The organism is Alcanivorax sp. NBRC 102024, assembly GCF_001602235.1.
In the GTDB taxonomy this organism is placed as follows: domain Bacteria; phylum Pseudomonadota; class Gammaproteobacteria; order Pseudomonadales; family Alcanivoracaceae; genus Alcanivorax.
This window is the reverse complement of the sequence record NZ_BDAS01000003.1, coordinates 230687-346029: the sequence shown is the minus strand read 5'-3', so window position 1 is coordinate 346029 and position 115343 is coordinate 230687. Positions and strand designations below refer to the sequence as shown.

The window sequence follows — 115343 nt, the reverse complement described above, 5'->3', positions numbered from 1 at the left end:
ATCCTCATCTCAAAATGGAGATTGAGGAAGTTCCTCAGTATGTGGAATTGGCAATGAACATTAGAAGGCAAGCCGGCCTCGATTTTGATGTTTATCTAAACCTCCAAAATGACGATGAACTTCATTTACAATTTGAGTCCTTCTGCGGTGCGTGGTTTCCTTTTACAGAACCTGCCCGAGTTTCAGAGTACGAGGCGGCAGTAAATGGTGTCCTTTCTGGAACTTACCGCACCAAAATAATTAACCGGCGTGGCTCACCTGTAAAAGCGTTGCTCCAAGCTCCGTCAGTACAGGAATGGTCTACTGTTTTCTCATGGAGTAAATTGCATTTACCAATTGGCGAAAAAGCTATCAGCTATGTTCAAAATCAGCCAAACACATAATAAGGCGCTGCTGCTGAAAAGCGGCAGAGCACGGCGTTTACTGTCCGAGTTACTAAAAAAATGTAGGTAGAATGGAAGTCCAAGAATTTGAGTCTCAAATAAGTTCGCTGAGGATTGCCGTATTGGCGTTCCTCATGCTATCGCCTGTAATCTACCCATCGTTTTTAGCAGCACTAAAAATCGGGCTAAATTTTAGGGTTAAGTTTGTTCTTCCGTGAAGACGTACGGGGTATGGCTCACAATTCTTTTGGTACTTATTTTTACACCTGCATTACTTTCGGGGCTGGAAGGAAAGGTCAGTGAGCGTTTATTTATTCAGCTGACGCATCCGCAAAGTATCTTCACAACATTATTTAATTATTTCTTGGCCTTAATCGCAATTTGTGCATCAATTTTCGTTCCAGCATGGGAGCTTCGTAGGTGCGAAAATCAGCGTGTATAAAAAGTTAACGAAGCCGGGCGCCGCGACGGCTTTTTCGTTATGGCTTCGCCTTCACTACAAAGCTGCCCTTGCTGGCGGCGTTAATTATTTGAGGTGGTTATATGGATGAAGCGATTGAAGCCAGTATCGTTTTTCCTTACATGATTTTGATGCCCATATTTTGTGGAATTGTCACGAGTATAGTCTTCACATTTTCATCAAGGAAAAAGGTAAACTCAACATTTTCACTTTTAGCTGCTGGTGTCGTACTGGCAGTTTTCTTTTCTCTTCTTGCCGGAGATGTGCCTGGGCCTTGGCAGGCTCCAAATGGATATCTCTTGGAAAGTCCAAGTCCAGGATCTGAGAAAATCGTTGAAGATTTCTTATCGTCAGAGAGAAAGAGAATATTCTACCAAGTTATATTCACTGTCGCGTGCTTAGTTCCTTCTTTGTTTATGGTTCGTAGGCTTGTTGGTCCTTCGAATGAAAACACTAACAAGTCAGGGCGGTAGGGCTTACCTTGCGCCGCGTAATAAAAAGCGAGAAGCAAATAGGCTTAGATCTTCCCATGCGCCAATATAAGGTCTAAACGTCCTCGGACGTCTCAGACTTGTGGCCGGGGCTTCGGGCCACTATCGATTCTCTCCGTAAACCAACAAGCCGCCCCATTGTGGTAAAGTGGCCCCACAACTCCAACCCCGGACCCCGATATGCTCGTCTACCTCCTTGTTGCCTGTGATCGCCTGGATGAAAAGCAGGAAAAGAAGCTCAAGCGTAACCTGCCTGATCTGCAAGCGGCGCTGCAGGCCTATGTGGATGACAACGAAGCGGGCAATGTCACCCTGATCAATGACTGCGAGAGTGACGATTGTGAAGATTGGCAACTGGGGATCAGCCAGTCAGTGAAGAAGAAGGTGCAGCTCAAGACGCCGGTCGCTCTTTTCAATGATCTCGCCAAGCAATTTAGCATTGATTGTGAAGTGGGCTCCATCGAGGACGGGGAGCGTGATCCGGTGAGCTACTTTGGCAAGCAGGAAGGGCAGGGGGATGCGTTTCTGATTGGGGAGTATCTGGGGGTGTAGTGGGCGTTATTCCCGTTTGCTGGCTGCGAAACGGATCATTTCACTCTTCCGATCAGCATGAGTCTTGTGCAAGTCTGCATATTTTGAGCAATGCTCTTTGCGAGTCGTTTTTCTCCAGCTTTGCCGCCAGGCGTGTAGCTGAATTTGCAGCCATTTTCAGTTTTCTCTCCCTGCCGAAGCTCATAATGCAGTGTCTCGTATTTCATCTGGCTGGCGTCCTGCCGAACGCTCACCGAAGGACTGGATACAAAGCCGTCAAAGTCTGCCAGATTTTGGCTTTTGCGCAGGACAGTATCAGCGCCTGCTGCACTGAATATGAAACATGGCAGTAGTATCAGAAGCGCTTGTTTCATAACCCTCTCCTGAAAGGCTCATGCGTGACAGCATAGCAGGGGCGTAGAGGGAGTGCGCTCTCGGATGGCGATGGGGCATCGCCGTCCGAGAGATGGCTCCTACAGTGGGTACGGGAGTCAGGTAGCGCTTTTGATGGTGGGGCTGTATTGGGACGCATCGGTGGTGAATTCCGCATGGCCGTAGTCCACCAGCAGCTCATTGATGCGCCGTACCAGTATCCTGTCCGCGATCTTGTTGGCCACGGGGATGTCTTGCAGGGTCCGGTAGGCGATCAGGCGGGGCATGATGAACAGGTTGCCAACGGTGAACAGGGCATAGTCGATCAGGTGGGGTTCCACGCCCATTTCTTTCGCTTTTGATTTGTCATTCTTGCCGAGAAAGGCCTGGGTGAAGAACACCTTGGAGACACTGCGCTCCACCAGGTTGTGGACCTTGCTGATCAGCTTTTCATCCTTGGGGCGGTAGACGGACATGGTGGCGCGGGTGAGTTCGCCACAGGTCTCGTCGTCGTAGCCTTCGCGCAGGGTACCGGAGTAGGCGAGCATGGTGTCGATAATGTCTGGCGCCTCGGCGGGCAGCAGCTCTTCGGGCAGGCCCAGCAGGAAACACTGGTAGCGGGACAGTTCAACGATGGCCCGCTCGTTGCGGGTGAAATGCTTGCGGCCCTTGCGCATGGCCTTGAAGGCGGCCAGGTAGGCGGGCATGGTGCCGGCGGGCATCTGGTCTACCTGGGGAATGGGGATGCCATAAATGGCCGGGTCCCATTTCTTTACCCGCTTGAGAATGTTGAAGCGGACCATGGAGTGCATCAGGCGGACCATGGCGGCGGCCTTGAAGCCGGGCCCGAAGCGTTCCAGGGCACCGGGCAGGGTGGCGGTGGTGAAGAAGCTGGCGGTTTCGTTGATGCGCCGGTTCACCGAATCGCTGGCCAGGGTGCCGGTGATGGCCATGGGCAGGCCGGAGTACTTGTTCATGAAGGTGGCCACAAAGGCGCCACGGATCACGTAGGGGGCCAGGTTGGCCATCTGGTTGCGGCTCAGGCGGGCGCCTTCACGGACCAGTTCCATGTCCACCCAGTCCGGGGTGGTTTCCATGGCGGTAATAAAGTCCACCAGTTCCTGGGGGGCATCGGGTACCGCGTCGAGTCCTTCGTCGCAGGCTTTCTTCAACATGCTGATCAGGTCACGAAAGCTGTATTCCGACATCAGGGCGGCGTAGGCATCGGCCACGGTGTCACCCAGCAGGGTGTAGGCGCGGGCGCGCTCGACCCGGTCCCGGTCGGCGAGGATTTTTTCACGGTGTTTCTTGGCGAATTGCTGCGGCAGGGTGCTGCGTATGTCCATGGAATCGGTGAACCGCTCCGGGGTGGCATCGAAATCGATGTCGCCATAGAGGGAGGGGATTCGGGTTTTCTGGGCGCGGACTTTTTCCCAGAGTGCATCCAGAGACTGTGTCATTGCTAACCTCGGTAGACCGTGTCTTTCAATATCCTACACATTGCGTATACCTGCCCGGCAAGACAATTAACGGAAGTCGCCTTTCTGTATAGATTGGGCGGTTTTGGCCCGCTTTGACAGGGTGAAATCGGGGAAAGGAAACAGAGTTGGGTAGGGTGTTTGGGGTTGTGTCGTTGGAGCTTTGTTCACAAAGCGAAGGGGGGAGATGGCTATTCGCTTTGTGAACAAAGCTCCAACGGGGTGGGGAAGGCTGGCTGAAGCCTGCGGTCTTATTTCTCGTAACCGGGATTCTGCCGGTCCAGTTTGCGCAACAGGCCGGGCCAAGCCAGGTTGCCGCCCATGCCCTTGGTGACCTGGGAGGCTTGCTGCTTGATGGTGTTGACGATGCCATCCGGGATCGGGGTCAGCGGGCGATTGCCGGACAGGGCCTGAAGCTGGATTTCGCAGGCGCGCTGGAGGATGAACATGCCCAGGAAGGCATCGGCAATGCTGCTGCCCACGGTGAGCAGGCCGTGGTTGCGCAGGATCATGAAGCTGGCATCACCCAGATCGGCCTGCAGGCGGGCCTTTTCGTCTTCACGCAGGGCCACGCCTTCGTAGTCGTGGTAGGCCAGGCTGGCCAGCGGGAACAGGCTCTGTTGCGACAGGGCGAGCAGGCCTTCCTGCTGGGCGGACACGGCCACACCGGCGGTGGTGTGGGTGTGCATCACGCAGTTGGCATCGTCGCGCACGGCGTGGATGGCGCTGTGGATGGTGAAGCCCGCCGGGTTGATATCGAAGTCACTGTCATCGAGTTTGTTGCCGGCCTGGTCCACGCGCACCAGGCTGGAAGCGGTGATCTCGTCGAACATCATGCCGTAGGGATTGATCAGGAAGTGATGCTCGTCGCCGGGGATGCGGGCAGACAGGTGGGTAAAGATCAGGTCGTCCCAGCCGTGCAGGGCGATCAGCCGGTAGGCGGCGGCCAGATCCACACGCAGTTGCCATTCTTCTGCGCTGACGGTGTTTTTCTTGGACTGGATGGCACCCGGGGTCAATGTTGCCTGGCGGTTCATGGTAGCGCTCTCCCTTGTTTTTCGTTTTTACAGTGTAGAGGGAAAGACCTTATCCGGGGCAAGGGGAAAGCGATTGTACGTCGTGGCTGGCCGGAAAGATGGCGGTAACGGCACAGGGAGGGATATCGGGGTGAGTTCGGGAAGGAAAGCATTCGCGGTGGAGCCCCCCGCTCCCACGAGGGGAGCGGGGATCGGTGCCGGGTTAGCGCACTTCCATACCGGGCTGGGCGCCGCTGTCCGGGCTGAGGATGTGGATGTCGTCACCGCCGGGGCCGGCGGCCAGCACCATGCCTTCGGAGACGCCGAATTTCATCTTGCGCGGGGCCAGGTTGGCCACCAGCACCACCAGTTTGCCTTCCAGGTCTTCCGGGCTGTATTTGGCCTTGATGCCGGCAAACACGTTGCGCTCGCCCAGTTCGCCCACGTCCAGGGTGAGCTGCAGCAACTTGTCGGCCCCTTCCACATGGGCGGCTTTGGCCACGCGGGCCACGCGCAGTTTCACCTTGAGGAAGTCATCAATGCTGATGGTGTCGTCTGCCACGTCGTCCGCCTGTTTCGGTTCGCTTTTGTTGCCGGCGGGTTTGGCCGCGGGCACGTCTTCTTTCGAGGCGTTGAGCATGGCCTCGATCTGCGCCATGTCGATGCGGTTCAGTAGCGGCTTGAACTTGGCGATCTCGTGGCCCAGCAGCAGTGTGTCGCTGTCTTTCCAGGTCAGCGGCGCCACTTGCAGGAAGGCTTCTGCCCGTTCAGCCAGGGCCGGCAGTACCGGCTTCAAGTAGATCACCAGCAGACGGAACACGTTGATGGCGGTGGTGCAGATGGCCAGCACTTCCTGTTCCTTGCCATCTTCTTTGGCCAGGGTCCAGGGCGCCTTGTCGGCGATGTAGCCGTTGGCGTGATCCGCCAGGGTCATGATTTCGCGCATGGCTTTGCCGAATTCGCGCTTTTCGTAGAACTCGGCCAGGCGCGGGGCGGCTTCCTGTACTTCGCGGACCAGTAGCGGGTTGTCCAGCTCGTCACTGAGGGTGCCGCCGAATTTCTTCACGAAGTTGCCGGTGCGGCTGGCGATGTTCACCAGTTTGCCCACCAGGTCGGAGTTTACCCTCTGGGCGAAGTCTTCCAGGTTCAGGTCGAAATCATCCACCCGGCTGGAGAGCTTGGCGGCGAAGTAGTAACGCAGGTATTCCGGCCCCAGGTGATCTAGGTAGGTGCGCGCCTTGATAAAGGTGCCACGGGACTTGGACATCTTGGCGCCGTTGACGGTGACGAAGCCGTGGCTGTAGATGGCGGTGGGCTTGCGCAGGCCGGCACCATCCAGCATGGCGGGCCAGAACAGGCCGTGGAAGTTGATGATGTCCTTGCCGATGAAGTGGTACAGCTCGGCAGTGGATTCCTTGCCCCAGTAATCGTCGAAGTTCAGGCCTTCACGGTCGCAGTAGTTCTGGAAGCTGGCCATGTAACCGATGGGAGCGTCCAGCCAGACGTAGAAGTACTTGCCCGGGTAGCCGGGGATTTCAAAACCGAAGTAGGGGGCTTCGCGGGAAATATCCCAGGGCTGCAGGTCTTCGATCCATTCCTGAAGTTTGTTGGCCACCTGCTCCTGCAGCGCGCCGGAGCGGGTCCACTCGCGCAGCAGGGGCTCGAATTTGGGCAGGTCGAAGAACAGCTGGGTGGTTTCCTTTTCCACCGGGGTGGCGCCACTGACGGAGGAGTAGGGCTTGATCAGCTCCGCCGGGGTATAGGTGGCGCCGCACACTTCACAGTTGTCGCCGTACTGGTCTTCGGCCTTGCACTTGGGGCAGGTGCCCTTGACGAAACGGTCCGCCAGGAACATGCCTTTCTGCGGGTCGTAGAGCTGGGTAATGGTCTTCTCGACGATATAGCCGGCGTCCTTGTTGCGCTGGAACACCATTTCCGACAGCGCGCGGTTTTCCGGGCTGTGGGTGCTGTAGTAGTTGTCGAACTGGATCTGGAAGTCGGCGAAGTCCTTCTCATGGTCCGCTTTCACTTGCGCAATTTGTTGCTCCGGGGTGATGCCGTTTTCTTCCGCCTTGAGCATGATGGCGGTGCCGTGGGCATCATCCGCGCACACATAGGTGCACTGCTCGCCGCGCAGTTTCTGGAAGCGTACCCAGATATCGGTCTGGATGTATTCCAGCAGGTGGCCCAGGTGAATGGGGCCATTGGCGTAGGGAAGGGCACTGGTCACCAGGATTTTGCGGGGCGTGTCACTCATGGGGTCGACGTCGTCATTCCGGAAAAAGGGTGGCCTATGATACGGGTGCGGCGGGGCTTTTTCATCCTGTGGGTGAACGGCTGTGCGGCATCTCCCACCACGGGTGATTGCCGGGGCCCGCTTTGAGGGATCTTGTGCTAGGGTTTCGGCTTAAAACAATTCTTTCAAGACAATGTTACCGGGCGCTTAGCTTATGCAGGCCATGGGGCGGCCCCTTTTGCCGTCAGGCCACCCGGTCAGGGGAAGGGTGAAAGTAACGATGTCACTGAGAGTGCGCATTCGGTGGTTGCTGGTGGTTTCCGCAGCCTGTTGTGTGGTGCTGGCTACCGTGGCGCTGTATTGGGTGAACCTGTCGCTGGTGGACACGCTTACCGAGCGCAACGCCGAGCGGGAGCTGGAAAAGGTGGAGGCCGCCTTTCTGGACCAGCTGTCCATCCTTCGGGTGCGGGCACAGGACTGGAGTCAGCAGCCAGATCAACCACCCACCAATCAGGGCGGGGTGGGGTATCTGGATCTGATGATGGAGCTGCGTGGCCGCTCGGTAGTGTGGAATAACGGCGCCGATAAGGTTTCTTCTCCGGTGTTTGAGACCCTGGCGACTCGCTTTGACGAGCAGGGTTGCATGCCGATCTGGGGCGTCGTGCAGGTGGAAGGGCGTCCCCTGTTGTTCAGCACCGCGGTGGAGATGGGCTGCCAGGCCTACCTGCTGGGGGTGTGGCTGGACAGCGACTGGATGAGCTATTTGTCGGACCGGGTGGGCCATGCCTTGTATGTCCGCCAGGTGCCGGACTCGCTGAACCCGCAACGGGGCCTCACTGTGGCCGGGAGCGATCAGCTGCTGGGGCGGTTCCCGGTGCCGGATTTTCTCGGCGGCAACCCTCTGGAAGTGGTGGTGGAGCTGCCCAACGATGGGTACAAATCCCTGAACCTTTCGGTGCTGGTGATCGGTTTGATCATGGCGTTGCTGGCCGGGTTGACCGTGGTGGTGATCAATTACCGGATTCAGCCGATGCTGTTCGGGCGCTTGAATCTGGTGCATAACGCGGTGCGGTCCATTGCCCGGGGTGGGGCGCTGGATCAGCGGGTGCCGGTGCTGGGCAATGACGAAATTGGCGCCCTGGCGGAAGATTTCAATGCCATGGTGGACAGCATCAACCACGCCCAGAATCAGCTCGCGGATGCCCGTCGCCAGGCGGAGGAGGCGAGCCAGACCAAAAGCCAGTTCCTGGCCAATATCAGCCACGAAATCCGCACTCCGATGACGGCGATTCTTGGCTATACGGAGTTGCTTCGTGATGGCTCCCTGAGCCATGCGGACCAGAGCCGTTACCTCACCATCATTCAGCACAACGGAGATGCGCTGCTGGCGCTAATCAATGATGTGCTGGATCTGTCGCGCATCGAAGCGGGCCAGCTGCAGCACGAACAACGGCTGTTTTCCGTGACGGAGCTGCTGGATGAAGTGGTCGACAGCCTGACGTTACGGGCCTCGGAGAAGCAGATTGATTTGACCCTGTCCTATGTGACCGAGCTGCCGGCTACCGTCAGTGGTGATGCCTTCCGCTTGCGCCAGATTCTGGTGAACCTGGTGGGCAATGCGGTGAAGTTTACCGAGGAAGGCAGTGTGCGGGTGCGTGCCGGTTGGTCCGAGTCGGCGCAGCAACTGGAGGTCTCCGTGGAAGACACGGGTATCGGTATCAGTGAGAGTGAGGTGCAGAAAATCTTCCAGCCGTTTTCCCAGGCCGATGCGTCTCATTCCCGCCGTTACACGGGCACCGGGCTGGGCCTGAGCATTGCCCGTCAACTGGCCCGTTCCGAAGGGGGGGATATCAGTGTTTCCAGCGAACTGAACAAGGGCAGTCGTTTTGCCCTGAATATGCCATTGTCCCTGGTCTGCGAATTAGACGCCAGTGAATCCGCCGAACCGCTGCCCCAGCTGGCAGGCAGCTCCATGGCCCTGAACGGCCGGGCCCTGCTGGTAGAAGACAATACCGTGAACCGGATCTTTGTGCGCAAGGTGCTGGAAAAGGCCGGTATGCAGGTGGTGGAAGCGGAAGATGGCCGGGAGGCTTGCCGGCATTATGGCCAGGACAGCTTCGACCTGGTGGTACTGGATATGCAGATGCCGGTGATGGATGGCTACGAAACCGCCCGGGCCCTGCGCGACCGTGGCTTTAGCGGCCCGATACTGGCGCTGACGGCCAATGTGCTGGCGGTGGACCGCCAGCGCTGTCTGGATGCCGGTTGCGATGCCTTCCTGGGCAAGCCGATCCGGGTCAAGCAACTGCTTACCGTGTGTGCCGGCCTGCTGGCTCAGCCGGAAATTCCGGAGGGGCTGGATACCTGACCGCGACCCAGGGCCTCGCGAACCTGCTGCTGGGAAACCGGCTTGCTCAGATAGTCATCCACTCCGGCGTCGCGGGCTTTTTGGACATAGTCGCCGGTGGCGTGGGCTGACAGGGCGATGATCCAGGCATGGTGGTGGGTGGTGGATGCCTGTTCCAGGCTGCGGATTTCACGGGTGGCCTGGTAACCGTCCATCACCGGCATTTCGCAGTCCATGAAAATGATATCCCAGTAGCCGGGCTGTTCGCGGACCAGATCCAGGGCCTGCTCACCGTCGCTGACCAGGGTGGCATGGATACCGAGGGATTTGAGAATGCTGTCGATCACCAGCTGATTCACCGGATTGTCCTCGGCCACGATCACGTTCAGGGCGCTGCCCTTTTCCAGCACAACGGTGGGTTCTTCTGTCGCCTGTTGGGCAAGGTGCTCATCGTGGCCGGTGAGCAGGCTGCGTTTGAGGGCCTGGCAGGAGAACGGGGTTTCGATCAGCAACAGGTCTTCGGGCAAATTGTCACTGAGCGGTTTGCCGGTGGGGTGCAGCAACACCAGAACCGGGTTACTGAAATGCTGGCGCAGCCGCTGCACATATTGGGGGTTTTCCATCACCGCATGCTCAGCGATGACAAAATCCACCGGCCGGGAGGGATTGGCCGGGTCCAGGGCACTTTCCACATCGCGGTATTCCAGGGTCTTTGCGCCCCAGCGCGTAAGGATCTGGGAGAGGCTGAGCAACTGGGCCGGAGTGTTGGAAATCAGCAGGGCGCTGCGATTCTTCAGGACCGGTTTGCTCTGGGGTTTTTCCACTTCCACCGGCAGTGACAACCAGAAGGTGGCGCCCCGGCCCAGCGAACTGGACACCCCGATATCGCCATTGAGTAGTTCGATCAGGCGTTTGCAGATCACCAGCCCCAGTCCGGCACCGGTGTGTTTGCCCTTGCCGGAGAGTTCATGGAATGCCTGGAACAAACTGTTTTGTTGCCCTTCGTCCAGCCCCACACCGGTATCCACCACTTCAAACATGAGCACGCACAGGTTCTTTTCGTTAACCGGTTGCTTCACGGTGACATGCAGCGAGACATTGCCCCGCTCGGTGAACTTGAAGGCATTGCTGAGCAGGTTGGTGATGATCTGTTTGAGACGGATAGGATCGGTCTTGATGCGTTCCGGCACGCGGCTGTCGATATGGATATACAGCGGCAGTTTCTTCTCGCTGGAGCGCAGGGCAAACAAGCGCACGCAATCGTCCACAATGCTTTCCAGAGGCACGCTCTGGTAATCCAGCTCCAGCTTGCCGGATTCGATCTTGGAATAATCGAGAATGTCGTTGATGACCGTGAGCAGGGACTGGGTGGATTGGTAAATGGTGCCCACATACTGGGCCTGCTGCTGGGTCATGGAGGTCCGCCGCAGCAGGTCGGTCATGCCCATGATGCCATTCATGGGGGTGCGGATTTCATGGCTCATGGTGGCCAGGAATTCGCTCTTGGCATGGTTGCGGGCGCCGGCCTTGAAGGCTTCCATTTCCGCGATGGCCTTCTCGCGAATGGAGTCGGAATGTGCCTCCTTGAGGCGGCTGATGCGTCGGGCCAATGCCAGGGATAGCAGGATCACTTCCAGGAAAACGCCGGTCTGAACCAGATTTTCCGTGAGGGCGGTGCGCGGCAGTACGCCGTACTTGTTCAGCGCCATGGCCGCCACGCCGGTGATGAAGCAGGCCCAGGCAATGGTGAAGATGCGGGCATCCGGATCACCCGCGCGGGCGCGCAGCAGACCCACCACCAGAATGCTGAAATCCATCACCAGAATGGCGCTGACGGAAATCGGAATCAGAAAACCGCGGCTGGTAAACGGAGCGGCAAGGAACAGCAAGGTGCCAATCCCCACCAGGCCTTTCAGCCATGCCGCCAGTCGCGGTGCTTTTTCCTGCAAGGACAGGAAATGCAGGGTAAACAGCGGCGGCAGTAATACGATCAACGGCAGCAGATAGTGAATGATGTACTGGCTGACAAGCGGGGAGTGTGGCCACAGGTAGCGGTGGGCATAGCCGTGCAGTACCGCCAGGAACAGGGTCACCACTGCGGACCAGCACACGTACAGCAAATACACCTTCTCGCGAATGGAGAAGAACAATGACAGGTTGTAGAGAATCATCACCAGCATGCCGCCGAAAAAGATGCCCTGGATAATGGTCTGGTTCTGTGCGGAGCGGGCGAACTGTTCGTGGGTAAGCAAGCGTATCGGTAACTGGATGCTGTGCGGTGACGTTACCTTGAGATAGAAGGTGCTGTCCTTGCCACTGGGCAGTGAAAGGGGAAATGCCGGAGTGGGGTAGTTCCCCGGTCGCACGGCAAAATCCCGGTCCATGCCGGCCTGGTAATGGCTGATCAGATTGCCGCCGGCATCCAGCTGGTAGAGATCCAGTTCGCCAAGCATGGCGTAATCAACCAGCAGTTCCCAGTCGCTGTGTCGCGGGTTCTGGTTGCGCACGGCGAAGCGGAACCAGCAATGCTGATTGGTAAATCCCAGGTTGGGCATGTCTCCGCGGCTGGACTGCCAGGGAAGCGTCGGTTGTTTCTGCAGTGCGTTGATGGTCGGCGACTGCGCCGCGGGTGTGCAGAAATAATCCAGCCCTTGATAGGGCTGTAGTTCTTCCTGATTTTCGCCAATAATCTGCAGCTCGGGGCCGTTGGCCAGGACAGCCGGGGTCAGCCCGATCGAAAAGAAGGCAACAAGCAGAACAAAGGCAGTTTTCGCATCCTTGAACAACGTTTTTATTCCTGACAGAGGGTGCTGTTTATTGAGGGCCTGGAACAGTGGCCATAGCGTTTGTTTGCACCGCGTATCAGTGATGCTAGCAGCGTGGGCCGGGGGGCTCAATGCAGGGGGGACATAAGCCATGAGTCAGAGTGTAAACCGTTTTGCGGTGGGACCGGTGGTGGGTGAGGCAGGGGATTCCCATGTTCGGGTCTTCGGTGGCTTACCGAAAGGGAAACTGTCGGCCGGAGAAAAAGGGTTGTGGGGGCGTATCCGCTGGCGACGGGCGGGGGAGATGGACTGGTCACCGCCAAGGGCGTTCCGGCTCAATGGCAACTTCGATGGCTCTGGTGTGGTGATCCTCAACCAGCTGCAGCCGGGCACTCGCTACGAGTACCAGGCGGGCTGGGTGAACACACAAGAGGATGTGGCGCTGGACTGGAGCGCCGTAGAACAGGGGCAATTTCTTACCAACCAGCCGGATGCCAGCGCCACCCGCTTTTTTTTCGGATCCTGTTGTTATCGCTTTGTTGGCCTTGATGGCGAGATTCAGGATGATCGGGCGGACAAGATTTTTGCCGAGATGTCATCCCGGGCAACATCTTCGAAACCGGATTTTGTCCTTTTCGGCGGGGATCAGGTGTATGCCGATTCCATGTATAAATTTGGTGCCGCCTCCACGCGAGAGGACTTTGACGCGCTTTATCGGGAAAGCTTTTCCCAGCCCCATCTGGCCAAGTTGCTGCGCGAGACCAACAGCTACATGATCCTCGACGATCATGAAATCGAGAATAACTGGCCGGCTCGGGCCAATGCAGAGCTGTGGACCAGCAAATACCCGGCCGCGATCAAGGCCTATCAGATTTATCAGGCCTCTCACTCGCCGGCGGCCCCTCTGAACCAGGCCGGCACCTATCTGGATCGTGACCCGGACCGGTTCTGGTACACCTTCTCCCGGGGGCCGGCGGATTTCTTTGTCATGGATGTGCGTACCGAGCGGGTACTGAGCCGCTGGCCCTGGCAGCGCCGCATGATCGGTGATAGTCAGGAAAAGGCGTTTATCGAGTGGCTGGATCGTGATCCGGAGCGCATCAAGGTGCTGGTGACCTCGGTGCTCTTGTTCCCGGAACAACGCAGGCCGTTTCGTGGCAAGGATGCCTGGGAAGGCTTCATGCACCAGCGACAGCGTCTGCTGGAAGCCATGGGCCGCAGCCGTAGCGACAAGTTGGTGGTACTGAGCGGGGATGTGCATGCCTCCCTGTATGCCTGTCTGACCTTGAAGGATGGCAAGCAGGTACATAGCTGGACCTGCTCGGGCCTGTTCTGGCCCACCGCGCTGCGGGCGTTCCGCTGGTATCGCCCGATGATCCGGGTGCCGGGCGTATTGCATGGCGGTTGGGGCAAACCTCTGGGGAAAGTGGAGGTACCAGGGGAGGTGTTTAGTGACAACGCCTTCTCCGAGGTTACGTTTGATGCCGAGGGTGCCAGCTTCCAGCTGTTCGACCGCAGGCAGCGGCCGATCAGCGAGACAAGCCAGAAGATTCGCTGGCGCTGACCCGGAGTAATGAGAGGCTGTTTGCAGGCGTGGCGCTTGAGGCCTGGTCGGTCTGGAAGGGCACAGCGCGCGCCGCTGCTATCGTCTCTTCTCCAGCGATCTGGCCAGAACGGCATTGCTTCAATGGCAAATGGCTTACAGAAACTGTAGCGAATCGCGTCTTATCTTCCGGGTGGGACTCTCCTAAAGTGGATCTCGCAAGGACGCAATCGAACATGGATGTTCAATTTCGGCCCCGGTACAGCCCGCCCGCCATCCCCAAGTGGCGGGCGTTCTTTTCCTGCACTTTGATTGCCCCCCTCCGAATACGGATAATGCACGGCCCTGAACACGGAGCCGCCCATGTCTGATCCATCCGCAGATCGCGATATTCTCAAAGCCAAACTCAACCAGGAAACCGCCAAGGCGAACTGGAAAGAGCTGCAACCCTTCTTTGCCCGCGGCCAGACGGTGTATGTGGCGCCGGAGCTGGACCTGATCGAGGTTGCCCTGGCGTTTTCCGAAGACCAGGCTGATACCCTGTCTTTGTGGCGGGACAAGGGGCAGGTGGACAAGGTTACCGATGCGCAGGCCGGCCAGTGGTTCGAGGCCGACCAGGCACTGTGGACCGTGGTGGTAATGCCCTGGGTGCTGGTACAGCCGGTGCAGGTACAGTAAGACGCCAGAAGCCGGAGCGTAGGGTGCACTGAGCCTAAGGCGACGCCGAATCGGTGCAGTTCGCCTTAGGCTCAGTGCACCCTGCGTTATTGGTAAGGCCTGTTTCGAGTTTCAGTCACTTCCCTTGTCATCCCACTGTCGCGGTCTGCTGATCTAATCACGGCACCGGGCTGGTATTGATCTCTTCCTCCGGTATAGAGTGAAAGGAGGGAGCTTCTGGACAACTCCTTGCATGCTCAGGCTTCCAGGCTGGCTCACAATCTAGGCGCAATGTTAAAGGTGTGTGTCCACCCATCGAGACATTGCAACAACGAGTGTGGGCCAGCCTGGAAGCCCCGGAGGGCGAGGCCTGAAGGGCACATCTGCTGCGCTTTGCCGCCAGGAAAGGGATCCACCCTGACCGTTACGACAAAACACAACAGCTGTACCCTTCAGGCCACGCTGAGTACGCAAGGAGTTGTCCAGAAGCTCCCAGGGCCGCTGGCGCCTTGCCGGCGCGCCTGAACGGATGCCGGAGGATTCGATGCAGGATGACGTCGCGCAGCGCCAGGCCCTGTTACAGGCCCAGCTGGAAGCACTGGTTACCGCCCACGTCGGGGTTGAGCATCAACCCCTGTTCCGCAGTTTCATGGCGGCCTATTTCGAGATGAGCAGCCAGGCCGCGCTCACCGCCCGAACCCCCGAACAGCTTTTCCATATCGCCCAGCAGCACTGGATGATGGCTTTCCAGCGCCACCCGGAAGAAACCCTGATCCACCTGAAACCTCCCACCCGGTCCGGGGGACTGGCCGCCCTGAGGACGGTGACCGATGACATGCCGTTTCTGGTGGACTCCATTGCCATGGCGGTGCGTGATGCGGGTACCGCCATCGACTGGACGATTCATCCGGTGATCCAGGTGCTCCGCGATAATCACGGCCACATGACTCGGGTGGTGGGGGTTGGCGATGGTGAGCACCCGGCGGAATCACTGATCTATGTGGAATTCGAGCCGCTGGCCGAAGATGACGCCTATCAGCATCTGCAGGAACATCTGGAACAGGTGCTGGGGGAGTTGCGGGTGGTGGTGCAGGATTTTCCGGCCATGCTGGATAATCTGGAAACCACCCAGCGCAATCTCTCGGCGGAGTTTCCCAACCGGGACCAGGAAGAGCTGGCCGAAGCGCGTGCCTTCATCGACTGGCTCTCCCAGGATCATTTCACCTTTCTCGGCTATGCCCGTTCCCGGGCGGAGCCCGTGGCAGATGGCATCAAGCTGACCCTGGATGATGATGCGGGTCTGGGCCTGGCCCAGGCCGGTAGCCGTTACGCCAATGCGGAAGAATTTATCGCCCCCCATGACGAGATGGCAAAGTACATTTCCCATGGCCGTCTGGTGGTGGTGACCAAGGCCAATGCCCGCTCGCCGATTCATCATCCCCACTATATGGATGTGGTGTCGGTGAAACGCCTGGCCGAAGACGGCACGGTGGAAGGGACGGATCGCTATATCGGCTTGTTCTCTCTGGATGCCTACATCAACCGGCCCCGTGATATTCCGCTGATACGTCGCAAGGTCAACTATGTACTGGAGCGCTCCCGCCTGCCCGAGCGCTCCCACTCCGGCAAACATCTGCGCGATATTATCTATCAACTTCCCCGGGACGAGTTGTTCCAGTGCAGCGAGGAAGAGCTTTATCACACCTGCATGGGAATTCGCGCGCTGCGTGATCGCCATCATCTCAGCCTGTTCATGCGCCGTGATCGCTATGGCCGTTTCTATTCCTGCATGGTGTATCTCAGCCGCGAGCGTTATTCCCGAGAGCTGCGCGACCACGTCACCGCCGAGCTGAAAAGTCTTTGCAACGGGAATTCGGTGGAGCGCACCGTGGACTTCCTGCGCGAAGGGCTGGCCCGAATCCACTGCATTATCCGCATTCCCCAGGGCACTCGCCTGGCCATGTCCCAGGAACAGGTGGAAGAACGGTTGCTGGCGGTGACCCGGACCTGGGCGGACCAGCTTCGCGATATTCTCAAGAAGGACGGGGAAGAGGGTGCGGCGTTATCCCTGCGCTATGGCGATGCCTTTTCGGTGGGATATCAGGAAAACACCCGCCCCATGGAAGCAGCGGCAGATATTCAGTACCTGGCCCAGTTGCATGATGCCCAGCCGGTGTTGCCTTCCCTGTCGATCAACAGTCAGGACGGTGCGGCGTGCCCCACCAGTTTGCGTCTCTATAGCCAGAAGAAACCCATCGCCCTGTCAGAAGTCTTGCCGGCACTGGAAAATTTTGGCCTGCGAGTGGTGAGGCAAGAGCCCACCCAGGTCATGCCCCGCGAGGGTGAGGCCCAGTGGATTCAGGTTTTTGATGTTCAGGTGCATGGCGATTGCGCCCTGGGGCCGGTGCAGCAGAAGCGCTTTTTTGAAGAGGCGTTCCTGGAATGCTGGCACGGTCATACGGAGAACGATGGGCTGAATCGACTGGTGCTGCTGGCCGGACTGAACTCCCGGCAAATCGTCTGCCTGCGTACCTTGACCAAGTATCTGGTGCAGACCGGCTTGCCGTATTCCCAGGGCTACATGGAGCAGTTGCTGGCGGACCATGCCCGGATCGCTCGATCCCTGGTGCAGCTATTCGAGATCCGCTTTGATCCTGCCGTTAGCGATGAGCGCCGTAAAAATGAGGGCATCACCCTGGCCCAGACTCTGGATCACCAGCTGGATCAGGTGGCCTCCCTGGATGCGGACCGGGTGTTGCGGGCTTTTCTCAGTGTGGTGCGGGCCGGGCTGCGGACCAACTTTTACCAGCCGGATGCCGCCGGCCGTGACAAATCCTATGTGAGTCTGAAACTGGACCCGAGTCAGGTATCGGAATTACCGCCGCCGCTGCCCATGTATGAAACCTTTGTCTATTCCCCCCAGATGGAGGGGATTCATCTGCGTGGTGGTCCGGTGGCCAGGGGTGGGCTGCGCTGGTCTGACCGGCGAGAGGATTTCCGCACCGAGGTATTGGGCCTGGTGAAAGCGCAGATGGTGAAAAACGCCATTATCGTGCCGGTGGGGGCCAAGGGCGGATTCGTCCTCAAGCGCGGCAACCCGGCGGACCGGGAGGCCTGGCAGAAACTGGGCATCACCTGTTACAAGGAATTCATTCGCGGCCTGCTGGACATCACCGACAACCGGGTTGGCGACCAAGTGGTGCCGCCTGAATCGGTGGTCCGTCATGATGGCGACGATCCCTACCTGGTGGTGGCGGCGGACAAGGGGACGGCCACCTTTTCTGATATTGCCAATGGTCTGGCCGAGGAATACGGCTTCTGGCTGGGGGACGCGTTTGCCTCCGGCGGCAGTGCCGGCTACGACCACAAGAAGATGGGCATCACCGCCCGTGGCGCCTGGGAAAGCGTCAAGCGACACTTTCGGGAAGCGGGCAAGGATATTCAGACAACGCCCTTTACGGTGGTGGGCATTGGCGACATGGGCGGCGACGTGTTCGGGAACGGCATGCTGTTGTCCGAACAGATCAAGCTGGTGGCCGCATTCAACCACATGCACATCTTTATTGATCCGGACCCGGACCCGGCAACCACCTTTGCCGAGCGGCAGCGTCTTTTCACCACCCGCGGTACCACCTGGGAGGATTTCGATGCTTCGCTGATTTCCGAAGGGGGGGGCGTCTGGTCGCGCGGCGCCAAGAGCATCACCCTGAGCCCGCAGGCCGGTGAGGCCCTGGGGATCGAACAACGGACCCTGACCCCGGCAGAACTGATTACTGCCATTCTCAAGGCACCGGTGGAGTTGCTCTGGAACGGCGGCATCGGCACCTATGTGAAAGGCAGCAATGAAAGCCAGGCCCAGGTGGGGGACCGGGCCAATGATGCCATCCGGATTAACGGCCGCGACCTGCGCTGCCAGGTGGTGGGCGAGGGCGGCAACCTGGGGCTGACCCAGCTGGGCCGCATCGAATACGCATTGAACGGCGGCTGTATCAACACGGACGCCATTGACAACTCCGGCGGCGTGCACAGCTCCGACCGGGAAGTGAACATCAAGATTCCACTTAACCAGCGGCTGCGCGATGGTCGTCTGGATCGGGAAACCCGGGATCCGCTGCTGGAACGGATGACCGATGATGTGGCCAGCGCCGTGCTGCGCGACAACTATGTGCAGTCCCTGGCCCTCAGCCTGCTGGAATTCAATGCGCCCAGTCGTCTCGACGAACACGCCAACCACCTGCGCACCCTGGAGCGCCAGGGCATGCTTACCCGGTCGGTGGAATACCTGCCGGATGACGAAGGACTCAGCGAGCGGCGCACCCGGGGCAAGGGGCTGACCCGGCCGGAACTGTCGGTGCTGTTGTCCTACACCAAGAACGCCCTGTTCGATGCCATGCTGGCCACCGATGTGCCGGACGATCCGTTCTTCGATCAGGACGTCCTCAACTACTTCCCCAGCGAGCTGGTGGAATCCTACCGCGAGGATTTGCTGGCCCATGGCCTGCGACGGGAACTGATTGCCACCGTGCTTTCCAATGCGGTGGTCAATCGTATGGGGTTCTCCTTTGCTCATCGTTACGCGGACGAACACGGCTTGTCATTGCATCGCATCGTCAAGGCCTACGCCATGGCCCATGCGGTGTTTGACGGTGACCTGTACTGGGCGCCGGTGGATGGGCTGGATGGCAAAGTGGACAGCCAGGTACAGCTGCGACTTTATGGCCGTGTCATAGGTTTGATGAAACACGTCACCACCTGGCTGATCCATTACAAATGGGGGCGCCGTCCGGTGGCGGAAGCGGTCAATCGTTATCGCCAGTCCATTGGCGAACTGGAAGCCATGCTGCCGGACATCCTGCCGGGCAGTTACCGTCAGGAGTGGGATCAGGCCGTGACCGGTATGGGCGACGACGGTGTACCGGAAAAAGAGGCTCGCCTGCTCGCCAACACCATGGTGCTGGGTAGCGCCCCGGACGTGATCGAGCTGGCCTCACAGGCCCAGGTGCCACTGAAGCTGGCGGCGGAAGTCTATTTCCTGGTGGGTGATCATCTGCAGATTCTCTGGCTGTTGTCTTCCATCATCGACTTGAGCGTACAGGGCCGCTGGCAGGCCCTGGCCCGCGCCAACCTGCGCGAAGACACCTATCGCCTGCACCGTCAGGTCGCGGCCAAGGTGCTGGAGCAGGAGGGCGACAGCGCCACCGCCCGTTTCGAGGCCTGGGAGGACAAGGCCAGCCGCAAGGTTGCCTTCGGCATTCACCGCCTGCAAACCCTGCAGGCCGACAGCCCTCACGATTTCATGACACTGGCGGTCGGGGTAAGGGAGCTGCGCAAGCTGCGGAGTTTGTGAGGGCCCTTTATGTCCCGCCCTCATTTCCCCGTTGGCGCCTTGCTCGCAAGGCGCCAACGGAGTGGGTGGGTAGCGTTGGGTAAAAAGTATTGAGTCCGGGCTCGTCTCGATATACTGTACAAAAAGACAGTATTCGACAGGAGCCATTATGCCTGCTGTGAACCGGGGTACCCTCAGCCAGATACCGGGGCGCTTTGCCGTCAGCCACACTGACAGGGATGACGCGCCGGTGAACCGACCCACCCGCTATCACCGTGAACAGGCGAAAAGCCTGATCATGACCAACCGCAGTCCGGACCTGCCCTTCGAGCAGAGTATCAATCCCTACCGGGGCTGTGAGCATGGTTGCATCTACTGTTACGCGCGCCCCAATCATGCCTATGTGGATCTATCACCCGGGCAGGACTTCGAGAGTGAAATTTTCTGCAAGGACAATGCGGCGGAAGTGCTGCGCGATAGTCTGCGCAAACCTTCTTACCGTTGCCGCCCCATTGTGCTGGGCACGGTGACAGACCCTTACCAGCCCATTGAAAGAGAGCGTCGTATCACCCGCGAATTGCTGCAGGTGCTGGTGGATTGTCAGCATCCCTTCAGCCTGATTACCAAGAGCACCCTGGTGCTCCGTGATCTGGATCTGATTGCGCCCATGGCTCGTCAGAGCAGGGCTTCGGTGGCGGTGTCCGTGACCACGCTGGACAACCGTCTCAAGGGTCAGCTGGAGCCGAGGGCCAGTGGTGGCCGTGAGCGGATCAAGGTGATTCGTGAGTTAAGCCGGGCCGGTGTGCCGGTGACGGTGCTGGTGGCGCCGGTCATTCCCTTTATCAATGATCACGAACTGGAAGATATCGTCGAGCAGGTGGCCCAGGCGGGGGCGCAGCAGGCAGGGTATGTGGTGCTGCGCCTGCCCCATGAGGTGGGACCACTGTGGCAGGAATGGCTCCATGAGCATTACCCGGAGCGGGCGGAAAAGGTGATGTCGGTGATGCGGGATCTCCATGGTGGCGCCATTTACGATAGCCGCTGGCATCAGCGACAGAGCGGTCAGGGAGCCTGGGCGCATCTGTTACGGCAGCGATTTGCTTCCGCCTGCAAGGGGGCCGGCCTGGAAGCCAGGGAAGCCCAATCCCTGGATACCAGTGGCTTTGTGCCGCCGGGCCCCCATGGTCAGCTCAACCTCTGGGGGGTGGCCGAGGGGGCGATCTGAAGCGATGGCGCTGTTGGAGCTTTGCTCGTAAAGCGAAGATTCCTCTGAAAACCCGGGCTCTCAAGGGGTAGTGGCAAGGCAAATGGGTTAAGTGACCAGCGGTTATTTACATGGCGGTAAGTTTTCTCTAAATTAGTGACCAATGGTTACTTAATGGAGAGAAGACATGCAAGCAGTCGTTATTACTGGCGCCAGCGCCGGCATTGGTAAGGAATTTGCCCGGCAACTGGCGGCGGAAGGGAAGAGCTTGGTACTGGTTGCCCGGCGACTGGATCGGCTGGAAGCGCTCGCGGCTGAGCTGCGTGACGGGCACGGCATTGAGGTGGCGTGTATTGCTTCGGATCTGGCGCAGCCGCAGGCATCTGCAGAACTGGTCAAGGCGCTCGAAGAACAGCAGATTGCGGTGACCGGTCTGATCAACAATGCCGGCTTCGGTGATCGGGGGCAGTTTGCCGACCTGGATCTGCAGCGCCAGCTCGATATGGTTCAGGTGAATGTGACCGCCCTGGTAGATCTGACCTGGCGCCTGGTGCCGGCTCTCAAGCAGGCTCAGGATGCGTTTGTCATCAATGTGGCGTCCACGGCGGCGTTCCAGGCTGGTCCGAACATGACTATCTACTATGCCACCAAGGCGTTTGTCCTTTCGTTTTCCGAAGGTCTTCATGAGGAACTGAAAGCAAGCGGCGTGGCGGTGAGCGCCCTGTGTCCTGGCGCCACCGACTCCGAGTTCGCCACCGAAGCACACATGACCGACACCCTGTTGTTCAAGGCAGGCACCATGAGAACGGACGCGGTGGTGAAGAAATCCCTGGCGGCACGCCGTCGTGCCATTGTGATTCCCGGGCTGAAAAACCTGCTGCTGGTGTGGATGGGCAAACTGTCCCCCCGTATGATTACCCGCCGACTGGCAGGCATGCTGCAGGCGTAATCTGCAGACGACTTCTCCCATGGGAAGCATTGGGGCCGGGGCGAGCTGCATCCGAAATATTGAGCATTGATAGCGCGAGGGATAGTTGCCGTCATTGGCTAAACCAGGAGGTCGCGGTGGCACTTTAGCGCGGCTTCCGGGTGTTCAGACCAGGCGGCGTTTGTCTCCGTGCTTATCAATGACCCGGTCCCAATGACCCTGTAAGGGTGTGGGTGTTGTTCGCCTGAGGCCAATTGCACCCTATTGTCATGCCGCCCTGCAGGGTAATGACGGGATAACCGTTTCGGTGGAAATCAGGCCGGCATGATGTAAATGCAGGCCTGCTACCCGACTCAATCAGAGGTTCACTATGGCCGAATGTCCTTTTCAACGCGCCCGCTCCCCGGAGCAGAAGGCGGAACGGCGAGCCCAGATTCTTGCGGCAGCGGCCACCTTCTTCGAGCAGGAGCGTTTTGAAGCGATCAGCCTCGCGTCCATTGCCCGCAAGGCGGGCGTTACCAAAGCGGCCTTGTATCGTTATTTCTCTTCCAAGGAAGCCCTGTTTCTGGGCCTCTACCTGGACGAGCTGGAGCAGGTGAGTCTGGCGCCGGTGAATGACAGCCTGCCGCTGTGGCAGGCCCTGTCCGAGCTGCTGGTGGCGCGGCCGTTGTTTTGTCGTCTGACAGCGATCCTGCATTCGGTGCTGGAACAGAATCTGGAGGAAGACGCGGCCCGTGAGTTCAAACAATCGCTGCTGTCCCGCTTTACGGTCCTGGCGCAACGGATACAGCAGGCCTATGCCCTGACGGGGGATCAGGCGGCCACCTATCTCATGCAGGTGCAACAGACTCTGATCGGTTGCTGGGCGGTCAGTCATCCGGCACCGGTGGTAGAGAAGATACTTGATACACCGGGGCTGGATCTTTTCCGGGTCGATTTCAAAACGGCGTTGCAGGCTCAGCTCAAGGCGTTGGAGATGGCGTTGTGATAGAGCTGTTGTGGAATCGTGCCGAGCAACCTTCTGCCTTGTTGGTATTGGCCCATGGCGCCGGAGCGCCCATGGACAGTGACTTCATGAACGTGATGGCTGAGGCCATTGCCGGGCGGGGGATCTCAGTGGTCCGGTTCGAGTTCCCCTACATGGCGCGCCGGCGTCAGGAACAGCGCAAGTTTCCCCCCAATCGCGCCCCCCAGTTGCTGGCTCACTTCCGGGAGGTACTGGCGGTGTTGCCGGAGGGCTCTCTGCCCGTGTGGATCGGCGGCAAGTCCATGGGCGGGCGTATGGCCTCGCTGCTGGCAGCGGAAGCAGACTGTCCCCCCATCCACGGGGTGGTGGCCTTGGGCTATCCGTTTCATCCTCCGGGCAAACCTGAGAAAACCCGCACCGAGCATCTGCGGCATCTGACGGTGCCCATGCTGATATGCCAGGGTGAGCGTGACCCTTTCGGTAAGCCGGAGGAAGTGGCGGGTTATGGCTTGCCGGGGAACGTTCGGGTGCACTGGCTCGCCAGTGGCGATCATGATTTCAAACCCTTGAAGCGCAGTGGCCTGATTCAGGCTGACTTGATTGAAGAGTCCGCGGTGGCGGCAGCAGGATTGATTCAGGGAGGCTAGCGCTTCCACCAGAGGTTGGCGGAAAACGTCGCCCAGGAAACACAAGAGGCCGCGCCGGGATATCCTGGCGCGGCCTCTTGCGTTTTCACCCAACCCCGGGTGTATTGAGGGCAGGGCGGTACCTGATCATTCTCAACGATCAATTGCCCTTCTTGGGTTTCTCGCTGATCCAGAGATTGATGGTGCCTTCCACGACTACGGTGCCGTCATCACGCATGGCCTTCACGGTGACGGGCAGGTCGCCGGGTTTCCAGTCTTCCGGGTTGGCCTCGGCGGTAGCAGTGATGTCGCTGGTGGCCTTGGCGGTGTAATTCACATTCATCCCTTTGGGGATCCAGCGCAGGTGTTTGGGCACGGACGCTTCCGCCATGGCACCCATGGCGCATTCCAGGGCGTTGCAGATAGCGATCACATGCACCGTCTGGATGTGGTTTTCCACACCTTTACGTTTCTTGAACTTTACCTCACAGAAATTGGGGCGAAGTTCGCTGATGGTCGGGGTAATAGTAGCGAAGTAGGGGGCTTTGCGGCTGAACACCATGGAAAACAGCTTGCGGCCAGCAGGCAGCTTGAGGGCTTTTTCATACATGTTCAGAAGGTAGTTGTCGCTCATGGCAGGACTCCTGTGCAAGATGCGCCCATTTTCCACAGCCGTCCGGGTGGCGCAATGGGTTTGGGGCGCCACTGGCGCGCGCAACTGCTACCATGGCGTCAACATTGAAAGGTCTTGAAAGGAGGCAGTTGTGAAGGTGCTACAGGCCTGGAAAAGCAGTAGCTGGAAAGTGAAAACCCTGATTATTCTGGCTAGCCTTTATCTGCTTTATGCCTTGCTGGGGTTTTTCCTGGCACCGGGCCTGGTCCGGGATAATGCCAGGCAGGCACTGGCAGACCTGACCGGTCGGCAAGTCACCATTGAGGAGGTGAAGATCAACCCTCTGGTGCTAAGCGCCACGGTGAAAGGTTTCTCCATTGAAGACGACCAGACCGAGGTGTTGCTCGGATTCAACCAGCTGTATGTGAATTTCCAGCTGTCTTCCCTGTTCCGCTGGAGCTGGCATTTTGATGAGATCATGCTCGATGCCTTGACGGTGCGGGCCCAGCGCAACCCCGGTAATACCTTCAGCTTTGATGATGTGCTGAGCCATATCCAGACGCAGCTTGCCCAGACTCCGGAGGAGGAAGCCGCGGAGCCGGAGCAGGAAGAGCCGGGGTTGCCGGCCATTTCCATAGCCAGCCTCAGTCTTGCCGATGGCGATCTGCGTTTTACCGAGGCCACCGGTGAAGAGCCAGAGACTTTAGTGCTGCCGCTGGCCTTCACGGTGAGCAACTTCTCTACCAAGAGCAAGGACGAAAACAGCAATGACTACGCCATTCGCCTGGAAGGGCCGGACGGCGGCGTCCTTGACTGGCAGGGCCGTTTCGAATTTACCCCCTTCAGCGCGCAGGGCCACTTGAATGTGGAAAAGGTCGATCTGGTCCCGCTGGCGCGCCTGCTCAAGAACGAAGTGCGTTTTACGGTGCCGTCCGGTGAGCTGGATGTGGAAACCGCGTATCAATTCAACGCGGAGCCTCAACCCAGGGTGCTGCTCAGCGACGGCCAGTTGATATTGCGACAGCTGCAGCTGTTAAAACCCGGTGAGGACACGCCCAGTGTCTCCCTGCCGCAGGTTCGCGTTGAAGGCGTGGCGCTGGACTCCCATGCCCAGGAACTGACGATCCCCAATGTGACCGTTACCGATCCCGGTGTCACTGTGGTACTGGATGGTCAGGGCATTGATCTGGCAACGCTGTTCCTGCCTGTTGATCGGGAGGCGGCGGAGGAGCGCGTCGAGGAAGTCAAAGAGAAGGCAGAGCAGGCGGCCCAGAAAGTTCAGCAAGGTAAAAGCGAATGGATTGTTCGCCTGGAGAACGTGCAGGTTGCCGGCAGTGGACTGCGGTTCACCGATCGCACCCTGCAACCGGCTCAGACCCTGGCGCTGTCCGACGGCACCCTGACCCTGAAAAACCTGATTATCGGCGAGCCAGCCACGTTTAGCTGGGAAGGCAGTAGCAAGATCCAGCAGAGCGGCACTTTGAACCATTCCGGTGAAGGCAATCTGACGCCTTTCAGTATGGATGCCCAGGCCGGGCTGAAAGGGTTGTCGTTGACACCCTTCTCGCCATGGCTGGAACGGGAAGCGCCGCTGGTGCTGGCCGACGGACTGTTGTCCCTGGATACCCGGGCCAGCGTGAAAGGTGAGAACGCGGATGTGTCGGTCAATGCCTCCGCCACGGTGGAAAATGTCAGTTTGCTGGAAAATGGCCAGTCCTTGCTGAAGATCAACCAGGGCCGCGTGACAGACCTGTCACTGAGCACGGCTGAACAGGTTGTGCGTATCGGTGAGGTGGGGCTCACCGGGATGGATCTGGCCAACCGGGTGGATGCCCAGGGTCGGGATGTGGCCGCACGGATTCAGGCGGGTATGCCTTCCGGTAATTCTCCGGATAAAGCCAATAGCCAGAGTCAGAGCGAGCCCTGGCAGGTCACTGTGGATCGTGTGCGGCTGGTGGGCAGCCAGATTCGCCATGAAGATTTGTCCCTTAGCCCGAATTTCCGGATCGGCCTGTACCAACTGTCCGGTAATCTGCGCAATCTGGATACCCGACCGGGTAGGCGGGCCAGGATTGATCTGAGTGCGCAGGTGGATCGCTACGCACCCCTAACGGTGAAAGGGTCGCTGACACCGGAGCCTCTCTTCACGGATCTGAATGTCTCTCTGCAGAACTATGAAATGACCGGATTGACTCCCTACACCGGTCAATACCTGGGCTACAAGGTGGAAAAAGGCCAGCTGGGTGTCACCACGGGAGTCTCCATCGAAAAAAACCAGCTCAGTAGTGATACCAATATTCGTGCCGATGAGTTCTATCTGGGTGAACAGGTCCCCAGCGAACAGGCGGTGAAAGCTCCCGTTAAACTGGGGCTTTCCGTCCTGCGAAACCGGTCCGGCGAAATTACCCTGCCCGTTACCATGGCCGGCAATCTGGATGATCCCAGTTTCAGCGTGGGCGGCATGGTGCTCAAGGTCTTGAGCAATATCGTGGTGAAGGCAGCCACGGCACCGTTTTCCGTGCTGTCAGCGCTGGCCGGTGGCAAAAACCTTGAGACCATTGCCTTTTCGGCAGGGGATGCCGAGATCCAGTCGGACACAGCCTCAGCCCTGGATGCGCTTGCCAAAGTGCTCAATGAGCGCCCGCAGCTCAGGGTGGGGCTGGTCGGCACGACCAATGAAGCGGACCGTACTGCGCTGGCAGCGCAGGCCATTGGACGGGATGTGGCTGATGAGGACTGGTTAGGTATCGATGACGCCTTGCTGGAGAAGAAGTGGCGCCGCAAATTGATTCGGCGCTATGAGTCCAGCACCGACCGTGACGTGGAGAGTCTGGTCAGCGACCCGCTACCCGAAGACGATGAACAGCGGGAAACGATTCTGGCCAGAGCTGCCTGGGAATCCATGCTGGCAGCCGACGCCCAAGCGCTGGATCGGGCGCAACTCACCGAACTGGCACGTCTGCGGGGTGAAAATGCCAAAGCGGCCTTGGTGCAGACCCTGGGAATTGATCAGAACCGGGTGTTCCTGAACGAAACCACCGTCGATGGCAATGTGGCTGGCCTGACCCTGACTCTGGAAAAATAAGTGTGGCGTTGATCTGGAAAACCGACCTGCAAGGTGTGCATTACGAAGTGCGTCGAGCAGGCCGGACCCTGCGGCTGTATGCCAATGGCGTTCAGCATTCCGAGTTTCATCCCAAGCGCCTGCTCACTGGCAGTGTCTGGGATCTGCTCTGGCTGCCGGCACTACTGCATGAGCCTTCCCGGTTTCGCCGGGTGCTGGTACTGGGGCTGGGCGGGGGATCACTGATCCCGCCGATTCGACGTTTGTTGAACCCGGAGACGCTGGTTGCCGTAGAGCTGGACCCTGCCCATTTGCAAGTGGCGCGGGAGGTGTTTGGCATGGCGGCGTTCGGCGTGGACACCCATGAAGGGGATGCCCAGGCCTGGTTGCGGGCCTATCAGGGAGAACCGTTCGACCTGATTATCGAAGACCTGTTCGCCCCCAGTAATGAGCAGGTCAGCCGCGCGGTGGCAGCAGACAGGCCGTGGCTAGAGTGTCTGGCAGACAATCTGGCACCCGGCGGTACCCTGGTGATGAACTTTGGTGACTGGAAGGAATACCGGGAAAGCCCGGCGGCCACCGATGAGGCCATGGCCGGCTATGCCAGCCGTTTCCGGTTATCATGCAGTGACTGTCACAACGCGATCATTGCCTTCACCCGGGAACCGGCTCGCAGCATCCACCTGCGCCGGCGGGTGGAGGCGACCCCGCTGCTGTCCACCCGCGATGCCCGAGCCCGGCTGGATTACCACATCCGGCAGCTGGACTGAGGGAGAAGAGGCAGAGCGAGTGACGAGTAGCGAGTAACGGAAACCGAATCGGAATTCCCGTTTTTGCCTTTCGTTTCTCGCTTCTCGTAACTCGCAACGAACCTTGCTTTGTTCGCCTTATGTCCGGGCGCAAAGAGCGGAGCGCCCTCCGTCAAATCACGCTCAATCCAGCATCGAGACGGAATACAGAACCTGGCTTTCCTTTTCGGTGAGCAGTTGTGAGGTGCGTGCCTGGTTGTCGTGCAGCCCTACAAACAATGCCCGGTAGGTGAGTACAGCCTGGACATAATCCCGGGTTTCCCGAAACGGGATGGATTCGATCCAGACATCCGCGGGCACGGCATCGTCTTCCTCTCCCAGCCAGTTATTCACCCGATGCGGACCGGCATTGTAAGCCGCCAGGGCCAGCACCCGGTTGCCTTTGAATTCGTCCAGCAACTCTGCCAGGTAACGGCTGCCGAGCTGGATATTCAGATCAGGGTTCTGCAGGGTCTGGTTGGTGGGCCGTCCCAGATTGGCGTCCTTGGCAACCTTGCGAGCGGTGGCTGGCATCAATTGCATCAGGCCCATGGCCCCTACCGGGGAGCGAGCTTGGGGATTGAAGGCACTTTCCCGTCGCGCCACTGCCATGGCCAGCCAGGGATCCAGGTCATGGTCCGCCGCCATCCGTTCAAAATCGTTCTGGAATGCCGGCGGGAAACGCCAGGCCAGCACATCCCAGGCCTTGGCCTGGATGGATGCCTGTACCGCCAGGTCATACCAGTGTTGTTCCAGTGCATGCTGGGCAAGCTGGCGAACCTTGGCATCATCGTTGTGCCACATCAGCCACAGCCACTCCTGACGGGCCGCATGATCCTCGCCCAGTTCCCGCAGCAGTTTCACTCTGGTGATGGCGGGGGGAGGCGTGAAATCGTCGGAGGACGCAACCCTGGCATTGGAGAAATGGTAGGGCTCGCCAAGCCGGTCGGCGGCCATAAAGGCAAAAAAGTTTCTCTGTCTGGCCGCTTGCTGGTAGAGGGCCCGGGCCCGATCGGATTGGTCCAGTTCCTCCAGGGCCCGGGCACGCCAGTAGAGCCAGCGTGAGTCCTGCTGTTCGTTTTCTGGCAAACGGCTAATCCACTGCTCCGCGCTACTCCAGTCCTGTTCAATGATGGTACGCCGGGCGCGTTGGTCCAGCAGTTCCCCATCCGGGTTGGCCACCAGCCAGGTGTCCAGCCATTGGCGATTTTCTTCAATGCCCCGGATGGTGGAATACCAGGCAATGCGTCGACCGGCTTCTGCCCGGATGGTGTCATCGCGAAGACCGTGACGACGGCTGTGCTCATCGAACCACTGGCGAGCGGCTACCGTGTCCTTGTAAGCCCACCGGTGAAGGGCTGCGGCCAGCAGTTGCTGGCGTTGTTCCGGCTTGATGGCGGTGGGCAGGTTGTCCACCTTGTCGGGATCACGATAGAGCGTTTCCAGCCAGTCACTGGCCGTTTCATAATCGGTGTCCTCGAGTTTCTGTGCCAGGTAGCGGATCAGGCCACGGCTGTTGGCCTTGAAGGCCAGCAGCTGCCTCTCCCAGATAGCGGCATCGTCAATCACACCCCGTGCCTGAGCCTGATCAAACAGGGGGTCACACTGATTGGGGCGAGATTGTCCACTGGCCCAGATTTGGGCAGCAGCTTGCAGGGCGGTGTCGTCCCCATTGGCCAGTTTGGCCTGGTAGTAGTAGCACTGGCGGGCAGTGGCAGAGGGGACATCGCTGATGACAGCCAGCAAAGCGTCCCACTTTTTCGCCTTGCCATAGGCCACGGTAGCCAGCTGACGAATATCGTTAGGCAGGGGCGAATCCGGGTAGCGCCGAGCGTAGTCGTTGATCCTGTCCGGGGCCAGGTCCGGCAATGCCGCCCGCAGCCGATGGAAATCCAGATAGGCTTGCAGAGGATGATCGTCTCCCAGCTGTTTTTCCATCCGGGTCAGGGTATTCCAGTCATCATTGCGTGCTGCGTCCAGTGCCTGGCGGAAAGCGCCGCTATCCGTAGCGGCGGCCACCAACGAAGAAAACAGACAACAACTAAACAGTGCCACAGCGCGAAAATAGGCAACAGCGCGAATGCAGGGTCCTGCGCTTACCATTTAAGTCTCCACATCGTCGGGTTGATTCCGTGATTCTACCGGTGTGGCCGGTTCGTTGGCGTGGAGAATGTGTAAAACTTGAAGCCTAATACCAAAGGGTGAGAGCCCGTTGCGACTGACATGAAAAGGCGTGCTGCTCTATACTGCGCCGCACTTTATTCCACCGGTTCGAGCTCGCTGCTATGGAAAATACGACACAGTTATTATTGCGCCAGGCAGGGGCCCTGTCGGGCCGTCAGGTATTGGTGGTGGATGCGGATGACCCGGCACTGAAAAACCTGGATGCGGATGCCCAGGTGCATTTGCATGCGGATGATTTCACCGTAGGTGCCCAGCAGTGGGCAGCGGCACCCACGGTCCCCCCCGAGGTGGATCTGCTGGTTCTTCCCTTGCCCAAATCCATTGAGCGTTTACGGTTTCTGCTTAACTGGCTGGCCGGTGAAATCAGTCAGCCGGTGGAGTTATGGCTGATCGGACCGGCCAAGGGAGGCATCCGTGGCGCCCTGAAACACATGCAGTCACATGTGGATGATGCGGTATTGGTGGATAGTGCGCGCCACTGCAAGTTGTATAGCGGCCAATTACAGCCCGGGGAAACACAGACGCTGGCGGCCTGGGGGCAGGCGATACCGGTTGGGGATCTGGAGATCGTCAGCTATCCGGGCGTGTTCAGTCATGGCCGCCTGGACGAGGGGACCCGGCTATTGCTGGAGTTGATGGCCGCGCATCGCTTGCCTGGCCCGGGAAGCATGATCGATATGGGCTGCGGCGCAGGAGTGATCAGTGCCAGCCTGGCCAGCCAGGGATGGAAGGTGCAGGCGGTGGATGTGAGTGCCTGTGCGGTGGCGGCGACCACCGCCAGCCTGGCCCGTAATGGTTTGCAGGGGCGAGTGATTGGCGGCGATCTGTTTTCTCCGATCTCCGGTCGGGTGGACATGATTGTCACCAACCCTCCCTTTCACGACCGTCGTCAGCGCACCACGGATATCACTCGCCGGTTGATCGCCGAGGCACCGGCTTACCTGAACAAGGAGGGAGAAATGTGGCTGGTGGCAAACCGCGAGTTGCCCTACGCCCAGTGGCTGGATGAGGCCTTTTCCCATGTGCAGGTGGCCGGGGAGACTACGCGGTTTCGGGTATATCGGGCGGTGGTATGAATCAGAACAGGGCATTGCTGCCCTGATGCTTTTTCCCGTAACGGTTTTTCTGTAGGAGCCATGCTTGCATGGCGAACCGCCCACACAGGCAAACAGGTTCGCCATGAGAGCATAGTGACTACAGGCGTTTCTCCTGCCTCATCCAGTGAATACAGTTTGCGATCATGGTGGCCAGCGGAACCTTGTCGTTGAAGCCCAGAGCTTCTACGGCCTTGCTGCCATCCGCATGCACCCGGCTGGTTACCAGCGCCACCTTTTCCGGTGTCAGACGGGGTTCATTGCCGGTAAACAGGCTGCCAATAGGGTATAGCTGTCCGGCCAGTTTCAATACTGCCGGAGGCACGGTGCGGGTCGGGGCTTTTTTGCCCAGTTGCCCGGCAATGGTCTGCACCAGTTCCAGAAAGCTGGCTTCCACTCCGGCCAGGATATAGCGCTCACCGCATTGGCCCCGTTCCAGCGCCGCCAGGTGCGCGTTGGCCACCTCTTCAACGGCGCAGAAATTGCCCCCGCCCGGTGGCACCCCCGGCAGCTTGCCGTCCTGAATCAGTTTGATCATCTGCGACCAGTTATGGGTGTCGCCGGCGCCGATAATCCCGCAGGGATTCAGGATGACGGCGTCCAGCCCCTGGCGGATACCGTTTTCCACCTCTTGTTCGGCCAGATACTTGCTGCGGTTATAGCCGATCCAGTCGTTGGCGGCATTGGAGGGTGTCTGTTCATTGATGGGGGTGTCCTGGATACCCCAGGCAGAAATCGAGGAGGTATGCACGAAGCGGCCCGCTACATTTTTCAGCGCCGCGCTGACCATGGCCCGGGTCCCCAGGACGTTATCCCGGTACTGCTGCTCGTTGCCGCGTCGCCACAAACTGGTATTACCGGCCACATGAAACACCGCGTCCGGGGCTGCCGGCATCACCAGGGCCAGCTCGGTGGCATTGTCCAGCGGAGCCTGTACCACCTGAACGCCCTTGGCCTGGAGTGCTGCCGCATCACTGTAGGGTCGGATCACGGCGGTAACTTCCCAGCCCCTGGCCAGCAACTGATCGACGATATGCCCACCGAGAAAGCCCCGGGCCCCACTCACAAATGCCATTGGCATGGCCATGCTCCTCTTTTCATTCTCATCGTTACGGGGCCTCTGAGTATGCAATGCATGATTCAGAAGCGGTTAATGCAGTGTAGCCCAACCTTTCTATTATGACGTATTTGCCCACATCAGCACTGGCAAAGACACATCCTTTTGACTATATTGCCGGTTGTCAAAGCGGGTGTAGTTCAATGGTAGAACGGCAGCTTCCCAAGCTGCATACGAGAGTTCGATTCTCTTCACCCGCTCCATATTGAAAAGCCACCCAGCGGGTGGCTTTTTGTTTATGGGGATATCGGTGTTTGTCAGATCGGATAAGCCAGAAATTTCCCGCCAAGCCGGAACAGTACCTGTACCTGCATCCCTTCTTCCAGGTCTTGAGCGGCGTCCCGCGCCAGCATGATGTAGGGGTAGCGGCGCGCCCAGGCGCATGGCTTCACATAGTGAGTCAAGGATGGGGCAGGGGCGTCGGCGACAAAGCTGTCATTTTCCCGATGATAGAGCACATAGCCCTGAAAAACGGCGTTGGCCGGCAGTCCCATTTCTTCCAGAAAGTCGGACATCCAGCCCGGGTTCCCTTCAAGCATATGACTGCATCCTGATCATGGATTCTTAATGCCAACCCTAAGGCAGCCATGGTGATGGTGTGGATATGCCTTTCTTTGCGTTTTGTTGTTTTCCTGTGTGTTCCGTCAAGGGGGTATCCGGCAATATGGGCGCACTATATAACTGTACATAAAGACAGTATTTGATAGCATGGTGCTATCGCTATTTTCCTGTGGTGTCCCATGACTGCGCTGCCTTTTTTTACCGAACGTGTTGCCGCCGGGTTCCCGTCTCCTGCCCAGGGATATCTGGAGGCGCCGCTGGATCTGAACCAGCTGTGCATCGGCCAGCAGGAAGCCACCTTCTTGCTTCGTGTGGAGGGGGATTCCATGCGCGACGCCGGCATTTTTGCGGATGACATTCTGGTGGTGGACCGCTCTCTGGAGCCGGCCCACGGGGATGTGGTGGTGGCGTCGCTGAACGGGGAATTCACTGTGAAGGAATTGCGGTTGCGACCGCAGCCCGTATTGATGCCTCGCAACCCCTGCTATGCGCCGATACCGCTGGCCGATCAGGAGTGGGAGCTGTTCGGGGTGGTGACATTCTCGCTCCATGCGCACCGGCCAGTGGCCCGCTCCGGACGATGACTGCCATGTTTGCGCTGGTGGACTGCAACAGCTTCTATGCTTCCTGTGAGCGTATTTTTCGCCCGGACCTGCGGGGGCGCCCGGTGGTGGTGCTATCCAACAACGATGGCTGCATCGTGGCGGGATCCGCCGAGGCCAAGGCACTGGGGGTGAGAACCGGGATGCCCCTGTTCGAGGCGCGGGATCTGATCCGCAAGCATCAGGTCGCGGTGTTTTCCTCCAACTATGGACTGTACGGTGATATCTCCCGGCGGGTCATGGCGTCGCTGGCGACGCTGGTACCCGCGGTGGAGGTGTATTCCATTGATGAGGCGTTTCTGGATCTGTCTCTGATGCGACCCGAGGAGCTTCAGCCACTGGGTCAGGCCTTACGCGAGCGGGTTGGCAAGTGGGTGGGGGTCCCCGTATGTGTGGGGGTGGCGCCGACCAAGACCCTGGCCAAGCTGGCCAACCATGCGGCCAAGAGGTATCCGCAAACGGGGGGCGTGCTGGTACTGACGGATCCGCAGAGGCGTCAACGGCTGCTGGCACGTACGCCGGTATCGGCGGTGTGGGGGATCGGCCGACGTCTGGGGCGGCGTCTCAATGATATGGAGATTGAGACTGCGCTGGACCTGGCGCAGACCGATTACCGTCTGATCCGCAAGCGCTTTTCCGTGGTGCAGGAACGGGTAGTGCGGGAATTGAATGGAGAAAGCTGCCTGCCCCTGGAAACCCGCCTGGAACCCCGTCAGCAGATCATCCATTCCCGTTCTTTCGGGGAGCCGGTGGCCTCGCTGATGGCCGTGCGTCAGGCGGTCAGTGATTTTACCGCCCGGGCCGCGGAAAGCATGCGTGCCGAAGGACTCAGTGCCGGTGCGATCAGTGTGTATCTGCGCACGGCTCCGGTGGGCAAACCACAGCAGTTATTTCCCCATTCCGCCCGGGCGACCCTGTCGCCGGCCACGACAGACACCCGGGTGATGGTTCGCCATGCCATGGAAATGGTGTCAGCCCTGTGGCAGGCCGGTTACCGCTATGGCAAGGCGGGAGTCATGCTGACGGATCTGGGCCCGGCGGGGCGTGAGCAGGTCACCCTGTTTCGCGAAGATGACAACGCAGAGAAAGGGAAGGCGTTGATGGCGGTGATGGATACCATCAACCGGAGCGGCAAGGGCAAAGTCTGGTTGGCAGGGAGAGGGGTCAATCAGGCGGCGCGCTGTGTCTGGGCCATGCGTCGGGCGCATTTGTCACCGGCCTATACCACCCGCTGGAACGATCTGCCCCGGGCCCGGTAACCCGGGCGGCGGGGCAGAGAATGACGCCTGTCAGACGGCGGTCATCGGTACCTGATCGAGCATGCGTTCCTCGATACGGTCCAGACGGGCGCGGCAGTCGCGGAAGGTGCGACTGATGGCGGTAGTGTTGGCCACCATATCGAGCTTGGGCCAGGTCGCCTTTTCCCCCTTGCGGATGTAGTTGCGTACATCCTGCAGGGTCGGGTTGCTCAAGACTCTCAGGGCGTTCATGGGCTGGCGCGGCGGGATCATGTTGATATCGCCGATGTATTTCTGGGTGACCATGCTTTTGGCCTTGTCGAACATCAGGCCCACGTCGTTGGACTCCACCCGGCGCTGCATCAGTTGTAAAGCATAGCGCAGGTTCATGGACACGTTTTTCAGGCCCCAGTCTGCCAGTGTGCTCAGGGAACTGTCGGTGTTCTCGTTACGGGACAGGAAGGGCACCACATGGGGGTTGGTCTGGCTGACAATGGAGTGGTTGACGCCATACAGTCGTGACAGGCGGCGGATGGGCAGGTCGTCGACGATGGAGCCATCCACGAACTTGCGGCCGGGGATATAGGGCACCCGCTCGCCATCGATATTCTTGGCCCACAGGGAGACCGGCGGGTAGATGCCGGGAATCGCGCAGGACGCCAGGGACGCCTTGCGGATCAGCACATTGGGCGAGGTACGCCAATTAAGCAGACGGGCGTGCTGATTGCGGTCGTAGGGGCTGACGGTGATGTTGATTTCACGACCGGTGTGGCGGTAGGCCTCCTCGAAGGTCATGTCGAGGATGTTCTCTTCCAGGCAGGCTTCCAGGTGGTCGCCGTCCAGTACGGGCGTGCCGCGCACGATGCCCTTCCAGCCCAGCACCTTGAAGGCTTCCAGATAAATGTTTTCCGGTTCCAGCTTGAGCTTCAGCTCTTCATCGTTGTGGGTCCCCACAACGGACGCAATGATGCTGCCGGCACTGGAGCCGGAGATCACGGAAGGCAGTAGGCCTTGCTCCCAAAGACAACGGGCCACGCCGATATGGAACAGTCCCAGGGCGGCGCCACCGGACAGCATCAGGCAGCTCTGGCCAAAGGCCTGGCCGGTGGTTTCGAAGAAATCCAGTTTTTCCTTGAGCCCGAATTCCTTGAAGTTGGTATCACACAGGTAATTCAGGGCGATGGTGACTTCTTCGAGATAATTCTCGATCAGACGCTTGGTGCCTACCCGGGTCTGCTGATAAAGGCGCGGGTTGGAGATATTGCCCAGGTTGCCGTGCAGGCCTTCGTGTAAATGGAACACCAGCTTGTTCACGTCATGGCGTTCACGGGCCTGACGAATCTGCCACAGGCGATTACGGATCAGCTCGTAGTCGTAATGGGGCGAGCGATCGATTTCCTTCCATTCATCCGCACCGGAAAGACGGTCGTGTTCGCGGCTGGCTTCGTACCATTCTTCGTAGGTTTCTGCGCGCTCGATGGCCCGGTCCAGTTGCTTGAGAGTGCCTTTCATGCAGGTCTCCGCTCATTATTGTCATTGGCTGATGTCAGTATAGCCATGACTGGAGGCCGGGTTTAAGGCTTTGTAGGACAAAAAGAACGCGGCCGAAAAGAAAAAGCCGCGTTTATATGGGCAGAATTGCCTATCAGGCGATCAGCGCAAGCTGATGGGGGCAGGCCGGTCAGCCGGGTAAGGCCCGGGCCACGTCTTCCAGAACCCGGATCATGTTCATGGCACGGAATGGATGGGACAGGGTGAAGGGGGCATTGGGTCGGTTCTGGGAGCTGGGGTATACCACGATGCAGGGTTTGTCCCCTTTGCCGGCGGGAAGATGACGTGCCTCACTGGCGGCGACCAATAATACGTCGGCTTGTCCGGGGTCGGCATTTTCCCAAATAACGCTGCAACGACCATTGATGATGCCCATCATGGAGACAAAGGCGCTGGCAGAGTCATGAGTCAGGCCACTGACGGAGATTTTGCGGTTCATGGTACGTCCCTGTAGAGGTTCCTGAAACCGATGGGCTCGGTGGTTTGGGGGAACGTCGCGATCCCTTGGGGACTGTTGTAGTCAAACCGTGGTGGCACGGGCAAAGCGATAACGACCGGTGGCGGTGGGGTAGATACCGAACGGGGTTATGATCCAATGCGCATAAGAGAAAGCCGATAAATTTTGTAAGCTATCTCTTACAAATCGGACTTGTGCCGGGTGCGGAACTGACCCGGGGTGATGCCGGTATGTCGCTTGAAGCTGCGCTGGAAAGAGCGGATATCCGAGTAGCCCAGGGCTTCGGCAATCTCTGCCTGGGGAGCCGGGCTCTGGCAAAGCAGTTGCCGGGCCCGGTGCAGGCGCACCTCATCCAGCAGTTTTTGCCAGTTGTGGCCTTCATCGGCCAGGCGCCGGTGGAGCGTGCGAACATTCATGCCAAGCCGTTCGGCGATGGTTTCCTTGCGGGGCAGGGAATGGCCAATGGCATCCTGGATGCACTGCTTGACCCGCTGGCCCAGGCTGGTTTCCACGCCCAGCTGGTTGAGTTGCTGGATCGCGTGGGCTTCCAGGGTAGACAGCAATAGCGGGTCCGGTTGACGGATGGGTTGTTGCAGCAGGTCCGGTGGGCCGATCAGGGCCGAGCAGGGCTGGGCAAACCGCACCTCGCAGAGAAACACTCGCTGGTATTCCTCCACCAGCGCCGCTCTGGGTCGGGGATGTTCCAGCCAGACCTGGGCCGGGGCCAGTTTTTCATTTCCGGTCAGCCAGCGGGCATAGCGGACCCAGGACCCCAGCACATTGTCGATCAGGTGCTGGCGTGCGGGTTGCTGGACGTAGCGGCATTGCCAACGGATGGCCGCCTGATTATCGGTGACTTGCGTGTCGGTGGTGCCCATGTCGCCCACCAGCTTTTCGTAGAGACTGACCTTGGACAAGGCCTCCTGCAACGTGCTGGCGCTCATGGCAATGTAGCCCATCACGTTATAGGAGCCGGGTTGCACGAACTCGGAGGTGTGCAGCCCGAACAGGGGGTCTCTGGCCTGGTGAATCAGTGTGTGCAGCAAGGTCTGGAAGCTGACACCGGGTATGCGGGCATCCGGCTGGCGGATCCGTTCCGCATCCAGGTTGGCAGCCTCCAGTGCCGCAGCAATATCCAGCCCCCGGGCCTCACCGTGGGAGAGATATTGCTGCAGCGCCGCGCTGCAGATTTGCCCCAGGTTATCCATCAATCCAGTTCGAAGGTGATCTGGACCCGGGCGGTGATGTCGGTTTCACCGGGGCGATAGCTGTCGGCGTTTCCGCTTTCCTTGCTGCGAGCCATCATCATCACCGGCTGCGGAGATTGCACGTCCTGCGCATGGATCTGGATGGCCTTGCCCAGTTCCCGATCAGCGGCCTCAGCGATGATGCGGGCGCGCTGGCGGGCGTCGGCCACGGCTTTTTCCAGGGCCCGGTTGGCGAGCTCGTCAGCATTACTGACCTCGGTGCCAGCAGGACGAATGTCGCGTACGCCTTGTTTGGCCAGGCCTTCCAGCAACTGTGTGTAGGTGTCCAGACCGTTGGCGCGGAAGATCACGTCACGGCTGACTTCATGGCCGATGAGTTTGCGTTCAGGCTGGTACTGCCATTGTGGCTGGACGTGCAGGTCACTGGCGCGGACCTGTTTCTCTTCGATGTCCAGGTCATCGGCCAGGTCAAGCATGTCGGCCACCGCGTCATCAACGCGGGACTTCATGGCGGCAATATCATCGCCTTGCTCGCGGGCCGTCGCGGCCACCCGAAAAATATCCGGCTGGGCAGCGATTTCGCCATTGCCGGAAACCGTAATACTGTCGGGTCCGGTGCTGAGCATCTGGTGTGTATCGCTACAGGCGGTAAGGGTCAACGCTCCCAGGGCGATCAGGGATGCGGCGGTGATGCGTTTCATGGACTCTCCTTGTACTGCCGTCCAATCGGCAGGATTCTATTTTGCGTATTTATCACGGGATAACCACCCCAAGGTTTGTGTTTGTGTGAGGGCGTCCATGATTTGGCGCTCAACGGATAACATCCATGGGGTGACTTGGTTGTTCCCGGCTTAGCCCCTATCATCGCAGCTCGCGAAACGGAGGCCATCATGAGTTCAGCCGAGCAACGCATTCGACAGCAATTGGGCGAATTTATTCCCGAGGATCTGGGCGTCAGCCTGGCATCGGTGAATGCCATTGAATCACTGGCGGTGGATGACCGCACCGTCCACGCCCGAATCGTTCTGGGATTTCCGATTGACGGTATCCGTGAGCAATGGATAGCGCAGATTCGGGAGTATCTGGAGCCGGTGCTGGAAGGCCGCGAGCTGACGTTGACCCTGACGGCGAAGATCATTCCGCATCGGGCCCAGAGCAGCCTGCCGGCGCTGGACCAGGTCGCCAATGTGATTGCCATCGCTTCCGGTAAAGGCGGGGTGGGGAAATCCACGACGGCGGTGAATCTGGCGTTGGCGCTGCAGGCGGAGGGCGCCCGGGTGGGGCTGCTGGATGCGGATGTGTTTGGCCCCAGCCAGCCGTTGATGCTGGGCTTGCCGGACGGCACTCGTCCAGAGGTTCTTGAAGGCAAGTACTTCGTGCCGGTGGAGGCCTATGGGTTGCAGACCATGTCCATGGGGTACCTGACCACCAAGCAGACCCCGGTGGTCTGGCGGGGGCCGAAAGCCAGTGGCGCGCTGGTGCAAATGATGGAGCAGACCCGCTGGCATGAGCTGGATTATCTGTTGGTGGATCTGCCCCCGGGCACTGGCGATATCCAGCTGACGCTGGCCCAGAAAATTCCCGTCGCCGGTGCGGTTGTGATCACCACGCCCCAGGATATTGCCCTGTTGGATGCCATCAAGGGGGTGGAGATGTTTCGCAAGGTGGATATCCGGGTATTGGGCATTGTGGAAAATATGGCGGTGCACATTTGCAGCCAGTGCGGCCATCAAGAGCATGTGTTCGGCCAGGGCGGCGGTGAAAGGATGGCCCGGGAGTATCACACTGACGTGCTGGCGGCCCTGCCGTTGTCACTGCGGATCCGCGAACAGGCTGACAGCGGCCAACCGGTGGTGGCGGCCTGCCCGGACAGCGAGGAGGCCGGGCTGTACCGGCAGGCCGCCCGCCGTCTCGCGGCCAGGCTGTCATTGACGGAAGCCGGCAAGCGGTCATTTCCCAAAGTGACACAGCATTGAGAAAGGCAGTGAACCCGGCCTGCTGCGTGCGGCGTTTCATGCTGCTACCATTGGCCGCTTGAACGCCAATTACCCCGGAACATTGAGGCGCAATAATGACGATTAAATCGGATCGCTGGATTACCCGTATGGCCGCCGAAAAAGGCATGATCGAGCCCTTCCAGGCCGGCCAGATTCGTGCCGACGAGAATGGCGAAAAAATGATTTCCTACGGCGTGTCCAGCTATGGCTACGATGTGCGCTGCGCGGATGAGTTCAAGGTGTTCACCAATATTCACTCCGCCACGGTGGATCCCAAGGCCTTCGACGAGCGCAGCTTTGTGGATATCAAGGGCGATTACTGCATCATCCCGCCCAATTCCTTTGCACTGGCCCGCACGGTGGAGTACTTCCGCATTCCCCGCAATGTGCTGACCATCTGCCTGGGCAAGTCTACCTATGCCCGTTGCGGCATTATCGTCAATGTGACGCCGCTGGAGCCGGAGTGGGAAGGGCATGTGACGCTGGAATTTTCCAATACCACTACCTTGCCGGCGAAGATCTATGCCCATGAAGGTGTGGCTCAGATGCTGTTTTTCGAGTCTGATGAGATGTGCGAAACGTCCTACATGGACCGGGGCGGGAAATATCAGGGACAGCGCGGTGTGACCCTGCCGCGGGCGTAAAGCCAGCCGGCAGAGCTTGCCATGGGAGCGTCGCCAGCGACGCTCCCGAACAGGCGTTATCCGCTGACTTGATCCGGGCCGGCGTAATCAATCATGATCAGTTCCGCCTTGAGCAGGGTGCTTTCAATGTGCCTGGCTTTCACCACCATGTAATCCAGGCTTGGCGCTACCCAGAACAGGGTGCGACGCTTTTCCTTGCTGTCTCCCTCACGCTTTTTCTCCACCAGCAGGGTATCGATCTTGCCCAGTGGGGTGTCGATTTCTTCCCGGTCGATGATTTCGAAATGGTGGGTACGGAGTTTATCGCCGTAGGCACTGGTGACCTTGTAGGCCTTGTCACCGGTGGCAAACACGCAGCGCCCGCGGAGCAGAATGGTCAGCTCATCGAGGGTGTTTTCCGGGATTTCCAGGCTTTCCTGATCGTCTTCCGACTCGTTGTGGACCATGGGCGGGTCCCACTGAAAATCCATGTGATGGTAGCGGTGCTGGCCGAAGCCCTTGAACTCGTGCACATAGTGGGTGGTCCGGGGCTGGCAGTCGCGCCAATGGAAATAGCTCTCTTCCGTGTTGGTGAGCAGGAACGACTTGGCCTTGAGCAGCATGCGGTAATAGTCTTTGCCCTCGGCAGGCTCCAGGACCAGATCGGCCTTGACGGGGGTGGGCAGTTTATTCACATAAATGCGGAATTCAGCGGCGAAGGGCGCCAGTGGTTCGGCGGAGGCAAGGCTGCTGGTTATCAATAGCAGGGCAAGTAATATCCGTTGCACCGTTATAATCCTTCCATAGATTGCAGTGTCATCACGTGGTCGCCATCACTGTTTTCCTGCAAGAGTTGCACAAGCAGGTAGTCATGCTGTGGCGCAAACCACATATAGGTCTGTCGTTTGCTGTTGGCGCCCCGCTGGCGTTGTACTTTTACGGTTTCAATCCGCTGGCCGTCAATCTCCAGGGATTCTTCGCCGACTACCCGGTAACGGTGGTTTTCCAGGGAGCGCTCGTCAGCCACCTGTAACTTGATGTCCTGTTGCCCTGCTTGCAGGGAGCACTGCAAGGCCAGAGAGACAGACAGCTCGTCTGTCGCTTCATCGGTGATCGGATAGCTTCGTGTGGGTTTGTCGGTGCGTTCGCTGGCGGCGACACCGGCTTCCCGGTCCAGATGCAGCTTGGCTTCCTTCACCCGGCCCAACCCGCGCCGATAGTAGCCGTAGTAGGTGCTCTCGGGAATGCAATGCTGCCAGTCAAACAGGGTGGTTTCACGGATTTCGCCCAGCCAGTTCTTGGCTTGGACCTGCATTTCCCACAGGCCGTTTTTTACCGGCTTGAGCGTACGGGTAGCGGTGACCGTAAAGGGGATGCCCTCGCTTTTGAGATGGTAATCCAGCGTGAAGGGGGCCACCGGCGGTCCGGCGTGGCTGGCCGGCGCCACCAGGGTCAGTATCAGCAGAAGGCTGCTAGACCAGTTGATAACCCTGTTCAGGGAGGGGTTTGCCATCCAGCTTGACTCCGTCGTGATCCAGTTCCAGGCGCTGTTCGGCGCGCCATTGCAACACCAGAGGATAAAGCAGGTGTTCGCGTTGTTGTACGCGTTTGGACAAGGAATCAACGGTATCGTTCGCAAGGACGTCCAGGGGAGCCTGGGCGATCAGTGGGCCACCATCCAGCTCTTCGGTCACGAAATGGATAGAGCAGCCATGTTGTGAATCGCCGGCTTCCAGAGCGCGGGCATGGGTATGTAGCCCGCGATATTTGGGCAACAGGGAAGGATGGATGTTTATCAGCTGTCCAGCATAGTGGCGCACAAACAGGGGCGAGAGAATGCGCATGAACCCGGCCAGTACCACCGTGCCGGGCTGATAATGATCCAGGGCCGTTATCATGGCCTGGTCAAAGGCTTCCCGGCTGTCGTACTGGCGGTGGTCCAGGACTTCGGTGGCAATGCCGGCATGCTGGGCACGGCTCAGGCCGCCGGCATCGGCACGGTTGGACAGCACCACGGCGATTTCCGCATTCAGGCGGCCACTATCGATGGCCGCCATAATGGCCTGCAGATTGGTGCCGGAGCCGCTGATCAGGACAGCAAGGCGGTGCGTCACTCTGCCAGGCCTTCCAGTACCACTTCCGGCTCCCCTTCACCGGCCTGTATTTCTCCCATCAGGAAGGCCACTTCGCCTTCGGCTTCCATGAGCGCCAGGGTGGCATCCACCTGGTCTGCGGGGACGGCAATGACCATGCCCACACCACAGTTGAAGGTACGGTACATCTCGAAAGCGGGTACCTGGCCTTCCTGTTGCAGCCACTGGAACACGGCAGGGAATTCCCAGCTACGGGTATCAATGACCGCACGGGTATTCTCCGGCATGACCCGGGGCAGGTTTTCCGGCAGACCGCCACCGGTAATATGGGCAAGGGCGTGGACCGGTACCTGCTCCAGCAGTTTCAGCAAGGGCTTTACATAGATGCGCGTGGGGGCCAGCAGATGTTCCATCAGGGGTTGGCCGTCCAGGTCAATATTGATGTCGGACTGGGCCATGATGCGGCGGATCAATGAGTAGCCATTGGAGTGGGGGCCGGAGGAGGCCAGGCCAATGAGCTTGTCGCCAGCTTGTACCTTGCTGCCGTCCAGCACTCCGTCCTTTTCCACCACGCCCACGCAGAAGCCGGCCAAATCGTAATCTTCACCTTCATACATGCCGGGCATTTCCGCGGTTTCGCCACCAATCAGGGCGCACCCGGCCATTTCACAGCCTTCGCCGATGCCGGTCACCACGCTGGTGGCAGTGTCCACATCCAGTTTGCCGGTGGCGTAGTAGTCGAGGAAAAACAGTGGCTCGGCGCCGCCGACGATCAGATCGTTGACGCACATGGCCACCAGATCGATGCCCACCTTGTCATGGCGACCGGTATCAATGGCCAGGCGCAGCTTGGTGCCGACCCCGTCGGTTCCGGCCACCAACACCGGGTTCTTGTAGCGGCTGGGCAGCTCGCAAAGGGCGCCGAAGCCACCCAGACCGCCTAGCACCTCGGGACGACGGGTGCGTTTGGCCACAGGGGCAATACGTTTTACCAGCTCGTTACCAGCGTCGATATCGACGCCGGCGTCACGGTAGGTCAGCGGCCGTTTCTGATCGGTCATGGGGGGCTCCGGATTGGTGAAGGCGCGTATTTTAAGGGCGGGGGACCCATCTTTCCACCGCTGTCTTCACCTGAAAATCCGGTTCGCGTGGTGGGAGGGAATAAGTGATAATAGCGCGCTTGAATTTTCAGGTTGGAATGGGCGGTCATGCGTTTTCTTGGAATCGTGGCATTGTTGTTGGGATTGTGTCTGGTGGCCCGGGCAGAGTCCCTGAATACGGTTGTGCAGTCCGTGGATGGCCGTGGCGACAGCGAGCGCCAGCAGGCCTTGCAGCAGGGGCTCAGGGATATGCTGGTACGGCTGAGTGGCAAGCAGCAGGTGCTTGATCAGCCAGTGACAGAGCAGGCACTGGCCCAGCTGGACCGCTGGGTGACCCGTTACGATTATGACGGCGACAACCTGGTGATCCGCTATGACACCCGGGGGCTGATGGATTTCATGGCCTCGGAAGGTGCTTCGGTCTGGGGATTTCCGCGTCCCCAGGTACTGATATGGCTGGTGGATCAAGGCGCCGGGCGCGGTGAACTGGTGGCCGGCGATCATGCCCTGCGCGAGACACTGGTCGGCGAAGCCAGGCGGCGGGGGTTGTCCCTGGTGGTGCCGGAATGGGATAGCCAGGACCGCAGTGCGGTTACCGTGGCGGATATCCGTGGCCGTTTCGATGGTCAGTTACTCGCCGCTTCCGAGCGTTATCCCCATGAACTGGTGGTCGCTGCCGTGATGTATCGAGGCTCGCCGACCAAGGTCAGCTGGCGTGTACTGCAAGACCAGAAGACTCTGGATCAGGGCCGCGAGGAAAGCGCGTCCGCCGGGGAGGCTGTGAAGACGCTGGTGGATGCGGTCACTGACCAGCTCGCCCAGCGTTATTCGGTGGCCAGCAGTGCGTCCCGGGGGCTTACCCTGCTGGAGGTTGAGCGGGTGGACGCGCTGGCAGACTGGCACCAGTTGCAGGGCTTTCTGGCCGGGCTGAGCGGCATGCGGTCCGTGTCACTGGTGCAGGTGTCAGATCAGGGTGTGACCTTCGGCCTGGACTTCGGTGCCAGCGATTCCCAACTCCGCAGTTTGCTGGAGCTGTCCCGTCAATTGCGCCCCTGTCCGGACGATGCGGTCGCCGGGCCGCAGTGGCGCTACTGCTGGCGCTCCTGATTCATGAGCGCACAGCTGCCCCTGGCGCTGCAACTGCGTGAGGGAAATGATTTGTCGAACTTCCTTCCCGGGCCCAATGGGGCTGTGCTGGCCGGTGTCCGTGAAGTGGTACTGGGCGATGACCGCCAGGCCTTTGTCTGGGGGGGGGCACAACAGGGCAAAAGTCATCTGCTGGAAGGGGCCGTTCGCCTGGCCCAGCAGCAAGGGATGGATGCCTGTCTGCTGCCTGCCAGCGAGCTGATACCTCTGGTCCCGGCGGTGCTGGAGTCCATGGAACAGTTTGATCTGTTGGCGCTGGATGACTGCCAGCGTTTTGCAGGTGATGCGGCCTGGGAAGAAGCCCTGTTTCACCTCTACAACCGTCTGATGGCGAGGGGAGGGCGCCTGCTGGTAACCGCTGATGCGTCCCCGACTGCCGCAGGCCTGTTGTTGCCGGATCTGGCCACCCGGCTGGCCGCCGGCCCGGTATACAGAATATCCCCTTTGGTTGATGAGGACCTGCAGGCCCTGTTGCAGGCGCGAGGCAGAGCCCGTGGACTGAGAATCGAGCAGGATGTTGCTCACTATATTGCCATGCGCAGTGAAAGAAGCCCCGGTGCGCTGATGGCGCTGCTTGACCGTCTTGACCGGATGGCCCTCGCGCAACAACGCTCGGTCACTATTCCCTTTGTCAAGGATGCGCTGGGGTGGTAAAAAGGGGCGCTTAACGAAGAAGCAACAGTTTGATACGCAAGTAACCGGTATATTGATGTTTGCTTACATCAGGTTACGTTTTCGGTGGTTCGTGTATCGCCGGACTTTGGATCCAGATTAGAACAATAACGCCAGGCACAAAAAAGCCTGCAGGAGCACAACATGCGCCACATCGCGCTTTGGCAATCCCTTGTTGGCTGCGCCCTTATTCTCGCGGCCGCCTCTTCCCAGGCCACTGTCTACAAGATCGAGACCACGGATGATGTGGCGGTTTCTGTGGAACGTGTTGTCTACGATGAAACTGATGCCCCCGAATTCTCACCGGAAGACAGCTATTACAAGGTGACGCCGCAATCGAGCGGTGGCCTTTGCAGCTTGCGTGAAGCTATCTATGCCATCAACTACCAGGTTTCTGTCGGCGCCTGCGAGGCAGGCACGGGTAACGACACCATTCGCTTGCTTGAGGGTGAGACCTATCTGTTGACGGAGGGGGAGCTTCCCGTGGGGGGGCTGAAAGTCAAGCTTGTTGATCAAACAAAACAAATTCTGGACCCCGAATGTACTGAAGACATTCCGGCTGATTGTGAGCTGATTGATATCGTTGTGAAAGTGCCGGTCGATCTTGAGGAAGGTGATGACACTGCCATTTCCCCCAACATCAGGGTCGATGTGTTTCTCGACACCTTTGAAGAGCCGGAAGAAAAAGAGAAGCCTGTTATCTCTGCCGCCGGCAATAGCCGCTTGTTCCGCCTGGATCGCGGTTCCCTGACTCTCGGCAATCTTGTTTTGCAGGATGGCTCAGCCAATAACGAAGTCGACCCGGCAGACAGAAACGGGGGATTGATTCTGGCCAATGGTGGTCTTGGCTTCTCGGAGAATCTGGAGTTGCGCGGCGGCCAGGCAGTCAACGGCGGCGCGATCTACCTCGATAAAGGCGCCAACCTGGTTTTCCCGGAAAGCGCTCTCTTCGAGGATAATGTGGCCAGCGGCAACGGAGCTGTGATCGCCACGTCTGCCGAGTTTGCCGGTGAGATCACCGGCCATCGGTTTTACATGACAGGGAATGAGTCCCAGTCCGATGGCGGCCTGTTCTATCTGGATGGCGATGAAGACAACACGATGGCCGTTGATCTGACCAATGGCACCATCACTAACAATGTGGGTGGCGTGATTCAATTGGTGGCGCCAAAGCATCAACTGGTCATGCAAAACATGACCCTTGCCTTTAACGATGGCCTGGCGCTTTACCTGGACGAGGCGGAGCTGGACGTTCCGGAAGACCCGGAAACGGATCCACCGGAACCGACCAGCACCGCCTTTATTGTCAATACTGTGATGGTGGGTAACAGCAGTGGTGCGTGTGCGGGAACGGCCCTGGATGGTACAGACGACGCTGACGCCAGGCTGCTCTACACCATTACTGACGATGCCGCCTGCCCCTTGCCCCGTGAGCAGACAGAGGGAACACCGGTCACATCCGATCCCAACGGTGCCTCGGCAGAGGTGCTGCTCGGCTGGGATGAGACGGCCGGCTCTCGTCGCGTCTGCACCGGCACCGGTCAGGGAAGCTGTATGCCTATCCCTGCCGACGAGCTGGGCGGGAACTTCCCGGGCTTTCTGCCCAATCCGGAGCCTGCCGGCCTGGATCCTGCAATGTCGGCGGCCACTCCCAGTCTGTTTGACCGCGGAAACCCGGAAACCGTCGACCAGTGTGCCAAAGAAGACATGCGTGGTGAGTCCCGTGGTGGTGCCGGGGGGCGTTGTGATGTGGGCGCAGTGGAATTCCTTCGTGCGCTGGCGCAACCGGATGAGGTTGAGTTGATTAGCGGGCGAACCGTGCTGGGTGACGTGCTGAGCAATGACATGAACGACACTCGGGTGGATTGCGGTCGTCTTGAGCCGATCATTGTTGATGAGGGCACCTGTGCCGCCAGTGATGAGGTCTGCCTGGAGCAGCAAGTGCTCAATCGCTGCATGACAATTATTGTTGCGCCCGAGCGTGGCATGGCATCGGTGGAAATCGATGATCAGGGATACCCGCGTGTCCGTTATACCCCTGCCAGCAGTTTTCATGGTGTGGACAGTCTGGCATACGTGGTGGTAGCAGAAGCCTTTGCAGGTGGAACGGATCTTGGCCTGCAAATTGGCGAAGATGTTAATTTTGTTGCCGAGCCAGCCACTGGTTTGACGGAGTCCAAGAGTATTCTGGATGGAAGCAGTGGTGGTTCCGTGCCGGCTCTGACTCTGCTGATGCTGGTTGTAGGTGGATTACTGCGTCGTTGGCGTGCAGGCATCGTTGCCTGTGCGATGACTGTATCGAACACGGCACTGGCAGCGGATATCGAGGTGAACTCCCTGCTGGATCATAACCCGCCGATTCCCAATGATGGCCTCTGCACACTGCGTGAAGCCTTGGCAAATGCCGCCACTTTCAGCAGCCCGGATTGTGAATTTGGCGCCAAAGGCGAAGATCGCATTCTCCTGCCTGCGGGGGAAATCCAGCTGGTGGATACGCTGTTGATCCAAGGTGGCAGTGTGGAGTTGGTGGGCAAAGGGGTTCGCAATGCGGACGATGCGGACCCGGCGGATGAGGATACCATCACCCGCATCATCGGCGATGGACAGAGCCGATTGTTTGAGGTTCGGGCACCGGTGAGTAACGGGCACCCCAGCGTGGCGTTTCGCTATCTGACGCTGGAAGATGGCAATGCCTCCGTACCAGGAGCGACGCCTGTTGGTGATCAGGGATTCGGTGGAGCCATCATTACCGGTGGCTCGGTGGTATTTGACCGGGTTGTTCTCCAGAACAACCGGGCAGATCGTGCTGGTGGGGTGATCTATGTGCGGGCCAATGCCGGCAATGAAAAACAGGTGTCCTTCAACCGTGCCTATGTGACCGGGAATGAGGCGGTGCTGTCCGGTGGCGTTATGGCAACCACGGCGCAGAATGGGGAGAGCTTCCGGTTTGCCGCTGTGGACACCACGTTTGAAAACAATAGTGCCGGTACTGAGGGCGGAGCCTTTGATTTGAATGTTCCCACCGGGAATTTCATAGCTTTTTCCAACTCTACGTTTGTGAATAACAGTGCACCGCAGGGGTCGGCTCTGGATCTGGGGGGCGTTGATATCAATGTTCGCCTGATGAATCTGACTTTTGTGAATAATGCTCCGGGGAATGGCATTGAGTTAGGTGATTCTGAAGCCTCGGTCAGTCTGGCTAACAGCATTGTGGCTGCCAGCGGCACCAGTTGTTCGACAGGTACCGGGGAATTGCGCGATAGCCTGTATAACCTGTTTTCCGACGCTGCCTGTGTTGCAAGTGGTACAGCTGAAAACAATGATGATGGGGCAGGTGGAAACGCGGGCATGTCCACTGACCTTGATGGTGAGGCAGGCACTTCAACGGATTATACGCCCCCGTACCTTGCTGCTGAGGACCTGAGCGATCCATTGATCATTGATGCCGGCAACGATGAAGACGATCTGCAATCCGGTACATCGACCCCGCTGCGCTGTCGCGCGACGGACTTGCGCGGTATTGCCAGAACGTCCGGGGGGCGTTGTGACCGGGGGGCATTCGAGTATCAACAAATTACTGCTTCAGATGATGAGGCTAATAACCAGCGCGCGCCAGATCGCCGCGTTCTGGTCGACATTTTTGAGAATGATTTGCCCAGCGATGGCGCTGAGATCCAGCTCCTTGATGAAAACGATGTGTTCCTGAATGACCGTTTCGTTTTCACTCCGGCACAGCTTGATGTGGTTGGCGAGGACGAAGAAGTGAACCCGGCCGCCGGCTCCTACACGTATGACCCGGCCACAGATCGTTATGTTCTGGGCGGGAGTGGCACCCAGGCTGATGGCACGACCATCGAATTTGTCTGGGAGTTTTATAGCGAATCCGTGGATGGCTACGATGTGAAATGTGGCGAGCCGCTGCCCCAGCGTTTTATCAATCGCAACCCGGACGAGTATGAAGATGGGGATGTGGCAAAGAATTGTATCGTTCTGTTCACTCCTTCAAACCAGGGCTTCATTCCTGACTCGGTAGACCCCACTAAGGATGCGGTTTGTGAAGCTCTCGAAGATGATGAGACAGACACGCCCCGTCTGTTTTTCCTTTACAACTTTGAAGACAGTGCAACCCCGGCTCAGCAATCCTCCGATGCTTCTGTGAGTATGAGCATCACCAACAAGGCACCCAGTATCACTGGCCAGACCCGAGGCAGCCGTCCTGGAGAGTCGGTGACCTTCAAGATTACCGCTGAGGATCCTGATGGCGACGAAAATTCCATCAATTGGGCAACCCTTAGAATCAGGGATGAGCCCAGTTTCACTAAGCGGAATAGCGAGACGGGCAGTGCTCAGGGTACGGGGATTATCATCGATTCTGTTGCGCGTACCGTGACCTATATCCCTGATAGTAACTTCAGCCCGTTCAAGGACCGCTTTACTCTTGAAGTGGAAGACAAGTGCGGTAGCACGTCGTCGGCGGCCACATTCACCATCACCTACCCGGGTGAGCAGGAAGACAACAGCGCGGGTAGCTGGAGTCTTGGCCTGCTCTCCGGCCTGCTATTACTGTTCTGGCGTCGTCGACGCTTTGCGACGGCGTAGCAGGCCTCGCCGCAATAGTTCCCAGATCAGTCCGCCGGCCAACATGCTGGCCAGCAAAAGCAACAGTTTGGGGATGTCCACCAGTGTCCAGAAAAGGATATCGATGCTGGTGGGCTCCAGATTCTGAAGCACGATAATGGCCAACAGCAGTACTGCCAGAATCTGCAAGGCCCCTACGGGGTGGGTCACCAGCCAACGCCCTGTTGTCTTGCCACCACGGGCCAACCGAGAGGGCTTGTGTTCTCTGCGCTCATCCATGTCAGACTCCTTTTTTGATTGAATCACTCTCTTTCTTCATCCCCATCATGCCAGCCTCGATGGCTATGACCAGACCTCGGCTTTGGTCTGACTCGTACCCATTGTGCGGCATGCCTATAATAGTTGCGTGGTGGAAAGGAGAAGTGAATGGATATCAGTGCAGGTTGGGATCTGGTGGTGATTGGCAGTGGGCCGGCGGGTGAAGCGGCGGCCATGCAGGCGACAAAGAAAGGCCTGCGTGTGGCCATTGTCGAGGATCAGAAATCTCTGGGTGGAAACTGTACACACTGGGGGACGATCCCTTCCAAGGCGCTTCGTCACCTGGTACGCCAGGTGATTCGTACCCAGCGCAATCCGTTGCTGCGCGGCATCCTCAATCCCCGGGAGGTCCGTTGGCAGGATCTGATCACCCGAACCCGAGAAGTGATTGATTCCCAGGTCCAGGTGCGTACGGATTTCTATATTCGTAACCGGGTGACCGTATTCGGAGGGCGGGGAGAGCTGCTCAGCAACAACGAAGTGAAAGTGCAGGATCGGGAAGGGCGACTGCATCTGCTGAAAACCCGTAATGTGGTCATCGCCACCGGCTCAAGGCCCTATCACCCGGATGACGTGAATTTCGACCATCCACGGATTTACGACTCCGATACGATTCTGACCATGGACCATACCCCAAGGCATATCATTATCTACGGGGCCGGAGTGATCGGGTCGGAGTATGCCTGCATTTTTACCGGGCTGGGGATTCGGGTCGATCTGGTGAATTCACGCCAGCATCTGTTGGACTTTCTGGATACAGAAATTTCTGACGCGCTGAGTTATCACTTGCGTGAGCAGGGCTGCACGATTCGTCAGGATGAAGAATACAAGCGGGTTGTCGCCGATGATCATGGTGTCACTCTGGAGCTGCAGTCCGGCAAGAAACTGCGGGCGGATGCCGTGCTGTGGTGTAACGGCCGGTCCGGTAACACCCAGGACATGGGATTGGAAACCGTTGGCCTGAAAGCCAACAGCCGTGGTCAGCTGCAGGTTAATGAGCGTTATCAGACAGAAGTCGACGGGATCTATGCCGTCGGTGATGTGGTGGGGTGGCCTTCACTGGCAAGTGCCTCCTACGATCAGGGGCGTTTCTGCGCGGCGGCCATCGCCGGAGATGAAGTGCGGCAAGTGACCGATGTGCCCACCGGGATTTATACCATCCCGGGGATCAGTAGCGTGGGGCGCACAGAGCAGGAACTCACCGAAGCCAAAGTCCCCTATGAAGTCGGGCAGGCCTTCTTCCGCAATCTGGCCAGGGCACAGATTACCGGTGAGCGAGTGGGCATGCTCAAAATCCTCTTTCACCGGGAAACCCTGGCCGTGCTGGGCATTCATTGCTTTGGTTATCAAGCCATGGAGATCGTGCACGTGGGTCAGGCAATCATGCGCCAGCCCGGTGAGCTGAACACCCTGGAGTATTTCATCGATACGACCTTCAACTATCCGACCATGGCAGAAGCGTATCGGGTGGCAGCGATCAACGGGATCAACCGGATAAGGCGGTAGGGTAGTTAACAGTTAACAGTGAATAGTGAATAGTTTCGCGAAGCAGGTTATCTGTTTCGTGAGCGCAAGAGGCCGCGCCCTGAGTATGGACGCGGCCTCTTGCATTTCAGACAGGGATGCGCAGGCACGCGCGCTATTAACTGTTCACTGTTAACTATTCACTATCTCTGTTGCTTTCCCGCCTCCATAAAGAATTCCCTATTACGCTGTCGTGACTGACTGCTTTTCCGTATCAGCACATAGGTGGCGCCACTGCCGCCCTGATTCTGGGGGGCGGAGTGATAGGCAAGGACCAGATGGCTTTCCTCAAGCCAATGCATGACATAGCTTTTGAGAAAGCCCGGGCGTTCACTGTGCACGCCTTTGCCATGACTGATCAGGACGGAACGCAGGCCTTGCTCGTGGGCTTTCACAAGAAAAGTCTGCACCCGGTCTCGGGCGTCCATCAAACGTACCCGGTGCAGGTCCAGCACGTCCTGGGCGTCGTACTTTCCCAGTCGTAATTTACGGTAAACCCCTTCCTGAACACCGTTTTTCTTCACACCGACTATGTCGGTGGGGCCAACGGGAGGAACCTGTTCAGGTACAGTGAGGGGATTGTTGTCCTTGCGATCATCCATGGCTGCGGCGCGGCGAAGCTGTTCGCGCAGGCTGTCCGGTCGCTTGGCGCGGGGCAGAGTTGCCCGATTATCCGGCTTGATCGGTGTCACATCCGCCATTTCCTGGCGGAACAGATCATCGTCATTGGTGGCCATGGGACTGCTCCACAAAACCCGTTAGTTCATGCTTGCATGGTACACAAAGCGGGCAGAAACTGGCAGTGAGCCCCTTCCCGAGAGGTAGTTATGGAGCGACGACGTTTCCGCAGGCCTCGACTGAGACTCAATGTGCAGGCTTCCATCCACCGACAGCCCGTGGGGCATGTTCTCAATCTGACCGATGAAGGGCTTTGCCTGACCGGTCGGGGCACGCCGCCACAAGGCTGCCAGCCGCTGCTGCTGCAATTACCCCTGACTTTATCGGGTTGCCGTGAATTGACGGTGATGGCGGAGCCCCGCTGGCATGATTATTTACCCAATGGGCATTGGCGTGGCGGTTTCAAACTGCAGTCGGATGCAAAAACCGCCGCCGCATTGACCACCCTTGCCAGCCGTTACGGTGATAATTAGTCAAAAAGGGGGAACCAGGGCCTCATCCGTGAAGCCCGGTTTTCAGACCATGAGGCGAATGCCTCAGGGGAAGAAACGCGTTTCAGTAAGGGCGTGAATCGCGACCGTCGCGTGATTCACTTTTTTCCTCTGAATCGTGCCGATGTCGCTTGGCATCGCGTTTGCGACGTTCACGTTCGGCGCGCTTGTGCTCTTCTTTCCAATCGTCCGGTTCATAGTCATCAAAATGTCGACGACCCATGGTCTGCTCTCTTTCCAGAATTAAAGGGGTACTCAGTGCTTTATATAGCATTAATCCAGAGAGGGGAGAAGGGGGAAACCCCTGAATAACACCTTGTGTGCTCCGCGTGGTGTGAAGGGGGGGCAGGGGCTATATTTTCTGGTGATGGACAGGGTGGCGCCCTTTCCCGGTGTCAAAGCGCCGCAGATCTGCCCTTCAGCTCACCTTTTCCGGGTCTTCAAGGCTGACCCGCACCCGCTGTTGCCTGTTGAAGATGAAACGCTGATGGACAGACATCTCTCGATTCCCCTTGAGGGGGGTAGCGTCAAAATTACGCCCCTGGTTACCTGGCCGAGGGGCGACCAGCCTCAAAGACGGGACATGCAAGGTGTCACTCAGAGGCTCCCTGGGCGCACCATTTGTTGATGCGCCGGATTGCCATTATCGGCCGTAAGTCTGGTCCAGATAATCGAGAATATCCGCAGACTCGAACAGTTCAGTGCCCGTATTGGGATCGACCAGGTAAGGAACGGCGATACGGCCGGCCCGCTCCATCAGAGCGATGCGGTTTCGCTGACGGGGTGAATAGTCACTGAGAAGACGCCGGCGCATCGGCGGCAATACCCAGTCCTGCCACTGATCCCGTCCGCACTGGCGTAGCAGGTAGGGAAGCTGAAGCTCGGTGAGGCGTTCGCGAACCAGGCGGGCGAAGGGGCTGGCCTCAAAAGAGTAGAGTTCCAGCGCCTGCTCCGGCGTTTTGCTATCCAGGGCGTGCAGGCCCCGTGACGCGCGGGGGAGGGAAGCGGACACCGCCGCTGCCGTGCGCAAACTGCGTACCAGCCAGCGGCGAGGTGCCGGGCGACCACCGTATTCCCGGTAAAGGTAGTCGATGATATCCGCGGATTCGTAAAGGGCAGCGCCGGTATTCGGATCCATCAGGTAGGGGAACTGCTGGCGCCCACCCAGGCGTTCTACCAGGGGACGATAACGCTCCCCCCCTTTGGGACAGGGGAAAATCAGCACATCCAAGTCCAGATCCGTCAATGCTTCACGGACCAGGCGGCAGAACGGGCACCCTTCCATGTCATACAGTTCAAGGGGCTCCTGGGGGTTCTTGCGGTGGCCTTTGCTGGCAATGCCGCGGCCCTGTTGCAGGGCGGAAGCGGCCAGGGAGCGCAGCACCTCGGTGTTATGGGACATAGCGAATTCTCCTGAAACGAATGTCCGGACCTTAGCATCTCTGGGGCGCCCCGCATTGGCCCTTAAGACACCTTGCATATCAAGCGGTTAACCACTGCCCGTTCCGCTCACCCCGGCTGTTAACTCCTGTCATTGAGTGACGGGCGCGGGTAGGGCAATCTCTCGGGTCTACATTTGGCCGGCACCTGTCACTTTGTCACGCATGATCCAACACATGCACAGACAGGTGCTGCCCTTCACAACCCGTCAGCTGAGCTGACATCTGCCTGAGGCAAGAGGAAGGTTCCATGACCGAAGCCTATATTTACGATGCCATCCGTACTCCCCGTGGTCGGGGCAAAAAAGATGGCTCACTGCATACGGTGAAGCCGCTGGACCTGGTGGTCGGCCTGATCGATGAAGTGAAAGCCCGTTTTCCCAATATGGACACCAACCGTATTGATGACCTGTTGTTGGGCGTGGTTACCCCGGTGGGCGATCAGGGCGCCTGTATCGCCAAGACTGCGGCGCTGGCTGCGGGCCTGCCGGATACCGTGGCGGGTTACCAACTGAACCGCTTTTGTGCTTCCGGCCTGGAAGCGGTGAATACCGGTGCCCAGAAAGTGGCCTCCGGGTGGGATGACCTGATTCTGGCGGGTGGTGTCGAAGCCATGAGCCGTATTCCCATGGGCTCCGACGGTGGCGCCTGGGCCATGGATCCGGTGACCAACTACAAGACCGGTTTCGTGCCCCAGGGCATCGGTGCAGATCTGATCGCTACCATCGAAGGTTTTTCCCGCCGTGATGTGGATGAGTTTGCTGCCGAATCCCAGGCGCGCGCTGCCACTGCCTGGGAAAAAGGCTACTTCGGCAATTCCGTGGTACCGGTGAAAGACCTCAACGGCCTGACCGTTCTGGATCGTGACGAGCATGTCCGTGCCGGCACCACCGCCGATGGCCTGGCGGGCCTGAATCCCTCTTTTGCCATGATGGGCGAAATGGGCGGTTTCGATGCGGTAGCGCTGCAGAAATACCACTGGCTGGAAAAGATTGATCACGTTCACCACGCCGGTAACTCTTCCGGCATTGTGGATGGCGCGGCAATGGTCGTACTGGGTAACGAGCAGGTCGGCAAGGATTACGGTATGAAGGCCCGTGGCCGCATTGTCTGCACCGCCATTAGCGGGGCGGATCCCACCATCATGCTGACCGGTCCGGGTCCGGCTGCCAGGAAGGCGCTGGCAAAAGCCGGCCTCAAGGCCAGCGACATCGATCTGTGGGAAATCAACGAAGCGTTCGCCGCTGTGGCCATGCGTTTCATGAAGGACATGGATATCACCCCGGATGTGACCAACGTGAATGGTGGTGCAATTGCCATGGGCCACCCCCTGGGTGCCACCGGCGCCATGATTCTGGGCACCGCGCTGGATGAACTCGAACGTCGCGACAAGAAGTACGCGCTGTGCACCCTGTGTGTGGGCGGTGGCATGGGTATCGCCACCATCATTGAGCGTCTGTAAACCGCGTCGAACGAATTCGGAGAAATGAAATGAGTGAACAAACTGCTATCCGTTGGGAACAGGACGCGGACAACATCGTTACCCTGATTCTGGATGATCCCAATCAGTCCGCGAACACCATGAACGAGCTGTACGGCAAGTCCATGGCCGCCACCGTAGAGCGTCTGGAAAAAGAGAAAGACAACATTGCCGGCGTCATCATCACCTCTGCCAAGAAGACCTTCTTTGCCGGCGGCGATCTGCGTGACCTGCTCAAGGCGAAAAAAGAAGACGGCCAGGTATTCCTGGATAACGTAACCGAGATCAAGCGCCAGCTGCGTGTGCTGGAAACCCTGGGCAAGCCGGTTGTGGCAGCCCTGAACGGTACGGCTCTGGGCGGTGGTCTGGAAATCGCTTTGGCCTGTCATCACCGTGTTGCCATCAACGACAAATCGGCCCAGTTCGGTCTCCCTGAAGTGACCCTGGGTTTGCTGCCCGGCGGCGGCGGTGTCACCCGCGTAGTGCGCATGCTGGGCATCCAGGACGGCCTGATGAAGGTGTTGATGCAGGGCCAGCGCATGAAAGCCGACAAGGCCCAGAAAGTGGGGCTGATCGACGAATTGGCCGCCGACCGTGATGAGATGCTGGCCAAGGCCCGCGAATGGATCAAGGCCAACCCGAAAGCCCAGCAGCCCTGGGACCAGAAGGGTTACAAGATTCCCGGCGGCGACCCCAAGAATCCCAAGTTCGCCATGAACCTGCCGGCCTTCCCGGCCAACCTGAAAAAGCAGATCAAGGGTGCCAACTACCCGGCCCCGCTGGCGATCATGTCGGCGGCCGTGGAAGGGGCCCAGGTGGATTTCGATAATGCCTCCACCATTGAAGGCCGCTACTTCGTGTCCTTGGTCACCAGCCAGGTGGCCAAGAACATGATCACCGCTTTCTTCTTCAACCTGCAGGCGATCAACGCCGGTGCCAGCCGTCCCAAGGATGTGCCGAAATTCCGCGCCGAAAAAGTCGGTATTCTCGGTGCGGGCATGATGGGTGCAGGTATCGCCTATGTGACCGCTCGCAGTGGTGCCCAGGTGGTGCTGAAAGATATCTCCCAGGAAAACGCGGAGAAAGGCAAGGACTACTCCCGCAAACTGCTCGACAAGGAAATCTCCCGGGGCAAGATGACCGAGGAGAAGAAAGAGCAAATCCTGTCCCTGATCCACGCCACGGCGGATGCCAAGGATCTGGAAGGGGTGGACTTCGTGATTGAGGCGGTATTCGAGAGCACCGAACTGAAGCACAAGGTCTTCCAGGAAATCGAGGATGTGGTGAAGCCGGATGCCGTGCTTGGCTCCAACACCTCATCGCTGCCGATTACCGGCCTGGCCAAGGGTGTGAAGAAGCAGGACAACTTTATCGGTATCCACTTCTTCAGCCCGGTGGACAAGATGCCGCTGGTGGAAATCATTTCCGGCAAGGACACCAGCCCGGAAGCGCTGGCGAAAACCTACGATTACTGCCAGCAGATCAAGAAGACCCCTATCGTAGTCAACGATGCCCGTGGCTTCTTCACCACCCGCGTGATTGGCACCTTTGCCAACGAAGGTATTGCCATGCTGGGTGAGGGCATTAACGCCCAGTCCATTGAGCAGGCGGCCATGCAGGCGGGTTATCCGGTAGGCACCCTGAACCTGATCGATGAGATCAACATGGAAACTGCCCTGAAGATCGGCAAGGCAGCCCGTGATGATGCCAAGCGTGAAGGCACAGAGCTGCCGCCGGAGCATCCTGCAGAAGTGGTCATGAAGAAAATGGTCGAAGAGCTCAATCGTCCGGGCAAAGCCCAGGGCAAGGGCTTCTACGAATACCCGGAAAACGGCAAGAAGCACCTTTGGGCTGGCCTGAAAGACGCCTTTGGTGGTGACAAGGAAATCCCGTTCGAAGATATCAAGGAACGGATGATGTTCGTGGAAGCCATTGAAGCGGTGAAATGCTTTGACGAGGGAGTGATGGAATCCGTGGCGGACGCCAACATCGGCTCCATCTTCGGTATCGGCTTCCCGGCCTGGACCGGTGGCGTGATCCAGTACATTAACCAGTATGAGGGTGGCCTGCGCGGTTTTGTGGCTCGTGCCCAGGAGCTGGCCAAGCTGTACGGTGATCGCTTCAATCCGCCGGCTTCCCTGGTGGAGAAAGCGGAAAAGGGCGAAATCTACAAATAACGTGGATGTCGTCTGTTAAAAAGCCCGGCCCTGTGCCGGGCTTTTTTATGTCTATCCGTTGCTGATACTAGCGAGGTCCAACCCAGAAGTGCGGGTTGCAGGCGACTTCCCAGAGATGGCCATCCGGGTCGGCAAAGTAGCCGGCGTAACCGCCCCAGTCGGTGGGCTGGCCGGGTTTGATCCGTTGTGCGCCAGCTTCACGGGCCTGGGCGAGCAGCTGGTCAACCTGCTGTGGGCTTTCCACATTGTGTGCCATCGCCACTCCCCGAAAACCCTCACCGGCTGCTCCAACGCCGGCATCAGCCGCCAGGTCGTCATGACCGAACAACCCCAGCCAGGTGCCGTTCAATTCAAAGAACGCCACCGGCGCATTGTCGGGACCGGGGCGGCGAGGCAGACCAAGTCCCTGTTCATAAAAGCGGATCGCCGTGGTCAGATCCCTGACGCCAAGGGTGATCATGCTGATGCGTGGTTCCATGAAAATCTCCTGTTTGCGTGCGGGGCTTCTGGATCACGCCATGCGTACTCGCGCGGCCGATATGCTTTTCAGGCATCTTCTGCCGGCGCTTCCAGGCTGACTGGCACTCGTTGTTGCGGTTTTTCGGTGGATGGACATACACTTTCAAAACCGCGCATTCTGTGCTCTGCGAGTGGGGATTGCGACCCAGCCTGAAAGACTGAGCATGCAAGGAGTTATTCAGAGGCTCCCGAGATCACGCTGCCCATTATGCTCAATACGGTATACCCAAGGGAGTCAGCATGGAACTGGACCGCTTTGGTTGGCCCTCAGGACCGACCCTCAACGTGCAGAGTTTGCCAACACGTTTTCCGGACTCTCCGGAGCCGTGCCTGGATACGGCACTGGCCGGCCTGCAAGAATACCAACGGCGACTGTTTGCCAATCGGCGTAATGGGGTGCTGCTGGTTGTGCAGGGTCTTGATGCTTCCGGCAAGGATAGTTTGATTCGCACCCTGGCCGGAGCAATGGATCCGGCCGCGTTCCGGGTGCATGGATTCAGTCGCCCCCTGGGTGAGGAGGTGGACCATGATTTTCTCTGGCGAGTATGGCGGCATTTGCCGGCCAGGGGGGAAGTGGTGGCATTCAATCGCAGTCATTACGAATCGGTACTGGCCGAACGGTTATGGCCGGTCACCGAGCACAGTAGTGATGACTGGCCACTGAAATATGAGGCCATCAACGCGTTCGAACAACATCTGCATCGGGAAGGCACCCGGATCATCAAAATCTGGCTGAACACCTCTCGCGAAGAACAGCGCCGCCGGCTGTTGAAGCGACTGGACAAGCCTCGCAAGCGCTGGAAGTTCGATCCCGCCGATGTGGAAAGCTGGATGGCGAGGGAATCCTATCTAACGCTGGTCAATGAGACCCTGACGGCAACCCATACCCTTCATGCTCCCTGGCATCTTATTCCCAATGATGACAAGCACCGTGCCAGAGCGGCTGTGGCACAGTTGTTGTTGTCTACGCTTCAGGAGCTGGCACCAGAATATCCCCGTGAAGACCTGCAGTGTATCGAGCACTATCGCCGGGAACTGATGAAAACGCATGATTGAGTTGCAGGTATGAACAGTGTGCTGACCATGATTGCCGGGCTGGGGTTGTTCCTGTTTGCCATGCAATTGGTGGAGCAGGCGGTGCAGACCCTTTTCAGCGAAAAGGCCTCACACTGGCTGCAACGGTCCACCAACACCACGCTGAAAGGCGTTGTGGCAGGTGCGTTGATAACTGCCGTGATGCAGAGCAGCTCCCTGGTCGGATTGCTGGTCCTGGCATTCGTGTCGGTGGGCGTCCTTCCCCTGCGCCATGCCATGGCAGTGATGCTGGGTGCCAATCTGGGCACTACGGTTACCGGCTGGCTGGTGACACTGCTGGGTTTCAAACTCTCGCTCTCTGCGGTGAGCTTGCCACTGGCGGGGGCAGGTGCTCTTTGCTACGTGCTTTTGCCGAAAGGGCTGTGGCGCTCTGGCGGCCTGTTTTTGCTGGCATTCGGATTGCTGATTTTCGGTCTGGATACCATGAAGGTGGCGGTTGAAGGCGTCGGCCAGCGTTTTGATGTGAGCTGGCTGCAGGGTTACCCACCACTGGTATATCTGCTGGCCGGCGTGCTGCTGACCGCCATCATCCAGTCGTCGTCGGCGGCCATGTTGATTACGCTATCGGCGCTCAATGGCGGTTTGATCGCCTTGCCGGAAGCCCTCGCGTTGGTGATTGGTGCGGACCTGGGTACCACGAGTACCTTGTTGCTTGGCGCGATCAAGGGCTCCGTGCAGAAGAAACAGGTGGCGGCCTTTCATGTGTTATATAACGTGGGAACGGCCCTGATGGCGTTTTCTCTGATGATGCCTGTATGGCCACAAGTGGCGGCCTGGCTTGGTGTCAATGATCCGTTATATGGCCTGGTGGCCTTTCATACCGGTTTCAACCTGATCGGGATCGTCGTGTTCGCGCCGTTTCTGGCCGCCATGGAAAAGGGGATTGAGAAACACATTGGTAAGCGAGCACATCATGACCTGTTTGCCGATATCAGCCCGCAATCGGTGGAGCCGGCGTTACTGGTGCTGAGTCGTGAGACGGACAGTCTCATTGAGCGGGTCCGCAACTATTGCCGTTACCCCCTGCAGGGGCGTTCCTTGTCGCGTTTCCTGGAGGAGTATGAGCAGGTAACAGATCAGGAAATGCAGTTGGCGGATTATGCCAACCGGCTGGCTCAACAGACCCTGACCGAGGGGCAGGAACAGCGCCTCCAGCGGCTCCGGGCTCGGGTTCGTGAGGCCGTTTATGCCTTGAAAGCGTTGAAGGATGTGGCCGATGATCTGGCGCTTCTTGCAGAAAGCCGGGACCCCGGTCTGAAGGGATTCAGTGAGCAGATTTTGCTGGCGCTCGACAGGCTTTACCAGGCATCGCCCGCCACCGAGCTGGCGGCTGAGCATCGTCTGGCCATGGAGAAACTCCAGCGTGAGGCCTATTCGCTGGTCTCAGGCGCTCGTTTACGGGGTATCAGCGTGTTGAATCTGGCTCGGGAAGTGGATGAGAGCGGGCGGCACTGGTTACGCAGTCTGGCGGTGACAAATGACGTTAGGCAATGAGGGCTGAGGTCAGGCGGAGGCGTCAGAGGGGGCAAGGTTGCCGGCAGCTAACTGGCTGAAAGCCATTTCCAGCCAGCGCCGCAATTCACTGGGTCGCAGGGGTTTGGGCATCAAGGTCTCGCCGCCAGCGTCCAGGCATTGTTGCCGATAGGATTCGCTGTTGTTGCCGGATATAAAAAGGATGGGAGTATGGCCATTCTGGTTGCGGATTTCCCGGGCGACGCTGAAGCCGTCCAGAGACGGTAGTTCCACATCCAGAATCAGCAGATCCACCTTTCGTTGTCGAAAAAGGCGAAGCGCCACCTCACCGTCGGCGGCCAGCACATATTCATGGCCCAGCTCTTCAATGATGCGGCAAATGATCAGACTGACAGCTTTATTGTCTTCGACAACGAGAACATTCATGAATGATTTTGTAACGTAATGACGGGTGGATAACAAGGGTGAAAGATGCGTCAAGGCGATTTTTGTTATTTCCACGTACAATGGCACGGTCGGACCGGGTAAACACTATGTCAATTATAGCGAGTTTCTTTATTATTGACGGCCCGGATTCCGTGCTGAGGATTCGAGAGACAAGCCCGTTGGACAACAATGATGAACGGGTAACCATTTCAGGATACTGAATAAGCGGTTAAGCCGTTTTTTGGCATTGCCAGCGGTGTGAGGGTGGCGGTCGATGTACCAGCGCAGAACAATCAATATCAATCGCGTCGTAAAATTGCTCCAGGGGGCGGCCCGGTCTGGTGCCAGCATTCCCGATCTGTTGGATCAGTGCGACATTCCCCGACAGTTGCTCGATGACCCGAACGGGAGCATTGAGCGCGACACCTTTATCAAGATGATGCTGCTGATCATGCAGCAGACCCAGGACGAGTTCCTCGGTTTCGGCCAGGGGCGCAAATCCAAGCCCGGCACCTTTTCCATGATGGCCCATGCGGTCATCAATTGCCCGACCCTGGGGGCAGCCGTTGAGCGGGGTATCCGTTTTTACGATTTGTTCGAGCTGAGCATGTATTCCCGCATTACGCGAGAAGGCGACATCGCCAGGTTGGTGGTTCACGCGGACCCCCGTCTGGATTTTCGGGAAGTGATCATCGAGACCTCCCTGTTTGTGTGGCTGCGCTTCATGAGCTGGCTGGTCGGCAAGGCCATTGAGCCGAAACTGGTGAAACTGGATTACACCGATGTGAGAAACGACGAAGAACATCGTTTCCTGTTTGATTGCCCGATTGAGTACAGTGCCGACGAGAGTTCGGTGACCTTCCGGGCCGACTTTCTTGATCTGCCGCTGGTGCAGAATGAGTTGTCCCTGTCCAAGTTCCTGAAGGATTCCCTGACACAGCTGTTTAACGGCAATATTCACAATGTGGGCCTGCCAGCGCAAATACGGGCCATTATCTCCAACGAATACGGCAACAGTTTCCCCGATTTCACGGAAATCTGCGGTAAACTCAACATGACGCCGCAAACCCTGCGCCGGCGGCTGAAAGAGGCCAATACCAGCTACCAGGAGATCAAGGATTCCATTCGCAAGGATGCCTCGGTCTACTACCTGTCCAAGCCGGATCTGAGCATTGATGAAATTGCCCTGTTGATGGGCTTCAGCGAGGCCAGCTCTTTCCACCGTGCTTTCAAGAAGTGGACGGGCAAGACCCCATCCAGCTTCCGCAAGGAGCACTTCGGCGTCAGTCAGTAATTTGTGCCGACCCGTTAATTCAGGACCTGCAATGACAGTGCAAGACGCCAACACGGCGCGCCTGCTGGTGACCTGTCCGGACAAGCCGGGCATCATCAGCGCCGTCAGTACCTTTCTGTTCAATCACGGTGCCAACATCACCGATTTCGACCAGCATTCCAGCGATGCCCGTGGCGGCACCTTCTTTCTGCGCCTGGAATTCCAGACGCCGGAGCTGGACTGCTCCCGGGAGGCCCTGCGTAACAACTTCGCCAGCCGGGTTGCCGAACCCTATGGCATGCAGTGGCAAATCAGCTATGCCAGCGAGAAAAAGCGCATGGCGGTGATGGTGTCACGCCATGACCACGTGATCATGGACCTGTTGTGGCGTACCTCCCGGGGCGATTTGCCGGCCACCATTCCCATGGTGATCAGCAACCATGAAGACCTGCGCGGCGAAGTGGAGCGCTTTGGTATTGAGTATCACCATATTCCTGTCAGTGGCGACAACAAGGCCGAGGCGGAAGCCAAGGCATTGGCGCTGCTCGAGGGCCAGGTGGATGTGATCGTGCTGGCACGCTACATGCAGATATTGAGCAGCGATTTCGTTTCCCATCACCCGCACCGCATTATCAATATCCACCATTCTTTCCTGCCGGCCTTTGTGGGGGCGAATCCCTATCAGCAGGCCCACGATCGTGGCGTCAAACTGATTGGTGCCACCAGCCATTATGTGACCGAAGATCTGGATCAGGGGCCGATCATCGAGCAGAACGTGCAGCGGGTAAGCCATCGCCATTCCGCCGAGGAGCTCAAATCGCTGGGGCAGGATGTGGAGCGTCAGGTGATGCTGCGAGCGGTCCGTTGGCACCTGGAAGACCGGGTGATCGTGGATGGCAACAAGACCGTGGTGTTTGTGAAGTAGCAGCAGAGGGTGGTCTGCTGTGGGATGAAAAGGCGTGGCGCGGTTGGAGCCTTGCAAACAAAGGCCCCAACCGCGTTTTCCAATCAGTTGGAAAAACGCAGCCCGACACCAAAGGTGCCATAGTTTTCGGATTCCAATTGCGTTTGGCGGTAATCCGCGGTGACGGACAGCTTGTCCAGAACCGGGATGGCCAGGCCTACGCCGAGATAAGGGGCGATACCACTTTGGCTGTCGTTCGTTGGGGCTTCGTTCACGCTGGCAACCGTGTCTGAATTATCGTCAAGAAATGCCCGTTGCTGACGGTTTTCGAGCTTGAAATCGTAGATATAAGCACCGCCTTTCAGATAGACCCAGCGTTTGGTTTGCCAAACAACTCCCACTGTAATGCCGTTAAGGCGAAGGGAGTTCTCTTCGTTGATTCGGACAGTGTCGATAGGAGTGCCATTAATCGGGGTTTCGTTGGATTCTGGGGCTCGTTCAAACTGACGGCCGTTCGAGTCTTCGCTGTGACGCAGGAAGCCCGCCTCCAGTCCCAGCCGAGAGTCTCCACCGATATCAACGCTGTTGAGCCACATGCCCAGACGAATATCCAGGCCGTCGGTGGTATCAAAGCCGTAGGGCGCCAGGTCGGCGCGAAGCATCTGTGCCTCGGCGTAGAAATCCACATCCGGTGGCGCCAGTTCCTCTTCAGCGTGTACAAAGGGGGAGAGCAGGGCAGCGCCAAGGCCCAGGGTCAGCGGCAATATTGTTTTCATTATTGATCCAGCCGTTGTGATAAGGACAATGTGCCACATTGTAACCACCGCGAGACCGACATGCACAGTGACTTGCAGCACGCCCATGATGAAACCCTGCTGGGGTTGTGCCGACCCGGCTTCGAGAACGACCTGGCTGCGGAGCTGAATTACCATGCGGCTGAGCAGATGGTCGGCGGTTATCCCCGTACCACCCCGGACAGCGGCTATGTGCTCTGGCACAGCCAGCAGGGCTCCATGGCTCCACTGCTGCAGAGTGGGCTGATTTTTGCCCGCAGTCTGAGCCTGGCCGAGGGGCAGTTTGTGAATATCGGCGATGACAGGATCGCCGAGCTGTGGCCATTACTGAAACAGGCCGCGCCTTTCCGTGAAGTGTTTCTGGAGCACCCTGACACCAACGACGGCCGGGAAATGCAGCGGTTTCTGCGTGGCTTTCGCAAGGCGCTGGAACCTCGCCTGAAAAAAGCCGGCCTGTTGAAAGCCAATGCCCAGCAACGGGTACATCTGTTCTTTAGTGATTCCCACAATGGCTGGGTGACCAGCAGCCCGACGTCGGTGCCGCTTGCCGAAGGCGGGGTGCGGCGGCTGAAACTGCCGGCCGAAGCGCCCAGCCGATCTGCCCTCAAGGTGGAAGAGGCGTTACTGCGCTTTTTCGGTAGCACCGACAGCCTCACTGCGAAAACGGCTGTGGATCTGGGTGCCGCGCCGGGAGGCTGGAGCTGGCAACTGGCCAGGCGCGGTATCAAGGTTCAGGCAGTGGATCACGGCAAACTCGATGGGCGTCTGCTGGATGAATACCCGGTAGAGCATATTCATGGTGATGCCTTTACCTGGCGGCCCCGCAGCAGTGTGGACCTGGTGGTCTGCGATGTGGTGGACAAGCCGGCACGTACCCTGCAGCAGATGGAAAAGTGGCTTACCCAGGGCTGGTCGCGGGCTGCCCTGTTCAATCTCAAGCTGCCCATGAAGCGCCGGTTCCAGGAAGCCTGGCAATTGCTGGAAAAGCTGACCGCTGCCATGGAACGTCATGAGCATCTGGGTGTACCCGAGATCAAGGCTGCCCAGCTCTATTATGATCGTGAGGAAATCACCGTCTGGGCCGCCTTCCACCGGGATTACTGATCATGTCAGCCCCCCGTGCCACCCCGGCACTCTTTGTCACTCTGGGCATGCTCTACTTTGCCCAGGGCCTGCCCGCCGGGTTGTTGGGCAAGTCCATGCCGGCCCTGGCCAGGGACGCAGGCCTGTCGCCGGAATGGATTGGCCTGCTGGCGTTGCCGGCGCTGCCCTGGGCACTGAAGTTTCTCTGGGCGCCCTGGGTGGACCGCTGGGGCAGCGGCAAGCCCAATCACCGCAAGCGCTGGATTCTTGCCTGCGTGTTTGCGGTAATGCTGGTGTTGGCAGTCACTGCCCTGTTTCCCCGCGAATGGTTGTTCGGGCCCGGCTTTGCGTTGCTGGTGGTGCTACTTTTCCTGCTCAACCTGTTCAGCGCCACCCAGGATATCGCCACTGACGGCCTGGCCACGCGCTTGCTGACACCGGACCTGCGTGGGTTAGGTAACAGTATTCAGGTGAATGGCTACAAGATTGGCATGATTCTCGGCAGTGGTGCCCTGTTGATCATGGTCGGTCACTGGGGCTGGCAGGGTACTCTGGCCAGCCTGATGCTTGCCCTGTTGCTGGTGGCGCTGGTTGTCTGGCGGTTTCATGAACCACCGGAGCAGATCCGGCCCCGCCGACCGGTGACGTTACGCTGGTGGCGCCGGCAATTGACCCTGTTCTGGTGGCGCCCGGGTATGGCCGTTTGGTTGATCATTCTGCTGGGCTACAAGGTCGGTGATGGTTTTGGTACACGTATGATCAAACCCTTTCTGGTGGACCGGCAATGGACGCTGGAAGCCATCGGTCGTCTGGATCTGGTGTCATCCCTGGTGGGGCTGGCCGGGGCGGCGCTGGCCGGGGTGTTGATGATGCGCCTGTCGCGCAAACTGGCCCTGTTCGGGTTTGCCGGGTTGCAGGCCCTGTCTTTTTTGGGTTGGTGGGCGGTGGCCAGCAGCCCGGCGGATCATTGGATCTGGCCGGTGGCGCTCTTCGAGCAGTTCGCCGATGGCCTTTCCACCGTGGCCCTGTTTGTGTTGATGATGGACTACTGCCGCAGTGGCCATGAGGGAAGTGACTACACCATGCAGGCGTCCGTGCAGTTGTTTGCGGTGGGGGCCTTTACCCTGGCCAGCGGCTTCAGTGCGGCCTGGCTGGGATATGCTGGCCATTTCCTGCTGGCTGCGATTCTCTGCACAGCCGTTATAATGGCCGCCTTTTTCTGGCAAGCGCCTCTTGTTGGCAACGCAAAAAAGGTAACTCCATGAGCCACGATGCCCAACACCACCTCGACGCCACCGGCCTGCTGTGTCCGGAACCGGTAATGATGCTGCACAACAAGGTGCGTGACATGGACCCCGGCGAGGTTCTGGAAGTGCGTGCCACCGACCCGTCCACCGAACGGGACATTCCCAAGTTCTGTCAGTTTCTTGGCCACACCCTGCTGGGGCAGGAGCAGGAGGGGGAGCTGTTTGTGTATTGGATAAAGAAGAAGCAGTGAACAGTTAATAGTTAACAGTGAATAGTTGCGCGCCCAAGCGCATTGAAAGTTGAGCGCAAAGAGGCCGCGCTCAAGCCATGGGCGCGGCCTCTTGTGTTGTGGATTCTCTCACGGATCAATCCGCGTAGCTGTTCACTATTCACTGTTAACTATTAACTGCCTTTCAACTCCTTGCCAGCATTGCCACCGCCGCCAGCGCCTCCGGATCTCGTTCTTTGAGTTTGTTGGCGATGCCGTGCTGGAAGAAGTAGCGGAAGTCCGGCAGTTGCTGGGCCTGGATCAGACACCCGGCGCCTGGCAGGACCGGGGTTTCCACCAAGCCATTTTCCTCCGCCACCATGGCAGCCAGACTCCCGTCGGCGGACAGTTGCCAGCTCACCACTTCCATCAGGCTGATGGTGTGGAAGTCATCCTCGGAAAATACCGCGTGGGTGCCGATCGTGTCGGGAATTTCCTGAATCGTCTGATGCCCAGGCTGGGGCGTGCCGAAGAAGCTGATGGCCGCATCCAGTTCCTGCACCTTGTGTGCCGGGGCATCAATAAAAAGGTAATCGCTTTCCGGAAGACGGTAACCTTCCCAGCGGCCGTTCAATGGATCCGCCAGGGCCATGGCGGTCACCGGTTCTTTCAGCCAGGGTACCATGGCCACAGTGTCGCCATTGGCGAGACGGGCCCAGGCCAGAATTTTCAGTGAGAAGAGTTTATCCGGGTGATGATCATTGGCGTACAACAGCTCAATGCCATCGTATTCCGGGGAGAGACGCAAAATGGGGGGCTGTGCCGCTTTGCGGCGTGGAGAGAAAGGAACCACATTGTTCCCGCCAGGGTGTTGCCGGTGAGCCTGAGTCATGGGCACCTCCCGGTACAAGTCCTTGGCGCCGCCAGCCCGACACACAGTGTTCGTTCTGCACGGCCCGTTAATTCACGTTAGCCTGTACGGGCCGGCCATGCAAGCCGCTGCAGATAACCGGCTTATCGTGGCATTCTTCTTCAGGAGGCGAGTGTGCAGTGTGAGTATTATTTTGCCTATGGCTCGAACATGAATCCGTCCCGCATGGCGGTGCGGGGGATGCAGTATCGGGATTCCATGGCGGCGCGGCTGGAAGGGTGGGCGCTGGCCTTCAACAAGCGAGCCCACGGTCTGCAGGGTATTGCCTACGCCAACATCGTGCCGACGGATGGGGTCGTGGAAGGGGTGTTGTACCGCTTGCGCGATCACCAGGAAATCGAGCGAATGGATCCCTATGAGGGCCACCCGGTGCGTTACCGGCGTGAATGCCTGCCGGTGCAGACCGGCGCCGGTGAAGTGCTCACCTGGGTTTATATTGCCAACGCCGACTGGCAGGCGGAAAACCTGAAACCGGAGCGCTGGTACCTCAACCATTTGCTGAGCGGGCGGCCCTGGTTGAGCGACAGCTATTATCGACGTTTATTGCAGGTCCCGGTCTTTGAACCCTGACAACCAAGGATTAACGTGCAAAACTTGAATGCTCAGGTTTCCTGCCCCGAAACTGTGTTCGCGTCTCGTAGGGTGCACTGAGCCTAGGGTGAACTGCACCATTCAGACGCCGGATAGGTGCAGTTCGCCCTAGGCTCAGTGCACCCTACCGAGATGCCGTAGGTGAAACGTCAGCCGTCGGTGACAGGGTTTGCCGCATCCGCCAGCGCAGCCGCCATCCCAGCAGAATCGCCGCCACGGTCAGGCCCGCCACCAGTCCGATCCAGAACCCTGCCGGCCCCATGGGTTCGCCGAACCAGTGGGTCAGGCCCAGGCCGTACCCCAGTGGCAGGCCCACACCCCAGTAAGCGAACAGGGTCATGATCATTGGCCAGGCGGTGTCTTCAAAGCCGCGCAGGCAGCCGTTGGCACATACCTGCAGGGCATCGGATACCTGATACAACGCCGCGAACAGCAACAGATAGGTGGCCAGCTCAATGACGTCCCGGTTGTTGGTATAGATATGGGGGATCCAGCCTCTTGCCAGGACCAGCGCCGCTGCCGCTGTCACGCCCACCACGGTGGTGATACAGAGTGCCACCTGCACCGCATGTCGCAGCCCCTGCTCGTCGTGGCGTCCCCTGGCATGGCCCACTCGCACGGAGGCCGCCAGGGAAAAGCTGAGCGGTACCATGAAAATCAGCGAGGTGAAATTCAGGGCGATCTGGTGGCTGGCCACGATCTGGGCGCCCAGGCTGCCAATCAGCAGGGCAATCACGGCAAAGATGCTGACCTCGAAAAAGATCGATAAGCCCACCGGCAGTCCCAGACGCAACATGTACCCCAGACTGGCCATCTCAACGTGGCGCCGGCGCAGATTCAGCGGAGCATGCTGGTACACCGGGTGGCGGTGGGTATAAAACAGCATCATCAGTGCCATGGACCACATCACCAGGGAGGTCGCCCAGCCACAGCCCACGCCGCCCATGGCGGGAAAGCCCAGCTTGCCGTAGATCAGCACATAGTTGCTGGGGATATTGATCAGCAGGCCGATCACACTGAACAGCAACACCGGGCGAGTGTGATTCATGGATTCCGTGTAGCTTCGCATGGCCAGCATCAGGGCGGCACCGGGCATGCCCCAGCTGAGCGCATCCAGATAGCCACTGACCAGCGGGCGAATGGCCGGGTCCACGTCCATCCACACCAACACCGGTGCGATGCTGCGCAGGATCATGGCACAGAGCACCCCCAGCCCCAGGCCCAGCCAGATGCCCTGCTGGGCGAGCGGGTTGATGCGATGGTAAGCTTCGCCGCCGAGATGGCGGGACAGAATCGGCGTGGCACTCATCAGCACGCCGGTCATGAACAGAAACAGGGGCACCCAGATGCTGGCACCCACCGCCACTGCCGCCAGATCATTGGCACTGACCCGACCGGCCATCATGGTATCCACGAAGCCATTGGCGGTCTGGGCCAACTGGCCGCCGAGAATGGGCAGGGCAAGGGTGAGCTGGGCGACGAGCTCCTGACGACGGGATGACATAGGCGCGACGAATCTTATGGGTGATCTTGGCGGTAAACCACAGGGCCAAACAAAGGCGGCTACCATACCGCAAAGCGCTGTTCGGGGGCACCGTAGCGAGGACCTGGACAGACTGTTTAGGGCCACTTTTTTTCATTCCCACACCACCGTGCTGGAAGGCGGCGCGGACGAACCCGTGTATCGTCCGGGCAATCCCCATCGTATCTGCTATACCCGTGACTATTTCCGCAGCGCCCTGCACGAAATCGCCCACTGGTGCGTGGCAGGTCCGGCGCGCCGTCAGCAGGAAGATTATGGCTACTGGTATGCACCGGATGGCCGCAATGCGGAGCAGCAGGCAGAGTTCACCCGGGTAGAAGTGTTGCCCCAGGCCTATGAGGCGCTTTTCTGTGCGGCCTGCGGGCATCCGTTTCGGGTGTCACTGGATAACCTGGATGGGGAGGCGGGGGATGAAAGGGACTTTGCAATGAAGGTGCATGATAAGGCGCTTTCCTTACTGGAAAACGGCCTTTCTGAACGTCCCCGGCACTGGTGTCAGACCCTGGCAGATTTCTACGGTCGGACGTCTATTTCCCTGGAGAAGGGGCTTGGCGAGGTTTTTGATTGCCCTTGATCAGTGGACTGGAGCGTTTTAGTTAACAGTGAATAGTGAACAGTTAACAGCGACGCGACCGGGCTTTTCTGGTGCTGCAACGGAAGAGGCCGCGCTCATGATGTAAACCGGTTTCGAGTAGCGAGAAGCGAGTTCCGAAAAGCCGCCAACCTTATTGTGTTGTGCCTTTCGAAACTCGCTACTCGCAACTGTTTTGATCGCGCCGCCAGCGACGCTCGTACGGCGGGGCGGGATTGGATCTATAACCGTCCGCTGCGTTTCAGCATCAGGTAAAGGTTGTTGAGCTGCGCCGGCATGTGCTGCGGGGTGGTTGCCGTGACCAGGGCGCCGGCGTGACGCAGGCGGGTATGCAGGTCGTGGCGGGCCTGTTGTTCCTGAGCGTCGGCACAGACTTGCAGGGCCTGATCAAAATCATGGCCCACCGGTTGCCGTGACAGTTGTTCCTGCTCCGGCAGCAGCATGTCGGCAATCAGCACCAGATGGTGGCGACGCAGCAGCGACACGGCGCTTATCAAGTCATCCAGATCTTCCTGCTGCAGGCGGGTAACCAGAACCACCAGGGCTCGCCGGCGGCTGCGGCGGACCAGTTGCCGGGCGGCCAGGCTGAAGTCGCTGGCATGCTGGCTGGGGTGCAGATCGTAGAGTCCGTTGAGCAGGTGGTTGATACCCTGCTGGCCCTGCACCGGCGGTAGCCAGCGTGGCTGGTCGCCGGAAAAGAGCATGGCGCCGGCCTTGTCCTTTTGCTTGAGGGCGCTCCAGGCGAGCAGCAGGGCGGCGTTAAGGGCGTGATCGAAACCGGTCAGTGAGCCCACCGGCATGCCCAGACGGCGGCCGCCATCCAGCATTATCAGCACCTGTTGATTCTGTTCATCTTGGTATTCCCGGCTGATCAGGCTGCGCCGTCGGGCGGTGGCCTTCCAGTCGATTTGCCGCAGGCTGTCACCCGGGTGGTATTCGCGTAGCTGGTGAAACTCCATGCCTTCGCCGCGGCGCGGTTGCAGGCGGGTGCCGGTGAGCAGGTGGGCATGGCTGGCATCCAGTCCGCTGTGACTGAGCCGGGAAAAGTCCGGGTATACCGGCACGGTGCAGGTGGCGTCGCACACCTTGCGTACCTGCCACAGCTTCAGGCGGCTGGGGAACCAGAACACCAGATCGCCGAACTGTACCGGGCCGCGGCGGCTGGGCCGGTAATGATAGGTCAGCTCGGTCAGTTCTTCTTTTGCGCGCGTCAGGGTGGCCGGAAGGCCGGTGTGGGGATCATCGCCGGGGTGCTGGTCGGCCAGCTCCACGCTGTCTGGCAGGCTTGCCGAGGTAACCCTGACTCGTACCAGGTGCGGCTGTTGCACCGACAAAGCGGTAGGCAGCTCCCGGTGCGCCTGCGGGGCGGGCAGGCGGCGGGCGTGCCATAGATCCAGCAGCGCAATCACCAGGGCCAGGCCGCCCAGGGCCCACCACAGTGCCACGGCCAGCATGCCGGGTATGACCAGCAATGGCAGGGCCAGTAGCGCCCACAGGCCGGCGAGCAGGAGAAGACGCGGCGCAGGCTTCATTGCTTCGGCGCTTCCACCTGTTCCAGCAGTCGACCCAGGGCGGTTTCCGGAGTCTGGCCTTCGATTTCCGCATCGGCGCTGAGCTGGATACGGTGCCGCAGTACCGGGCGGGCCACCTGCTGTACATCGTCCGGGGTGACGAAGTCGCGGCCCTCGAACAGGGCCTGCACCCGGCTGGCCCGGGCCAGGGCGATGCTGGCGCGTGGGCTGGCGCCGTGACTCAAACCGCTGAAGTCCCGGGTGGCGCGAACGATGCGCAGGGCATAGTCGAGCACCTCGTCATCAATCAGCACGCTGTCGCTCAGGGTCTTCATGGCTTTCAGACCGGCGGCATCGGTGACGGGAGTCAGGCTTTCCACATCCAGGCTGGAGCGGATGGTGCCGTCCAGCACCATGTTCACCAGGCGGGTTTCGTCCGCATGATCCGGGTAGTCGATCAGCACCTTGAACAGGAAGCGATCCAGTTCCGCTTCCGGCAGCGGGTAGGTGCCTTCCTGGTCCAGCGGGTTTTGGGTGGCCAGCACCATGTAGGGCTCATTCAGGGTGAACGCCTTGCCCTCGATGGTGATCTGCCGCTCCTGCATGACTTCCAGAAGCGCCGCCTGCGTCTTGGCCGGTGCCCGGTTGATTTCATCGGCCAGCAGCAGTTGCGTGAAGGCGGGGCCGCGGCGAATGCGGAACTGCTCGCTTTTCTGGTCGTACATGGCGTGGCCGGTGACGTCCGTGGGCATCAGGTCCGGGGTGAACTGGATACGGTTGAAATCCAGTTCCAGTACCTTGCCCAGGCTGCGCACCAGCAGGGTCTTGCCGAGCCCGGGTACCCCTTCGATCAGCACATGGCCACCGGATACCAGGGCAATCAGCACTTCACGAACCACCTGACGCTGACCGATCAGCACCTGATTGAGATGGTGTTCAATATCCTGGGCCAGGCGGGTGGCGTCGGCCAGGGTGGTGGGCTGTGTCATGTTTCACTCCTTAGAGCCTGCAGCAGGCTTACTTGCTGGGTGAGCTGGTCGCGGTTTGCCGGTGGCTGTGTCAGTGCATGGTCCAGTTGTGCCACGGTGACCTTCAGATGCGCGGCGGCGCGTTCCAGGGCCTGCTGGCGCTGGTGATGGTAACGGTTGAGTCGGGCTTGTGCCTGCTGGCGCAAGGCGGTGAGCAGGGTGTCCTGCTGTTCGGTGCGCCACTGGAAATAACCACTGGCGTGTAGATGCTGCAGGTAATCCCGATGGTTGTCTTCGGCAACGGGCTGAATCGGGCCGCGGCGGGGAATCCGTGACCACAACCACAGGCCTAGCAGCAACAGCAAGGCGGTTCCCAGTTCCGGGGCGCGAAGCCATAACCATTGCAGTAGGGGGGGCATGGCCACGGAGCGCACGAACCACACCGGCTGATCGCCGGTGAGCCAGGCCAGCAGCCAGGCATGGTCGAAATAATGCAGATTCTGGTTATTCCACAGTCCCAGGTCGGTGAGCACGGTGATCTGGCCATCGCCCAGGGATAACTGGACCAGTTGGCTGCCGAAATCATTGTCCGCATAGGCGGTGACTTCCGCCGGCCACTCGGGAAGAAACTCTGGCGGGGTGTCTTCCTCGTTCCAGCTGTCGTGCCAGAGTACATGCTGGCTATGCAGCTGGATGCGTCGGGAGGGTTGATCATCACCGGCATGCAGCAGCAGCGGCTCCGGTTGTGGGGGCGCCTCGCAGGCCAGTGCTTCGCAGGTTTCCCGCAGTTCGTCGTTATCGGTCAGCAGGCAGTATTGCAGGGGATTACCGGCAAAGGCCGGTAGCGCATCCAGCAATTCGAAAAACGGGTCCAGCGCTTCGTCGACGGTTTCCTGTTCACTTTTCCAGACCGTGATTCCCAGGCTGAAAAGGAGGGGGTCGTTGTCCTGCCACTCCCTCTCGGTGGCGGTATCTTCATCCCGGGATTTTGGCAATGGGCGTGCTTCGACGATCAGTTCACCGCCAGCTTCCACCCATTGCAACAGTGAGCGGACCTGACCGGTATTGAGCAAGCCGCGCTGTTTGTCGATGATCAGGGTGGTGTCTTCTTCCGGCAACGGGAACAGGGCTGCGGCACTCAGTATGCGTGTGCTTGGCTGGCCTCGCTGTGTCAGCCAGTCCTGGGCAGCGCTGTAGGGATTGCGTTGAATGGCGCTGTCCGGCGCCGCTCTCTGGATCACGGTGACCGGCTCGGTCAGTGCGTAATAAGCGATCGTAAGCGCCACTACGAGCAGGGCGCCAAGCCAGGGAAGCTTTTTACGCATTGGCGGCCACCTCTGCGCTGATTTGCTCCCAGTCAGCCAGCAGGGTGCGCACCGTCTCGGCGTCCACCGGACGATGGGCCCAGGCCGTGCTGATCCAGGCCTGGATCAGGCGTTGCAGATAGAGAATCGGCAAGGGTTCACCATGGGCGGCCTGAAGGTTGCGCAGGCATTGCTGTTCGGTGCTGCCGGCGGCCAGTGACACCGGATAGCGGCGCAGCAGCTCGGCCAGGGCACTGCGCAACATCAGCGACAGGGCCAGGCGAATGTCGTTGGCACCGAGCGCTTGTTCCGTGGCGTCGCGCAGGTTCTTCGGCAGGCTCTGGCGGCGAATATCCATGCCGGCCACATGGGTAGGAATCACCGGGGTGCTATCCCGATTGCGGCTCCCCAGCCCCAGCTGATCCATGACCTTGATCAGCAGCCAGATCGCCAGCCCGGCGAAGACACCCCAGAACAGTATCCATAGCACCGCATCTGGGATATCAAAGGGGCTGTCGGAGGGTTCCTGTTGCTCATCATCGTCCAGGTTATCGAAGAAGTGTTTCCAGAATTTTTCCAGCCAGCTATCGCTGTCGTCGTCTTGATCTTTCCATTGCCGTTCGGTGCGTTCTTCGAAGGGCATGTAGTCCGGGCCGGCCAGTAGTTCGATGACCTGCTGTTGCTCTTCATTATTGCGGGGGGAAGGTTGTGCCGTTACCGGTTCTGGCAAGGGCAGCAACAGGGCCAGCAGCATTAGCAGGGTGGCACCGGTGCGGCTTGCCCGGTGGCGGCCCAACCGGGTCAGGCCCAGTTGCAGGTCCCAGCCTTCCAGCCAGGTGCGCTTGTTCAGATAGAGGGCAAAGCCACAGGCCACATAGAGTGGTTCGGTGACACACATGACCAGGTACAGAGTAGCGCTGGCAATGGCCATCTGCAGGGCACCCTGATCGTAGAACCAGTCACTCCATTCCAGGCTGAATTGCCAGGGCACCAGGGTGTAAAGCAGTACCATCAGCCCCATGGCCATGAACTGCTCCAGATGCAGCACCACGATGGTCATGATGCCGGCCCGGTTGGAAGGGTAGTTGTTCAGTGCCCGCAAACGCTGGCTGAGTTGTTCCCCCTTGGCGCCCTCCAGTTGCCAGACGCAGGTGTTGAAACTGCGTGCAGGGCTGAAACGGCGCCAGGTGAGCTGGCTGGCCAGGCCGGGCAGGGCGTACTGGCGCCAACGCTGGAACAGTTGCTTGAGCGTGAGGGTTTCCGCAAACAGGGCATGGCTGTACCAGGCCAGCACCGGTCGCTCCCAGAGGGGTTTGAGCCACCAGAACAGGAACAGCGGCCACAGGGTTTCTGCCAGCAGCGACCAGCCAAGCATTAGTCCGAAAGGTACCAGCGTGAATGCCAACCATACCCATAGCACGGGGGCGGCCCATTGCCGATACAGTTTTGTGCCCAGGTCCACCGCCTGCCAGGGGCTACGCGGTGCCAGGCGGGCGCTAGCTTTCTCGAGTTCCATTACGTCCCCCGAAGAAAAGATAGAGATAAAGCAGAGCCCAGCAGGCCGCACCGACGCTGTATTTTATGGTGGCGTCGAAGTCTCTGGGCGACCAGAACGCTTCGATGAAAGCGGCCAGCAGCAACAGAGCGAAGACCCCGTACATGGTCGGCAAGGCATCCCGTGCTGCCAGGCGCAGGGCATCCAGCCGTGACCATTGTCCCGGTGCAATAATCGACCAGCCCAGTCGCAACCCGGCGCCGCCGGCCAGCACGATGGCGGTGAGTTCCGGGGCCCCATGGGCGATGACGAAGGTAAAGAAGGCCTCATGGCCGCCGGTGTTGATCAGGTGGCCGGCGATGGCGCCAAAGAAACTGCCGTTGAACAGCATGACAAAGATGGCACCCACGCCCAGCAGCAGACCGCCGGCAAAGGTACGAAAGGCAATGCCGATGTTGTTCTTGATGTAGTAACCGAACATCAGCACATCATCCTCGCCCTCTCGCCCGGCATGGATGTCGCTGCTGCCCGAATCCTCCGGCTGATACATGAGCTCCAGATCCGAGAGCATGGCTTCGTCTACTACGGTGTAAATCATCTCCGGTTGCTGCTGCACCAGAATCCAGGCGAGGGCGATGGACAGAACGAAACTGAGGGCGCTGACCAGGTGCCACTTCCATTGCCGTCGCACGGCGGCGGGAAAGCCATGGGCAAAGAATGCACCAATACGATCCGCCAGGGGCGGGTTGTAGCGGTACAGCTGGCGGTGGGCGCGCAGCACCAGATTGTTCAGGTATTGCTGAAGTTCCAGACTGTAGGTGCGCTCCCGGGCCAGCGCCAGTTGATGGCATAGCTGGCGGTAATCTGCCACGAAGCGGTCCAGCGGCAGGCGTTTCTTGCGCGACACCCGCAGCGCTTCCAGTTGCTCCAGTTGCTGTTCCAGCGACTCCCACAGAGGTCGGTACTGTTGTTCGAAGCGAGCCTGTTTCACCGTGCCCCCTCAAGCAAGTAACGGGTTACGGCTCGCAGGCGTTGCAATGCCTGGGACGGGTTCAGTTCCGGGAACGCCAGTTGCGCCAACTCCTGCTGGCGGGCTTCGGAGAATTGATCCTGGCGTTCGTGGAAGGCCAGCAGAGCCAGCTGGTCCTGGGCGCTGAGTGGCCAGTCCGGCGGATTGGCCGGGCCGCTGTGTTGCTTGCGGGTGCTCCCGGTTTGCTCGATATGGACGACCAGGGTGTTGGCCGCCATGTCCCCCAGGCGCTGATAGCGCGGACTGATCAGGGTGGTGATAAAACCGAGCAGATAAAACAGCGGGAAAGCATCTGCAGTGCGCAGCAGATTCCGGATCAGACTGCCGTTAAAACTGAGCGGGCTGCCGTTGGCGTGGACCACGGCAATGCCCATGGCTTTCTTGCCCGGGGTCTGGCCATGGCGCAGCGCTTCGAACAGGGTGGGGTAAAACCATTCCAGGGCAAAGCCGATAATCAGCAGCAGGCCAATACCCATTTTGCCAAGCATGCCCAGCACAAACGCCAGGACCGCGAAAATCAGCAAACGCAGGAGGAGGTCGATACCGTAGGCCATGGCCCGGGTTACCGGGCCCGCCAGGGACAGGCTGAGCATGGCCCCTTCCGGTGTCTCCACCTCATACCGTTCGTCAATCAGCATTTTGCCCCTGGCGAATCTGCAGGGCAGAGAATACGAACAGCATCACCGTCAGCGAGGTCTTGGCGATGGCCAGGGTGCGCACCGGCGGCGGATCCAGTAGCTGGACAGCATAGCCGCAGAAATAGAACAGCAGAATAAAGCACAACCAGGTGGCTTGGCGCTTGTTACCACTGATCACGGCCGGCAGCATCAGCACCAGCGGTGCGTAGAGAATCGCCGCAAAGATGATGCTGGAAAGAGGATGGACATCCGGCGGCGCCAGGCTGAACAGCCCGGTGATGCCCACAAACAGCAAGAGTGCGTAGCTGATACGCAGAAGCAGAAGATTCATTGTCAGGCCTTGAGTTGGCGGGTCAGGGTCGCCAGGCGTTTGCCCAGCGCCCGTGCCAGGGAGATTTCATGATCGGTCAGCGATGGGTCCGCATCGATACCGGCAACGTGGGTAGGACCGTAGGGAGTGCCGCCACTGCGGGTATCCAGCAGCGCCTGTTCGGAATAGGGCACCCCGGTTATGACCATGCCGTGATGCAGCAGCGGGGTCATCATGGATAGCAGGGTACTTTCCTGGCCACCATGCAGACTACTGGTGGAACTGAATACGCCGGCGGGTTTGCCGATCAGGGTGCCTTTCATCCACAGATCGCTGGTCTGGTCGACAAAGTATTTCAAGGGTGCCGCCATATTGCCGAAGCGGGTGGGGGATCCCAGCGCCAGACCACTGCATCCGGCCAGGTCATCCAGGCTGGCGTAGGGAGCCCCCTGTTCGGGTACGGCGGGCTCACTGGCTTCACAGTTGGCGGAGACTGCCGGTACCGTGCGCAGTCGCGCCTCCATGCCGGTGCTTTCGATACCACGGGCAACCTGTTGCGCCAGGTTGGCTACGCTGCCATTGCGGCTGTAGTAAAGCACCAATACATAATCCGTCATCAGCGAGTCAGTCCAGCAGGTTAAGGGCGTTTTCCGGGGGACGCCCCAGTACCGCCTTGTTGCCCCGTACCAGGATGGGACGCTCAATCAGTTTCGGGTACTGCACCATGGCAGCAATGACCTCATCGTCGCTGCTTTCCGCGGACAAGCCGGCCGTTTTATAGTCGGCTTCCTTGTTACGCACCAGATCATGGGCGCTGGGTAAGCCGAGTTTCTTGACCAGAGTTTTCAGCGTGGCGGCGTCCGGGGTGTCGTCCAGATACTTTACGATAGTGGGCTGGATGCCGTTGTCTTCCAGCAATGCCAGCGTCTGGCGGGATTTCGAGCAGCGTGGATTATGGAAGAGGGTGTAGTCCGTCATGAGTTTTGCATATTCTGTGGATGAGGGTGTCATTGTAAGGCGCTTGAATCCGCTGGCAAGGAGAGGATGCCGATAGCATGGAAACTGATGAAGAGGTCATTCCGGTCCGCGCCAGGCTGGATTCCATTCGTGCCTTTTTTGCCTTGCTGGTGCGTCAGTTCAAGGAAGATGGCTGTCGGGAAAGCGCTGCCGCACTGACTTACACGACGCTCTTTGCCATCGTGCCGGTGATGACCGTGAGCTTTTCGGTACTGGCCTCGGTGCCTGCACTGAAGGGCAAGGGGATTCAGCTCCAGCAATGGGCGTTTGAATACTTTGTGCCGTCGGCGGGCAATATGCTGTTGGAGCACCTGCAGTCGTTTGCCCGCCAGGCCACCAATCTGACCGGCCCGGGGGTGATTATTCTGATCATCACCTCGGTATTGATGCTGCGGACTATCGAACAGACCGTGAATCGAATCTGGAAGGTGCGCACTGCCCGTAAGGGGCTTACCAGTCTGATGATGTACTGGGCGGTGTTGTCACTGGGGCCGATCTGTCTGGGTGCGGGGCTGGCGATCTCGTCCTATCTCACCTCCCAGGCTATTTTCAGTGACACCGTGCACTATCTGGGTGGGGTCAGGCTGTGGCTGTCGTTGCTGCCTTTCCTCTTCACCACGGCCATGCTGACGTTGCTATACACGGTGGTTCCCAACACCAATGTCCCTTTGCGTCAGGGCATGCTGGGTGCGGCCTCTGCAGCATTGCTGTTTGAACTGGCAAAAAGCGGTTTTGCCTTTTTTATCCGCCAGGCCCCCAGCTATGAAGTGGTGTATGGGGCGTTTGCGGCGGTGCCGCTGTTTCTTCTGTGGGTGTACATTTCCTGGATCATTGTGCTCGGTGGCGCGGAGCTGGTTCGGGCCCTGGTGGTATTCCAGGAGCATCGACGTCGGGTGCCGAGAATGCATGCGCTGATGCGTTTACTGCATGCTTTCTGGCTACGTCAGCAACAGGGCAAGGTGCTGCGCAGCAAGGAAGTGCGTCAGGTGATGCGCGATTGCGGAGTCAGTCAGTGGGATGAGTTTCGCAACTTATTGATGGACGCCAAGCTGATACGGCGCACGGACGAGGGCGGTTATATGCTATCCCGGGATCTGCGCAACCTGACACTGGGACAGTTGGTAGCTATGCTGCCGTGGCCGGCCCATACCCAGCTTCGGGTGCGCCTGGGCAATGATGAATCCGCCTGGGAGCAGGTATTGAAGGAAAAGATGGATCAGGCCCGTGACGGTATGATGGCGCCGCTGGATATGCCGCTGGATACACTCTTTCACCGTCGTGACAGTATTACCGACGAGGAGATTGGGGAGAGCAATGATGGCGATCACTAAACATGTACTGGTGAGCGGCAGGGTTCAAGGGGTAGGCTACCGGGCCTGGACCCAACACCAAGCCAGCCTGCGAGATCTTGCCGGTTGGGTACGTAATTGTGACGACGGCCGTGTGGAAGCCATCCTGCACGGCCTGCCGGATGCGGTATCGGCGATGCTGGACGCTATGCGCCAGGGGCCGGCCATGGCCCGGGTGGAAGAGGTAATCACCCGGGATTCAGAGGCGCCGCTGACCCGGCACTTTGAGGTAATTCGATGAAACAAGTTGAACTGGTAAACGGTGACTTGCGTTTTCCGGCGCTGATGGCCGGCAGTGGCGAGCCCGTGATTTTGTTGCATGGTTTTCCGGATACCCATGAAAACTGGGCGGTGCAAATCAATGCGCTGGCGGAGGCAGGTTATACCGCCATTGCGCCAGCGTTGCGCGGCTATGCCCCGGGCTGCCAGTCCGGAAGCGGCGATTATTCTCTGTATGCCGCAGTGGACGACCTGATGGTGTTTGCCGCTCAGCTGGGTGGCCGCGTGCACCTGATCGGTCATGACTGGGGGGCGGCGGTGGGCTACCTGGCCTGCGCCCAGTCCCCGGAAACCTTCTGCTCTTTCAGCGCTCTGGCCATACCGCCCCTGCGCCGGATTCCCCAGGCACTGCTCAAGGTTCCGGAACAGGTGCTGCTCAGTGGCTACATGCAGTTTTTCCAGTTGCCGGTGGCCCCGGAGGCCTGGCTCAAGCGCGGCGATCTGGGTGGTGTGGAAACCCTCTGGCGGCGTTGGTCGCCGGACTGGGACCCGGGGCTCTACCTGGACAATGCCAAGCACACGTTGGCGGAGCCGGGGGTGATCAGTGCAGCGCTGGCCTGGTATCGGGCCATGTTCAAGCTGTGGAAGAAGGAGCAGCGTAAGGCCCTGACCTGGCTGGGGCAGGATATCGCCACGCCCACCCAGATTCTGATCGGCGAAAATGACGGCTGCATGAGTCCCAAACTGCTCGAACATACTCTGGTGGACACTGACTTCAGCGGCGGCGTGGAGTTGCAGCAGATTGCCAATGCCGGGCATTTCCTGCATCTGGAGCAGCCGGAAGTGATCAACGATCATCTGCTGCGTTTGCTCAACAATACCCGCTGCGACTGAATGAGCTACGAGCTACGCTCGTTGGATGGGGACAGGGTGGAAAGTCCCCAAGACCTTGGCATTTCTACGAAGCCGCTGTAGGAGCGCCTCTCGAGGCGCGAACCGAGCGGCACGAGGCAATAAGGACGATTGTCCGTCATTCTTTCTGGAGCCTGTCGAGTTCTGCGATTCCTGATCGCCCTGCGGGCGATTTCCGCGCAAGCGCGGTTCGCACCTCAAGAGGTGCTCCTACGGGTGCCTTTGGTAGGGGCGTCTAGGTAAAATTCTCAGGCTTCTCACTCTGCGCTATACTACGCGCCCCCAAATTGTCCCAGCAGGAGTAATCCCATGACGGTGATTCGCCAGGATGACCTGATCCAGAGCGTGGCTGATGCCTTGCAGTACATCTCTTACTACCATCCGGTGGATTTCATTCGTGCCGTCACCGAAGCCTACGAGAAGGAAGAGAGCAAGGCTGCCAAGGACGCCATGGCGCAGATCCTGGTCAATTCCCGCATGTCTGCCATGGGCCGTCGGCCTATTTGCCAGGACACCGGTATCGTGACCGTATTCGCCAAGGTGGGCATGAATGTCACTTTTGAAGGCGACATGAGCCTGGATGACATGATCAACGAAGGTGTACGCCGGGCCTACAACCATCCTGAAAACGTCCTGCGCGCTTCGGTGCTGGCGGACCCGGACGGCAAGCGGGCCAACACCAAGGACAACACCCCGGCGGTGATCAACTATTCCATCGTGCCCGGTGACAAGCTGGAGATTGACGTGGCGGCCAAGGGCGGCGGTTCCGAAGCCAAGTCCAAGTTTGCCATGCTCAACCCTTCTGATTCCGTGGTTGACTGGGTGCTGGAGCAGGTTCCCAAGATGGGGGCCGGGTGGTGCCCGCCGGGCATGCTGGGCATCGGCATTGGCGGTACCGCCGAGAAGGCCATGCTGCTGGCCAAGGAATCGCTGATGGACCCCATCGATATTCACGAGTTGCAGGCCCGTGGCCCGCAGAACCGCTCTGAAGAGCTGCGTCTGGAACTGTTCGAAAAGGTCAATGCATTGGGCATCGGTGCCCAGGGTCTGGGCGGCCTGACCACCGTCCTGGACGTGAAAGTGGCCGATTATCCAACCCACGCGGCCAACAAGCCGGTGGCCATCATTCCCAATTGTGCTGCCACCCGCCATGCCCATTTTACCCTGGACGGCACGGGGCCAGCGGACCTGAAAGCGCCGGATCTGGAAGAATGGCCGGAGATTGCCTGGGGCAATGATGAGGGCGCCAAGCGCGTCAATCTGGATACCGTGACCCCGGAAGAAGTGCAGACCTGGCAGCCCGGTGACACCCTGCTACTGTCCGGCAAGCTGCTCACCGGCCGTGATGCGGCCCACAAGCGCATGGTAGACATGATTTCCAAGGGCGAAAAACTGCCGGTGGACTTCACCAACCGCTTTATCTACTACGTGGGTCCGGTGGATCCGGTGGGCGATGAGGTGGTTGGCCCCGCTGGCCCGACCACAGCCACCCGGATGGACAAGTTCACCCGCACCATGCTGGAAGAAACGGGGCTGATCGGCATGGTCGGCAAGGCCGAGCGTGGCGATACCGCTATCGAGGCCATCAAGGACAACAAAGCGGTGTATCTGATGGCCGTGGGCGGCGCCGCCTATCTGGTGTCCAAGGCTATTCGCAAGTCACGCGTAGCGGCCTTTGAAGATCTGGGTATGGAAGCCATCTACGAGTTCGAGGTGGAAGACATGCCGGTGACCGTGGCAGTGGACTCCAAGGGCGAATCCGTTCACAAGACTGGACCGGTGATCTGGAAAGAAAAGATCGCTGCACGTTAAGGTTCTGCATGTCTCGGAGGGGGTAGTCTGGCTACCCCCTTTCTTCCTGTCCCGATGCCACAGGCGACGTTCTGTTTTGCGTATTGTTCCGGCTATTCTCATTGGGTGTCTGGCAGCCGCGGTCAGCGGTTGCAGTTCCCTGGTGCCGGCCACGGCCGACTGGCTGGGCTGGACCCGTGCCCCGACCCTGGTGGATGGTCTCGACTACGATGAGATCGACGCACTGGGTGCCCGGACAGGAGCGTGCCTTTCTCTCTATCAGCACTACATCGACGGCCGTTACCTGAGACAGCAGCAGGGGGCGGTATGGCATGAGGAGTGTAAAGAACGCATTGCCCAGGCCCGCAAGGCCCGAGAATATGCCCGACAGGTGGATCAGGAAGTGGAGATCGCCTGGCAGGCGGTACTGGACCACAAGGAAGCGCAGCGGCAACAGGCCCAACGGCGCCGCCAGATCCGTGAGGACATGCGTCAGGCCCAGCAAATGGCGGAAACCCTGCGAAATGCCGAAGAGGAACAGGAGAAGGCACAGAATCAGCGGTTGGAGAGGCTGGACGGGGCCAATATTCATAACCTCATGCTGGAGGTGCCCAACCTGCCACTGGCGTTCACGGTAGGGTCCCCCTCGGACATGACCCTGAAGCGCTTTCTGGCCTGTCTGGAAGTGCTATATCCCAATGAGGGCTATCAGATACGCCGCAATGGCGACAAGCTGACGGTGAAGGCCGAGCGGGCCACCATGATGCGTGGTGATGTGCTGCTGGAAAGTCGCTATACCCGGATCTGGGATAACTGGACCCTGCAGTACTTGTCGGTGGGCGAGATCCGGGCTGAGAGCGCCCAGGACCGCTACGTGCTTGCCCGGAATCTGCTGGGTTCCCAGTGCCAGCCGGACCGGCAAGACGATCAATGAGTCTGGCTGTTTCATGGTGCCAATGAATCGGCCCACTCCTTCTTTCCCTTTACCTTTCCCAATCTCGCCTTTCCGATCTATCGAATAAGTCCGGGAGCCCGGCCCCATCCCTGGGGCTACGGAGATCAATCAGGTCTTCCTGGGGTCACAGTACGAAGGCCTGGGGCCACCCGGACAATCAATATACTGATCATTTGGTCAGTGGTCAATCAAAGGCAGTGACGAGTCGCGAGGAGCGAGTTTCGAAAGGCGGGGTGGTTTGCTTTTCGAGACTCGCTTCTCGCAACTCGTTCCTATCCCGCCCGCAGCTTCGGTTTCACCGAGATCAGCAGTGCCGGCAGCAGCGTCAGGTTGCTGAGCAGGGCGACCAGCATGGCCAGGCCGGTGAGCAGGCCGAAGTACACCGTGGGGTTGAAATTGGAGAACGCCAGGATCGAGAAGCCGGCAATGATCGTCAGCGAGGTGTAGTACATGGCCTTGCCGATGGAACCATGGCAGCGCTTCATGGTGGCTACGTAGTCATTATCTTTCGGCAGCTCCTCATGGAAGCGGTGGATGTAGTGAATGGTGTCATCCACGGCGATGCCGATGGTGATGGCGGTGATGGTAATGGTCATCAGGTCCAGCGGCAGGCCAATCCAGCCCATCAGGCCCAGCACCAGAGATGCGGAGATCAGGCTTGGCACCATGCTGATAAGCGCCACCGGCAGGCTGCGGAAGAGGATCAGCAGCATTACCAGAATGGCGGCAAACACATAGCCCAGGGTCTTGATCTGGGAATCGAACAGGCTTTGCAGCATGTTGTTGTAGAGCACCATGGCGCCGGTGAGGTTTACCTGCTCGGGTTGCAGGCCAAAGTCGCTTTCCAGGTCGGTGCGGATCTTGGCCAGCAGCTCGTTGCGGTTCAGGTTCTGATCCGAATCGATCACCCTTACGCTGAAACGCACCTGGTTGCCGTCGTCGGACAGGTAGGGACGCACCAGCTGATCACGCAGGTCCTCGGGAATAAAGCTGGCCAGCAGCATCAACTGGACATAGCTGAGCGGTCCCTCGTTGAGTTTTTCCGCCACCTTGTAGGTGGTAGCGATGGACAGCACCTTGCCGGTTTCCGGCAGGGATTGCAGGTAATTCTGGATTTCCACCAGCTGGGCCAGACGTGCCGGGGTAAACCAGTAGGCCCCTTTCAATGGATTGGGCTTGGCCTGCTGAGATTCGGCAAACGGATCGGCAGAGGGCGCGCTTGCAAAGGGATCGTCGCCGCCTGAGCCAGCGGAGAAGGGGTCGCTATCGGCAAACGGGTCCGGCTCTGCAGTGGCAAACGGGTCGCTATCGCCACCCGCCGCGAACGGATCTGTTGCGGCGCTGTCGTCCATGGATTCACCGTCCCAGCCGGTGGCAGGCCCGGATGACGCTGTCGCACTGCGGGCGTCAGTACTGGGCGCATCGATGACGATATCCAGCGGCGTTGTGCCCCCGAGCTTGCGATCAATCTGCAGCATGCCCTGGTAGATTTCCGTGTCTTTCTGAAAGTAGTCGATAAAGCGGTTTTCCACCGTCAATCTGCTGATCCCCCACAGGGAGGCGACCACGGTGACAATGGCCAGCACCATCAGGGTAGGGCGGTGCCGTTCGGTAAAGTCGGCAAAGGCCAGGGTGAACTTGCGGCTGAAGTCGCGCCCCTGTTGCGGTTGGCCGGCCTTCAACGGACCCAACAGGGCCGGGAAAACCAGAAAACAGACCACCAGCGCCACGCCCAGGCCAAAGGTCATCATCCAGCCGAAGTCGATCACCGGGCGAATGCCACTGATCACCAGGGACGAGAAGCCCACCATGGTGGTGAGGATCATGTAGATCATGGGCCGCATCATATGGGCGGCGGTTTCCCGGATCAGCCATTTCTGGCTGGCCTCCGGGTTCTCCTCATGGAGCTCCCGGAAACGTACGGTCAGGTGAATGGTGATCGACATGGTGATGATCAGCAGTAACGAGATGTAGTTACTGCTGATCACCGAGACTTTCCAGTCCATCCAGCCCAGCCAGCCGGTCACGGTCAGCACGGTGACACCACAGCAGGCCAGGGGGACGACTACCCAGCGGGGGCGGCGGAAAATCATGAACAGGGTAACGATCAGGAACGCCAGCACGCCGATGCCGAAGATTTTCAGGTCCGCACGAATAAAGCGCACCAGATCCGTGGCGATCATGGGCACCCCGCCGAGGAACAGTTTTGCCTCGTCCCGGTAGCTGTCCATGATATGACGCACCTGATCAATCTCGCCGGCGGTGCGTTCCTGAATCTGGCTGCTGTAGTCACTGAAGGCCTGGGAGGCCTCTTCCAGCGCCTGTTCGCCGTCTTCGTCCAGCTCGCCCTCGTGTTGCTGGGCACGCAGCTCATTGCGGCGGTAAAGCAGGTCGTAATATTTTTCGTCGCGCTCGAAGCTCACCAGCAGGGCGGTGGTGTTGCCGTCGTCGCTGACCAGCAGATCTTCATACAGCGGGTTTTCTTCGGTGAATTCCTTTTCTGCCAGTGACAGGTCCACATCCTGGTCGGTGAGGGTGCGGTAGTCGTTGGCCAGGTCACTGAACTCCACCTGGGGGCTGAACAGCAGGGGGACATCCAGCATGCTGTACACCGAACTGACCCGGTCGACCTGTTTCAGATCGTTCTGCAATGCCTGCAAGTGCGCCAGGGTATCGCGCTGGAACAGCGGCGCCTGGGACGGGGTGTAAGTGATGATCAGGAAATCACTGCCCCCGTAGCGCTTGGAAATCTTCCGGTAGTACTGCAATGCCTCATCGTTCTCGAGCACCAGCGAATCCGCCGATGCATCAATCTTGAAGTCCCGGGCCTGCCAGGCGGCGACCGAACAGATAAGCGCCAGCAGAGCCAGCCAGAAAACCGGGTGAGCCAGCACAACCCGGCAGTAGGCATTAAACAGTCGATGCGTCATGAAGGAATCCGTTCAGGGTCAACAATCAGAACATGGCAGCGTATTCTGCCGCAAAGCGGGTATCGAATCGGTGAATCAGTTTGCCGGCGGGCCAGGCCAGCAGGGTGAGCAGCCCTTCAGTCCATTCTTCCTGGTGGACGCGACAGCCACCCTGGCCGTCATCGATAAAGGTGAATCGATGGGTGATACGCGCGAAGGGAAGATGCAAGCCCCAGGTGATACGCTCGTTTTCCTTGTATTCCATCACCCGGACCACCACCGGCGCCGGCGGCAGCCCAGGCAAGTCTGCCACGAACAGTAGCAGGGCGCCGGGGCGCCAGTTGCCATTCAGCAGTCGGGCATGACGTACCACCGAGCACCAGTTCTGCCAGTTGGTTGCGTCGGTGAACAATTTGAAGGCCTGTTTGCGCGAGGCCCGGGTGTCGGTGACCTCGTCGACCAGATAGCGTTTGAGCATAATCGATCCGGTTGTTGATTGGGGTAACAGCAGGAAGCTGGATGAGGTGTTACACCTATGCCCTGACCCGCTTCGCAAGGGGGTTATTCAGGGCTCTCTAGAGTACTCACTGTCCGAGGGAACCTCCAGTAGGTCAAACGGGCCAATCCCCGGCCGCTGGTTGACCTGCCCGATACCTTTGCCTAGTTTCTGGGGATTGCGAGGAAACACCATGAACACAACGTTGCTTCCGGCTTCCATTCTTCCCGGCCTTCTTGAAGTCTCCCTGCGCGGGCGTCTGGATGTGCAGTCCCTGTTCGAACGGGCCGGTATTGATGCGGACATTGTCGGACGCAATGACCGGTTCATCAGCCTGCTGCAGCTGGATGAACTGCTTTATTCCGCGTTCAGTGAAAGCGATGATCCCTTGTTCGGTTTGCAGGTGGGGGCCGACAATCATTACGGCAACCTGGATCTGCTGGGTAACCTGATGGCAACGGCCGACACCCTGGAACAGGGGTTGGCCATGCTGTTTCGCTACAAGGATCTGGTGGTTCCGTACCTGGATTTCTCTCTGACGACTAGCGACGACGAAGTGATGCTGGCAGTGGCCAGCAAGGATCCGAGCCTGCGCTTTACCGCCACCCGTACCCATAACGAAGTGGTGGTGGCCACCATGGTGGCCATCGGACGCTCCTTGCTGGCGGGTGACATGCCAGTAAGGAGTGCCTGGTTTCTCCATGACGAGCCGGTGGCCGAACACCTTGCGGTTTACCAGCGGTTTTTCCAGTGTCCGCTGTACTTCGCCCAACAGCACAATGCCATCACGATTCCGGGCAGTCTGTTAGCCGAGCCGTTGCCCCGGGCCTATCCCAAGTATAATGAACGTCTGCGCAAATCCGCGGATCAGGTGTTGTCGGGGCTGTCGCGGGCTGCGGGCGTATCCGGTCAGGTGATCAAGCAGCTGGAAATCATGCTGGGAGGCCAGACGGTGACCATGGAAGCGGTAGCCGATGCGCTCGCCATGACCCCTCGCACCCTTCAGCGACGGCTTCAGGAGGAGGGCACCCGCTTCGCCCAGCTCCGCGACCAGGTCCGTCATCAGCATGCCTGTCAGGCACTGCGCGGCCCGGGTTGTGACATGCAGGCACTGGCCATGGAGCTGGGCTTTTCCGATACCGCCAATTTCTACCATGCCTTCAAGCGCTGGCAGGGTTGTGCCCCCGGGCAATATCGCAAGCAATTCTCCTGATACAGGCGCCCCTCACCGCTGCGACGTTTTGCCACATTGGTTTTGCCCGCAGCATCGTTAGGCTGCCCACTTCTGTTATTCAGTGGGGAGGCGACACATGCCCAAGACAGCAAAATTTCTCGTGGTGGCAACGGCCATGGCCAGCGTGGGCCAGGTCCAGGCTCATTATGATGGCGGTCGGGCCGACAGCCATGCGCCGATTTCCGTGATGGGTGACCACACCCATGGCAAAGGCGAATGGATGCTGTCCTATCGTTATATGGGCATGGGGATGAGTGGCGCCAGGTCCGGCAGTGAATCCCTGAGTACCAACGAGGCCTTCGGCGAGATTCCCGGCATGGGCATGATGAACATGAAAGCATTGCCCGACGAGATGACCATGCACATGCACATGCTCGGGGGCATGTACGCGCCGACGGACAATCTCACCCTGATGGCCATGCTGCCGTATACCACCAACAAGATGACCACCAAAACTCGCATGACCATGATGATGAACACCATGGATGACGAGTTCGACACCGAAACCTCCGGTATTGGTGATGCCAGCATCGGTGGCCTCTACAAGTTCTTCGACCAGGACGGCTATCGTCTTCATTTGAACCTGGTGTTGGGGTTGCCCACCGGCTCCATTGATGAAGAAGACTATGTGCCCATGCAGGGCAAGGAGATCCAGTTGCCATATCCCATGCAGTTGGGGTCTGGCAGCTACGAGGCACGCCCGGGCATTACCCTGAACAAGCAATACCAAAGCTGGAGCTGGGGTGCGCAGGTGAGTGCCAGAATCGCACTGGATGAGAATGATCAGGGTTACAAACTGGGTTCCCGACGTTACCTGACGGCCTGGGCAGCGAAGCCAGTCAGTCCCTGGGCCTCTGTCTCTCTGGCGGCCTACAAAAGCTGGTGGTCGGACATTCATGGCCAGGCGGAAGATCTGACCATTTCACCCAACATGAATCCTGCCGCCGATCCGGACGCCAAGGGTGGGCAGCGACTGGATATCGGCCTGGGGCTGAACCTGTTGGGCAAGAACGGCACACTGAAGGGCCATCGTTTGGCGCTGGAATACAAGGCCCCGGTTCACCAATCCCTGCATGGTGTCCAGATGGAAAACGACTACACCTTCACGGTGGGTTGGCAGAAGGCCTTCGGCGGGAAATAAGAGGCTGTCGCAGGATGGACCAAAACAAAAAAGCCGCCTTTTAAGGCGGCTTTTTTATGATTCGATGGTGCCGGAACGCGGAATCGAACCGCGGACCTACTGATTACGAATCAGTTGCTCTACCGACTGAGCTATCCCGGCATGCCCGTTATTCAGAGCGGCGCTAGTTTAGCAGGACGCCCCGGGCTGGCAAGTAGCGGCGTCAAGAAACCTGCTTGATGCCGGCCAGTTTGCGGGCGTGCCATTTCTTGGCGTCCACATCCATGCCGCGCAGGATCTGTATGCGCTGTGCCTGGGGGCTCCCGGCGCCGTGCATGGATTCGGTGAGGTAGCCGACGGCGTTGCGGCCCAGCGTCATGTTTTCGATCAGGCGCAGGATGCGCATGCGGTCTTCGGTGGGAATGTCGTCCCGGCCTTTCAGGAAACGGCGGATAATGTCGCCGGCTTCCTGGTTTTCCAGGTCTTTCTCGCTGGGCATGGTGACCATGATGCCGCCGGCCAGATCCTGTGCCAGTCGGGAGATTTCATAGGGAAAGCGGGTCACGTTGTGCTTGCACACGTTGGACAGCATGGCGTCGTTCATGAAGATGCCGCTGGGCATCTGCTTGGCCTCGTGGGAGCTGGCGATGCCTGAGGAGTAGATGGTTTCGTTCAGGTGCACCATTTCCACCAGCTTGTCGCGAATATGGCTGATTTTCTCCAGGCCGTTGTATTCGGCAATGGACGCGGCGGCACCCACCAGCACATCGCCCAGGCCGGTTTTGCACACATAGCTGGCCCGGTGATAGGCGGTGAAACGGGCCACCATGTCTTGGGCAAATTCGTACTCGCCGTCCATGAACACATGCTCATGGGGAATAAAGACGTCATCGAAATAGACCAGGACTTCCTGGCCGCCATATTCGGCATTGCCCTGATCGATGTCGCCGCCTTCCATGGCCCGGGTATCGCAGCTCTGGCGGCCGTAGATATAGGTGATGCCCTCCGCGTCGCCGGGGATCATGCCGACCACCGCATAATCCCGGTCGTCTTCAGTCAGGTTCATGGTGGGCATGACGCAGATCCAGTGCTGATTCCAGCCACCGGTCATATGGGCTTTCACGCCTTTCACGTAAATGCCCTTGTCCGTGCGACGGGTCACGCGCATGAACATGTCCGGATCACTCTGCTGGGCCGGGCGCTTGCTGCGATCGCCCTTGGGGTCGGTCATGCCGGCGGCGATGAGGATATTCTTGCGCTGCGCTTCTGCGAGAAAATCCAGGAAACGCTGGTGATACTGTGTGCCATGCTTTTCGTCGATCTCGTAGGTAATCGAATGCAGCACGCTGATGGTGTCCAGGCCGGTGCAACGTTGAAAACAGGTCCCGGTAATCTGCCCCATGCGGCGTTGCATCTTGTTCTTTTTCACCAGGTCTGCCGGCGATTCCACGATGTGCAGAAAGCGGTTCACCGGAGCATCAATCAGCGGTGACCAGGCCGTGGCCAATTCCGGATCCTCAATGGCCAGATCGTAACTGGCACGCAGGGCGTTGATGCTGGGTTTGATGATCGGGTGGTCAGCGGGTTCGTCGATCAGCTCGCCGAACAGGAATAGGCGGGTGCCGCGGTTGCGCAGGCTAGCCAGGTAATCCTCACCGGTTTTCAGGACAGAAAAGCGATTCCAGCGCTGTTCAGCGCTTTCCTCGCGGCGTGGGGCAGGGGTCGCGGCGTTCATGTTGCCTCCTGTGATTTCCATTGCAGGGTATTGTGACTTGGGGGTCACATCCGATGGTATACAGGGTGTTGCGGGAGGCAATGACAGAAACGGCCGCTGTACGCTGCGGTCAAGTCAGGAGTGTTGTGAGGCCGGGGATGGGCAGGGGGCAGGAGCGTTGCTGGTGGCGCGACAAACCAGCGTTTCGGGTTGCGAGGAGCGAGTTTCGAAAGGCAAACCCCTAAAACACGGTCAAGTCAGGTGGTTTTCGCTTCCCGTAACACCTTACTCGCAACGGGGCTTATCGCGCCGCCAGCGCCGCTCTACGGAAGGGGCTGGCTTTAGCGATTTTCGTTTTGTGCCTTGAACACCATCGACGCCGAATTCAGGCAATAGCGCAGGCCGGTAGGGGGCGGTCCGTCCGGGAAGACATGCCCCAGGTGGCCGTCGCAGCGGGCGCAGCGGATTTCCACCCGGACCATGCCGTGGCTGGTGTCGCGCAGTTCGCGGATATGCTCCGGGTCAAAGGGCTGGTAAAAGCTGGGCCAGCCCGTACCGGATTCGAATTTGGCGCTGGCGGCGAAAAGTGGCAGCTCGCACAATTTGCAGTGGTAGACGCCATTTTCCTTGTTGTCGAGCAGGCCGCCGCAGAAGGGAGGTTCCGTGCCCTGATTAAGGAGAATGCGTCTTTCCTCGGCGGTGAGGCTTTCCGCGCGTTGCTGTTTTTCCGTGTCACTGAGAGGGGTCAGATCATGACCGCTGGCGGAATGTGTTGCGCTCATTGGGTGTCCCCCTTGAGCAGATCGGGAAAGGCGTGGATGAGCTTTTCCACCTTGGGCTTGGCCACGTGAACGATATAGCCCTGATTCGGGTTGTGACTGGCGAAGTTCTGGTGGTAATCCTCGCCCCGGTAGAAAGTTTCCAGGGGCTCCAGTGTGGTCACGATGGGAGCGGTAAAGGCCCCGGCGTTTTCCAGCTGCTGGATATAGGCCCCGGCCACCGCTTTTTCTTCCGCACTCTGATAGAAAATGGCGGAGCGGTACTGGGTGCCCCGGTCGTTGCCCTGGCGATCTTTCTGGGTCGGGTCGTGGGCGACGGAGAAGAACACCTTGAGCAATTGGCCGTAGCTGATCACCTTGCTGTCGTAGGCGATTTCCACCGCTTCCGCGTGACCGGTGGTGCCGGTGCAGACCGCCTCATAATTGGCACGGGAGGCATGGCCACCGGTATAACCAGAAGTGACCGCCAATACGCCGTCCAGATTGAGGTAAACCGCTTCCACACACCAGAAGCACCCCCCCGCCAAAATGGCTTTGCGGATGCCATCCGTTGGCAGGTCGTCCACCGGGTCCGGGAAGCGTTCCGGATGAATGGCCAGGGATGTTCCGGGTATTACTGCACTCATGGGGCCCTCCGCGGGTAAGAATGTCCCGGCACGTGGCCGGGGGCTACTGGCCTGAAACTGGCTGTTGGAGCTTTGCTTGCAAAGCGAAGGTTTCAGGTTGCACCGCACTTGATCAACCCCTTCCCCTTGCAAGCCAGGCTGCAACAGTCGCTCAGGTCAGTCCTGCTTCACTGCGCCGCTACTGATCAATCTGTCGATCTGTTCGTCACTGAAACCGGCCTGGCGCAGTACCGCCTGGCTGTCGGCTCCGGCGCTGGCCGCGGGTTTGATATCGCTGGCGGCGCTGCGCGAAAAGCGCGGTGTCGGGGCCGGCTGTACGGTGTTGCCAACAGTGACAAAGGAACCTCTTGCCACGTTATGCGGGTGTGAAGGCGCTTCTTCAAGGCTCAATACCGGTGCAAAGCACACGTCGGTACCTTCCATCAACGCGGTCCATTCATCACGGCTCTTGAGTTTGATGACCGCCGCCAGTTTTTGTTTCAGTTCCGGCCATTTGGCCGGGTTCATTTGCTGAGCAAAGTCCTCGGCGGGTAACTCTGCGATGCGGCACAGTTCGGCATAGAACTGTGGTTCGATACTGCCGATGGACACAAACTTGCCGTCCGCCGTTTCGTAGACCTCATAAAAGTGGGCGCCGGAATCGAGCATATGGGTGCCGCGATTCTCGGTGAACATACCCTGGGCCTTGAGGCCATAGAACATGGCCATGAGGGCAGCGGAGCCTTCCACCATGGAGCTGTCGACCACCTGGCCCTCGCCAGAGCGCTGGGCTTCCAGAGCGGCACAGACCATGCCGAAGGCCAGCATCATGCCGCCACCGCCGAAATCACCCACCAGGTTCAGGGGAATGGCGGGTTTTTCTCCCTGGCGGCCCATGGCATGAAGCGCCCCGGACAGGGAGATGTAGTTCATGTCGTGGCCGGCGGCCTTGGCCAGCGGACCTGTCTGGCCCCAACCGGTCATGCGGCCATAAACCAGTTTGGGGTTACGGGCCAGGCACTGTTCCGGGCCAATGCCCAGGCGTTCGGTCACGCCCGGACGGAAGCCTTCGAACAGGCCGTCGGCGGTTTCACAGAGCTTGAGGACGGTCTCGATGCCTTCCGGGCTTTTCAGGTCCAGGGCCAGGTTCTGCCGATTGCGGAACAGCACGCTATGGCCGATAGCCGCATGGGGGTTGCCGCCGGGGCGGTCAATGCGAATCACGGTGGCACCCATGTCCGCGAGCATCATGCCGCAGAAGGGGCCGGGGCCGATGCCGGCCAGTTCGATAAAGGTCAGTCCGTTCAGTGGGCCAGTCATAGTCTTGGTTTTCCGTTGTCAGGGAATTAACGCGTTCTCTTTGAGTGTTTTGCGCAGGGCCGTACATTGGCTCTTGGCAATGGCAACGGTATTGCTGGCTTCGTGGGTGGTCGCGATGCCGGTCCACAGCGGCTTGCCGTCGGCGTTGATCAGCTCGGCACCATGTTGACGCAGGGCCTCGGGCACGTCCTCCGGGGCCAGCTCGCCACCGATGCCGACTTGCCAGGTCGGCGTCATCTCGCCGGCGGACTGGTCCATGGGGTTGAGGCGATTGCCCGCCGTGGGCGGCGCCGCGGCATCAATCAACAAGTGGGTCAGTTCCACCACCAGAATCCGTTGCACATCATTGCTTTGCGCCCAGTCGAGAATGCGGTTTTTTCCGCCTTCGTACCATAGCGGTAATTCCTGGTGGCTGAGCAAAATGGTCAACGAACCACTTGAAAATATTTCCTTGCAGGTCAGTTCCCAGGTTTCGCGGGTGTTGCCTTCCGGGGTGTGGGCCACCAGCAGCAATGTGCCCTGAGGTGGATGGCTTTCGTCGGCGGTAAAGCGGGTGGTGACCTGGGTGGTGCTGGCACAGCCGGCAACGAGAAGGGCGGGTAACAGAAAGCGAAACAGCGGGCGCATGGCGGATCTCCGGGAGAAAAACGGTGCCATCTGGCACGGCATCAGTGTAGCAGTGCCGCGGGTTTGGCTCACCCGTTACCGCGTTACCCTGTTCGGGGTTGTGACGGTGTTGTCAGCCAGTAAGGGCCGCCTCGCAGAACCCGGCAAATCCGTGCGGTTCCGGCACGGATCAGGGCACGGGCGCGGAAAACAGCGGTTGCCTCTCGCCGGTATCGACGGCAAAGCGACAGGGCCGGGACGGCGGCTGTGTGCCGGGGTACCAGCGCACTTCATAGCGACCGGTTTCCTTTTCGGTATCGCGCAGGTGAAGAAGCTGCAGCTCGGCACTGTCATCGGTAATCACGTGATCATGGCAATGAATCGCCAGCAGCGGACGATCCAGTGCCATCCGGCTGGCAGCTTCTGCAGACAATTCCAGGCTCCAGTAAGGGCCAGTGGTGGCGTTACCCTGATGATGCGTGGGCGCATTTACCCAGCGACGTGGGCCCGGCGCTGTCAGCATTTCAGGAAAATACTGTCGGCTCAGCAGGGAAAAGGTCTGTTGGCGCGGAATCTGGTCGATGTTGCCCTGTTGCTGTAAATCCCGGCTCAGCCTGACGCTTTGCTGTATCAGGAAATCCAGGGTGTGGGGGCCATACAGGGTGTGCCCGCCCTCGTAGTACTGAAGCGCGTATTCCTCCGGGGTCACGGCATAGCCGAAATAGCCATTGGCCAGGCTGGAAATTTCCACCTGCCAGTCGGGGCCCTCAGGCAGGGTAGCGGCTACCGCCTGTCGAATCCGGTTGCCGCTTTCCAGGGTGATTTCCCAGGGCAGGGGGACCAATACCAGCTGATTGATGCGCACGATCTGGAAAAGGGCCTGGTGGGGGAAGCGCTCGGCAGGTAATAACAATTGCAGTTTGGACAACATCCATTGCTTCACGCCCTGGCAGTTATCGGTAAAAAACCGGCGCGGCCAGTCCTCCGCGAGAAACGGCAGGTAAGACACCGGGAAAACCTCATCGCCGTTGGCTGCGCCTGCCACGGAGGCCCCAGCAATCGCCCGCTCGCAAAGCTCGAAGCGCCCCCCGTCTATGTCGTCAAGCAGGTCCAGCTGGCGACTGGCGATGGCGGTGGTCAGGGTGGGGGAGAGCCGGGTTTCGAGAGAATGAAACAGCCGGATGGCATGGTTTCCCAATGCCTTGCCGATACGTTCTGCCTCCAGGTCGCCACGTAAATCCTTCTGCCAGGCCGGGTTGTTGTCCGCATGGGTGGCCTGGGCAACCCCGTGGATGAACCGTGAGTGTTCACCGGCGAATTCTCTTTCCAGTTCTCCACTGATCCAGTGCCAGACATCCGCATGATAGGGGCGGGTGAAGGGAGGGATGGCAGTGCCATGGATGGAATAGAGGCTGAGTGCTCCGGCGGGCTCGAAACGATCACCCTGGCGTTGATCAATCCGCAAGAGGGTCATGGTCGGATTGACTGCCTGCATGGGGTCGGCCGTTGATTGATCCTGATCAGGAAAGTTATTGGCCCAGGCCGCCATGGAGCGGTTGCGGGTAACGCCGAACAGGTCGCTCTGGCCCACCGCAAAGCGGGCTTCGCGCCGGGATTCATAGGCATCGATCACTGCATCGGCAATTCGCTGGCTGAGAAATTCGAACAGGGCCGGGTCGAAGCCGGGTTTATTGCTGCCAAACACGTTATAGAAGTCGCTGCCCAGATACTGGCCGGGGCCAGAGTGGGTATGGGTGACCAGAAGGGTCAGCGCATGGGCGGGCACATCGGTGCGTTCCATGACCAGTTCTGCCACCCGGTGGCGCAGCACCAGCGAGCCGGAGCCGAGGTCCAATTGAACAATGGCAAGCGGAGTCTGCCCCGGACCACTCAGATAGAACGCTCTGGCCTTGAGACGGGTGCGGAAGCCATCAGCATCCCTGGCCCAGGCGGAATAGCCGAATTTGGGCATGCCGATGGGCGGCGTAATGTCCCGTTCGGCGATACCGGCTTTCGCGACGGCCCCCTCAGCTGTTATCGGTTGTGCAGGGAAGGAGAAAGACAGGGTCTGGCGGGGGTAAAACAGGAAAGGCCAGGCGGCGTGCAACACAGCGCCAAGGATAGTGGTCCCCATGACGATGAGCAGTATATTGCAGGTGAGGGATTTGCGCATAAATATTATTTGGCTCCCATTAATTTGCACGATGGTGCAGTATATGCTAGCGATGAGACATAAACCCGTTAAAAGTGTCCTGATGCGCTTGTTTTGATACGAAAAGATACGCTCAGAAACAAATGCAGTTAGCGGAAACTGTACGGCAACATTAAAGCAACGTAACCGCACATATTGGTAGTTTCAAAGCGAACGCAAACCTATTTCAATAATTGCACAGATCAATCACACCCGAGGGGGGTAACCATGAAAGGATGCATTCGACTCTCTGCACTTGCACTTTCTGTGGCCATGGCAAATCAGGCGCTCGCAGAAAATAAGTCAGAAGACACTACTCGCCAGTATCTGGCACCCATGGCCAGCTATCTGGTTCTGGACGAGGACCGTGAAATCTCTCGCAAGGGATTGGGTGCCAGCTTGGTTTATGGCCGAGAGCTGTCTGAGCACTGGTGGTGGGAGACCGAAGGCGCCGCATACGGCCTGGATAGCGGCATTGATGGTGCAACCGATTTCTACCAATACACCGCCAGCACAGGTCTGGCCTATGCATTTGGTGACCGTGAAGGTTTCACCCCCTTCGTATTGGCCAATATCGGGGCCATCTACAATGATGTGGTACCGGACGATGACGATGGCGTAGACCTGCATGCCAACGTTGGTATCGGTGCAGTAACAGGCCCCATCTTCGATAACGGCCTGAAACTGCGCGCGGAAGCGCGTTACATGTATGACGACTTTGACGGCGTCACTGGTACCCTGTCCGAAGATGAGGGCGGTTTCAACGACTGGCGCTTCTCTCTGGGCCTGGAAATCCCCCTCGGCGTGACCAAGATCGTTGAAGTCGAGAAAACTGTCTATCAAACCCGGGAAGTGGAAAAAATCGTCGAGAAACCCTTCGTGGACAGCGATGGTGACGGTGTACCGGATGACCGTGACAAGTGCCCGGATACCATCCAGGGTGCCAAGGTCGATTCTGATGGCTGCATGATTACTAACCAGACCATCACCTTCAACAACATCAATTTCGAACTGAATTCCGCGGAGATTACCGCAAGCTCAGGTCCTTCCCTGAATCGTGTGGCCAAGGCGCTACAGGCCCAGCAAAACTTCAACGTTGAGATTGCCGGCCATACTGACAGCACCGGTTCTGCGTCTTACAACGAGAACCTGTCTGATCAGCGAGCCAAATCCGTACGCCAATACCTGATTGAGCAGGGCATTGATGCCGATCGCCTTACCGCTCGCGGTTACGGTGAACTGGAGCCCATTGCCAGCAACGAAAATCAGTCAGGTCGTGCCATGAACCGTCGCGTTGAATTCCGCGTTAGTGAGAAATAAGGGACAAAGATATGAACTCGCAAATGAAATTCTTGTTTGCCATGCTCCTGACCGCTCTGCTGGGCATGGGACTGGCAGGTTGTGAAGCGGAAGGTGATGGAAGCAGTGGTGGTAACAACAACCCTGTGACCCGTGATAACGACCAGGACAATGATGGTGTGCCGGATGACGTGGACAACTGTCCCGCTAACGCAAACGCCATGCAGGAAGACCAGGACGGCGACGGCATCGGTGATGTGTGTGATGACGACCGTGATGGTGACGGTGAAGACAACCCCACCGATAACTGTCCACTGGTTGCCAACCCGAACCAGGAAGACTCCGACGGTGACGGTATTGGTGATGCCTGTGACATGAACAACGATCAGGACAACGACGGTATCGATGACGGCGTTGATAATTGCCCGACGATCTTCAATCCTGAGCAGGGTGACGTTGACAACGATGGCATCGGTGATGTCTGTGACGATGACGCCGATGGGGATGGCGTCGATAACAACAACGACAACTGTGTATACACCCCGAATAATGATCAAGTAGATACAGATACTGACGGCATCGGAGATGCCTGCGAAGACGATCGCGACGGTGACTCTATCCTGGATCCAAATGATAACTGCCTTAACACCCCGAATACAGATCAGGCGGATCAGGATTTAGATACTATCGGTGACGTCTGCGACGATGACAGAGACGGAGATGGTGTACCGAATGACACTGATAACTGTCCGTTTACGGCCAATGCAGACCAGGCCGATTCCGACGGCAATGGTATTGGTGATGTCTGCGACGGTGGCGGCGGTGATCCCACTGACACCGATGGTGATGGCATTCCGGATGCTACTGACAACTGCCCGTTGATTCCCAATGAAGGTCAAGAAGATGCTGATGGCGATGGCAAAGGTGATGTGTGTGATGACGACGGTTTCACTTGCTCCGCGGCTACCACTTACCAACCCCTGACCAATGCTGATTTCACTGCAAACGGTGGCGTGCTGGGTGTTTGCATAGGGTGCAGTGTTGATAGTCCGGAACTCAGCATCGACAGCAACAACGATACCTTTGCCCAGATCAACATAGGCGCGGCACTGGTGTACGGCGGTGGCTTTGTGGCTGCAGTAGCCAACGATACGTCCGTGGATATTGCTGACAGCGAGGTGGGCTTTGTGGTCAGTGATCCAACGTCCCAGCTTTTGAATCTGGAGGTGCTCGGTAACTTCATCACCATCCGCTTCTTCAACGATGGAGTAGAGGTGGACAGTGCAACCGTGGACGGTGGTCTTCTTGATTTGGATCTGCTCGGTCTTGGTGTGAAGACCGATCAGCGATTCATCGCGGCCCCGGCGCCTGGTCAGGCATTTGATTCCATTCGGCTGGATTACGCTGGTCTGGTGAATGTCAACAAATCTTTCCGCGTACACGATATCTGTGTTGGGACTCCCTGATTATTCACGGAGTGAAAAAAAGGGGCCTTCGGGCCCCTTTTTTTGTCTGCGCATTTCTCCAAACGGACGTTCACGTGACCGCGCCGCAAGCATTGACAAAATAATCGCCTACCTCGCCCTGAATGGTTACCCTGTCAGTAAGCGCCTTACTGGCCGTTAATAATGACAATCAGAGCAGTAAAGGGGGCTCCATGCGACGCAGTATTCTCCTGCCAATGTGCCTGATGATTTCCCTGTTGACCGGTTGTGAAAAGGAACCGGGGGTCGGTGAAGTCGTTAGCACCTTCAACAACTATGAAGAAACCGGCGACTTACCTGCCTTGCAGGAACACGGCTTTATTCGCCTGCTTGCCCCGCGTTTCGATGAGCCCTCCGGCTTGCCCCGGGAGGGAGTTCCCGCCAGAGAGTACCAGGCGCAGGCTGAGGAATTTGTCAGCCACCTGGGGCTGGAGCCCCGTTGGGTTTATGCAGACAGCTTCGCGGAGCTGGGTCAGCTGATCAACGCCGGCGCTGCCGATATCATCGTCACCAACTATTCGGTGACCAAGGCACGACAGAAGGACCTGGCATTTTCGACCCCCGTCAATGCGGTTCAGGAGAAACTCATCGTGCCTGCCGATCAGGCAGGCATTGCCCTGACCAAGTTGAAAAATCTCACCATTTCAGTCCCGGAAGGGACGGCTTACCAGGAGACGGCCGAAAAACTCGCCCGTCGCCATGACAATATTTCGGTGGATGTTCTGGACGCTGACCTTTCCGATGAAGAGCTCGTTGAGGGAGTGGAGTCCGGTGATCTGGGTGCCACCATCATTGACAGCAATATGCTGGATATCCTGATTACCCCTGACTCTGCTGCGGGAATTGGTCCGGTGGTGAACCGCAAACGGCGCATTGCCTGGGCCGTGCGGCAGGACAGTACGGAGCTGCTGGATCGTATCAACCAGTTCATCACCAGCCAGCGGGTCATGTCGTCCGTCAAACAGCAGGAAAAACGCGATTGGGCGGCAATCCAGGAGCAGGGAGTTCTGCGTGTCATTACATCCAACAACCCGGCCAGCTACTTCATGTGGCGAGGAGAGTTGATGGGGTTTGACTACGACCTGATCAATGATTTCGCCAAGAAACACCGGCTCAGGGTCAGTGTGGTTGTTCGTGACAGTCCGTCTGCCATGTTTGCCGCGCTGGAAGCCGGGGAGGGAGATGTGATTGCGGCTTCCATGACCATCACCGAAGACCGTCAGCGCCAGGGCTGGATGTTCAGTGACCGCTATCTGGAGGTGAATGAGCAACTGATTGGTCGTGCTGATGAGTCGCCGCTGGAAAACATCGGGCAGCTTGCCGGTCGCACTGTGGCGGTCAATCCGGAAACGGCCTATTACGATACTCTGCAGCGACTTCGTGAGAGTGATTTCCCCTTCATCGTTCAGGAGGTGCCGGGCGCCAGCACAGAGATGCTGATCAATGCCGTCGCCAATGGAGAATACGACCTGACCATGGCTGACAGCCACCTGGCTGCCATGGAATCCACCTACCGGGACGATATTGCGGTGTTGTTTGAATTTGAACCTGCCAAGGAAATTGGGTGGGGCTTGCGTCCGGAACAGACCGCGTTGAAAGAGCAGCTCAACAGCTATATTGCCCGTCATTATCGTGGGCTGAATTACAATATTACCTATAACCGCTATTTCCGCGAGAAAAAAACCATTAACACCCACGAGGCGTATCGTGTGGGGTCCGGAAAAGCCATTTCTCCTTACGATGACCTGGTCAAAAGCGAGGCGCTGAAGTATGGACTGGACTGGCGCTTGATTACCTCGCAGATGTACCAGGAAAGTCGCTTCAACCCCAAGGCGCGCTCTTTTGCCGGTGCCCAGGGGTTACTGCAGGTAATGCCGAGAACCGGTCGTCAGTTTGGTTACAGCAACCTGACGCGCCCGGAAAATGGGGTTGCCGCAGGGGTGGCCTACATGGATTGGCTGGAGCAACGGTTCCCGGCGCGTCTCGACCTGGCAGAGAAACTGTATTTTACCCTGGCGGCCTACAATGCCGGCCACGGCCATGTGGAGGACGCCCGACGTCTTGCCGAGCGACTGGGCAAGGATCCGGATAAATGGTTCGGCCATGTGGAAGAGGCCATGTTGCTGCTTTCCCGGCCGGAATACGCGCGTCAGGCCCGATATGGCTATGTGCGGGGCGCCGAGCCGGTGAAGTATGTCAGACAGATCAAGAACCGTTATCTGGGCTATGTGTCTGCGCTGGAGGAAGAAGAGGGCTAGATTTAGCCGGGACGGCGACAAAGTAAAGGGATGTTTTACAAAGTTGCCATGGAAAAGCCCTCTGTCAGCCCCATGATAGAGATACCCATTCATTGAAAGGAGATTGTGATGGATCGCAATGCTTTCATCGAAAAGATTAAAGGTAAGCTTAACGAACTGGATAATGAATTCGACCAGTTGCAAGTCAAGGCGGACAAAGCCAGTGAAGACGTTCGTCACAAGTGGGAAAGTCGCAAGCTGGAGCTGAAGGAAAAACGCCAGGAACTGGCGGCCCGGCTTGATGAGTTGCGTAACGATAGCAACGCCCGCTGGGAAGATGTGAAGGCCAGCGTGGAAAAAACCTGGGATAGCACCCTGGATGGCCTCAAGGACATCAAAAACAATTTGTTCAAGTAAGGTGTAGCAACGAGCTATACACAAAAAAGCGGGCTTTTTTAAAGCCCGCTTTTTTTATGATTCATTAGCGGTGAAATGGCGCTGACCTGACGCCTGCCATCATCGCTACCCCGCCAGGGGATCAAGCCATTGGCGCAATGCATCCAGTACCTGCTCCCGGCAGTGATCATTGAGAAGTTCATGGCGTCCGTCAGGCCAGAAGTGCGCGGTCAAGGGTTGCTCCATGGTATGCAGGACTTGCTCAAGGGCCATCATGCCCTTGCCCATATCGCTCATGGGATCTTGCTCACCGCCTAGCAGTAACACCGGTAATGCATCGGGGAGTTCGGCAAGATGCTGGATGCTGTGGATCTGACGTAGTCCGTCGATCAACTGGCACCAGGACTCGGTGGTGCAATCGAAACCACACAGATCATCATCCAGATAACGTTGTACCTGGTCCCGGTCGTTGCTCAGCCAGTCGAACTCACTGCTGGGGTCGGGCACGCGTTTGGCCCAGGCGCCAAACGTCATTCTGCGAATCAAGGGGCTGACACCGCGCTTGCCATTACGGCGCCGTGCCAGTTTCACGGGCAGCCCCATCAGGGTGTAAAACGTTGCCGGGTGATAGTCGCTGGCACAGAGCACCAGTCCGGCCAGGTTCTCGCCGGTCTGTTGTGCCGCTGCCAGGGCAATGAACGAGCCCATGCTGTGGCCGCCAAGCACGCAAGGAAGCCCCGGGTGGGTTTCACGGGCCATGGTGATCACGGCAATCGCATCCTGTACCAGGCAATCCCAGCCGTTTTCATCACCGAAATGGCCTTTCGGGCAAGCCTCGCTGATGCTCAGGCCGTGGCCACGGTGGTCCGGGCAATACAGATGCCAGCCCTGGTCGTTCAGCGCTTTCGCCAGGGCCTCATAACGGGCACCATGCTCCGCCATGCCGTGCAACCACACCATAATGCCTTTTGACGTGGCGGCATCGGTGGGCCAGTGATGAATGGCGGTGGAATGGCCGTCGCCCGTATTCAGGTAGCGCATCTGCTTGCTCATAACATTCTCCGGCGGCGCGGTCAGTGGACAGGTTGGATGCCTGTGGCGGGCAGGCGTTGCTGGCGAGGGAAAACGTTCCCGCGGCAGCCTGTCGGACAGGTTGCCTGAGCCCGTCACGGACCATGGCATAATAACAGCTATGGCAACAGGGTGATGCAGCAACTACCATGCCGGACGCTGTTGCACGCTGCACGATTTCCAGGAGAAACCATGATCGAATACCGGATTCGCCCACTGCGCCCTGAAGCCCATCTTTTTGAAGTGACGCTGACCGTGGCGAAGCCGACCCCGGAAGGGCAGGCGTTTACGCTGCCGGCCTGGATTCCCGGCAGCTACATGATCCGGGATTTCGCCCGCCATCTGGTCTATCTGGAGGCCAGTTGCCAGGGTGAGACGCTGCCCGTGGCGAAAATCGACAAGCAAACCTGGCAGGTGCCACCTTGCGATGGTCCAGTGCAGCTGCATTACCACGTTTACGCCTGGGACCTGTCCGTGCGTGGCGCCCACCTGGATACCACCCACGGTTATTTCAATGGCACCTGTGTCTTCCTGGCACCCATGGGGCACGAGGATCAGCCCTGCGAAGTGGATATCGACGCACCGGAAGGTGCGGCCTACCTGGGCTGGCACCTGGCCACCGGGCTGCCCCGGCTGACCGGTTCGGAGCTGGGTTTTGGCCGTTTCCGGGCAGACAACTACGATGCCCTGATCGACCATCCGGTGGAAATGGGCCCCTTCGAGTATGCCCAGTTCGAAGCCTGTGGTGTGCCGCACTGGGTGGTGTTGGCCGGTCGTCACAAGACCGATATGGCGCGGCTGTGCCGGGACTTGAAGCCGATCTGCGAACACCATATCCGCATGTTTGGCGAACCGGCGCCCATGGATCGCTATGTGTTCATGACGTTGGTCACCGGCAACGGTTATGGCGGTCTGGAACATCGTAATTCCACCAGTCTCATGTGTGCCCGCGACGACCTGCCCAAGCGCACCGACGAGCCCGGCAAGGTACGCGACGGCTATCGCAATTATCTGGGCCTGTGCAGCCACGAATATTTCCACACCTGGAATATAAAACGGATCAAGCCGGCGGCGTTCACGCCCTTTGATCTGTCTCGGGAAGTGCACACGGAACTGCTGTGGGCTTTCGAGGGTATCACCAGTTATTACGATGACCTGTCGCTGACCCGTACCGGCCTGATTCCGCCGCAGAGCTATCTGGAGCTGCTCGGGCAAACGCTCAGTCGGGTCTATCGTGGACAGGGCCGTCACAAGCAGACCGTTACCGAATCCAGCTTTGACGCCTGGACCCGCTTCTACAAGCAGGACGAAAACGCTCCCAATGGCATCGTCAGCTATTACACCAAGGGCTCATTGGTAGCGCTGGCGCTGGATCTGACCCTGCGAAATCTGACCGCCGAGACGAAGTCCCTGGATGACCTTATGCGATTGCTCTGGGCCCGTTACGGCCAGACCGGCGAAGGCGTACCGGAGCAGGGCATCCAGCCCCTGGCCGAGGAAGTGGCCGGTTGCGAGATGACAGACTTTTTCGAGCAGGCGCTCTACAGCACCGAAGATTTGCCACTGGCGGAACTTTTGGCTGAGCGGGGCGTAGAGCTGAACTGGCGCAGTGCGGTCAGCCATGGTGACAACGGTGGCAAGCCGGGCAAGGAGGGTATTGCCAATCTGGGCGTGCGGCTGGTTGCCGACCCCATGGGCGCGAAGATTGCTGTCGCCTTCGAGCAGGGCCCGGCCATGGCAGCCGGATTATCCGCCGGGGATGTGATCATCGCTGTGGATGGCCTGCAGGCCACACAGGGCAATATCGACAATTTGCTGGCCAACTTCCTGCCCGGCGAAATGGTGGAAGTGCATGCTTTCCGTCGCGACGAGCTGATGAAGTTCAACGTGAAAGTGGCGCCCACCGAGCCGAGTACCGCGTATCTGACCATTGCCAAGGGCGGGTTAACCGAAAAGGGCAAGGCCTGGCTGCATTGGAAGGGCAATGAATAGTTAACAATTAATAATGAATAACGAAAGAAAACAGGCCGTAGGAGCGCCGCTCCTACGACGTTTTATGGTTGATTGAATTTTTCATGTCTTTGAAGCCACTCTACAGCCAGCTGGGTAACGTTCGCAGAGCGGACCATTTTCGCTTGAAAAAGCGGATCGATGGTCTGTCTCGCTTGCCTGCTGACAAGCGCAATGACCAGGCCGTGGAGAAGGTATCCAAGGCCATTGCCGCTTCCATTGCCAATCGGGAAAAACGTCAGGCGTCGCAGCCCGTACTGAACTGGCCGGACCTGCCGGTGGTGGCCAGCCGTGAGGAGATCAAGGCGGCCATCCGCGACCATCAGGTGGTGGTGATTGCCGGGGAAACCGGCTCCGGCAAGACCACCCAGTTGCCGAAGATCTGCCTGGAACTGGGGCGGGGCATTGAGGGCACCATCGGTCACACCCAGCCAAGGCGGCTGGCGGCCCGTGCCGTGGCCAGCCGGGTAGCGGAAGAGCTCAACAGCCCGCTTGGCAGTGCCGTTGGCTTCAAGGTGCGTTTCGCCGAGCAGGTCAGCGAGACCAGCCTTATCAAGGTGCTCACCGACGGCATGCTGCTCAATGAAATCCAGCAGGACCGCTTTCTCAACCAGTACGACACCCTGATCATCGATGAGGCCCACGAGCGCAGCCTGAACATCGACTTTCTGCTCGGCTATCTCAAGCAGCTGTTACCCAGGCGTCCGGACCTGAAACTCATCATTACCTCGGCCACCATCGACCACGAACGTTTCGCCCGGCATTTCGGTGAGGCCCCGGTGTTGGAGGTTTCCGGGCGGACCTACCCGGTGGAAATGCGCTACCGGCCTCCTGCGGAAGGCCAGGAACTGTCCCGCCAGATTGAAGACGTGCTGCAGGAAATCCAGCGCGAAGAACGTCGCGAGGGCCTTCCCGTAGCCCGCGATGTTCTGGTTTTTCTGGCCGGCGAGCGGGATACTCGCGATGTGCATCATCACTTGAAGCGCTGCGAACTGAGAGACACGGAAATCCTGCCGCTCTATGCGCGATTGAGCCAGGCGGAGCAACACCGCATTTTTGCGTCTCACCGGGGTCGGCGAGTGGTGCTCAGTACCAATGTGGCGGAAACGTCCCTGACCGTGCCGGGTATTCGTTATGTCATCGATGCCGGCACCGCCCGCATCAGCCGTTACAGCGTGCACTCCAAGGTGCAGCGGCTGCCGGTGGAGCCGGTCAGTCAGGCCAGCGCCAATCAGCGGGCCGGGCGCAGCGGGCGGATCATGCCGGGTATCTGTTTTCGGCTGTACGAGGAAGACGACTTCCTCAATCGTCCCGCTTTCACCGACCCGGAGATTCAGCGCACCAACCTGGCAGCGGTGATTCTGCAGATGGCCGACCTGAAACTGGGCCGGGTGGAGGATTTTCCCTTCATTGAGCCGCCGGACGGGCGCCTGATCCGTGACGGTTACCGGCTGCTGGATGAGCTGGGCGCGCTGACGCCGAAACAGACCCTTACCCCCCTGGGCCGGCAGTTGGCCCGCTTTCCGCTGGACCCGACCCTGGGGCGAATACTGGTGGCGGCGTCCCGGCAGAAGGTGCTGCGCGAAGCGCTGATCATCGTGTCCGCTCTGGCCGCCCAGGACCCCCGCGATCGGCCCCATGACAAGCAGCAGCAGGCGGATCAGGCCCATCAGCCGTTCACCGACAAGGACTCGGATTTCCTGTTTTTCGTCAAGTTGTGGCAATGGGCGGAGAACCAACGGGAGTCCCTCAGCCGCAACCAGTATGAGAAGCTGCTGAAGAAAACCTTCCTGTCGCCCACTCGCATGCGCGAGTGGCGAGATACCCACCGCCAGCTGCTGTTGCTGTGCAAGGAGCAGGGCTGGGAGCTGAACCCGCCGGCCATGAACGAGCAGGGGCTGGCCGACGGTGCCTACGGGCCCCTGCATCAGGCCTTGTTGCCCGGGTTGCTGGCCAACGTCATGCAGCGCACGGACGAGGGGGAGTGGCTGTCCACCCGTAATCGCAAGCCGCTGATCTGGCCGGGCTCGTCCCTGTCGAAAACCAAGGCCCGCTGGCTGATGGCGGCGGAGCAAGTGGAAACCAGTCGGTTGTTTGCCCGTACTGTGGCGCGAATTGAGCCGGAATGGGTGGAAGCTGCCGCCGCTCACCTGGTCAAACGCCAGTATTTCGAGCCCCACTGGTCGAAGAAGCGGGGGTGTTCCATGGCCAAGGAGCAGGTGAACCTGTTCGGCCTGATTCTGGCCAGCGGTCGGCGGGTCAACTATGCGCCCATTCATCCCCAGGAAGCCCGCGAATTGATGATTCGCGAAGGGCTGGTGATGGGAGAGTTGCACCGGGAGCCGCCCTTCGTGAAGGCCAACCGGGAGCAATTCGAAACCCTGGAGGAGATGGAACACAAGTTGCGCCGGCGCGATATTCTGGTGGACGAGGAGGCCCGGGTGGCCTTTTACGATGAGCGGTTGCCGCAGGACGTGACCAGCCTGGCCGGGCTGATGAGCTGGTATAACAAAAAGGCCTCGCCGGCCCAGAAAGAAGCACTGCTGATGCCGCGGGATTTCCTGTTGTCACGGAGCCCGGATCTGGGCAGCGACCAGTTCCCGGATCAGCTGCGCCTGGATGGCATCAGCCTGCCGCTGGAATACAGCTTCGATCCCACCGGGGAGCGCGACGGCGTCACGTTGATTGTCCCGCTCGCGGTCCTCAATCAAGTGCCGGACACACGGCTGGACTGGCTGGTCCCCGGGTTGCTGCGGGAAAAACTGGAAGCCCTGATCCGTGCGTTACCCAAGGCCCGCCGTCGTCATTTTGTACCCGTGCCGGACTTTGTCGGCGCGCTTCTGGATACCCTGGATCCGCAGGAGCCGTTACTGTCGGCCATGACCCGTGAATTGCAACGGATGACCGGTGTGCGGATCGAACGGGAAGAGTGGCAGGATGCCACGCTGCCCGACCATCTTCGCATGTTTATCCAGGTGGTGGACCGGGTGGACGGTAACCGGAAAGTGCTGGCCCAGGGACGCCACCTGGACGAAGTCCGTGACAAACTGGCTGGTGTCACCGCTAACCTGCCGGAACCGGCGGCGCAGGAACCAGTACCGCGGGGGCAGGATTGGCTGTTCGGTCGCCTGCCGGACACCCACGAACAGGATCTGGGTGGCATGGTGGTGCGCCGCTATCCCGCCCTGGAAGATGATGGCGACGCGGTGGAGCTTCGCTACCGTGATGATGTGGATGAGGCCCGCTGGAGCCATCAGTGGGGGACGGCACGCCTGTTGGGCTTCAAACTCAGTGTCCAGCTGCGTGACCTGCGCAAACAGGCCTCACAGATGCCCGGTTTTCAGAAGCTCAAGGGCGAGAAGGGCGCCATGGCCCGCCAGGCACTGGATCATGCGGTACTGCGTCTGCTGGCAGAGCATTTCCGGCTGGACGAGCCGCTACGCGATGAGGCTGCCTTCCGGGCCCGTCTGGATGCCCATCGGGGGGATTTCGTGCCCTGGGCAGGCCAGCAATTGAGCGCTTTCGGCAAGCTGTTCGCTGATTACCGGCAGCTGATGGGCAAGCTGGAAAAAAACTTCCCGCTGGCCTGGGCCCATGCCCACCGGGACCTTAAGCAACAACTGGGCAACCTGTTCCGCGACGACTTCCTGCTGCAGGTGCCCTGGTCCTGGTTGATGGAATACCCGCGCTATCTGGAGGCTATCAGCCACCGTCTGGACAAACTGGGTGGTCAGATTGGCAAGGACCGCACCCTGACCGCAGAGCTGGAGGCCTTTGACAAGCAATACGCCACTCGTGCTGCGGGTCTGCCCCTGTGGCAGCAGCCGGCGCCTCTGCAAGAGTATTTCTGGATGTTGCAGGAATACCGGGTGAGCCTTTTTGCACAACAGCTTGGCACCCGGGTCCCGGTCTCTGCCAAGCGCCTGAATAAACAGTGGGAGCTCTGCTAATCAGTCACCCCCTCTACGAAGCCGCTGTAGGAGCGCAGCTTGCGGCGCGATTCTCCGTGTGCGAGGAGGGGAAGGGAAGACAATCAGGCATAACAGAACGTTACGCCCGATTCGTGCCTCAAGCGGCGCTCCTGCATTGACTCCGTAACAAGCATAACAACTATCCACCCACGCCCTTTGCGCTGGCCACTCCGAATCCGGATAATCGACCCATTATCCCATTTGTGGAACAGGGCCCTTTACCCCGTTCGAGTGCGAGGACTCGCTTGTGAGCTATTCTGTAGTAATCAGTGGCACCGGCCTGTGGACCCCGGAGCAGACCATCACCAACGATGAATTGGTGGAATCCTTCAACGAGTATGTGAAGCGGTTCAATGCGCGTAACGCCGAGGCCATCGAGGCCGGCGAAGTGGATGCCCTGGGTCCTTCAGACAGCGCCTTTATCGAAAAGGCCTCTGGTATCAAGCAGCGCTTTGTCATCGACAAGAGCGGGATTCTTGATCCGGACCGGATGGCTCCCCGCATCGCCGAGCGATCTGACGATGAGGTATCCATTCAGGCGGAAATTGCTGTCAAAGCGGCCAGGCAGGCCCTGGAACATGCCAACCTGACCGCGGACGATCTGGATGCTGTCCTGGTGGCCTGTTCCAACATGCAGCGCCCGTATCCGGCCATGGCCGTGGAAGTCCAGGCGGCCCTGGGCATGGAGCACGGCTGGGGCTATGACATGAATGTGGCCTGTTCCAGCGCCACCTTCGGGATTCAGGCCGGTGTGGATGCTATCCGTAATGGCAGCGCCCGTCGGGTGCTGATGGTCAATCCGGAAATCTGTTCTGGTCACCTGGCCTGGGAAGATCGCGACTGCCATTTCATTTTTGGTGATGTGGCCACCGCGGTGATTCTGGAACGCAAGGAAGACGCCACCTCCGACAACCAGTGGGAAGTGCTGGGTACCCGGTTGCAGACCAAGTTTTCCAATAATATCCGCAACAATTTCGGTTTTCTGAACCGTGCGGATGAAAGCGGCATTGGCGCTCGCGACAAGCTGTTCCGCCAGGAAGGGCGCCGCGTTTTCAAGGAAGTCTGCCCCATGGTGGCCGAGCAGATTGCCTCGCATCTGTCTGATACCGGGGTGCCGGTGGAGGCCCTCAGCCGGATGTGGCTGCACCAGGCCAACCTGAGCATGAATGAACTGATTTCCAAACGGGTACTGGGACGCCCGGCTTCCCGTGAGGAAGCCCCGGTGATTCTGGATGACTATGCCAACACCAGTTCCGCCGGTTCCATCATTGCCTTCCATAAGTACAACGCGGATCTGCCGGTGGATACCAAAGGCGTGATCTGTTCCTTTGGGGCCGGTTATTCCATCGGTAGCGTGATTGTGAACCGAATCAAGTAACTGCGTCCGGGTTTCACGTTCGCTTCACGAAGGCCGCATTTTGCGGCCTTTTTTCATGCTGCCTGTAACGTTTACCTCACGGCTTCATCTCTATATTGTCTGAGACAGGCGCTACGCAAACAAACGTGGTTTGCCTGAGCCGCAGAGTGCGGTTTCGGATACACCTCAATAATGATGGATGGAGACTGAACATGGCTAAGTTGAGCAAACTGAACCCCCTGGCCGCCACTGTTGGTGCCGCTGTTGTTGCTTCCGCGCTTTCCGTGCCGGTTGCTACTGCTGCTGAAAACCCCTTTGCCGCTTCCGACCTGCAAGCCGGTTACCAACTGGCTGGCCACCACGCTGAAGGCAAGTGTGGCGAAGGCAAGTGCGGTGACAAGAAAGGCGAAGGCAGCTGTGGTGAGAAAAGCGGTGAAGGCACATGCGGCGCCGATGACAAAAAAGGTGAAGGTAAATGTGGTGAAGGCAAGTGCGGTGGTGATGCCTAACAGGCAGGAGCCAACGTATGAAACCTGAGACACCAGTGTCCGGAGTGGGCCTGGGTCTTCGGCGGGCCCTCATGGGCCCGCTTTCCCCGACCCTGGATTCCCCGGAAAGTGCCCCTTTCGATTTTATGGAAGTCGCACCGGAGAACTGGATCCCCATGGGTGGGCGTCTGGCGAAGGAGTTCCGTGCCTTCACCGAACGTTTTCCCTTTGTTACCCACGGTTTGAGCCTGTCATTGGGTGGGCCTGAGCCGCTGGATTTTGAATTGCTGAAAGCGGTGAAAGGGTTCCTCAAGGAACACAACATTCGTCGTTATACCGAGCACTTGAGTTATTGCAGTGACCACGGTCACCTTTACGATTTGATGCCGATTCCCTTTACCGAAGAGGCCGTTCACTACGTGGCAGACCGGGTCCGGCAGGTGCAGGATTTTCTCGAACAACCCATCGGTATCGAACACGTCAGCTACTATGCTGCGCCCGGTTCCGAAATGTCGGAAATCGACTTCGTTAATGCGGTGCTGGAAGAGGCAGATTGCCAGCTGTTGCTGGATGTGAACAACGCCTACGTGAACAGCATCAATCATGGCTATGATCCCCGTGAATTTATCAGCGCCTTGCCCGGCGAGCGTATTTGCTACCTGCATATCGCCGGTCACTTTGATGAAGCGGAAGATCTGAAAGTGGATACCCACGGCAGCGCGGTCATTGATCCGGTCTGGCAACTGCTTGAGCATGCCTATCAGGAATTTGGTGTACTACCCACCTTGCTGGAGCGGGACTTCAACTTTCCCGGTAACGATGTGCTGTTTGGGGAGCTCGGGCAGATCCGCCAATATCAGCATCAACCGTATTCAGCGACTCGGAAGCTGGGATGAGTCAGACAGATTTCCAGGCCCTGCAACGTCGCTTTGCGGCGCACTTGCGTAACCCGCAGACGCACTCTGCGCCAGACGGAATTGAAGAGCGCCGCCTGGCGATTTACCGCAACCTGTTTTTCAACAACGTTAACGGGTTTATCAGCCAGGGCTTCCCGGTGCTGCATTCCCTGCTGGATGCGGAACGCTGGCATCGGTTAGTGCGGGCCTTCTTTGACCAGCACGCCTGTCAGACGCCGTATTTTCTCGAAATTCCCCAGGAATTTGTCAGCTTTCTGGCATCCGGTCAGGGCAGGGAAGAGGGAGATCCGCCTTTCCTGCTGGAGCTGGCACATTACGAATGGATGGAGTTGGTGCTGGATGCGTCCACCGAGGTCTTTCCCAAAACCGGATTTCATCCCGAGGGGGACCTGCTTCGTGCCATCCCCCAGCTAAGCCCCTTGCATGTGGTGCTCAGCTATCAGTACCCGGTCCACGAAATTTGCGTGGACTTTCAGCCGCAGACCCCATTGCCACAGCCGCTCTGGCTGCTGGTCTACCGGGATCGTGATGATCAGGTTCGCTTTATGGAAATCAATGCACCTACCGCCCGGTTGTTGCAATTGATCGAGGAGAACCCGAACAGCACCGGTTTTCAGGTGGTTGGCCAATTGGCGGAAGAACTGCAATTTGCGGATGTGGAGAAACTGGCCGAGTTTGCCCGGGATATCCTGCTGCAAATGCACCAGCGGGACATCCTGGTCGGTGCCAGCCTGAAGAGCTGCTAATGCCGCTTCAGGCTGCGGGTCCGATCTGTTCACCCGCTCTCGCTGTAAAATCCGCCAGGAAGCGGGACCGTTCGGTTCGTGGCCCTGTTCGGGCATGCGACGGGCTGGCTATAATGCAGCGTCGACGACATACCGGGGTGACCGTGCGTTATTTACTGCTGACCATATTGCTGAGCATTTCCTGTACCGTGATGGCGGAAGAGGAAGACTGGGGAGACGCGTCCACCGCGTTTGATGCGCCCCAGAGCAGTCAGCCCAAGGATGACGACCCCTGGGAAGACATCAACCGCAAGATCTTTGCCTTCAACGAAGCACTCGACAAGTATGCCCTCAAGCCTGCGGCCAAGGGCTATCGCAAGGCGACGCCGGGCTGGTTCGATGACACGGTAACCCGCTTTTTTGAGAACCTGCGGGATTTTCGCAGCAGTCTTAACAGTGTACTGCAGTGGCGCTGGGGGCATGCCGGTCACAACTTTGGTCGTTTCGTGGTCAACAGCACTCTGGGTATCGCCGGCCTGTTTGATGTGGCCAGCAAGGTGGACCTGGAAAAGCACAATACCGATCTGGGACTGACCTTTGCCCGCTGGGGGATCCCGGAGGGCAACTATCTGGTGCTCCCGTTCTGGGGGCCATCCACTGTTCGCGATGCGGCAGCGATTTTCCCGGAGGACTACATGCGCCCCCGGCACTACATCCAGCATGACCTGACCCGCTACAGCGTCACGGCGTTGTACGTGGTGGACTTGCGCGCCGACCTGCTGGATCTGGAGCGCAATATCGTCGGCGACCGCTACACCTTCCTGCGCAATGCTTACCTGCAACGTCGCCGCTTCGAATCCGGTGATGCACCGTCCCTGCGTTTCCCGGACATAGAGCAGCGGGATTCGGAGCTGGAGGACGAGTATGAAGATGAAGGGTGGTGAAAGCAGTTAACAGTGAATAGTTAACAGTGAACAGCCCGCGTCAGGGGTGTTTCAGGTTTTAAACGTATGAGGCCGCGCCCATCAGTTGGGCGCGGCCTCATTGCATGAAGATAAAGACAAACCCTGCTCGCGCCGCTGTTAACTATTCACTGTTAACTGTTCACTGCTTTCAGCTTCGCCCGAATATAGTCCCCATGGGACACATACAGCAGGTCACTGACCCGTCGGATCAGGTGTTCTTCGTGGACATCCACATGGCCGTCAGCGGCGGCCATGGCCCACATTTCCTCAATCAGTGTGACCCTGGGCTCCGGTCCCCAGTGGTCTCGCAGGGGACGGGTGAATTCGAACAGGTCAGTGGCCTGGTCCACACGGGTTTCCAGTTCGCTGAGGATGTCATCCATTTCCTGGGGGTCCAGATGCCAGTGCGTCTTTACTGCCTGAATCAGACGTTGTGATTCTTCCGGTGCCACGGTGCCGTCAGTACGGGCCACTTCCAGAAGCAGGGCGGCAGCCGCCCGGTGCAGGTCGTGCTCGTTTGTCTGCTGCTGGGGCTGGTCGGGGCGAAAGAGTCGGTTAAGCCAATTCAAATTACACCTTCCTCCTGCAATAGCGCTTCCAGCGCCAACTGGTCGTTGGCGAAGCGGCGGATGCCATCGGCAAGCAGGTCGCTGGCCATGGCATCGTCATTGAGTTGCCAGCGGAACGCGGCCTCGCTAACGGCCTGCCAGTCGTCCTCCGGGGCCACCAGTTCCGCATCCAGTACCCGGGTCAGACTCCCGGTATCGGCAGCCAGTTCCCTGAGCAGGGCCGGGCTGATGGTGAGCTTGTCGCAACCGGCCAGGGCTTCGATCTGGCCGGCATTGCGGAAGCTGGCGCCCATGACGATGGTTTCCAGACCCCGGGCCTTGAAGGTGCGATAGATCTGGCGCACGGACTGGACTCCCGGGTCGTCATCCGGGCTGGCAATCTCCATGCCCTGTTTACGGTGCCAGTCGAAGATGCGGCCCACGAAGGGGGAGATCAGGGTAGCGCCGGCTTCTGCCGCAGCCAGACCCTGAGCCTGGTTGAAGACCAGCGTCACATTACAGCGGGTGCCTTCCTCCTCGAGGACTTCCACGGCGCGGATGCCTTCCCAGGTGGCGGCGGTCTTGATCAGGATGCGGGA

The 115343-nt window shown here is 58.9% G+C and carries 98 protein-coding genes and 2 tRNA genes (2 of these 100 running past the window's edge); 53 read left to right on the top strand and 47 right to left on the bottom strand.

Translation table 11 applies throughout. The features are described from left to right. The 3 genes from A0251_RS17395 to A0251_RS07835 form a co-directional block, all read left to right on the top strand. Positions 1-383 carry the 3' portion of a hypothetical protein gene (locus A0251_RS17395; RefSeq protein WP_156478263.1) on the top strand. The gene continues 52 nt to the left of window position 1, outside the view, so the window shows 383 of its 435 coding nt (coding positions 53-435); its start codon lies beyond the left edge, outside the window; its stop codon occupies positions 381-383. Between the two features lie 543 nt (positions 384-926). Then, the gene (locus A0251_RS17390) at positions 927-1316 is read left to right on the top strand and encodes a hypothetical protein (protein ID WP_156478262.1); all 390 of its coding nucleotides are present in this window, start codon (positions 927-929) and stop codon (positions 1314-1316) included. Positions 1317-1514: 198 nt separating this feature from the next. Continuing rightward, the gene (locus A0251_RS07835; protein ID WP_062816294.1) at positions 1515-1886 is read left to right on the top strand and encodes a hypothetical protein; all 372 of its coding nucleotides are present in this window, start codon (positions 1515-1517) and stop codon (positions 1884-1886) included. A 35-nt stretch (positions 1887-1921) separates the two neighbouring features. Here A0251_RS07835 and A0251_RS07830 read toward each other — a convergent pair whose 3' ends face one another. From A0251_RS07830 to metG, 4 genes are all read right to left on the bottom strand, one after another. Continuing rightward, on the bottom strand, positions 1922-2239 hold the full coding sequence (locus tag A0251_RS07830; RefSeq protein ID WP_062816293.1) for a hypothetical protein: 318 nt from the start codon (positions 2237-2239) through the stop codon (positions 1922-1924). A gap of 117 nt (positions 2240-2356) precedes the next feature. After that, entirely contained in the window at positions 2357-3697 is a 1341-nt protein-coding gene (locus A0251_RS07825) for an oxygenase MpaB family protein (RefSeq protein ID WP_062816292.1), read from the bottom strand. 269 nt (positions 3698-3966) lie between these two features. Beyond that, a complete protein-coding gene (locus tag A0251_RS07820; RefSeq protein ID WP_062816291.1) occupies positions 3967-4752 on the bottom strand; it encodes a class II aldolase/adducin family protein in 786 nt (261 codons plus the stop codon). 202 nt (positions 4753-4954) lie between these two features. Continuing rightward, complete coding sequence (metG, locus tag A0251_RS07815; RefSeq protein ID WP_062816290.1) at positions 4955-6988, bottom strand: methionine--tRNA ligase; 2034 nt, start codon at positions 6986-6988, stop codon at positions 4955-4957. A gap of 259 nt (positions 6989-7247) precedes the next feature. Here metG and A0251_RS07810 point away from each other — a divergent pair, with 259 nt between their 5' ends. Then, entirely contained in the window at positions 7248-9335 is a 2088-nt protein-coding gene (locus A0251_RS07810) for an ATP-binding protein (protein ID WP_062816289.1), read from the top strand. On the opposite strand, the gene A0251_RS07805 is transcribed toward A0251_RS07810, so the two are convergent. After that, positions 9302-12100, bottom strand: a complete 2799-nt coding sequence (locus A0251_RS07805) for a hybrid sensor histidine kinase/response regulator (RefSeq protein ID WP_062816288.1) — start codon at positions 12098-12100, stop codon at positions 9302-9304. The genes A0251_RS07810 and A0251_RS07805 overlap by 34 nt on opposite strands. 130 nt (positions 12101-12230) lie before the next feature. On the opposite strand from A0251_RS07805, the gene A0251_RS07800 reads away from it, so the two are divergent. From A0251_RS07800 to A0251_RS07770, 7 genes are all read left to right on the top strand, one after another. Beyond that, positions 12231-13643, top strand: a complete 1413-nt coding sequence (locus tag A0251_RS07800) for an alkaline phosphatase D family protein (RefSeq protein ID WP_062816287.1) — start codon at positions 12231-12233, stop codon at positions 13641-13643. A 342-nt stretch (positions 13644-13985) separates the two neighbouring features. Beyond that, entirely contained in the window at positions 13986-14300 is a 315-nt protein-coding gene (locus tag A0251_RS07795; protein WP_062816286.1) for a DUF2288 domain-containing protein, read from the top strand. A gap of 523 nt (positions 14301-14823) precedes the next feature. Then, positions 14824-19626 carry an NAD-glutamate dehydrogenase gene (locus A0251_RS07790; RefSeq protein WP_062816285.1) on the top strand — a complete coding sequence of 1601 codons (4803 nt, stop codon included), beginning with the start codon at positions 14824-14826 and terminating at the stop codon, positions 19624-19626. Between the two features lie 148 nt (positions 19627-19774). Beyond that, positions 19775-20830, top strand: a complete 1056-nt coding sequence (locus tag A0251_RS07785) for a PA0069 family radical SAM protein (protein WP_062816284.1) — start codon at positions 19775-19777, stop codon at positions 20828-20830. A 166-nt stretch (positions 20831-20996) separates the two neighbouring features. Next, complete coding sequence (locus tag A0251_RS07780) at positions 20997-21758, top strand: SDR family oxidoreductase (RefSeq protein WP_062816283.1); 762 nt, start codon at positions 20997-20999, stop codon at positions 21756-21758. A gap of 349 nt (positions 21759-22107) precedes the next feature. Further along, entirely contained in the window at positions 22108-22725 is a 618-nt protein-coding gene (locus tag A0251_RS07775; protein ID WP_062816282.1) for a TetR/AcrR family transcriptional regulator, read from the top strand. Beyond that, positions 22722-23351 carry an alpha/beta family hydrolase gene (locus tag A0251_RS07770; RefSeq protein WP_062816281.1) on the top strand — a complete coding sequence of 210 codons (630 nt, stop codon included), beginning with the start codon at positions 22722-22724 and terminating at the stop codon, positions 23349-23351. Before A0251_RS07775 ends, A0251_RS07770 begins: the two co-directional genes overlap by 4 nt. A 139-nt stretch (positions 23352-23490) precedes the next feature. Here A0251_RS07770 and A0251_RS07765 read toward each other — a convergent pair whose 3' ends face one another. After that, the gene (locus A0251_RS07765; protein ID WP_062816280.1) at positions 23491-23964 is read right to left on the bottom strand and encodes a hotdog fold domain-containing protein; all 474 of its coding nucleotides are present in this window, start codon (positions 23962-23964) and stop codon (positions 23491-23493) included. 130 nt (positions 23965-24094) lie between these two features. Here A0251_RS07765 and A0251_RS07760 point away from each other — a divergent pair, with 130 nt between their 5' ends. Then, entirely contained in the window at positions 24095-27028 is a 2934-nt protein-coding gene (locus tag A0251_RS07760) for a DUF748 domain-containing protein (protein WP_062816279.1), read from the top strand. A 2-nt stretch (positions 27029-27030) separates the two neighbouring features. Then, entirely contained in the window at positions 27031-27777 is a 747-nt protein-coding gene (locus A0251_RS07755; RefSeq protein ID WP_062816278.1) for a hypothetical protein, read from the top strand. Positions 27778-27939: 162 nt separating this feature from the next. Here the strand turns inward: A0251_RS07755 and A0251_RS07750 are convergent, their stop codons facing one another. Continuing rightward, on the bottom strand, positions 27940-29898 hold the full coding sequence (locus A0251_RS07750; protein WP_062816277.1) for a transglycosylase SLT domain-containing protein: 1959 nt from the start codon (positions 29896-29898) through the stop codon (positions 27940-27942). A 182-nt stretch (positions 29899-30080) separates the two neighbouring features. Here A0251_RS07750 and A0251_RS07745 point away from each other — a divergent pair, with 182 nt between their 5' ends. Continuing rightward, a complete protein-coding gene (locus A0251_RS07745) occupies positions 30081-31055 on the top strand; it encodes a methyltransferase (RefSeq protein WP_062816276.1) in 975 nt (324 codons plus the stop codon). A 118-nt stretch (positions 31056-31173) separates the two neighbouring features. On the opposite strand, the gene A0251_RS07740 is transcribed toward A0251_RS07745, so the two are convergent. Next, positions 31174-32154 (bottom strand): NAD-dependent epimerase/dehydratase family protein, encoded by a 981-nt coding sequence (locus tag A0251_RS07740; RefSeq protein WP_062816275.1) that lies wholly within the window; start codon positions 32152-32154, stop codon positions 31174-31176. 165 nt (positions 32155-32319) lie between these two features. Here A0251_RS07740 and A0251_RS07735 point away from each other — a divergent pair. After that, positions 32320-32393 (top strand) — tRNA-Gly (locus A0251_RS07735). Positions 32394-32447: 54 nt separating this feature from the next. Here A0251_RS07735 and A0251_RS07730 read toward each other — a convergent pair. Beyond that, entirely contained in the window at positions 32448-32729 is a 282-nt protein-coding gene (locus tag A0251_RS07730; protein ID WP_062816274.1) for a hypothetical protein, read from the bottom strand. A gap of 201 nt (positions 32730-32930) precedes the next feature. Here A0251_RS07730 and A0251_RS07725 point away from each other — a divergent pair, with 201 nt between their 5' ends. Together A0251_RS07725 and umuC are read left to right on the top strand one after the other, a co-directional pair. Further along, positions 32931-33335: a LexA family transcriptional regulator gene (locus A0251_RS07725; protein ID WP_062816273.1), complete on the top strand. Its 405-nt coding sequence runs from the start codon at positions 32931-32933 to the stop codon at positions 33333-33335. A gap of 5 nt (positions 33336-33340) precedes the next feature. Further along, complete coding sequence (umuC, locus tag A0251_RS07720; RefSeq protein WP_082810798.1) at positions 33341-34612, top strand: translesion error-prone DNA polymerase V subunit UmuC; 1272 nt, start codon at positions 33341-33343, stop codon at positions 34610-34612. A 30-nt stretch (positions 34613-34642) separates the two neighbouring features. Here the strand turns inward: umuC and A0251_RS07715 are convergent, their stop codons facing one another. From A0251_RS07715 to A0251_RS07700, 4 genes are all read right to left on the bottom strand, one after another. Beyond that, positions 34643-36103 carry a DUF3336 domain-containing protein gene (locus A0251_RS07715; protein ID WP_062816271.1) on the bottom strand — a complete coding sequence of 487 codons (1461 nt, stop codon included), beginning with the start codon at positions 36101-36103 and terminating at the stop codon, positions 34643-34645. 169 nt (positions 36104-36272) lie between these two features. Continuing rightward, complete coding sequence (locus A0251_RS07710; protein WP_062816270.1) at positions 36273-36581, bottom strand: hypothetical protein; 309 nt, start codon at positions 36579-36581, stop codon at positions 36273-36275. 197 nt (positions 36582-36778) lie between these two features. Beyond that, positions 36779-37807: an AraC family transcriptional regulator gene (locus A0251_RS07705; RefSeq protein WP_062816269.1), complete on the bottom strand. Its 1029-nt coding sequence runs from the start codon at positions 37805-37807 to the stop codon at positions 36779-36781. Then, complete coding sequence (locus A0251_RS07700) at positions 37807-38508, bottom strand: SIMPL domain-containing protein (RefSeq protein WP_062816268.1); 702 nt, start codon at positions 38506-38508, stop codon at positions 37807-37809. Before A0251_RS07700 ends, A0251_RS07705 begins: the two co-directional genes overlap by 1 nt. Before the next feature lie 189 nt (positions 38509-38697). Here A0251_RS07700 and apbC point away from each other — a divergent pair, with 189 nt between their 5' ends. Beyond that, positions 38698-39783 (top strand): iron-sulfur cluster carrier protein ApbC, encoded by a 1086-nt coding sequence (apbC, locus tag A0251_RS07695; RefSeq protein WP_062816267.1) that lies wholly within the window; start codon positions 38698-38700, stop codon positions 39781-39783. A 95-nt stretch (positions 39784-39878) separates the two neighbouring features. Beyond that, entirely contained in the window at positions 39879-40448 is a 570-nt protein-coding gene (dcd, locus tag A0251_RS07690) for a dCTP deaminase (protein WP_062816266.1), read from the top strand. 56 nt (positions 40449-40504) lie between these two features. Here dcd and A0251_RS07685 read toward each other — a convergent pair whose 3' ends face one another. Genes A0251_RS07685 through purM form a run of 4 tightly spaced genes read right to left on the bottom strand, consistent with a single transcriptional unit; the run spans position 40505 to position 43581 of the window. Further along, the gene (locus A0251_RS07685; RefSeq protein ID WP_062816265.1) at positions 40505-41215 is read right to left on the bottom strand and encodes a DUF3108 domain-containing protein; all 711 of its coding nucleotides are present in this window, start codon (positions 41213-41215) and stop codon (positions 40505-40507) included. A 2-nt stretch (positions 41216-41217) separates the two neighbouring features. Beyond that, positions 41218-41940, bottom strand: coding sequence for a DUF3108 domain-containing protein (locus A0251_RS07680; RefSeq protein WP_062816264.1), 723 nt, complete (start codon positions 41938-41940; stop codon positions 41218-41220). Next, positions 41900-42541 (bottom strand): phosphoribosylglycinamide formyltransferase, encoded by a 642-nt coding sequence (gene purN / locus A0251_RS07675; RefSeq protein WP_062816263.1) that lies wholly within the window; start codon positions 42539-42541, stop codon positions 41900-41902. Before purN ends, A0251_RS07680 begins: the two co-directional genes overlap by 41 nt. Continuing rightward, complete coding sequence (purM, locus tag A0251_RS07670) at positions 42538-43581, bottom strand: phosphoribosylformylglycinamidine cyclo-ligase (RefSeq protein ID WP_062816262.1); 1044 nt, start codon at positions 43579-43581, stop codon at positions 42538-42540. The genes purN and purM overlap by 4 nt, the downstream gene beginning before the upstream one ends. 147 nt (positions 43582-43728) lie before the next feature. Here purM and A0251_RS07665 point away from each other — a divergent pair, with 147 nt between their 5' ends. From A0251_RS07665 to A0251_RS07655, 3 genes are all read left to right on the top strand, one after another. Beyond that, positions 43729-44727 (top strand): DUF2066 domain-containing protein, encoded by a 999-nt coding sequence (locus tag A0251_RS07665; RefSeq protein WP_062816261.1) that lies wholly within the window; start codon positions 43729-43731, stop codon positions 44725-44727. 3 nt (positions 44728-44730) lie between these two features. Further along, positions 44731-45420: a DnaA regulatory inactivator Hda gene (gene hda / locus A0251_RS07660; RefSeq protein WP_062816260.1), complete on the top strand. Its 690-nt coding sequence runs from the start codon at positions 44731-44733 to the stop codon at positions 45418-45420. A gap of 162 nt (positions 45421-45582) precedes the next feature. Beyond that, a complete protein-coding gene (locus tag A0251_RS07655; protein WP_062816259.1) occupies positions 45583-50037 on the top strand; it encodes a choice-of-anchor Q domain-containing protein in 4455 nt (1484 codons plus the stop codon). On the opposite strand, the gene A0251_RS07650 is transcribed toward A0251_RS07655, so the two are convergent. Next, entirely contained in the window at positions 49999-50295 is a 297-nt protein-coding gene (locus tag A0251_RS07650; protein WP_062816258.1) for a hypothetical protein, read from the bottom strand. The two genes, A0251_RS07655 and A0251_RS07650, sit on opposite strands and share 39 nt — an antisense overlap. Before the next feature lie 147 nt (positions 50296-50442). Here A0251_RS07650 and sthA point away from each other — a divergent pair, with 147 nt between their 5' ends. Further along, positions 50443-51840 (top strand): Si-specific NAD(P)(+) transhydrogenase, encoded by a 1398-nt coding sequence (gene sthA, locus A0251_RS07645; protein WP_062816257.1) that lies wholly within the window; start codon positions 50443-50445, stop codon positions 51838-51840. A gap of 161 nt (positions 51841-52001) precedes the next feature. Here sthA and smrA read toward each other — a convergent pair whose 3' ends face one another. Further along, on the bottom strand, positions 52002-52595 hold the full coding sequence (gene smrA, locus A0251_RS07640; RefSeq protein ID WP_062816256.1) for a DNA endonuclease SmrA: 594 nt from the start codon (positions 52593-52595) through the stop codon (positions 52002-52004). 90 nt (positions 52596-52685) lie between these two features. On the opposite strand from smrA, the gene A0251_RS07635 reads away from it, so the two are divergent. Further along, positions 52686-53009 (top strand): hypothetical protein, encoded by a 324-nt coding sequence (locus tag A0251_RS07635; RefSeq protein WP_146063357.1) that lies wholly within the window; start codon positions 52686-52688, stop codon positions 53007-53009. A gap of 82 nt (positions 53010-53091) precedes the next feature. Here the strand turns inward: A0251_RS07635 and A0251_RS17385 are convergent, their stop codons facing one another. Together A0251_RS17385 and A0251_RS07625 are read right to left on the bottom strand one after the other, a co-directional pair. Next, positions 53092-53250, bottom strand: a complete 159-nt coding sequence (locus tag A0251_RS17385) for a hypothetical protein (RefSeq protein ID WP_156478260.1) — start codon at positions 53248-53250, stop codon at positions 53092-53094. 420 nt (positions 53251-53670) lie between these two features. Next, positions 53671-54429, bottom strand: a complete 759-nt coding sequence (locus A0251_RS07625; RefSeq protein ID WP_062816253.1) for a glutathione S-transferase N-terminal domain-containing protein — start codon at positions 54427-54429, stop codon at positions 53671-53673. Positions 54430-54716: 287 nt separating this feature from the next. Between A0251_RS07625 and A0251_RS07620 the strand changes: the two genes are divergently transcribed. Both A0251_RS07620 and A0251_RS07615 read left to right on the top strand, forming a co-directional pair. Beyond that, a complete protein-coding gene (locus tag A0251_RS07620) occupies positions 54717-55928 on the top strand; it encodes an acetyl-CoA C-acetyltransferase (protein WP_062816252.1) in 1212 nt (403 codons plus the stop codon). Between the two features lie 29 nt (positions 55929-55957). Further along, positions 55958-58123, top strand: a complete 2166-nt coding sequence (locus tag A0251_RS07615) for a 3-hydroxyacyl-CoA dehydrogenase NAD-binding domain-containing protein (RefSeq protein WP_062816251.1) — start codon at positions 55958-55960, stop codon at positions 58121-58123. Positions 58124-58190: 67 nt separating this feature from the next. Here A0251_RS07615 and A0251_RS07610 read toward each other — a convergent pair whose 3' ends face one another. Continuing rightward, positions 58191-58601 carry a VOC family protein gene (locus tag A0251_RS07610; RefSeq protein ID WP_062816250.1) on the bottom strand — a complete coding sequence of 137 codons (411 nt, stop codon included), beginning with the start codon at positions 58599-58601 and terminating at the stop codon, positions 58191-58193. Between the two features lie 281 nt (positions 58602-58882). Here A0251_RS07610 and A0251_RS07605 point away from each other — a divergent pair, with 281 nt between their 5' ends. Next, positions 58883-59698, top strand: a complete 816-nt coding sequence (locus A0251_RS07605) for a polyphosphate kinase 2 family protein (RefSeq protein ID WP_062816249.1) — start codon at positions 58883-58885, stop codon at positions 59696-59698. Between the two features lie 9 nt (positions 59699-59707). Beyond that, positions 59708-61231, top strand: a complete 1524-nt coding sequence (locus tag A0251_RS07600; RefSeq protein ID WP_062816248.1) for a Na/Pi cotransporter family protein — start codon at positions 59708-59710, stop codon at positions 61229-61231. 9 nt (positions 61232-61240) lie between these two features. Here A0251_RS07600 and A0251_RS07595 read toward each other — a convergent pair whose 3' ends face one another. Then, positions 61241-61636, bottom strand: a complete 396-nt coding sequence (locus tag A0251_RS07595) for a response regulator (RefSeq protein WP_062816247.1) — start codon at positions 61634-61636, stop codon at positions 61241-61243. A gap of 274 nt (positions 61637-61910) precedes the next feature. Between A0251_RS07595 and A0251_RS07590 the strand changes: the two genes are divergently transcribed. Both A0251_RS07590 and purU read left to right on the top strand, forming a co-directional pair. Continuing rightward, entirely contained in the window at positions 61911-62930 is a 1020-nt protein-coding gene (locus A0251_RS07590) for an AraC family transcriptional regulator (RefSeq protein WP_062816246.1), read from the top strand. 31 nt (positions 62931-62961) lie between these two features. Next, positions 62962-63834 (top strand): formyltetrahydrofolate deformylase, encoded by an 873-nt coding sequence (gene purU, locus A0251_RS07585; protein WP_062816245.1) that lies wholly within the window; start codon positions 62962-62964, stop codon positions 63832-63834. Between the two features lie 83 nt (positions 63835-63917). Here the strand turns inward: purU and A0251_RS07580 are convergent, their stop codons facing one another. After that, positions 63918-64589 (bottom strand): outer membrane beta-barrel protein, encoded by a 672-nt coding sequence (locus tag A0251_RS07580; RefSeq protein ID WP_062816244.1) that lies wholly within the window; start codon positions 64587-64589, stop codon positions 63918-63920. Positions 64590-64649: 60 nt separating this feature from the next. On the opposite strand from A0251_RS07580, the gene rlmM reads away from it, so the two are divergent. From rlmM to tusA, 3 genes are read left to right on the top strand one after another with little or no spacing between them, the layout of a single operon-like run. Continuing rightward, on the top strand, positions 64650-65711 hold the full coding sequence (gene rlmM / locus A0251_RS07575; protein WP_062816243.1) for a 23S rRNA (cytidine(2498)-2'-O)-methyltransferase RlmM: 1062 nt from the start codon (positions 64650-64652) through the stop codon (positions 65709-65711). Positions 65712-65713: 2 nt separating this feature from the next. Further along, entirely contained in the window at positions 65714-66955 is a 1242-nt protein-coding gene (locus A0251_RS07570) for an MFS transporter (protein WP_062816242.1), read from the top strand. Further along, positions 66952-67188, top strand: coding sequence for a sulfurtransferase TusA (gene tusA / locus A0251_RS07565; protein WP_062816241.1), 237 nt, complete (start codon positions 66952-66954; stop codon positions 67186-67188). Before A0251_RS07570 ends, tusA begins: the two co-directional genes overlap by 4 nt. A 163-nt stretch (positions 67189-67351) precedes the next feature. On the opposite strand, the gene A0251_RS07560 is transcribed toward tusA, so the two are convergent. After that, the gene (locus tag A0251_RS07560) at positions 67352-68038 is read right to left on the bottom strand and encodes a hypothetical protein (RefSeq protein WP_062816240.1); all 687 of its coding nucleotides are present in this window, start codon (positions 68036-68038) and stop codon (positions 67352-67354) included. 153 nt (positions 68039-68191) lie between these two features. On the opposite strand from A0251_RS07560, the gene A0251_RS07555 reads away from it, so the two are divergent. Next, positions 68192-68647: a gamma-glutamylcyclotransferase family protein gene (locus A0251_RS07555; RefSeq protein ID WP_062816239.1), complete on the top strand. Its 456-nt coding sequence runs from the start codon at positions 68192-68194 to the stop codon at positions 68645-68647. Between the two features lie 145 nt (positions 68648-68792). Here the strand turns inward: A0251_RS07555 and A0251_RS07550 are convergent, their stop codons facing one another. After that, positions 68793-70172 (bottom strand): MATE family efflux transporter, encoded by a 1380-nt coding sequence (locus A0251_RS07550; RefSeq protein ID WP_062816238.1) that lies wholly within the window; start codon positions 70170-70172, stop codon positions 68793-68795. A gap of 64 nt (positions 70173-70236) precedes the next feature. Here A0251_RS07550 and A0251_RS07545 point away from each other — a divergent pair, with 64 nt between their 5' ends. Continuing rightward, the gene (locus tag A0251_RS07545; protein ID WP_062816342.1) at positions 70237-70785 is read left to right on the top strand and encodes an elongation factor P hydroxylase; all 549 of its coding nucleotides are present in this window, start codon (positions 70237-70239) and stop codon (positions 70783-70785) included. A 239-nt stretch (positions 70786-71024) separates the two neighbouring features. On the opposite strand, the gene A0251_RS07540 is transcribed toward A0251_RS07545, so the two are convergent. From A0251_RS07540 to arsC, 9 genes are read right to left on the bottom strand one after another with little or no spacing between them, the layout of a single operon-like run. Beyond that, positions 71025-72335: a DUF58 domain-containing protein gene (locus tag A0251_RS07540; RefSeq protein ID WP_062816237.1), complete on the bottom strand. Its 1311-nt coding sequence runs from the start codon at positions 72333-72335 to the stop codon at positions 71025-71027. Further along, positions 72332-73303: a MoxR family ATPase gene (locus A0251_RS07535; RefSeq protein WP_062816236.1), complete on the bottom strand. Its 972-nt coding sequence runs from the start codon at positions 73301-73303 to the stop codon at positions 72332-72334. The genes A0251_RS07540 and A0251_RS07535 overlap by 4 nt, the downstream gene beginning before the upstream one ends. Beyond that, complete coding sequence (locus tag A0251_RS07530; RefSeq protein WP_062816235.1) at positions 73300-74607, bottom strand: DUF4350 domain-containing protein; 1308 nt, start codon at positions 74605-74607, stop codon at positions 73300-73302. Before A0251_RS07530 ends, A0251_RS07535 begins: the two co-directional genes overlap by 4 nt. After that, a complete protein-coding gene (locus tag A0251_RS07525) occupies positions 74600-76102 on the bottom strand; it encodes a DUF4129 domain-containing protein (RefSeq protein ID WP_062816234.1) in 1503 nt (500 codons plus the stop codon). Before A0251_RS07525 ends, A0251_RS07530 begins: the two co-directional genes overlap by 8 nt. Further along, positions 76083-77072, bottom strand: a complete 990-nt coding sequence (locus tag A0251_RS07520; RefSeq protein ID WP_062816233.1) for a stage II sporulation protein M — start codon at positions 77070-77072, stop codon at positions 76083-76085. The genes A0251_RS07525 and A0251_RS07520 overlap by 20 nt, the downstream gene beginning before the upstream one ends. Continuing rightward, positions 77069-77749, bottom strand: a complete 681-nt coding sequence (locus tag A0251_RS07515) for an RDD family protein (RefSeq protein WP_062816232.1) — start codon at positions 77747-77749, stop codon at positions 77069-77071. Before A0251_RS07515 ends, A0251_RS07520 begins: the two co-directional genes overlap by 4 nt. Then, the gene (locus tag A0251_RS07510; protein ID WP_062816341.1) at positions 77739-78080 is read right to left on the bottom strand and encodes a DUF2069 domain-containing protein; all 342 of its coding nucleotides are present in this window, start codon (positions 78078-78080) and stop codon (positions 77739-77741) included. Before A0251_RS07510 ends, A0251_RS07515 begins: the two co-directional genes overlap by 11 nt. A 2-nt stretch (positions 78081-78082) precedes the next feature. Beyond that, entirely contained in the window at positions 78083-78676 is a 594-nt protein-coding gene (wrbA, locus tag A0251_RS07505; RefSeq protein ID WP_197461879.1) for an NAD(P)H:quinone oxidoreductase, read from the bottom strand. 7 nt (positions 78677-78683) lie between these two features. Next, a complete protein-coding gene (gene arsC, locus A0251_RS07500) occupies positions 78684-79037 on the bottom strand; it encodes an arsenate reductase (glutaredoxin) (protein ID WP_062816231.1) in 354 nt (117 codons plus the stop codon). A gap of 77 nt (positions 79038-79114) precedes the next feature. Between arsC and A0251_RS07495 the strand changes: the two genes are divergently transcribed. The 5 genes from A0251_RS07495 to A0251_RS07475 all read left to right on the top strand — a co-directional run bounded on the left by A0251_RS07495 (position 79115) and on the right by A0251_RS07475 (position 84281). Continuing rightward, positions 79115-80407, top strand: coding sequence for a YihY family inner membrane protein (locus A0251_RS07495; protein ID WP_062816230.1), 1293 nt, complete (start codon positions 79115-79117; stop codon positions 80405-80407). Continuing rightward, complete coding sequence (locus tag A0251_RS07490) at positions 80394-80666, top strand: acylphosphatase (protein WP_062816339.1); 273 nt, start codon at positions 80394-80396, stop codon at positions 80664-80666. The genes A0251_RS07495 and A0251_RS07490 overlap by 14 nt, the downstream gene beginning before the upstream one ends. Continuing rightward, complete coding sequence (locus tag A0251_RS07485) at positions 80663-81538, top strand: alpha/beta fold hydrolase (protein WP_062816229.1); 876 nt, start codon at positions 80663-80665, stop codon at positions 81536-81538. The genes A0251_RS07490 and A0251_RS07485 overlap by 4 nt, the downstream gene beginning before the upstream one ends. Before the next feature lie 327 nt (positions 81539-81865). Next, positions 81866-83368 (top strand): fumarate hydratase, encoded by a 1503-nt coding sequence (locus A0251_RS07480; RefSeq protein ID WP_062816228.1) that lies wholly within the window; start codon positions 81866-81868, stop codon positions 83366-83368. A gap of 76 nt (positions 83369-83444) precedes the next feature. After that, positions 83445-84281, top strand: coding sequence for a hypothetical protein (locus A0251_RS07475; RefSeq protein WP_062816227.1), 837 nt, complete (start codon positions 83445-83447; stop codon positions 84279-84281). A gap of 293 nt (positions 84282-84574) precedes the next feature. On the opposite strand, the gene A0251_RS07470 is transcribed toward A0251_RS07475, so the two are convergent. After that, positions 84575-87232, bottom strand: a complete 2658-nt coding sequence (locus A0251_RS07470; protein WP_062816226.1) for an RND family transporter — start codon at positions 87230-87232, stop codon at positions 84575-84577. A 25-nt stretch (positions 87233-87257) separates the two neighbouring features. Continuing rightward, a complete protein-coding gene (locus tag A0251_RS07465) occupies positions 87258-87689 on the bottom strand; it encodes an SRPBCC domain-containing protein (RefSeq protein ID WP_062816225.1) in 432 nt (143 codons plus the stop codon). A 211-nt stretch (positions 87690-87900) separates the two neighbouring features. Here A0251_RS07465 and A0251_RS07460 point away from each other — a divergent pair, with 211 nt between their 5' ends. Both A0251_RS07460 and A0251_RS07455 read left to right on the top strand, forming a co-directional pair. Further along, positions 87901-88920, top strand: a complete 1020-nt coding sequence (locus A0251_RS07460) for an AraC family transcriptional regulator (protein WP_062816224.1) — start codon at positions 87901-87903, stop codon at positions 88918-88920. Positions 88921-89017: 97 nt separating this feature from the next. Continuing rightward, positions 89018-90082 carry a transporter gene (locus A0251_RS07455; RefSeq protein WP_062816223.1) on the top strand — a complete coding sequence of 355 codons (1065 nt, stop codon included), beginning with the start codon at positions 89018-89020 and terminating at the stop codon, positions 90080-90082. A gap of 65 nt (positions 90083-90147) precedes the next feature. On the opposite strand, the gene A0251_RS07450 is transcribed toward A0251_RS07455, so the two are convergent. The 7 genes from A0251_RS07450 to A0251_RS07420 form a co-directional block, all read right to left on the bottom strand. Continuing rightward, a tRNA-Thr gene (locus tag A0251_RS07450) sits at positions 90148-90223 on the bottom strand. Between the two features lie 61 nt (positions 90224-90284). Next, on the bottom strand, positions 90285-91796 hold the full coding sequence (locus A0251_RS07445) for a 4-hydroxyphenylacetate 3-hydroxylase family protein (protein ID WP_062816222.1): 1512 nt from the start codon (positions 91794-91796) through the stop codon (positions 90285-90287). 320 nt (positions 91797-92116) lie between these two features. Next, entirely contained in the window at positions 92117-92557 is a 441-nt protein-coding gene (gene msrB / locus A0251_RS07440; RefSeq protein ID WP_062816221.1) for a peptide-methionine (R)-S-oxide reductase MsrB, read from the bottom strand. Beyond that, positions 92554-93180, bottom strand: coding sequence for a peptide-methionine (S)-S-oxide reductase MsrA (gene msrA / locus A0251_RS07435; protein WP_062816220.1), 627 nt, complete (start codon positions 93178-93180; stop codon positions 92554-92556). Before msrA ends, msrB begins: the two co-directional genes overlap by 4 nt. Before the next feature lie 156 nt (positions 93181-93336). After that, positions 93337-94479 (bottom strand): CaiB/BaiF CoA-transferase family protein, encoded by a 1143-nt coding sequence (locus A0251_RS07430; RefSeq protein ID WP_062816219.1) that lies wholly within the window; start codon positions 94477-94479, stop codon positions 93337-93339. 18 nt (positions 94480-94497) lie between these two features. Next, positions 94498-95106, bottom strand: coding sequence for a hypothetical protein (locus A0251_RS07425; protein ID WP_062816218.1), 609 nt, complete (start codon positions 95104-95106; stop codon positions 94498-94500). A gap of 169 nt (positions 95107-95275) precedes the next feature. Beyond that, a complete protein-coding gene (locus tag A0251_RS07420) occupies positions 95276-97258 on the bottom strand; it encodes a neutral/alkaline non-lysosomal ceramidase N-terminal domain-containing protein (protein WP_062816217.1) in 1983 nt (660 codons plus the stop codon). A gap of 246 nt (positions 97259-97504) precedes the next feature. Here A0251_RS07420 and A0251_RS07415 point away from each other — a divergent pair, with 246 nt between their 5' ends. The 4 genes from A0251_RS07415 to A0251_RS07400 all read left to right on the top strand — a co-directional run bounded on the left by A0251_RS07415 (position 97505) and on the right by A0251_RS07400 (position 102713). Then, positions 97505-98596, top strand: coding sequence for an OmpA family protein (locus A0251_RS07415; RefSeq protein WP_062816216.1), 1092 nt, complete (start codon positions 97505-97507; stop codon positions 98594-98596). Positions 98597-98619: 23 nt separating this feature from the next. Further along, positions 98620-100041 (top strand): thrombospondin type 3 repeat-containing protein, encoded by a 1422-nt coding sequence (locus tag A0251_RS07410; RefSeq protein ID WP_231874186.1) that lies wholly within the window; start codon positions 98620-98622, stop codon positions 100039-100041. A gap of 191 nt (positions 100042-100232) precedes the next feature. Further along, the gene (locus tag A0251_RS07405) at positions 100233-102317 is read left to right on the top strand and encodes a transporter substrate-binding domain-containing protein (RefSeq protein WP_062816214.1); all 2085 of its coding nucleotides are present in this window, start codon (positions 100233-100235) and stop codon (positions 102315-102317) included. A gap of 108 nt (positions 102318-102425) precedes the next feature. Further along, a complete protein-coding gene (locus A0251_RS07400) occupies positions 102426-102713 on the top strand; it encodes a hypothetical protein (RefSeq protein ID WP_062816213.1) in 288 nt (95 codons plus the stop codon). A gap of 105 nt (positions 102714-102818) precedes the next feature. Here A0251_RS07400 and A0251_RS07395 read toward each other — a convergent pair whose 3' ends face one another. After that, positions 102819-103745 carry an alpha/beta fold hydrolase gene (locus A0251_RS07395; RefSeq protein WP_062816212.1) on the bottom strand — a complete coding sequence of 309 codons (927 nt, stop codon included), beginning with the start codon at positions 103743-103745 and terminating at the stop codon, positions 102819-102821. A gap of 210 nt (positions 103746-103955) precedes the next feature. On the opposite strand from A0251_RS07395, the gene A0251_RS07390 reads away from it, so the two are divergent. The 7 genes from A0251_RS07390 to A0251_RS07360 all read left to right on the top strand — a co-directional run bounded on the left by A0251_RS07390 (position 103956) and on the right by A0251_RS07360 (position 114175). Beyond that, positions 103956-105755, top strand: coding sequence for a M61 family metallopeptidase (locus A0251_RS07390; protein ID WP_062816211.1), 1800 nt, complete (start codon positions 103956-103958; stop codon positions 105753-105755). Positions 105756-105838: 83 nt separating this feature from the next. Further along, positions 105839-109723, top strand: a complete 3885-nt coding sequence (gene hrpA, locus A0251_RS07385) for an ATP-dependent RNA helicase HrpA (RefSeq protein ID WP_062816338.1) — start codon at positions 105839-105841, stop codon at positions 109721-109723. A gap of 268 nt (positions 109724-109991) precedes the next feature. Further along, a complete protein-coding gene (locus A0251_RS07380) occupies positions 109992-111122 on the top strand; it encodes a beta-ketoacyl-ACP synthase III (RefSeq protein ID WP_062816210.1) in 1131 nt (376 codons plus the stop codon). 191 nt (positions 111123-111313) lie between these two features. Continuing rightward, the gene (locus A0251_RS07375) at positions 111314-111610 is read left to right on the top strand and encodes a hypothetical protein (RefSeq protein WP_062816209.1); all 297 of its coding nucleotides are present in this window, start codon (positions 111314-111316) and stop codon (positions 111608-111610) included. 17 nt (positions 111611-111627) lie between these two features. Continuing rightward, positions 111628-112485 (top strand): DUF692 domain-containing protein, encoded by an 858-nt coding sequence (locus tag A0251_RS07370; protein ID WP_062816208.1) that lies wholly within the window; start codon positions 111628-111630, stop codon positions 112483-112485. Then, complete coding sequence (locus A0251_RS07365) at positions 112482-113252, top strand: DUF2063 domain-containing protein (protein WP_062816207.1); 771 nt, start codon at positions 112482-112484, stop codon at positions 113250-113252. The genes A0251_RS07370 and A0251_RS07365 overlap by 4 nt, the downstream gene beginning before the upstream one ends. Positions 113253-113365: 113 nt before the next feature. Next, complete coding sequence (locus A0251_RS07360; RefSeq protein ID WP_062816206.1) at positions 113366-114175, top strand: VacJ family lipoprotein; 810 nt, start codon at positions 113366-113368, stop codon at positions 114173-114175. A 152-nt stretch (positions 114176-114327) separates the two neighbouring features. Here the strand turns inward: A0251_RS07360 and A0251_RS07355 are convergent, their stop codons facing one another. After that, on the bottom strand, positions 114328-114765 hold the full coding sequence (locus tag A0251_RS07355) for a TerB family tellurite resistance protein (protein ID WP_062816205.1): 438 nt from the start codon (positions 114763-114765) through the stop codon (positions 114328-114330). Next, positions 114762-115343, bottom strand: partial view of a transaldolase gene (locus A0251_RS07350; RefSeq protein WP_062816204.1) — the 3' portion only. The gene runs 393 nt beyond the window's last position; the window shows 582 of its 975 coding nt (coding positions 394-975); its start codon lies beyond the right edge, outside the window; it ends in the stop codon at positions 114762-114764. Before A0251_RS07350 ends, A0251_RS07355 begins: the two co-directional genes overlap by 4 nt.

Excerpts from the sequence above, each read along its gene's own strand:
- A0251_RS17390 (WP_156478262.1), top strand. The coding sequence starts at position 927 with ATGGATGAAGCGATTGAAGCCAGTATCGTTTTTCCTTACATGATTTTG.
- A0251_RS07835 (WP_062816294.1), top strand. The coding sequence starts at position 1,515 with ATGCTCGTCTACCTCCTTGTTGCCTGTGATCGCCTGGATGAAAAGCAG.
- A0251_RS07830 (WP_062816293.1), bottom strand. The coding sequence starts at position 2,239 with ATGAAACAAGCGCTTCTGATACTACTGCCATGTTTCATATTCAGTGCA.
- A0251_RS07825 (WP_062816292.1), bottom strand. The coding sequence starts at position 3,697 with ATGACACAGTCTCTGGATGCACTCTGGGAAAAAGTCCGCGCCCAGAAA.
- A0251_RS07820 (WP_062816291.1), bottom strand. The coding sequence starts at position 4,752 with ATGAACCGCCAGGCAACATTGACCCCGGGTGCCATCCAGTCCAAGAAA.
- metG (WP_062816290.1), bottom strand. The coding sequence starts at position 6,988 with ATGAGTGACACGCCCCGCAAAATCCTGGTGACCAGTGCCCTTCCCTAC.
- A0251_RS07810 (WP_062816289.1), top strand. The coding sequence starts at position 7,248 with ATGTCACTGAGAGTGCGCATTCGGTGGTTGCTGGTGGTTTCCGCAGCC.
- A0251_RS07800 (WP_062816287.1), top strand. The coding sequence starts at position 12,231 with ATGAGTCAGAGTGTAAACCGTTTTGCGGTGGGACCGGTGGTGGGTGAG.
- A0251_RS07795 (WP_062816286.1), top strand. The coding sequence starts at position 13,986 with ATGTCTGATCCATCCGCAGATCGCGATATTCTCAAAGCCAAACTCAAC.
- A0251_RS07790 (WP_062816285.1), top strand. The coding sequence starts at position 14,824 with ATGCAGGATGACGTCGCGCAGCGCCAGGCCCTGTTACAGGCCCAGCTG.
- A0251_RS07785 (WP_062816284.1), top strand. The coding sequence starts at position 19,775 with ATGCCTGCTGTGAACCGGGGTACCCTCAGCCAGATACCGGGGCGCTTT.
- A0251_RS07780 (WP_062816283.1), top strand. The coding sequence starts at position 20,997 with ATGCAAGCAGTCGTTATTACTGGCGCCAGCGCCGGCATTGGTAAGGAA.
- A0251_RS07775 (WP_062816282.1), top strand. The coding sequence starts at position 22,108 with ATGGCCGAATGTCCTTTTCAACGCGCCCGCTCCCCGGAGCAGAAGGCG.
- A0251_RS07765 (WP_062816280.1), bottom strand. The coding sequence starts at position 23,964 with ATGAGCGACAACTACCTTCTGAACATGTATGAAAAAGCCCTCAAGCTG.
- A0251_RS07750 (WP_062816277.1), bottom strand. The coding sequence starts at position 29,898 with ATGGTAAGCGCAGGACCCTGCATTCGCGCTGTTGCCTATTTTCGCGCT.
- A0251_RS07745 (WP_062816276.1), top strand. The coding sequence starts at position 30,081 with ATGGAAAATACGACACAGTTATTATTGCGCCAGGCAGGGGCCCTGTCG.
- A0251_RS07740 (WP_062816275.1), bottom strand. The coding sequence starts at position 32,154 with ATGCCAATGGCATTTGTGAGTGGGGCCCGGGGCTTTCTCGGTGGGCAT.
- A0251_RS07730 (WP_062816274.1), bottom strand. The coding sequence starts at position 32,729 with ATGCTTGAAGGGAACCCGGGCTGGATGTCCGACTTTCTGGAAGAAATG.
- A0251_RS07725 (WP_062816273.1), top strand. The coding sequence starts at position 32,931 with ATGACTGCGCTGCCTTTTTTTACCGAACGTGTTGCCGCCGGGTTCCCG.
- umuC (WP_082810798.1), top strand. The coding sequence starts at position 33,341 with ATGTTTGCGCTGGTGGACTGCAACAGCTTCTATGCTTCCTGTGAGCGT.
- A0251_RS07715 (WP_062816271.1), bottom strand. The coding sequence starts at position 36,103 with ATGAAAGGCACTCTCAAGCAACTGGACCGGGCCATCGAGCGCGCAGAA.
- A0251_RS07710 (WP_062816270.1), bottom strand. The coding sequence starts at position 36,581 with ATGAACCGCAAAATCTCCGTCAGTGGCCTGACTCATGACTCTGCCAGC.
- A0251_RS07705 (WP_062816269.1), bottom strand. The coding sequence starts at position 37,807 with ATGGATAACCTGGGGCAAATCTGCAGCGCGGCGCTGCAGCAATATCTC.
- A0251_RS07700 (WP_062816268.1), bottom strand. The coding sequence starts at position 38,508 with ATGAAACGCATCACCGCCGCATCCCTGATCGCCCTGGGAGCGTTGACC.
- apbC (WP_062816267.1), top strand. The coding sequence starts at position 38,698 with ATGAGTTCAGCCGAGCAACGCATTCGACAGCAATTGGGCGAATTTATT.
- dcd (WP_062816266.1), top strand. The coding sequence starts at position 39,879 with ATGACGATTAAATCGGATCGCTGGATTACCCGTATGGCCGCCGAAAAA.
- A0251_RS07680 (WP_062816264.1), bottom strand. The coding sequence starts at position 41,940 with ATGGCAAACCCCTCCCTGAACAGGGTTATCAACTGGTCTAGCAGCCTT.
- purM (WP_062816262.1), bottom strand. The coding sequence starts at position 43,581 with ATGACCGATCAGAAACGGCCGCTGACCTACCGTGACGCCGGCGTCGAT.
- A0251_RS07665 (WP_062816261.1), top strand. The coding sequence starts at position 43,729 with ATGCGTTTTCTTGGAATCGTGGCATTGTTGTTGGGATTGTGTCTGGTG.
- hda (WP_062816260.1), top strand. The coding sequence starts at position 44,731 with ATGAGCGCACAGCTGCCCCTGGCGCTGCAACTGCGTGAGGGAAATGAT.
- A0251_RS07655 (WP_062816259.1), top strand. The coding sequence starts at position 45,583 with ATGCGCCACATCGCGCTTTGGCAATCCCTTGTTGGCTGCGCCCTTATT.
- A0251_RS07650 (WP_062816258.1), bottom strand. The coding sequence starts at position 50,295 with ATGGATGAGCGCAGAGAACACAAGCCCTCTCGGTTGGCCCGTGGTGGC.
- sthA (WP_062816257.1), top strand. The coding sequence starts at position 50,443 with ATGGATATCAGTGCAGGTTGGGATCTGGTGGTGATTGGCAGTGGGCCG.
- smrA (WP_062816256.1), bottom strand. The coding sequence starts at position 52,595 with ATGGCCACCAATGACGATGATCTGTTCCGCCAGGAAATGGCGGATGTG.
- A0251_RS07635 (WP_146063357.1), top strand. The coding sequence starts at position 52,686 with ATGGAGCGACGACGTTTCCGCAGGCCTCGACTGAGACTCAATGTGCAG.
- A0251_RS17385 (WP_156478260.1), bottom strand. The coding sequence starts at position 53,250 with ATGGGTCGTCGACATTTTGATGACTATGAACCGGACGATTGGAAAGAA.
- A0251_RS07625 (WP_062816253.1), bottom strand. The coding sequence starts at position 54,429 with ATGTCCCATAACACCGAGGTGCTGCGCTCCCTGGCCGCTTCCGCCCTG.
- A0251_RS07620 (WP_062816252.1), top strand. The coding sequence starts at position 54,717 with ATGACCGAAGCCTATATTTACGATGCCATCCGTACTCCCCGTGGTCGG.
- A0251_RS07615 (WP_062816251.1), top strand. The coding sequence starts at position 55,958 with ATGAGTGAACAAACTGCTATCCGTTGGGAACAGGACGCGGACAACATC.
- A0251_RS07610 (WP_062816250.1), bottom strand. The coding sequence starts at position 58,601 with ATGGAACCACGCATCAGCATGATCACCCTTGGCGTCAGGGATCTGACC.
- A0251_RS07605 (WP_062816249.1), top strand. The coding sequence starts at position 58,883 with ATGGAACTGGACCGCTTTGGTTGGCCCTCAGGACCGACCCTCAACGTG.
- A0251_RS07600 (WP_062816248.1), top strand. The coding sequence starts at position 59,708 with ATGAACAGTGTGCTGACCATGATTGCCGGGCTGGGGTTGTTCCTGTTT.
- A0251_RS07595 (WP_062816247.1), bottom strand. The coding sequence starts at position 61,636 with ATGAATGTTCTCGTTGTCGAAGACAATAAAGCTGTCAGTCTGATCATT.
- A0251_RS07590 (WP_062816246.1), top strand. The coding sequence starts at position 61,911 with ATGTACCAGCGCAGAACAATCAATATCAATCGCGTCGTAAAATTGCTC.
- purU (WP_062816245.1), top strand. The coding sequence starts at position 62,962 with ATGACAGTGCAAGACGCCAACACGGCGCGCCTGCTGGTGACCTGTCCG.
- A0251_RS07580 (WP_062816244.1), bottom strand. The coding sequence starts at position 64,589 with ATGAAAACAATATTGCCGCTGACCCTGGGCCTTGGCGCTGCCCTGCTC.
- rlmM (WP_062816243.1), top strand. The coding sequence starts at position 64,650 with ATGCACAGTGACTTGCAGCACGCCCATGATGAAACCCTGCTGGGGTTG.
- A0251_RS07570 (WP_062816242.1), top strand. The coding sequence starts at position 65,714 with ATGTCAGCCCCCCGTGCCACCCCGGCACTCTTTGTCACTCTGGGCATG.
- tusA (WP_062816241.1), top strand. The coding sequence starts at position 66,952 with ATGAGCCACGATGCCCAACACCACCTCGACGCCACCGGCCTGCTGTGT.
- A0251_RS07560 (WP_062816240.1), bottom strand. The coding sequence starts at position 68,038 with ATGACTCAGGCTCACCGGCAACACCCTGGCGGGAACAATGTGGTTCCT.
- A0251_RS07550 (WP_062816238.1), bottom strand. The coding sequence starts at position 70,172 with ATGTCATCCCGTCGTCAGGAGCTCGTCGCCCAGCTCACCCTTGCCCTG.
- A0251_RS07540 (WP_062816237.1), bottom strand. The coding sequence starts at position 72,335 with ATGAAGCCTGCGCCGCGTCTTCTCCTGCTCGCCGGCCTGTGGGCGCTA.
- A0251_RS07535 (WP_062816236.1), bottom strand. The coding sequence starts at position 73,303 with ATGACACAGCCCACCACCCTGGCCGACGCCACCCGCCTGGCCCAGGAT.
- A0251_RS07530 (WP_062816235.1), bottom strand. The coding sequence starts at position 74,607 with ATGCGTAAAAAGCTTCCCTGGCTTGGCGCCCTGCTCGTAGTGGCGCTT.
- A0251_RS07525 (WP_062816234.1), bottom strand. The coding sequence starts at position 76,102 with ATGGAACTCGAGAAAGCTAGCGCCCGCCTGGCACCGCGTAGCCCCTGG.
- A0251_RS07515 (WP_062816232.1), bottom strand. The coding sequence starts at position 77,749 with ATGCTGATTGACGAACGGTATGAGGTGGAGACACCGGAAGGGGCCATG.
- A0251_RS07510 (WP_062816341.1), bottom strand. The coding sequence starts at position 78,080 with ATGAATCTTCTGCTTCTGCGTATCAGCTACGCACTCTTGCTGTTTGTG.
- wrbA (WP_197461879.1), bottom strand. The coding sequence starts at position 78,676 with ATGACGGATTATGTATTGGTGCTTTACTACAGCCGCAATGGCAGCGTA.
- arsC (WP_062816231.1), bottom strand. The coding sequence starts at position 79,037 with ATGACGGACTACACCCTCTTCCATAATCCACGCTGCTCGAAATCCCGC.
- A0251_RS07495 (WP_062816230.1), top strand. The coding sequence starts at position 79,115 with ATGGAAACTGATGAAGAGGTCATTCCGGTCCGCGCCAGGCTGGATTCC.
- A0251_RS07490 (WP_062816339.1), top strand. The coding sequence starts at position 80,394 with ATGGCGATCACTAAACATGTACTGGTGAGCGGCAGGGTTCAAGGGGTA.
- A0251_RS07485 (WP_062816229.1), top strand. The coding sequence starts at position 80,663 with ATGAAACAAGTTGAACTGGTAAACGGTGACTTGCGTTTTCCGGCGCTG.
- A0251_RS07480 (WP_062816228.1), top strand. The coding sequence starts at position 81,866 with ATGACGGTGATTCGCCAGGATGACCTGATCCAGAGCGTGGCTGATGCC.
- A0251_RS07470 (WP_062816226.1), bottom strand. The coding sequence starts at position 87,232 with ATGACGCATCGACTGTTTAATGCCTACTGCCGGGTTGTGCTGGCTCAC.
- A0251_RS07465 (WP_062816225.1), bottom strand. The coding sequence starts at position 87,689 with ATGCTCAAACGCTATCTGGTCGACGAGGTCACCGACACCCGGGCCTCG.
- A0251_RS07460 (WP_062816224.1), top strand. The coding sequence starts at position 87,901 with ATGAACACAACGTTGCTTCCGGCTTCCATTCTTCCCGGCCTTCTTGAA.
- A0251_RS07455 (WP_062816223.1), top strand. The coding sequence starts at position 89,018 with ATGCCCAAGACAGCAAAATTTCTCGTGGTGGCAACGGCCATGGCCAGC.
- A0251_RS07445 (WP_062816222.1), bottom strand. The coding sequence starts at position 91,796 with ATGAACGCCGCGACCCCTGCCCCACGCCGCGAGGAAAGCGCTGAACAG.
- msrB (WP_062816221.1), bottom strand. The coding sequence starts at position 92,557 with ATGAGCGCAACACATTCCGCCAGCGGTCATGATCTGACCCCTCTCAGT.
- msrA (WP_062816220.1), bottom strand. The coding sequence starts at position 93,180 with ATGAGTGCAGTAATACCCGGAACATCCCTGGCCATTCATCCGGAACGC.
- A0251_RS07430 (WP_062816219.1), bottom strand. The coding sequence starts at position 94,479 with ATGACTGGCCCACTGAACGGACTGACCTTTATCGAACTGGCCGGCATC.
- A0251_RS07425 (WP_062816218.1), bottom strand. The coding sequence starts at position 95,106 with ATGCGCCCGCTGTTTCGCTTTCTGTTACCCGCCCTTCTCGTTGCCGGC.
- A0251_RS07420 (WP_062816217.1), bottom strand. The coding sequence starts at position 97,258 with ATGCGCAAATCCCTCACCTGCAATATACTGCTCATCGTCATGGGGACC.
- A0251_RS07415 (WP_062816216.1), top strand. The coding sequence starts at position 97,505 with ATGAAAGGATGCATTCGACTCTCTGCACTTGCACTTTCTGTGGCCATG.
- A0251_RS07410 (WP_231874186.1), top strand. The coding sequence starts at position 98,620 with ATGAAATTCTTGTTTGCCATGCTCCTGACCGCTCTGCTGGGCATGGGA.
- A0251_RS07405 (WP_062816214.1), top strand. The coding sequence starts at position 100,233 with ATGCGACGCAGTATTCTCCTGCCAATGTGCCTGATGATTTCCCTGTTG.
- A0251_RS07400 (WP_062816213.1), top strand. The coding sequence starts at position 102,426 with ATGGATCGCAATGCTTTCATCGAAAAGATTAAAGGTAAGCTTAACGAA.
- A0251_RS07395 (WP_062816212.1), bottom strand. The coding sequence starts at position 103,745 with ATGAGCAAGCAGATGCGCTACCTGAATACGGGCGACGGCCATTCCACC.
- A0251_RS07390 (WP_062816211.1), top strand. The coding sequence starts at position 103,956 with ATGATCGAATACCGGATTCGCCCACTGCGCCCTGAAGCCCATCTTTTT.
- hrpA (WP_062816338.1), top strand. The coding sequence starts at position 105,839 with ATGTCTTTGAAGCCACTCTACAGCCAGCTGGGTAACGTTCGCAGAGCG.
- A0251_RS07375 (WP_062816209.1), top strand. The coding sequence starts at position 111,314 with ATGGCTAAGTTGAGCAAACTGAACCCCCTGGCCGCCACTGTTGGTGCC.
- A0251_RS07370 (WP_062816208.1), top strand. The coding sequence starts at position 111,628 with ATGAAACCTGAGACACCAGTGTCCGGAGTGGGCCTGGGTCTTCGGCGG.
- A0251_RS07365 (WP_062816207.1), top strand. The coding sequence starts at position 112,482 with ATGAGTCAGACAGATTTCCAGGCCCTGCAACGTCGCTTTGCGGCGCAC.
- A0251_RS07360 (WP_062816206.1), top strand. The coding sequence starts at position 113,366 with ATGCAGCGTCGACGACATACCGGGGTGACCGTGCGTTATTTACTGCTG.